The sequence below is a fragment of the Halanaerobium saccharolyticum subsp. saccharolyticum DSM 6643 genome, assembly GCF_000350165.1.
Taxonomy (GTDB): Bacteria; Bacillota; Halanaerobiia; order Halanaerobiales; family Halanaerobiaceae; genus Halanaerobium; species Halanaerobium saccharolyticum.
In genome coordinates this window covers 115,343-230,685 of record NZ_CAUI01000023.1, presented here as the reverse complement: position 1 = coordinate 230,685, position 115,343 = coordinate 115,343, and the positions used below count along the sequence as shown (strand labels likewise).

96 protein-coding genes (2 of these 96 running past the window's edge) are annotated in these 115,343 nt (G+C 32.3%); 75 read left to right on the top strand and 21 right to left on the bottom strand.

Going from position 1 to position 115,343, the window contains the following annotated elements:
• Nucleotides 1-683 carry the 3' portion of an efflux RND transporter periplasmic adaptor subunit gene (locus HSACCH_RS11210; protein ID WP_005489919.1) on the top strand. It extends 601 nt beyond the left edge of the window, so the window shows 683 of its 1,284 coding nt (coding positions 602-1,284); its start codon lies beyond the left edge, outside the window; the stop codon is at nucleotides 681-683.
• Between the two features lie 2 nt (nucleotides 684-685).
• A complete protein-coding gene (locus HSACCH_RS11205) occupies nucleotides 686-3,790 on the top strand; it encodes an efflux RND transporter permease subunit (RefSeq protein ID WP_005489918.1) in 3,105 nt (1,034 codons plus the stop codon).
• A 98-nt stretch (nucleotides 3,791-3,888) separates the two neighbouring features.
• Here the strand turns inward: HSACCH_RS11205 and HSACCH_RS11200 are convergent, their stop codons facing one another.
• Entirely contained in the window at nucleotides 3,889-4,704 is an 816-nt protein-coding gene (locus HSACCH_RS11200; protein ID WP_005489917.1) for an aldo/keto reductase, read from the bottom strand.
• Nucleotides 4,705-4,921: 217 nt separating this feature from the next.
• Here HSACCH_RS11200 and argC point away from each other — a divergent pair, with 217 nt between their 5' ends.
• The 12 genes from argC to HSACCH_RS11140 all read left to right on the top strand — a co-directional run bounded on the left by argC (nucleotide 4,922) and on the right by HSACCH_RS11140 (nucleotide 17,074).
• A complete protein-coding gene (gene argC, locus HSACCH_RS11195) occupies nucleotides 4,922-6,034 on the top strand; it encodes an N-acetyl-gamma-glutamyl-phosphate reductase (protein WP_005489916.1) in 1,113 nt (370 codons plus the stop codon).
• 55 nt (nucleotides 6,035-6,089) lie between these two features.
• Nucleotides 6,090-6,959: an acetylglutamate kinase gene (gene argB / locus HSACCH_RS11190; protein ID WP_084815760.1), complete on the top strand. Its 870-nt coding sequence runs from the start codon at nucleotides 6,090-6,092 to the stop codon at nucleotides 6,957-6,959.
• A 65-nt stretch (nucleotides 6,960-7,024) separates the two neighbouring features.
• Nucleotides 7,025-8,221: an aspartate aminotransferase family protein gene (locus HSACCH_RS11185; protein ID WP_005489914.1), complete on the top strand. Its 1,197-nt coding sequence runs from the start codon at nucleotides 7,025-7,027 to the stop codon at nucleotides 8,219-8,221.
• Nucleotides 8,222-8,390: 169 nt separating this feature from the next.
• Entirely contained in the window at nucleotides 8,391-10,292 is a 1,902-nt protein-coding gene (locus tag HSACCH_RS11180; protein WP_005489913.1) for an SEC-C metal-binding domain-containing protein, read from the top strand.
• A gap of 201 nt (nucleotides 10,293-10,493) precedes the next feature.
• Entirely contained in the window at nucleotides 10,494-11,045 is a 552-nt protein-coding gene (locus HSACCH_RS11175; protein ID WP_084815759.1) for an ECF transporter S component, read from the top strand.
• A 174-nt stretch (nucleotides 11,046-11,219) separates the two neighbouring features.
• Nucleotides 11,220-11,957, top strand: a complete 738-nt coding sequence (locus HSACCH_RS11170) for a polysaccharide deacetylase family protein (protein ID WP_005489911.1) — start codon at nucleotides 11,220-11,222, stop codon at nucleotides 11,955-11,957.
• A 5-nt stretch (nucleotides 11,958-11,962) separates the two neighbouring features.
• The gene (locus HSACCH_RS11165) at nucleotides 11,963-12,541 is read left to right on the top strand and encodes a hypothetical protein (protein WP_005489910.1); all 579 of its coding nucleotides are present in this window, start codon (nucleotides 11,963-11,965) and stop codon (nucleotides 12,539-12,541) included.
• 192 nt (nucleotides 12,542-12,733) lie between these two features.
• Nucleotides 12,734-13,336, top strand: coding sequence for an HAD family hydrolase (locus HSACCH_RS11160; protein ID WP_005489909.1), 603 nt, complete (start codon nucleotides 12,734-12,736; stop codon nucleotides 13,334-13,336).
• 5 nt (nucleotides 13,337-13,341) lie between these two features.
• Nucleotides 13,342-13,998, top strand: a complete 657-nt coding sequence (locus HSACCH_RS11155; protein WP_005489908.1) for a DUF47 domain-containing protein — start codon at nucleotides 13,342-13,344, stop codon at nucleotides 13,996-13,998.
• Between the two features lie 25 nt (nucleotides 13,999-14,023).
• Nucleotides 14,024-15,067 (top strand): inorganic phosphate transporter, encoded by a 1,044-nt coding sequence (locus HSACCH_RS11150; protein ID WP_005489907.1) that lies wholly within the window; start codon nucleotides 14,024-14,026, stop codon nucleotides 15,065-15,067.
• Nucleotides 15,068-15,162: 95 nt separating this feature from the next.
• Nucleotides 15,163-16,509, top strand: a complete 1,347-nt coding sequence (locus HSACCH_RS11145) for a mechanosensitive ion channel family protein (protein ID WP_005489905.1) — start codon at nucleotides 15,163-15,165, stop codon at nucleotides 16,507-16,509.
• Between the two features lie 13 nt (nucleotides 16,510-16,522).
• Nucleotides 16,523-17,074 carry a DJ-1 family glyoxalase III gene (locus HSACCH_RS11140; protein ID WP_005489904.1) on the top strand — a complete coding sequence of 184 codons (552 nt, stop codon included), beginning with the start codon at nucleotides 16,523-16,525 and terminating at the stop codon, nucleotides 17,072-17,074.
• A 142-nt stretch (nucleotides 17,075-17,216) separates the two neighbouring features.
• Here the strand turns inward: HSACCH_RS11140 and glgP are convergent, their stop codons facing one another.
• The 3 genes from glgP to HSACCH_RS11125 all read right to left on the bottom strand — a co-directional run bounded on the left by glgP (nucleotide 17,217) and on the right by HSACCH_RS11125 (nucleotide 21,402).
• On the bottom strand, nucleotides 17,217-18,827 hold the full coding sequence (gene glgP, locus HSACCH_RS11135; protein WP_005489902.1) for an alpha-glucan family phosphorylase: 1,611 nt from the start codon (nucleotides 18,825-18,827) through the stop codon (nucleotides 17,217-17,219).
• A 96-nt stretch (nucleotides 18,828-18,923) separates the two neighbouring features.
• Complete coding sequence (locus HSACCH_RS11130; RefSeq protein WP_005489901.1) at nucleotides 18,924-20,408, bottom strand: glycosyltransferase; 1,485 nt, start codon at nucleotides 20,406-20,408, stop codon at nucleotides 18,924-18,926.
• Nucleotides 20,401-21,402 (bottom strand): carbohydrate kinase family protein, encoded by a 1,002-nt coding sequence (locus tag HSACCH_RS11125; RefSeq protein ID WP_235044019.1) that lies wholly within the window; start codon nucleotides 21,400-21,402, stop codon nucleotides 20,401-20,403. Before HSACCH_RS11125 ends, HSACCH_RS11130 begins: the two co-directional genes overlap by 8 nt.
• Nucleotides 21,403-21,607: 205 nt before the next feature.
• Here HSACCH_RS11125 and pulA point away from each other — a divergent pair, with 205 nt between their 5' ends.
• From pulA to HSACCH_RS11100, 5 genes are all read left to right on the top strand, one after another.
• On the top strand, nucleotides 21,608-23,527 hold the full coding sequence (gene pulA / locus HSACCH_RS11120; protein WP_040477475.1) for a type I pullulanase: 1,920 nt from the start codon (nucleotides 21,608-21,610) through the stop codon (nucleotides 23,525-23,527).
• 124 nt (nucleotides 23,528-23,651) lie between these two features.
• The gene (locus HSACCH_RS11115; protein ID WP_005489898.1) at nucleotides 23,652-25,553 is read left to right on the top strand and encodes a DUF4914 family protein; all 1,902 of its coding nucleotides are present in this window, start codon (nucleotides 23,652-23,654) and stop codon (nucleotides 25,551-25,553) included.
• 127 nt (nucleotides 25,554-25,680) lie between these two features.
• Complete coding sequence (gene gtfA / locus HSACCH_RS11110) at nucleotides 25,681-27,132, top strand: sucrose phosphorylase (protein WP_005489897.1); 1,452 nt, start codon at nucleotides 25,681-25,683, stop codon at nucleotides 27,130-27,132.
• Nucleotides 27,133-27,237: 105 nt separating this feature from the next.
• Nucleotides 27,238-28,212 (top strand): LacI family DNA-binding transcriptional regulator, encoded by a 975-nt coding sequence (locus tag HSACCH_RS11105; RefSeq protein ID WP_005489896.1) that lies wholly within the window; start codon nucleotides 27,238-27,240, stop codon nucleotides 28,210-28,212.
• Nucleotides 28,213-28,311: 99 nt separating this feature from the next.
• A complete protein-coding gene (locus HSACCH_RS11100) occupies nucleotides 28,312-29,679 on the top strand; it encodes an alanine/glycine:cation symporter family protein (RefSeq protein ID WP_005489895.1) in 1,368 nt (455 codons plus the stop codon).
• 123 nt (nucleotides 29,680-29,802) lie between these two features.
• Here HSACCH_RS11100 and glgD read toward each other — a convergent pair whose 3' ends face one another.
• From glgD to glgB, 3 genes are all read right to left on the bottom strand, one after another.
• Complete coding sequence (glgD, locus tag HSACCH_RS11095; RefSeq protein ID WP_084815772.1) at nucleotides 29,803-30,954, bottom strand: glucose-1-phosphate adenylyltransferase subunit GlgD; 1,152 nt, start codon at nucleotides 30,952-30,954, stop codon at nucleotides 29,803-29,805.
• A gap of 4 nt (nucleotides 30,955-30,958) precedes the next feature.
• Nucleotides 30,959-32,140, bottom strand: a complete 1,182-nt coding sequence (locus HSACCH_RS11090) for a glucose-1-phosphate adenylyltransferase (RefSeq protein ID WP_005489893.1) — start codon at nucleotides 32,138-32,140, stop codon at nucleotides 30,959-30,961.
• Between the two features lie 83 nt (nucleotides 32,141-32,223).
• On the bottom strand, nucleotides 32,224-34,137 hold the full coding sequence (gene glgB / locus HSACCH_RS11085; RefSeq protein ID WP_005489892.1) for a 1,4-alpha-glucan branching protein GlgB: 1,914 nt from the start codon (nucleotides 34,135-34,137) through the stop codon (nucleotides 32,224-32,226).
• Nucleotides 34,138-34,405: 268 nt separating this feature from the next.
• Between glgB and glgA the strand changes: the two genes are divergently transcribed.
• The 20 genes from glgA (at nucleotide 34,406) to HSACCH_RS10985 (ending at nucleotide 56,871) form a co-directional block, all read left to right on the top strand.
• Nucleotides 34,406-36,136, top strand: coding sequence for a glycogen synthase GlgA (gene glgA / locus HSACCH_RS11080; RefSeq protein ID WP_005489891.1), 1,731 nt, complete (start codon nucleotides 34,406-34,408; stop codon nucleotides 36,134-36,136).
• Between the two features lie 203 nt (nucleotides 36,137-36,339).
• Nucleotides 36,340-37,563, top strand: coding sequence for a hypothetical protein (locus tag HSACCH_RS11075; RefSeq protein ID WP_005489890.1), 1,224 nt, complete (start codon nucleotides 36,340-36,342; stop codon nucleotides 37,561-37,563).
• A gap of 30 nt (nucleotides 37,564-37,593) precedes the next feature.
• Nucleotides 37,594-38,343 (top strand): ABC transporter ATP-binding protein, encoded by a 750-nt coding sequence (locus tag HSACCH_RS11070; protein ID WP_005489889.1) that lies wholly within the window; start codon nucleotides 37,594-37,596, stop codon nucleotides 38,341-38,343.
• Nucleotides 38,343-39,281 carry a SufB/SufD family protein gene (locus HSACCH_RS11065; protein ID WP_005489888.1) on the top strand — a complete coding sequence of 313 codons (939 nt, stop codon included), beginning with the start codon at nucleotides 38,343-38,345 and terminating at the stop codon, nucleotides 39,279-39,281. Before HSACCH_RS11070 ends, HSACCH_RS11065 begins: the two co-directional genes overlap by 1 nt.
• Before the next feature lie 120 nt (nucleotides 39,282-39,401).
• Complete coding sequence (locus HSACCH_RS11060; protein WP_005489887.1) at nucleotides 39,402-40,352, top strand: ABC transporter substrate-binding protein; 951 nt, start codon at nucleotides 39,402-39,404, stop codon at nucleotides 40,350-40,352.
• Complete coding sequence (locus HSACCH_RS11055; protein WP_005489886.1) at nucleotides 40,333-41,085, top strand: ABC transporter permease; 753 nt, start codon at nucleotides 40,333-40,335, stop codon at nucleotides 41,083-41,085. The genes HSACCH_RS11060 and HSACCH_RS11055 overlap by 20 nt, the downstream gene beginning before the upstream one ends.
• On the top strand, nucleotides 41,078-41,848 hold the full coding sequence (locus HSACCH_RS11050; RefSeq protein WP_005489884.1) for an ABC transporter ATP-binding protein: 771 nt from the start codon (nucleotides 41,078-41,080) through the stop codon (nucleotides 41,846-41,848). Before HSACCH_RS11055 ends, HSACCH_RS11050 begins: the two co-directional genes overlap by 8 nt.
• 130 nt (nucleotides 41,849-41,978) lie before the next feature.
• Nucleotides 41,979-42,728 (top strand): patatin-like phospholipase family protein, encoded by a 750-nt coding sequence (locus tag HSACCH_RS11045; protein ID WP_005489882.1) that lies wholly within the window; start codon nucleotides 41,979-41,981, stop codon nucleotides 42,726-42,728.
• Nucleotides 42,729-42,865: 137 nt separating this feature from the next.
• Complete coding sequence (locus HSACCH_RS11040) at nucleotides 42,866-44,068, top strand: SAM-dependent methyltransferase (protein ID WP_005489881.1); 1,203 nt, start codon at nucleotides 42,866-42,868, stop codon at nucleotides 44,066-44,068.
• A 90-nt stretch (nucleotides 44,069-44,158) separates the two neighbouring features.
• Nucleotides 44,159-45,556 (top strand): dihydrolipoyl dehydrogenase, encoded by a 1,398-nt coding sequence (gene lpdA, locus HSACCH_RS11035; protein ID WP_005489879.1) that lies wholly within the window; start codon nucleotides 44,159-44,161, stop codon nucleotides 45,554-45,556.
• Between the two features lie 204 nt (nucleotides 45,557-45,760).
• Nucleotides 45,761-46,129, top strand: a complete 369-nt coding sequence (locus HSACCH_RS11030) for an encapsulin-associated ferritin-like protein (protein ID WP_005489877.1) — start codon at nucleotides 45,761-45,763, stop codon at nucleotides 46,127-46,129.
• Nucleotides 46,130-46,930, top strand: coding sequence for a family 1 encapsulin nanocompartment shell protein (locus HSACCH_RS11025; RefSeq protein WP_005489876.1), 801 nt, complete (start codon nucleotides 46,130-46,132; stop codon nucleotides 46,928-46,930).
• A gap of 197 nt (nucleotides 46,931-47,127) precedes the next feature.
• Nucleotides 47,128-48,396 (top strand): putative DNA modification/repair radical SAM protein, encoded by a 1,269-nt coding sequence (locus HSACCH_RS11020; protein WP_005489875.1) that lies wholly within the window; start codon nucleotides 47,128-47,130, stop codon nucleotides 48,394-48,396.
• A 21-nt stretch (nucleotides 48,397-48,417) separates the two neighbouring features.
• On the top strand, nucleotides 48,418-49,215 hold the full coding sequence (locus tag HSACCH_RS11015) for a TIGR03915 family putative DNA repair protein (protein WP_152416032.1): 798 nt from the start codon (nucleotides 48,418-48,420) through the stop codon (nucleotides 49,213-49,215).
• Nucleotides 49,216-49,291: 76 nt separating this feature from the next.
• Nucleotides 49,292-50,440, top strand: a complete 1,149-nt coding sequence (gene wecB / locus HSACCH_RS11010; RefSeq protein ID WP_005489873.1) for a non-hydrolyzing UDP-N-acetylglucosamine 2-epimerase — start codon at nucleotides 49,292-49,294, stop codon at nucleotides 50,438-50,440.
• A gap of 276 nt (nucleotides 50,441-50,716) precedes the next feature.
• Nucleotides 50,717-52,393: a 2-oxoacid:acceptor oxidoreductase subunit alpha gene (locus tag HSACCH_RS11005; RefSeq protein WP_005489872.1), complete on the top strand. Its 1,677-nt coding sequence runs from the start codon at nucleotides 50,717-50,719 to the stop codon at nucleotides 52,391-52,393.
• Complete coding sequence (locus tag HSACCH_RS11000) at nucleotides 52,393-53,244, top strand: thiamine pyrophosphate-dependent enzyme (protein ID WP_005489871.1); 852 nt, start codon at nucleotides 52,393-52,395, stop codon at nucleotides 53,242-53,244. The genes HSACCH_RS11005 and HSACCH_RS11000 overlap by 1 nt, the downstream gene beginning before the upstream one ends.
• Nucleotides 53,245-53,311: 67 nt before the next feature.
• Nucleotides 53,312-53,806 carry a ferritin-like domain-containing protein gene (locus HSACCH_RS10995; protein WP_005489870.1) on the top strand — a complete coding sequence of 165 codons (495 nt, stop codon included), beginning with the start codon at nucleotides 53,312-53,314 and terminating at the stop codon, nucleotides 53,804-53,806.
• A 420-nt stretch (nucleotides 53,807-54,226) separates the two neighbouring features.
• Complete coding sequence (gene hcp / locus HSACCH_RS10990) at nucleotides 54,227-55,891, top strand: hydroxylamine reductase (protein WP_407635734.1); 1,665 nt, start codon at nucleotides 54,227-54,229, stop codon at nucleotides 55,889-55,891.
• A 206-nt stretch (nucleotides 55,892-56,097) separates the two neighbouring features.
• On the top strand, nucleotides 56,098-56,871 hold the full coding sequence (locus HSACCH_RS10985) for a DUF438 domain-containing protein (RefSeq protein WP_005489868.1): 774 nt from the start codon (nucleotides 56,098-56,100) through the stop codon (nucleotides 56,869-56,871).
• Nucleotides 56,872-56,953: 82 nt separating this feature from the next.
• On the opposite strand, the gene HSACCH_RS10980 is transcribed toward HSACCH_RS10985, so the two are convergent.
• A complete protein-coding gene (locus HSACCH_RS10980; protein ID WP_005489867.1) occupies nucleotides 56,954-58,726 on the bottom strand; it encodes a methyl-accepting chemotaxis protein in 1,773 nt (590 codons plus the stop codon).
• Nucleotides 58,727-58,871: 145 nt separating this feature from the next.
• Nucleotides 58,872-59,540 carry a Crp/Fnr family transcriptional regulator gene (locus HSACCH_RS10975; protein ID WP_005489866.1) on the bottom strand — a complete coding sequence of 223 codons (669 nt, stop codon included), beginning with the start codon at nucleotides 59,538-59,540 and terminating at the stop codon, nucleotides 58,872-58,874.
• 334 nt (nucleotides 59,541-59,874) lie between these two features.
• On the opposite strand from HSACCH_RS10975, the gene HSACCH_RS10970 reads away from it, so the two are divergent.
• From HSACCH_RS10970 to HSACCH_RS10960, 3 genes are read left to right on the top strand one after another with little or no spacing between them, the layout of a single operon-like run.
• Nucleotides 59,875-61,083, top strand: coding sequence for an ABC transporter substrate-binding protein (locus tag HSACCH_RS10970; RefSeq protein ID WP_005489864.1), 1,209 nt, complete (start codon nucleotides 59,875-59,877; stop codon nucleotides 61,081-61,083).
• Nucleotides 61,080-61,775, top strand: a complete 696-nt coding sequence (locus HSACCH_RS10965) for a GTP-binding protein (RefSeq protein ID WP_005489863.1) — start codon at nucleotides 61,080-61,082, stop codon at nucleotides 61,773-61,775. The genes HSACCH_RS10970 and HSACCH_RS10965 overlap by 4 nt, the downstream gene beginning before the upstream one ends.
• Nucleotides 61,775-62,812 carry an ATP-binding cassette domain-containing protein gene (locus HSACCH_RS10960; RefSeq protein WP_005489861.1) on the top strand — a complete coding sequence of 346 codons (1,038 nt, stop codon included), beginning with the start codon at nucleotides 61,775-61,777 and terminating at the stop codon, nucleotides 62,810-62,812. Before HSACCH_RS10965 ends, HSACCH_RS10960 begins: the two co-directional genes overlap by 1 nt.
• A gap of 135 nt (nucleotides 62,813-62,947) precedes the next feature.
• Here HSACCH_RS10960 and HSACCH_RS10955 read toward each other — a convergent pair whose 3' ends face one another.
• The 3 genes from HSACCH_RS10955 to HSACCH_RS10945 all read right to left on the bottom strand — a co-directional run bounded on the left by HSACCH_RS10955 (nucleotide 62,948) and on the right by HSACCH_RS10945 (nucleotide 65,287).
• The gene (locus HSACCH_RS10955) at nucleotides 62,948-63,532 is read right to left on the bottom strand and encodes a class I SAM-dependent methyltransferase (RefSeq protein ID WP_005489859.1); all 585 of its coding nucleotides are present in this window, start codon (nucleotides 63,530-63,532) and stop codon (nucleotides 62,948-62,950) included.
• A gap of 31 nt (nucleotides 63,533-63,563) precedes the next feature.
• Nucleotides 63,564-64,136: a hypothetical protein gene (locus HSACCH_RS10950; RefSeq protein WP_005489858.1), complete on the bottom strand. Its 573-nt coding sequence runs from the start codon at nucleotides 64,134-64,136 to the stop codon at nucleotides 63,564-63,566.
• An 80-nt stretch (nucleotides 64,137-64,216) separates the two neighbouring features.
• Nucleotides 64,217-65,287, bottom strand: coding sequence for an ArsR/SmtB family transcription factor (locus HSACCH_RS10945; RefSeq protein WP_005489856.1), 1,071 nt, complete (start codon nucleotides 65,285-65,287; stop codon nucleotides 64,217-64,219).
• 176 nt (nucleotides 65,288-65,463) lie between these two features.
• On the opposite strand from HSACCH_RS10945, the gene HSACCH_RS10940 reads away from it, so the two are divergent.
• From HSACCH_RS10940 to HSACCH_RS10930, 3 genes are read left to right on the top strand one after another with little or no spacing between them, the layout of a single operon-like run.
• Nucleotides 65,464-67,260 (top strand): DAK2 domain-containing protein, encoded by a 1,797-nt coding sequence (locus HSACCH_RS10940; RefSeq protein ID WP_005489855.1) that lies wholly within the window; start codon nucleotides 65,464-65,466, stop codon nucleotides 67,258-67,260.
• Nucleotides 67,261-67,272: 12 nt separating this feature from the next.
• A complete protein-coding gene (locus tag HSACCH_RS10935; RefSeq protein WP_005489854.1) occupies nucleotides 67,273-68,049 on the top strand; it encodes a DUF1295 domain-containing protein in 777 nt (258 codons plus the stop codon).
• A gap of 24 nt (nucleotides 68,050-68,073) precedes the next feature.
• A complete protein-coding gene (locus HSACCH_RS10930) occupies nucleotides 68,074-69,048 on the top strand; it encodes a DUF523 and DUF1722 domain-containing protein (protein ID WP_005489853.1) in 975 nt (324 codons plus the stop codon).
• Nucleotides 69,049-69,081: 33 nt separating this feature from the next.
• Here the strand turns inward: HSACCH_RS10930 and HSACCH_RS13805 are convergent, their stop codons facing one another.
• From HSACCH_RS13805 to HSACCH_RS10890, 8 genes are all read right to left on the bottom strand, one after another.
• Complete coding sequence (locus HSACCH_RS13805; protein ID WP_005489852.1) at nucleotides 69,082-70,854, bottom strand: cyclic nucleotide-binding domain-containing protein; 1,773 nt, start codon at nucleotides 70,852-70,854, stop codon at nucleotides 69,082-69,084.
• Nucleotides 70,855-72,030: a glycosyltransferase family 4 protein gene (locus tag HSACCH_RS10920; RefSeq protein ID WP_005489849.1), complete on the bottom strand. Its 1,176-nt coding sequence runs from the start codon at nucleotides 72,028-72,030 to the stop codon at nucleotides 70,855-70,857.
• Nucleotides 72,030-73,217 (bottom strand): hypothetical protein, encoded by a 1,188-nt coding sequence (locus HSACCH_RS10915; protein ID WP_005489848.1) that lies wholly within the window; start codon nucleotides 73,215-73,217, stop codon nucleotides 72,030-72,032. Before HSACCH_RS10915 ends, HSACCH_RS10920 begins: the two co-directional genes overlap by 1 nt.
• Nucleotides 73,218-73,256: 39 nt before the next feature.
• Nucleotides 73,257-73,619, bottom strand: coding sequence for a CBS domain-containing protein (locus HSACCH_RS10910; RefSeq protein ID WP_005489846.1), 363 nt, complete (start codon nucleotides 73,617-73,619; stop codon nucleotides 73,257-73,259).
• A 109-nt stretch (nucleotides 73,620-73,728) separates the two neighbouring features.
• On the bottom strand, nucleotides 73,729-75,126 hold the full coding sequence (gene gndA / locus HSACCH_RS10905; protein WP_005489845.1) for an NADP-dependent phosphogluconate dehydrogenase: 1,398 nt from the start codon (nucleotides 75,124-75,126) through the stop codon (nucleotides 73,729-73,731).
• A gap of 34 nt (nucleotides 75,127-75,160) precedes the next feature.
• Nucleotides 75,161-75,817 carry a cyclase family protein gene (locus tag HSACCH_RS10900; RefSeq protein ID WP_005489843.1) on the bottom strand — a complete coding sequence of 219 codons (657 nt, stop codon included), beginning with the start codon at nucleotides 75,815-75,817 and terminating at the stop codon, nucleotides 75,161-75,163.
• A 51-nt stretch (nucleotides 75,818-75,868) separates the two neighbouring features.
• Nucleotides 75,869-77,395: a glucose-6-phosphate dehydrogenase gene (gene zwf, locus HSACCH_RS10895; RefSeq protein WP_005489842.1), complete on the bottom strand. Its 1,527-nt coding sequence runs from the start codon at nucleotides 77,393-77,395 to the stop codon at nucleotides 75,869-75,871.
• Between the two features lie 64 nt (nucleotides 77,396-77,459).
• Nucleotides 77,460-78,095 (bottom strand): lactate utilization protein, encoded by a 636-nt coding sequence (locus tag HSACCH_RS10890; RefSeq protein WP_005489841.1) that lies wholly within the window; start codon nucleotides 78,093-78,095, stop codon nucleotides 77,460-77,462.
• Between the two features lie 270 nt (nucleotides 78,096-78,365).
• On the opposite strand from HSACCH_RS10890, the gene HSACCH_RS10885 reads away from it, so the two are divergent.
• From HSACCH_RS10885 to HSACCH_RS10860, 6 genes are all read left to right on the top strand, one after another.
• Entirely contained in the window at nucleotides 78,366-79,388 is a 1,023-nt protein-coding gene (locus HSACCH_RS10885) for a substrate-binding domain-containing protein (protein ID WP_005489840.1), read from the top strand.
• Between the two features lie 11 nt (nucleotides 79,389-79,399).
• The gene (locus tag HSACCH_RS10880; RefSeq protein WP_005489839.1) at nucleotides 79,400-81,154 is read left to right on the top strand and encodes a sensor histidine kinase; all 1,755 of its coding nucleotides are present in this window, start codon (nucleotides 79,400-79,402) and stop codon (nucleotides 81,152-81,154) included.
• A gap of 1 nt (nucleotide 81,155) precedes the next feature.
• Entirely contained in the window at nucleotides 81,156-82,304 is a 1,149-nt protein-coding gene (locus HSACCH_RS10875; RefSeq protein WP_005489838.1) for a response regulator transcription factor, read from the top strand.
• Nucleotides 82,305-82,632: 328 nt separating this feature from the next.
• The gene (locus tag HSACCH_RS10870) at nucleotides 82,633-83,730 is read left to right on the top strand and encodes a sugar ABC transporter substrate-binding protein (protein WP_005489837.1); all 1,098 of its coding nucleotides are present in this window, start codon (nucleotides 82,633-82,635) and stop codon (nucleotides 83,728-83,730) included.
• A 90-nt stretch (nucleotides 83,731-83,820) separates the two neighbouring features.
• A complete protein-coding gene (locus HSACCH_RS10865; protein ID WP_005489836.1) occupies nucleotides 83,821-85,353 on the top strand; it encodes a sugar ABC transporter ATP-binding protein in 1,533 nt (510 codons plus the stop codon).
• A 2-nt stretch (nucleotides 85,354-85,355) separates the two neighbouring features.
• Nucleotides 85,356-86,468, top strand: a complete 1,113-nt coding sequence (locus tag HSACCH_RS10860; protein WP_005489835.1) for a sugar ABC transporter permease — start codon at nucleotides 85,356-85,358, stop codon at nucleotides 86,466-86,468.
• Nucleotides 86,469-86,516: 48 nt separating this feature from the next.
• On the opposite strand, the gene HSACCH_RS10855 is transcribed toward HSACCH_RS10860, so the two are convergent.
• A complete protein-coding gene (locus HSACCH_RS10855) occupies nucleotides 86,517-87,293 on the bottom strand; it encodes a glutaminyl-peptide cyclotransferase (RefSeq protein ID WP_005489834.1) in 777 nt (258 codons plus the stop codon).
• Nucleotides 87,294-87,538: 245 nt separating this feature from the next.
• Here HSACCH_RS10855 and HSACCH_RS10850 point away from each other — a divergent pair, with 245 nt between their 5' ends.
• From HSACCH_RS10850 to HSACCH_RS10735, 24 genes are all read left to right on the top strand, one after another.
• Nucleotides 87,539-88,066 (top strand): tryptophan transporter, encoded by a 528-nt coding sequence (locus HSACCH_RS10850; RefSeq protein WP_005489832.1) that lies wholly within the window; start codon nucleotides 87,539-87,541, stop codon nucleotides 88,064-88,066.
• Nucleotides 88,067-88,128: 62 nt separating this feature from the next.
• The gene (locus HSACCH_RS10845; RefSeq protein WP_005489830.1) at nucleotides 88,129-88,656 is read left to right on the top strand and encodes a tryptophan transporter; all 528 of its coding nucleotides are present in this window, start codon (nucleotides 88,129-88,131) and stop codon (nucleotides 88,654-88,656) included.
• Between the two features lie 183 nt (nucleotides 88,657-88,839).
• Nucleotides 88,840-89,271 carry a MarR family winged helix-turn-helix transcriptional regulator gene (locus tag HSACCH_RS10840; RefSeq protein WP_005489829.1) on the top strand — a complete coding sequence of 144 codons (432 nt, stop codon included), beginning with the start codon at nucleotides 88,840-88,842 and terminating at the stop codon, nucleotides 89,269-89,271.
• 51 nt (nucleotides 89,272-89,322) lie between these two features.
• Complete coding sequence (locus HSACCH_RS10835; RefSeq protein ID WP_005489827.1) at nucleotides 89,323-92,061, top strand: efflux RND transporter permease subunit; 2,739 nt, start codon at nucleotides 89,323-89,325, stop codon at nucleotides 92,059-92,061.
• Nucleotides 92,062-92,086: 25 nt separating this feature from the next.
• Entirely contained in the window at nucleotides 92,087-92,905 is an 819-nt protein-coding gene (locus tag HSACCH_RS10830) for an outer membrane lipoprotein-sorting protein (RefSeq protein ID WP_005489826.1), read from the top strand.
• Nucleotides 92,906-92,936: 31 nt separating this feature from the next.
• Nucleotides 92,937-94,325, top strand: coding sequence for a DUF1302 family protein (locus HSACCH_RS10825; RefSeq protein ID WP_005489825.1), 1,389 nt, complete (start codon nucleotides 92,937-92,939; stop codon nucleotides 94,323-94,325).
• Nucleotides 94,326-94,425: 100 nt separating this feature from the next.
• Entirely contained in the window at nucleotides 94,426-94,596 is a 171-nt protein-coding gene (locus HSACCH_RS10820) for a DUF362 domain-containing protein (RefSeq protein WP_005489823.1), read from the top strand.
• Nucleotides 94,597-94,806: 210 nt separating this feature from the next.
• Complete coding sequence (locus HSACCH_RS10815) at nucleotides 94,807-96,036, top strand: serine hydroxymethyltransferase (protein ID WP_005489821.1); 1,230 nt, start codon at nucleotides 94,807-94,809, stop codon at nucleotides 96,034-96,036.
• A 101-nt stretch (nucleotides 96,037-96,137) separates the two neighbouring features.
• Nucleotides 96,138-96,962: a Cof-type HAD-IIB family hydrolase gene (locus HSACCH_RS10810; RefSeq protein ID WP_005489820.1), complete on the top strand. Its 825-nt coding sequence runs from the start codon at nucleotides 96,138-96,140 to the stop codon at nucleotides 96,960-96,962.
• Nucleotides 96,963-97,061: 99 nt separating this feature from the next.
• Nucleotides 97,062-97,724 (top strand): hypothetical protein, encoded by a 663-nt coding sequence (locus HSACCH_RS10805; RefSeq protein WP_005489818.1) that lies wholly within the window; start codon nucleotides 97,062-97,064, stop codon nucleotides 97,722-97,724.
• Nucleotides 97,725-97,758: 34 nt separating this feature from the next.
• The gene (locus HSACCH_RS10800) at nucleotides 97,759-98,733 is read left to right on the top strand and encodes an ROK family protein (protein ID WP_005489817.1); all 975 of its coding nucleotides are present in this window, start codon (nucleotides 97,759-97,761) and stop codon (nucleotides 98,731-98,733) included.
• Complete coding sequence (gene hprK / locus HSACCH_RS10795) at nucleotides 98,726-99,643, top strand: HPr(Ser) kinase/phosphatase (protein WP_005489816.1); 918 nt, start codon at nucleotides 98,726-98,728, stop codon at nucleotides 99,641-99,643. The genes HSACCH_RS10800 and hprK overlap by 8 nt, the downstream gene beginning before the upstream one ends.
• Nucleotides 99,644-99,671: 28 nt before the next feature.
• Nucleotides 99,672-100,610 carry a glucodextranase DOMON-like domain-containing protein gene (locus HSACCH_RS10790; protein WP_005489815.1) on the top strand — a complete coding sequence of 313 codons (939 nt, stop codon included), beginning with the start codon at nucleotides 99,672-99,674 and terminating at the stop codon, nucleotides 100,608-100,610.
• 26 nt (nucleotides 100,611-100,636) lie between these two features.
• The gene (locus tag HSACCH_RS10785; RefSeq protein WP_005489814.1) at nucleotides 100,637-101,596 is read left to right on the top strand and encodes a squalene/phytoene synthase family protein; all 960 of its coding nucleotides are present in this window, start codon (nucleotides 100,637-100,639) and stop codon (nucleotides 101,594-101,596) included.
• Nucleotides 101,597-101,641: 45 nt separating this feature from the next.
• Nucleotides 101,642-102,490 (top strand): RNase adapter RapZ, encoded by an 849-nt coding sequence (gene rapZ / locus HSACCH_RS10780; protein ID WP_005489813.1) that lies wholly within the window; start codon nucleotides 101,642-101,644, stop codon nucleotides 102,488-102,490.
• The gene (gene yvcK, locus HSACCH_RS10775; RefSeq protein WP_235044017.1) at nucleotides 102,480-103,784 is read left to right on the top strand and encodes a gluconeogenesis factor YvcK family protein; all 1,305 of its coding nucleotides are present in this window, start codon (nucleotides 102,480-102,482) and stop codon (nucleotides 103,782-103,784) included. Before rapZ ends, yvcK begins: the two co-directional genes overlap by 11 nt.
• A 105-nt stretch (nucleotides 103,785-103,889) precedes the next feature.
• A complete protein-coding gene (gene whiA, locus HSACCH_RS10770; RefSeq protein WP_005489811.1) occupies nucleotides 103,890-104,813 on the top strand; it encodes a DNA-binding protein WhiA in 924 nt (307 codons plus the stop codon).
• Between the two features lie 145 nt (nucleotides 104,814-104,958).
• Entirely contained in the window at nucleotides 104,959-106,008 is a 1,050-nt protein-coding gene (locus HSACCH_RS10765; RefSeq protein ID WP_040477464.1) for a sugar-binding transcriptional regulator, read from the top strand.
• Between the two features lie 93 nt (nucleotides 106,009-106,101).
• Nucleotides 106,102-107,100 carry a type I glyceraldehyde-3-phosphate dehydrogenase gene (gene gap, locus HSACCH_RS10760; protein ID WP_005489809.1) on the top strand — a complete coding sequence of 333 codons (999 nt, stop codon included), beginning with the start codon at nucleotides 106,102-106,104 and terminating at the stop codon, nucleotides 107,098-107,100.
• A 145-nt stretch (nucleotides 107,101-107,245) separates the two neighbouring features.
• Nucleotides 107,246-108,430 (top strand): phosphoglycerate kinase, encoded by a 1,185-nt coding sequence (locus tag HSACCH_RS10755; RefSeq protein WP_005489808.1) that lies wholly within the window; start codon nucleotides 107,246-107,248, stop codon nucleotides 108,428-108,430.
• Between the two features lie 58 nt (nucleotides 108,431-108,488).
• Entirely contained in the window at nucleotides 108,489-109,253 is a 765-nt protein-coding gene (gene tpiA, locus HSACCH_RS10750; RefSeq protein ID WP_005489807.1) for a triose-phosphate isomerase, read from the top strand.
• Between the two features lie 27 nt (nucleotides 109,254-109,280).
• The gene (gene gpmI / locus HSACCH_RS10745) at nucleotides 109,281-110,822 is read left to right on the top strand and encodes a 2,3-bisphosphoglycerate-independent phosphoglycerate mutase (RefSeq protein ID WP_005489804.1); all 1,542 of its coding nucleotides are present in this window, start codon (nucleotides 109,281-109,283) and stop codon (nucleotides 110,820-110,822) included.
• A 131-nt stretch (nucleotides 110,823-110,953) separates the two neighbouring features.
• Nucleotides 110,954-112,243 carry a phosphopyruvate hydratase gene (gene eno / locus HSACCH_RS10740; RefSeq protein WP_005489803.1) on the top strand — a complete coding sequence of 430 codons (1,290 nt, stop codon included), beginning with the start codon at nucleotides 110,954-110,956 and terminating at the stop codon, nucleotides 112,241-112,243.
• Nucleotides 112,244-112,399: 156 nt separating this feature from the next.
• Nucleotides 112,400-115,343 carry the 5' portion of an efflux RND transporter permease subunit gene (locus HSACCH_RS10735; protein WP_005489802.1) on the top strand. The gene runs 134 nt beyond the window's last position, so the window shows 2,944 of its 3,078 coding nt (coding positions 1-2,944); it begins with the start codon at nucleotides 112,400-112,402; the stop codon falls past the right edge of the window.

The following is a 115,343-nucleotide window of genomic DNA, read 5'->3' as shown; positions in this document are numbered from 1 at the left end:
AAAAGTCAGTAGAAATTGCTGGTTTGGATGTTGAAGCTGCAGCAGAAAAGCTTAAAAAAGTAAAAAATGAGCTCGAAAATGCTCAATTAAAACTTAAGGATACAGAAATTAGATCTCCAATTAGTGCTGAAATTATCAATGAATTTGCAGAAGTAGGAGAAGTTAAAGCAGCAGGTCAACCTCTTTTTGAAATAGCAGAAAGTGACAGAGTCGAAATAAAAGTACAGGTTGGAATGAATGATCTCAGAAAATTAGAAGTTGGCACTAAAGCTTTAATTTCTTCTCCTGCGCTTGAACAAAAAGAAGTAGAGGCAGCGATTTCTGAGATCGGCTCAATCGCTGACCCAAAAAGTAGAACTACTGAAGTAACTTTAGAACTAACAGATAGAATTAATCTGAAAGATGGCGCCTTTGTTTCTGTGGCTTTAATAGCGGAAAGGCTAACCGATGTCTTGATTGTTCCGGAAAAAGCAATTTTTAACTATCAAGCAGCTCCCCATGTTTATTTAATAAAAGACGGTAGAGCAGTGAGACAAAAAATTGAAACAGCAGCCACTAATGGTTATCAGACTGTTGTCACCTCTTTTCTTTCTGAAGGGGATCAGATAGCAGTGACTAATCTCAATGATCTGCAGGATAAGACTAAGGTCTATTTATCTGAGCAGGAAAATGGAGATGATTAATTATGACACTAGTAGATTTTGCAGTTAAAAAAAAGTATACAACAATCGCTGCAGTTTTTGCAGTTGTACTCCTGGGTTTAGCAGCACTTATAACTTTAAATATTCAGCTAAATCCTGATACAGAGCCGGTTGTAGTCAGTATTCAGACTCAATATAGCGGAGTAAGCGCTTCTGATATTGCTGAACAGATAAATGAACCCTTAGAAGAAGAACTTGGAAGTATAGAAGGGGTCGAAAGTATCAGTTCTGATGCAATGGAGGGAGTATCTTTAGTTAGTGTTGAGTTTGACTATGATAAAGATATTAATACTGCAGCAGTAGATGTCCAGAATATAGTTAGTAAAATCAGAAATGAACTGCCGCAGGATATAGAAGAACCTCAGGTGCAGAAATTTTCAAAATCTGACCGACCTATCTTGACCCTGGCAGTAACTGGACCCCGTAGTGATACAGAACTGAGAACTTTAGCAGATAATCAGCTAAAAAATAGACTGCAGCTGGTTAGTGGAGTAGCAAGTGTAGATGTCTATGGTGGTAAGGAAAGAGAAATTCAGATAAATGTTGATCGCGATGCTCTGGCAGCCTATAATATACCAATTTCGCTGTTAACTAAAAGATTGGATCAGGAGAATATTAACTTTCCTGGAGGTAGATTAACAACAAATGAACAGGAATATTTACTGAGGACAGTAGGAGAATATGAAAATTTAGAAGAAATTAAAAATTTGATTATAAGTTCAACTTCCCAGGGTAAAATTTATTTAAAGGACTTAGCAGATGTTAAAGATAGTTTTGCTGAAGTAAGGAGTAAATTTAGAGTTGAAGGTCAAGAAACTGTAGCTTTAAATATTTTAAAACAGCAGGACGCAAATACTGTTCAGGTAGTTGATAATGCCAAAGAAACTATAGCTGAGCTTGAAAATGAATATCAAGATTTGAATTTCAAGATCACAGAAGATCAGTCAGAATTTGTTAAGCTGGCTATTAATAATATGGCAAGCACACTTTTTATTGGAATTATCTTAACAATTATAGTAATCTTTTTATTCTTAGAAAATTGGCGCAGTACACTGGCAGTTTCAATTTCTATCCCAACAACTTTTGTCTTAACCCTGGCTTTAATGAAGGCCTTTGATTTAAGCTTAAATACTGTTACAATGACCGGCCTTATTCTCTCAATTGGAATGCTGGTTGATAATTCAATAGTTGTAATTGAAAATGTAACCCGCCACTTTGAGAATTTGGGAAAATCAGCTTTTAAGGCAGCAGTTGAGGGAACAAATGAAATAATGCTGGCTGTCATAGCTGGAACTACAACTTCCATGATTGTTCTAGTACCAGTGATGTTTATTGGTGGTTTTGTGCAGCAGATGTTTAGACCACTTTCGATGACTCTGTTATTTGCCTGGACAGGTTCGGTTATCAGTTCTTTTACAATTGTTCCACTTGTTCTATCACTTGTTTTAAAGGCGGAAGAGAATAAAAGATCTCTGAAAATATTTATAGTCTTTAAAAAGATAGTAGCTCTATTTACTAAATTATTAGATAGTTCTAGAGAATATTATCTTAAGCTGCTGGAAAAATCTTTAAATAACAGAGCAATTGTAATTACAACTGCTGTGGTGATTTTAATAGTGACCTTAAGTTTGATTCCTTTAATTGGATCTGAGATGACACCAGTTATGGATAGCGGTCAGAGTTATATTTCGATAGAAACAGAGGCTGGATCATCACTTGCTAAAACTGAAGAAGTAGCAAAAAAAGTTGAAAAAATTGTAAGAGATGTACCTGAATTATTAATTTATTCAACTCAGCTTGGTTTTGAGCCGGGAGCGAGTACTCAGGCAACAACAGGTGCAAATGGAGTTCAGCAGGCCTTTATGTCTCTAAGCTACGAGGATCGAAACAGCCGCAAGCGATCAATTTGGGAAATACAGGATGAACTAAGAAGTGAAATAGCTAAAGTTCCGGGTATTAAAGCCTATGTAGTAGAAGAGGCAGGAGCAACATCCGTGTCCACAACTCAGGCCCCCCTAGTAATCAGGTTAAGTGGAAAAGACCCGGAAATCTTATATGACTTTGCTGAAGGCCTGGCAGAAAAAGTTAAAAAGGTGCCGGGAGCAGTTAATATTAACCTGCGTTGGTCGCTTGACAGCCCTGAATATCATCTTAAAATAAATCGTGAAAGAGCAGCTGAGCTGGGTTTAAGCACTAAAGAAATTTCTCAGCAGATTTCAGCTTCAGTTGAAGGTCTGGATGCAACAGAAGAATTTAATCTTGCCGGTCAGGATGATCTGAATATCTTAGTTAAATATAAAGATGAGCAGATGTTTAATAAAAATGATTTAGAAAATTTAGTAATAATCAGTTCAGGAGTTGGAAATATTCCTTTAAGAGAAGTTGCAGAAATTAAAGTTAGTGAAGGGCCTAATTTAATTAGTAGAGAAGATATGCAGTATAACCTTGATATTCTAGGATTTAGTAAAGATAGGGCTTTAAGCAAGGTTAATCAGGATATTCAATCTATAATTGGGCAGTATCCACTGCCAAGTGGATATACAGCTGAGATTACAGGTCAGCAGGATGATATGAATGATGCTCTAACTAGACTGGCTGCCGCCTTAGTTTTTGCGATAGCCTTTATTTATCTGCTGTTGGTATCTCAGTTTAAATCATTAATTCATCCAATAACAATTATGATTTCTCTACCACTTGAGCTTGTGGGTGTGGTGGCAGCTTTAGTTTTAACAAACACTTATCTTTCTATGCCGGCTATGATGGGCTTAATTTTACTTTCCGGTATTGCTGTTAATGATGCGATTCATTTAATTGATTTTGTGATTGAAGCAGAAAAAGAAGGGAAGGAAACTAAAGCAGCAATTTTAGAAGGTGCCAGATTGAGATTTAGGCCAATTTTAATGACAACATTTTCTACTCTCGCCGGTATGACACCACTTGCTCTAGAATTAGCAGTTGGTACAGAACAGTATTCACCACTGGCTAAGGTAGTAATGGGAGGTCTATTTTCTTCAACCATGTTACTTTTAATCTTTGTCCCGGTGGTTTATAGTTTATTTGAAGATTTAAAGAGAAAAATATATAGCTAATACTGCTCTTTACCTAAAAATTACAGCAGAGTTTTAACTTATAGCTCATTAAAAAAGGTCTCCTATTTTAAGGAGACCTTTTTGAGTATGCTAAAATTTTATTCAAAATTTGGATAACCTGGATCAATCAGTCTATTATTTTGATCTAAAAGTTCCATTTCTCTGGCTGCATCAATTGGGAAATCCCAGTCAAATATTGCTAAATTATTTTTAAGATGAGCTTCAGAACTTGCTTTTGGAATAGCTACAATATTTTTTTCAACCAGCCATCTCAAAGCCAGTTGAGCTGGAGTTTTATCATATTTTTCGCCGAGAGACTTTAAGACGCTATTTTCAAATACTTCTCCCTGGGCTAATGGACTATAAGCAGTAAGTATAATATCATTTTTAAAAGCAAAATCTAAAAGGTCCTTTTGATAAAGTGTTGGATGAAATTCTACCTGATTAACAGTAATTAAATCAGGGTAAAATTCTAAAGCTTCTTTTAAAAGTGGGATTGTAAAGTTGCTAACTCCAATATTTATTGCTTTTCCCTCTTCTTTTAAGTCTTTCATTGCTTTTAAAGATTCTTCAATTGGTACTTCGGGACTGGGCCAGTGAATTAATAGTAAATCAAAATATTTGATATCTAATTCAGTTAAAAGACGGTCTGCAGTTTTTTTGAGTTGCTCAGCTTCTAAATCTTCACTCTGAATTTTAGAAGTAATGAAAAGCTGATCACGCTTAACATCGGATTCATTTATGGCTTTAGCAATAGCCTGATGATTTCCATACATATCAGCAGTATCTAGATGACGATAACCGAGCTTGAGAGCTTTTTTGACTACCTCAGTACATTGGTCTCCTCTTAAGCCAGAAGTACCCAATCCTAAAGCAGGTATTTCATTTCCATTTTTAAGTTTAAATTTTTTCATGAACTCACCCCTTTTCATTCCTATTTAAAATAATTATAAGGGACTTCGGTTTTAGAATATATTAATCATTTAACATCAAATTAATCTTTATTTATTTTTAATTAGTTAAATAACTTGATTCAAATACTTTAATGCGGTAAAATAAGCAAAAGATATAATTTAATATATTTAAAACTTATAAATTTTTATAGAAGGTTAAGTATGAAGGAGTGAGTAGATGATAAATGTTTCAATAATTGGTGCCACTGGTTATGTTGGGGTTGAATTGATGCGTCTTTTACATGAGCATCCAGAGGTCGAAATTAAGGATTTGGTTTCTAAAAGTAGTGCTGGTCAGCTATTAATTGATATTTATCCTCAATTTAGAGGTTCAAAATTGAATGATCAAAAATTAATTGCACTGAAAGATTTTAAAGCTGAAGCAAGTGATTTAATTTTTACAGCCCTACCACATGGAGTTTCACAGGATATTGTAGCTGAGCTTTATGGTAAGGGTCCAAAAATTATCGATTTAAGTGGTGATTTTCGTTATCAAGATGTAGATATTTACGAAGAATGGTATGGATTTGAACATCGGCATCCTGAACTAGTTAAAGAAGCAGTCTATGGACTGGTGGAGTTAAATCGATCTAAAATAAAAAATGCAAATTTGGTTGCTAACCCAGGTTGTTATGTAACTGCATCACTGCTTGCCTTATTACCATTAATTAACTTTAAAAAAGCAGATCCTTATTCGATTATTATTGACGCTAAATCAGGAGTTAGTGGTGCCGGGCGCAGTTTAAAGGAAAATTTATTATTTACTGAAACTCATAATTCAATGAAAGCTTATAGTCCTGGTGTTCACCGCCATGGTTCAGAAATTGAATATATTTTAAATCAGTATTTAAAAGGTTCTTATACTGAAAATAAAATTTATGATTCTAAAGTAACAGTTGATAGTAGTAATTTAGAAAAAGAAAAAAACAGGGTCGAGGTGTTATTTACTCCTCATTTAGTTCCAATTAAAAGAGGGATTTTAGCTACTATTTATCTCGATTTAAAGGAGGCTAGTTCAGCGGCAGAGATTTTAGAAATATACCAACAGGCATATAATCAGGAAGAATTTGTACAGGTGCTTGCTGATAAACTGCCAGAAATTAAAAATATTGCAGGATCAAACTTTGCTCAGATTGGTTTTAAATATGATCAGCGCACAAACAAAATCATTATTGTTTCAGTTATTGATAACATGCTCAAAGGAGCAGCTGGACAGGCTGTACAGAATATGAATCTAATTTTTGGTTTTGCTGAAAATATAGGACTTAAATCAACAGCCTTATTCCCTTAAAAATAAAAGCTATTAATTTTTAGAGTTAGTAGAGAGCAGCAAGGAGGAGATTAAAATAGAAAAATTAATAGAAAAGGCAAATGTTTTAATTGAAGCTTTACCTTATTTTAAAGACTTTTTTGGTAAAACTTTTGTTATTAAATATGGCGGCAGTATTATGGCTGATGATGAACTAAAAGAAAAATTGATAGAAGACATCACACTACTTAAATATGTAGGGATTAACCCGGTAGTCGTTCATGGTGGGGGACCAGCAATTAACAAAACACTTAATCGCTTAAATATTAAAGCAAATTTTATTGATGGACTTAGGGTTACAGATAAAGAAACAATGGAAATTGTGGAAATGGTGCTTTCAGCTCAGATTAATAAAGAGATAGTTGCTTTGATGAATAAAATGCAGGCTAAGGCAGTTGGTATTTCTGGCAAAGATGGTGGTTTAATTACGGCAAAAAAGAAGAATTTTAATGATCCTAAAAAAGATTTAGGTTTTGTAGGAGAGGTTGAACAGATTAATCCTGAGTTAGTAGAAAAATTAATTGAAGATGGATATATTCCAGTAATTGCACCTGTTGGAGTTAATGCTCAGGGAGAAACGTTAAACATTAATGCTGATAGTGTTGCAGGAGAGTTGGCTGCATCTTTAAAGGCAGAAAAACTAATTTATTTGACTGATGTTGATGGGATTCGTTATGATGCTAAGGATGCCAGCAGTAGGGTCTCACAACTAAGATTTAAAGAAATTAAAGAATGGATTGCTGATGGTAAAATCCAGGGAGGAATGCTGCCAAAGGTTGAAGGTTGTATGCAGGCAGTAGAAAGAGGGGTTATTAGAACTCATATTTTAAATGGTCTGGTGGCTCATCCACTTTTATTAGAAATTTTTACTGATCAGGGAGTAGGGACGATGATACTTAAAGACTAGATTAATTTGAAATTCAAATTTGATTTTAAAATGATTTCCACATCTAAGAAGGGAGTAGAGATAAGATGGAAATAGAAGAAATAGTTGAAATGGATCAAAAACATTTTATGAATGTTTACAGTGGTAGATATCCACTTTATGTTGAGAAGGCTGAAGGAATAAAATTACACAGCAAAGATGGTAAAATATACCGTGATTTTTTAGCAGGAATTGGAGTCAATGCTTTAGGATACAGTAATCAGCGTTTTAAAGAAGCTCTTAAAGATCAAATTGATAAAATAATTCACTGTTCTAACTTATATTACATAGAACCACAGGCTGAGCTTGAAAAGAAATTATGTAAGAATTCTTGTTATGATCGTGTGTTTTTTGCTAATAGTGGTTCAGAAGCCAATGAGGGTGCTTTAAAGCTGGCCCGAAAATATTTTAAGAAAAAAGGAAGTAACAAATTTGAAACTATTTCAGCAGATAAATCATTCCATGGGAGAACAATGACAACTGTAACAGCAACCGGTCAGAATAAGTATAAGGAGCCTTTTGTGCCCCTTCCCGAAGGGTTTTATACAGTACCTTTTAATGATTTAGAAGCCTTAAAAGAAGCGGTTACAGATAGAACAGGCGCTATATTGTTAGAGCCAATTCAAGGAGAAGGCGGAATTTATCCTGCAGAAAAAAAATATTTAGAAGGTGTGCGTAAACTTTGTGATCAAAATGATATCCTTTTAATCTTCGATGAAGTTCAGTGTGGAATGGGGAGAACAGGAGAGCTGTTTGCTTATCAAAATTATGGAGTTGAGGCAGATATAATTACCCTTGCTAAAGCCTTAGGTGGCGGAGTTCCAATCGGGGCTTTCATGGCCAAAGAAGAGGTTGCAGCAGCTTTTGAAGCAGGTGACCATGGAACAACTTTTGGTGGTAACCCATTGGCAACTAGAGCAGCCTCTGAAGTAATGGATATTATGCTGGAAAATAATTTTTTAGCTTCTGTAAAAGAAAAAGGTAATTATCTAAGATTAAAGCTGGATAAGATGGTGGCAGAAAATGATAACTTAATTGAAACAAGAGGTATAGGCTTAATGCTGGCTTTAGAGCTTGGAGAGAGTTTATCGGCCAAAAAAGTTACAAATCAGCTTTTTGAGCGTGGATTTTTAGTTAATGCAGTTAAAGAACATACTTTACGTTTTTTACCGCCTTTAGTAGTAGAAAAAGAAGATATAGATTTATTAATTAAAAATATTAATCAAATCATTACCGAAAAATAGCCTGAAACAACTTTAATTTAACTTTAAATAATGTATTTATTCTGCTATAATTAAAAGAGATGAAAATAAAATTTAAATAGAAAATAATTGAGCTCCAAAAGCTTTTTTAGCTTGATGGAGCTTTATTATTGTGAAAATTTTATAATTATCAAGAAAGGTTGGTTAAAAAATGAATAAAAGACTAAAAGGTCTCAAGGAAAATATTGAAAAAAGAAGAGAAAAAGATACAGTTCGCTCTTACAGTATAGGTCGAAATGATTCCTGTCCTTGTGGCAGTGGGAAAAAATTTAAGAAATGTTGTGCCCGTAATAATCCAGATAAAAGTATCGAAGAATACTTTGATGCAGTTAAAAATGCAGAAAGTGAAGATGAAGTGATAAGTCTATTGAAGGAGGCTGTAAAAAATTATCCTCTTGAACATAGATTTTTACTGCCACTAATCGTGTATTCACTGCAGAATAATGACTATCAAGAAGCAGGAAGACATTTAAAGCATGCTTGGCAGTTAATGGGAATAGATCTAGATGAGGCATTTATCTCACCTTTAGTAAATATTATGTTGGATCAAGAAGAAATTGAAGAAGCTGAAGCACTTGTTCGTAAAGCTTTGGCAGAAAAAGGCGAAAGCATTCCTCTTTTAATAGCTTTAGCTGAAGTCTATAAAAAAGGTGAAAATTTCCAAAGAGTTAATGATATTATTGATCGTGCAATGCAGATTGATTCAGAAAATTTACAGTTAATTGTTTTTCGTTTGGAAACTCTAATGGATTTAGATGATGTAGTAAGCGCTCTCAGTCTTTTTGAAAAATACTATGAGCAATTAAAAGAATATAAACATATGCGAGTAATTTCATTCCTGGATGATTTTATTAAGGAAAGATTTAATTTTGCTGAAAATAAGAAGCTGAAGAAAAAAGAGGCATTATCTCAGGCAGCAGAAATTTTTAATGTTTTTCAACAATTAGATAATCTAAAAATGAGTTCAGCCCAGTCTGAGGGTAGAGAATTGTTAAATCAGATCAAAAACTTGCCACCTAAAAATTCTCAGATGGCTCTTGATATTCTAGCCCGTTATCTGGCAGCAGAATTATATTCAGATTTTGCTGATTTTGCCGAAGAATTAGAATCTGAGCATCTGAAAAATCCTGATTTTTTAAGACTTTTATTCCTTGCAGATTATAAACAAGGTAATTTAAAAGAAGCTGAAGAAAAAATAAAAACTGCCTTTACTATTGAAAAGAGCAGAAAAGATGGTCATTTTCACAACTGGCAGGTAGCTGCTGATTACTTAAGATATTTAGTTGATCATGGGGAAGATCAAGATTTAGCTAATTTTGTTGGTGATTTTGCGAAGCTGCTGGATGATGATGACAATTTATTAGCAAGTTTAATGATGTTGATTGAAAATGAAGAAGCTAGAAATTATCAAAAGAGTCTTTTAAATGAGTTATTAGAGTTAGTTGAACTTGGTTTAATAGATCAGCTCCAAAAGAAAGATATATATAATAATAAACTTTTTATTAGTTTGGCTGCTCTTGATGGAGAAGAAACAATTTATGATAAAGGCAGAGACATAACAACTCAAGAATTAAAAGATGTTATTGATGAAGTTGAGACCTCTGAGATAGATACACCTGCTTTAAGCTATGCCAAATTAAGACTTTTAAAATATCAATCAGAGCTTGAATCTAAGCAGGAAGAAGATTTGTTACAGCAGGTAAAAGAAGCTGTTGTAGAAAGTTATTTTGATACGGTTGCTTATTATGAAACCATGCTAAGATTTGCAGATCCAGCACCAATTTTAACCGAAATTCCACATGGTAAATATTTAGACGATGAGTATCTTGATTTCTATAGATTAATTGCAGCTTTAAAACTTAACTATTATGAAATGGGAACAGAACTCTTTCACCGCCAGCTTTTAAGAGAAAGCAAAAAAAATAAGGTGATGAGTTATTTAGTTAGACTGCTTCGCTATTTTAAAGAAGATAATTTAATTGAACACTTTAGAGCTATGGAAGTAGATGAGGTAATTATTAATTACTTAAAGAAGTTGACAGAAAAAAGATAAAAGAGTAAGTCAAATGATTAAAATTAACTATAGAGCAATAAATAGTTTAAATTATAGATAATTTAAGAAAAAATTATTAAATCACTTGTTATTACAGCTGATAATTATTATAATATATCTATAACAGCAGGGACGGTAACTCATTTATGAGAACTGTACCCAGATTAAAACTGTTAAATAAAATAAGTTTAGTCCACCTGGATCGACGGACTGGGATGGGAGGAAAAGAAAATAAAACTCAAAACAAGACAAATTGTAATTGCTGGTATGTTGGGAGCTATTTCTATTATTTTAGGTGCTACTGGATTAGGGCTTATTCCCTGGCCAAGTGCAGCGGGACATGCAACAATAATGCATCTTCCTGCTATTTTAGGAGGTATTATTGAAGGCCCGATAGTTGGATTATTAATCGGTTTGATTTTTGGAGTTTTTAGCTTTATTAGAGCAACTAATCCGATTTTTGCTGATCCAATTATTGCTGTTTTACCTCGGCTTTTTATTGGGATTGCAGCTTATTATGCCTATCGTTCGACAAAGAATTTTAATCAGAGTACTTCTTTGATTTTGGCAGGTGCAGTAGGTACTATTGTTAATACAGCAGGAGTTTTAACTTTAGCTGTAATCAGAGGATATTTACCTTTGAGTGCTGCATTAGCTGTAGCAGTGACAAATGGTATTCCAGAAATTATTGTAGCAGCAGTATTCTCATTGATCATCGGTAAAGCTTTAATAAATTTCCAACAAAACAATTAAAATAAAGACACTGTTGTTAATTAATTTTAGCTTCAGTGTTTTTAGTTGTCTGCTGCGAATATTTTAAAAAACAACTTATATGTGCTTTTGACTTAGCTCCTGCTCTTAATGTATAATATAATATATAGGTTATAGTTAGAAAACTCCATTTTAGGCTTGAGAGGAGGAGTTAAAATGAAAGATAAGCAGAAAATTAAAAAAGTACTGGAAAATACAGAAATATTACTTGAACCAGATGATTTAATTTCTACTGACCATGCTACAACTCTTCACTACTATGTAATCAGCAAGCCATATTATTTGGATGAATTTCCTGATGAAGGTCCAGAAACTAAGGTGAGAGAAGGTAAGATAACTTGGGAGAAACCTAAACTTCTAACTCCGAATTATATGATGAATATGAGTGGTTTTAGTGGTGAAGCAAAAAAAGCTATGCAGATGATTGCGCGTGATAATCCTGATTTAGCAGGTTTGCTTTATAAAATGAACTATCGCAAACAATCAATTAGCACTTTTACTATTAGCAAAGAAATCGAAGCTGCAGAAGCTGAAATAAAAGAAGAAATTGATGAAAATGACGAAAATTTAACAGTTATAATTAAAGGAGTAGATGAGCTCTGGGATGTTTCTTTAATGAAATTTATTCAGAGTTTAGTCTTAAAAAGCGCCTATAAGTCTCAACTTCCTGATTATGAGGAAAAAGGGTTTTTAAGTACTGATGATAAAGGATATTCAGTAATAACCAGAAATCTCGAAGGACTGCCAATTGCAGCCAGTGAAGAGATCGAAAAAATGTTTGAAATGGTTAAAAATGGTGATGAAGATCCTTCTAAGTTAAAAAAGGAACTTGATCGCTGGGGAGTTTTTAATGCATATCAAGATAGATTTTTTGATCTGTTTAGGGAGGACTGATAATTATGAAAAGTGCTTATGAAAAAGCTATGGAGAGAGCAGATGAAGTTTATGGAGCAAATGATAGTGATGTGAATTCTTTAGAAATTAGGGAAGAACTGAAGAAAATAATGGCACCGTTTTTTAAAGGGAAAATGGATGCCGAAGCTTTATGGCATGAATTAGAAGAAAAAAAAGAGTCCTATTTAAAAGAAGCACAGATGATGTTGATAGAATCAATAGGACTTCGTAATTCTTCTGAGCAAATAGAAAGAAGAAAAGAAGCAGTTGTTGCTGTTGAATCATTAAAAGACAGTGAAAATTCTTCGTTTTTTGAAAAACAGTTTACTCAAGCCCAAAGTCTGCAGCAGCAGTATCAAACTCAGAAAAAACAACTTGATGAACAGGTTAAACAACATTTAGAGCAGGCACAGGGTCAAGGGCAAAACCCATTAGCTGCTTCCCAAAATGGAAATGCTGATGGTCAAAGAGGAATGAATGCTCAGATGAAACAACAATTAGCTCAAAAAGTATCTGAGTTTCAAGAAGGCTACAACAAGCGTTTCAATAAATTAATTGAAAAAATGAAATCAGAAATAGAATAGTATATAATTTATTATAAAAAATTAAGATTAACTTATATAAATTCATTTTAAAATCCGACCATTTTGTGTCGGGTTTTTTATTTTTAAATTAAAATAAACAGGAGAACTTTGATTAAGCTAGAATATTATATTAAGAAGATTAAATATATTTACATTAGAAAAATATAGAATTTATTTAATGAGGTGTAAATTTTGATAAAAAATATTGTTTTTGATTTAGGTAATGTATTGTTAGATTTTGATCCTGAAAGATATTTAGAAGCTTTAGGTTATCAGGGTAAAGTGAAAGAGCAGTTGAAATCAGAAATTTTCAAAACAGATGAATGGCTGATGCTTGATCGAGGAACCATTAGTCAGGAAGAGGCTGTAGAAATTTGGCAGCAGCGAAATCCAGATTTGCGGGGGGAGATTGCTGATGTAATGACCGATTGGGAAAAAATATTAACATTAAAAAAGGAAAGTTTAGAAATTTTAGAATCTCTTGCTGCAAAGAATTACAATCTTTATATTTTATCAAATTTTCATGAAAAAGCATTTACTTATGTAAGTAATAAGTATAATTTTTTTGATTATTTTGATGGAAAAGTTATTTCAGCGGATATAGGAATGATTAAACCAGATCCCGAGATATATGAGCATCTGTTGAATAAATTTAATTTAGAAGCTGGAACAACTTTATTTATAGATGACTCCCAAAAAAACATAGCAGCGGCTATTAATAAAGGAATAAGAGTTATTCATTTTAAAGATGCAGCAAGTTTAAAAGAAGAATTAAAATTATATCTTAAGGAGTGAAGTTGATGCCTCATATGTTGTTTGGCCGTTCAAAAGAGTTGGAAATAAAAATCACTGAATATCTTGATCTTGTCAATAGAGGTTCTCTAACTTTTAAAAGAGATTTAAATAGATATATTAAGAAAAACTTTGCCCTCTTTGAAGAATCTTTAAATGATATTAAAGAGATAGAAAATGATGCTGATGACCATCAAAAGGATATTAAATATAAGCTTTATAAATATATGTTGATTCCTGAATCAAGGGCAGATGTATTAACAATTATTGAGGAAATTGATACTATTACTGATTTAGCCAAGGAAGTTATTTTCGAGATTTCTATAGAACAACCTATTATTCCTGATGAATTAGAAAATGATTTTTTAGAATTAGTTGAAAATAGTACTGAAGCTGTGGACATGCTTGTTAAAGCTATTAGAGCTTTTTTCGAAGAAATTTCTCAGGTTAATGATTATGTCAATAAAGTTCATTTTTTTGAACATCAGGCAGATAAAAATGAAGAGAGGTTAAAAAGAAAAATATTTTCTGATCAATTTGAAAAAATTGATATAGCTCATAAAATACAATTAAGATATTTTATTGAAGAAATTGCTGCTTTGTCTGACCAGGCTGAAACTGTTAGCGAAGATGTTTCTGTGGCGGCTATCAAAAGAAGAATCTAATAAATAGTAGATGGTGGTGTAAGAAATGATCGAAATTATTATTTATCTTTCCAGCGGTTTATTTTTAGGCTGGTCTTTAGGGGCAAATGATGCAGCTAATATATTTGGAACTGCTGTCGGAAGCAGGATGGTGAAATTTTCTACTGCGGCTTTGATTATGACAATTTTTGTAATTTTAGGTTCTGTTGTCAGTGGCGCGGGGGCCTCACATACACTTGGTGCATTGGGACAAGTTGGCACTCTTCCAGCCGCATTTGTTGTCGCTTTTGCTGCGGCAGTTGCAGTTTCTTGGATGACAAAATTAAGTTTACCTGTTTCTACATCTCATTCAATTGTTGGTGGGATTATTGGCTGGAATCTTTATTCAGGTTTTGCTACAGATTTAAATGTCTTAAGAGAAATTGTAGGGGCCTGGATATTCTCTCCAATTTTATCAGGTTTTTTTGCAATTGTTTTATATTTTATTTTTAAAAAATGGTTAAATAATTCAAAAGTGCATCTGCTTCAGCTTGATTTTTATACAAGATGGGGACTTTTAATTGTTGGAGCTTTTGGTGCATATTCATTGGGAGCTAATAATATTGCTAATGTAATGGGAGTTTTTACAGGAATTATGAAGATAAATGACTATCAGCTAGGAATATTTAGATTTAGTGGTTCCCAACAGTTATTTTTACTTGGAGCTATTGCAATTTCTGTAGGGGTGGTTACTTATTCAAAAAGGGTAATGCTGACCGTTGGTTCAAGCATTATGGATATTTCGCCTGTCGGTGCTTTTATAGTTGTACTTGCAAGCTCTACCACACTTTTTGTTTTTGCATCTGCTACTTTAAAAAACTTTTTAATTCTGCTTGGTCTGCCTTCTTTACCATTAGTTCCAGTTTCAAGTTCTCAGGCAGTCGTTGGTGCAGTGTTAGGACTTGGTCTTGCTAAAGGTGGTAGAAACATAAACTTTAAATTACTAGGTAAAATTGGAGTTGGCTGGATACTTACACCGATTACAGCAGCACTGATTTCATTTATATTATTATTTTTTATGCAAAATGTGTTTGTAAGGACAGTAATTTAATGATTTAAATAAACCACTAAATATTATTGTGCAAGTTGATAGAAGTTAAAGTCTACTAGCAAATTTTGTGGACTTGCTCCGAGGAGGGTCAATTAATGTTTGAGGGTATAAAACTAGAAAATTATCTAGAAATTCTGATAGAAAAAATTCAAAACAATCTTTTAGTTTGGTCTAATTTGATTGAATTAATACTATTTTTATTATTAGTTATTGCTTCTTATTTTTTAAAAAAAATTTTATATAAACAGGTTGATGAACTACTTACTAAGATAGATGCTTTAAGAGAGAGAAAAAGGATTAGAATAATAGATCAACTATTATATCCTTTAATTTTAATGATTTTAGTTGGCATTTATTATGTTGCTGCAGTTTCTTTTGATTTGCCTGTTGTAATAATAAGTATTTTTGGTAATTTAGTTTCTGCCTGGTTGATAGTAAAGGCTATAACTTTATTTTTTCCGCGAAATAGGATGTTCCGTTTTTTATCAGCTTTAATCTGGTTAGTTACTGCTTTAAGAATTCTAAATATTTATCAGGAAACTATAAATTTTTTAGATAGTTTAGCGTTTAACAGCGGCAATTTAAGAATTTCATTATTATTAATTATAAAGATAGTAATTATTTTTAGTGTTTTATTCTGGCTTGCAGGTAAGTTAAGCCGGATTGTAACAAGTAGAATAGATAAAAGCGATGATTTAACACCATCTGTAAAGGTATTATTAACTAAAATGGCTAAATTTTTAATTTTTACTTCAGCAATTTTATTTACTTTAAGTGCAGTTGGAGTTGATTTAAGTGCTTTTGCATTCCTTGGTGGTGCTGTTGGTGTTGGCTTAGGTTTTGGTCTGCAAAAAATTGTCTCTAATTTTATTAGTGGAATTATTATTCTGGCTGATAAATCAATTAAACCTGGTGATGTAGTAGAAATTGGAGATGTTTATGGCTGGGTAAAAAAATTAGATACTCGTTTTGTTTCTGTAGTAACACGTTCTGGCAAAGAGTTTTTAATTCCAAATGAAGACTTTATAACTAAAGAGGTGATTAATTGGTCTTATAGTGATGAGCTTGTCAGAGTAGATGCAAAAGTAGGTGTAGCTTATAATAGTGATCTAAGATTAGTTCAAAAGTTAATGATGAAAGCAATAGAAGAAAAAGATAGAATTTTAACTGATCCTGAGCCAAATGTACTTTTAACAGATTTTGGCGATAGCTCAGTAAATTTTGAAATAAGATTTTGGATTAGTGATCCTCGAAATGGAATTCAAAATATCCGCAGTAAAGTTTTGCTTTCTGTGTGGGATCATTTTAAAGAAAATGAAATAGAAATTCCATTTCCTCAGCGAGATTATCATTTAAAATCATTACCAGATGATTTAAATAAATATTTAAATGATGCTAAATCAAAAACAAAGAAAGTAAAAGAAGAATCAGAAGAGAATTAAAGGAGGTTAATTTATGAAAAAAATATTAATTCCTTTAGCAAAAGGGTTTGAAGAAATTGAGGCAGTAACAAATATTGATGTTCTTCGACGTGCTGGACTTGATGTTTTAACTGCTGGTATTGGGAGCAGAGAGATAGAGGGAGATCATGAGATTAAGATTGAAACTGATATAGAAATATCTGATGTAAATGCTGAAGATTTTGATGCAGTTGTTTTACCAGGTGGAATGCCCGGGGCTGCTAATTTAAGGGATAGTAATCAATTGCGTAATATTATCAAGAAACTAAATGAAGATAATAAATTATGTGCAGCAATTTGTGCAGCGCCAATTGTACTAGAGGCAGCAGGTATTTTAGATGGTAAAAATGCAACTAGTTATCCTGGTTTTGATAAAGATATGACATCCTGCAATTATCAGGAGGATAGAGTTGTGATTGACGGTAATCTAATTACAGGTAGAGGTCCCGGGGTTGCTATGGAGTTTGCGATGACATTGGTTGAATATTTGTTAGATAAAGAAACTAAAGATGAGCTTGAAAAATCAATGTTAGTTAAAAATAATTAGTAATCTAGTTTTGGAAAAATAAAAGCAAATAAAATTAAGAAAAGCCTACCCGTTGTTCCACTGAAAGTAGTGGAGTTCAGGTAGGCCTTAATTTTATCTAGCTGTAGTCGTCGTGAAGGTTATGGTCAATTCTTTTTATTATTTATTTATTATACATTTCGGAGTAATATCTTTCTAGCATTTTTTTGGCTGAGAATCTTTCATAAGTTGTAGCAATACTTTCTGTCATCATATCTTTCCAGCGATCTTTGTTACCGTAGAAAGTAGGGACAACTTCATTTAATAAGACTCTGTAAAGTGCGTAAAGATCACTTTCATCTTGACCTTCACCTACATAGCCATCTCCAAACTGCCAACCATTAATTCCATGTTCACAACCTTCAACCCACCAGCCATCAAGAATACTTAGGTTTAAACCACCATTCATAGCAGCTTTCATACCTGAAGTACCACTGGCTTCAAGTGGTTTGCGGGGATTGTTTAACCAGATATCAACACCGCGAGTCATATAACGAGCTATTTCCATATTGTAATCTTCTAGAAAAACTACACTATTTGGAAATTCTTTTGCTTTTTTAACTAAATTCGCTACAATTTCTTTTCCATTATCATCAGTTGGATGAGCTTTACCAGAGAATACTATCTGAATATCCCCTGATTCTAAATATGGATCAATAAGATCAGATTTTTTAAAGATCAGATTGGGACGCTTATAAGCAGTAGCTCTTCTTGCAAATCCAATAATTAATTTATTTGGGTCAAGTTTTGCGCCATTTCTTTCTTTAATAAAATCAACCAGTTCCTGTTTCATTGTCTGGTGTGTTTTGTAAACTGCTTCTGTATCGCCCATATTTTCTATAATTCTATCATCAACCCAGGTGCCTCTGTGAACACCATTAGTGATTGAGATAATAGGTGATTTACCAGCAACATTCTTCCACATTTCTCGGGAAGTCTGGCCGTGTAATTTAGCAACACCATTAGACATTCTTGAAAGACGTAAACCTGCAACAGTCATACTAAATGGGCTGTCACCTATTTCTTTCATTTGTTTTCTAGTTAAAGTATTGAAAGCACTCATTTTTTTGAGGCTGTCTAAGCTGTGAGATTCATTTCCTTCTTTAACAGGGGTATGAGTTGTAAAGACAATCTCATCTTTAACTGTATCCCAAGCTGTATGGAAGTCCATTCCTGTTTCTATTTTTTCTCTAATTAGTTCAGTTCCAGCTAAAGCAGCATGACCTTCATTGAAATGATAAATATCAATGTTAAGACCAAGTTTGCGAATAGCTTTAACTCCACCAATACCCAGAGCTATTTCTTGAGCAATTCTTTTTTCATTAAAACCGTCATAGAGACCATCAGTAATTGTTTGGTACTTTCTGTTTTCAGGAAGATTTGCATCTAATAGATACAAAGTTGCATTGTCAAACTTATCTAATTTCCAAATCTTCAGTGTAACTTCTTGATCTCTGATCGTTACGGAAACTGTTTCCCCAGTATCTTCTGCGTGTTCATAAATTTCATTATTTACAGGATGTTGGTCTTCAGGTCTACCAGCCTCATTAATTACCTGTTTTGAGTAACCTTTGCGCCATAAAAGTCCAATTCCTGTTACAGGATAAGAAAATTCTTTTGCCGCTTTTAAAATATCTCCTGCTAAAATACCTAATCCACCTGCATAAATACGCATATTTTCATCTAATCCATACTCCATGCAGAAATAAGCTGTATGTGGCTTATTGTTGTTCATTAACAAATCACTCCTCAATATTAATAAAAATTCATCGTTTAATTTCCAATAATAGTTATCACTATCTATTTATTATATCAAATTTTCAGCAAATGTCTATTTTTTAAAGGTTTTTTCTTTAAATCTTTCTAATAACCGATGCTCATTGTCACTATCAGGCAAGAAATAATAAGCAGGAATTTCACTGTGGATTACTGGTATTTCAAAACTTAAGCCTTTTTCCATTGCTTTAAGATATCTTTTTGCTGTTTGTTCCCAGGTATATTTACTTTCTACTCTTTCTTTAGCTTTTATCTGATAATTTTTCCAGATTGAACTTTTACCAACTATTTTATTTAGTCCTCTAGCGATGTCATCTGGATCTTCAGGATCAATTAGAATTCCAAACTCATCATCAGCCATTATTTCGCTCTGACCACCATTTTTAGTTACAACTGCAGGTAAACCTGCTGCCATTGCTTCTACTGGTGCCAGTCCAAATGGTTCATAAAAAGAAGTAAGAGAAAATACGGATTCCCTTTCAGCTAGATAACCATAACATTCTGCTAGTTGCTTTTGACTGTTTAAAGGAAACATTGATACTTTACCTTTTAAATCATTTTTTTCAATAACTTCCATAATCTTATCTAAAATTTCTTTTTCTTCACCTGCAGCTGAACTGTAATCTTCAAATGGATTTTCAATTCCTCTAAGTGTAATAACAAGATTTGCTTCATCTTGTAATTCTTTATTACCTGCAAAAGCCTTAACTAAAGCCAGATGATTTTTCTTTTGATCTAGACGACTAGCACAGATAACAGCTGGTTTATCAATTCTATTTGTATTTAAATCTCTTTTCAAATAGTTTTCAATCATTTCAGCAGTTTTTTCAGAATAACTGCCATCGAAAACATCAGTATTAACTCCAGGTGGAATTACAGAAAATTTATGATCATTTTCAACATCTACAGCACCTTTGTAATAAGGGTGGGAATACTGTTCCATTCTTTCTTGGCTTGTACTAACTATAATTTGATTAGCAAATTCCATTGTTAACCTTTCTGCAATTATCCGATTATGGAAATTAAATCTATCAATTAACTGATCAAAATTTTCTTCAGAAAAGTTTAATTTATCCATTTTTTGTGCACCAAGGGAATGCCCAGTAAAAGAAAAAGGAGTTTCCATTTTTTCTTTTAGCAATACACCAGCCAATCCTCCATCTCCATAATGAGTAGTGAAAAAATCTGGGAAAGCTCCCTCTTCATCATAAAACTCGGCAATTGCATCAACATATTCTTTTAAATGAGGCCATAGTTTTTCTTTGGCTAAAAATTTATCCCCACCAAAAGGAAGACGAATTATTCTTAAATTATCAGTATCCGGGTAACTGTCATACAGTTCACTAAATTCTGGCCATTCTGGATCATTGATCTGACGAGTAATTATATCAACATCTACCCCCATTTTTGCTAAAGCCTTACTAACTTCCTTAACATAAACTAACTGTCCTCCAAAATCAGGATGTTCAGTCCAGTAGCTGTCATTGGGATCAAAATTACCCTGTGGATTTAAAAATGCTACATGTTTAATTTCACTCATTAAAATTACCTCCTTCAATTGGCTGAATATCATAATAAGCTATAATTTCGCTTAACGGTGGAACAGAAGATAAGGCACCAACACCTTGAATTTTAAATGCTGCAACTGCATTTCCTAGTTTTGCTGCTTCATTAATTGGAAGTCCTTTTAAAATCCCTGTTAAAAAACCTGACCAAAATGAGTCACCTGCACCTGTTACATCTACTACCTTCTCTGAAAAAACAGGTATATGAAGCGGCTCAGTACTGCCATCTGAAAGCAGAACACCATCTTTTCCTAAACTCAAAATAACAATTTTAGCACCATCACTGTGATACTTTTTAAGGTAATTTTCGGGATGATCCTGTCCATAAAGATGATAAGCATCATCTAAAGAAGGTTTAATGAAATCTGATTGGGCTAAAAGTCCTCTTATGATTTCACTACCTTTATTACCCTCAGGCCATAGGTTTGCTCGAAAACTTGGATCAAAGGCAAAAATTTTATTTTTTTTAACTGCATAATCAATAGCTTTAATTGCTGTAGCTCGAGCTGGATTTTTAGATAGTATAAAACTTCCAGTAAAAAAGATTGAAGAATTATCAATTTTATCATATATTTGTTCACTTATCTGCAAATTAATATCTGCCCCCCGATAGGCTATCCAGGAAGGGGTTTCTTTATTTTTGTTAACAAATATAATTGGAGTTCCTTCTTCTTGATCATACTGCATACAATCAAGATTAATATTTTCATTTTCTAATGTTTCAATTAAATATTCACCAAATTCATCTTTTCCTACTCGACTTATAAATGCTGTTTTATTTTCTAGACGCTGCATATTGACTAAAACATTGGCTGGAGAACCACCAAAATAGCGGGTGAAATTAGCACATTCTTTAAGGGGAGCCTCTTCTCTAGATATCATATCTAGTAAGACTTCTCCATAAGCAGTTATGTCAAAATCTTGTTTTTCAAACTTTAAACTATCATGTAATGTTAACAATCTTCTCACCTCACATTATAATATTTAAACTGCTCTTAAATATTATTTCTACATAAATATTGAATAACCTGTTTTTTAAAATAATTAATCTAATAATTTGGCAGGAATAGTCATAAAAACAAAGAATAAATTATAATATAGGATGGTAAAAGAATAGTTGTTTAAATATAATTTTGAAAATTATCATAAATGCATTATTATTGGAGATGATTTTATGTTTAAAGAAGATTTAAAAACTAATCCTGCAAAATTATATTATGCAGGTAACGATTTAGGTTTAACTTTTTCTGAAAATGAAATTAATTATAAAATATGGTCGCCTCCGGCTCAGTCAGCTTTTATCGAAATTTATGCTGATGATCAAGGGGCTAAGAAGTTAGATGAATTAGAATTAGAAGCATCACCAAGTGATACCTGGAAAGTTAAAATTCCAGAAGAGTATTATAACAAATACTATCAATTAAGACTTAAATTAGCCCGCAAAGAATATAGATTTGTTGATCCTTGGACTAAAGCTGTGGGAACAAATAGTAAATATGGTCTAATAGTTGATCCAACTCAAATATATCCACCTAGCTGGACTCGTGACCAAAAAATTAAGCTTGAAGATCCTGTAGATACTGTAATTTATGAGCTTCATGTTAAAGACTTTTCAGTATCGCCCGAAAGTGGGATTAGACATAAGGGCAAATACAATGCTTTTACTGAAAGACATAGTGTTAATAAAGAAGGAATGTTAACAGGTATTGCCCACCTTAAAGAATTAGGAATAACCCATGTTCATTTGCTTCCCGTATATGATTTTGCTTCAGTTGATGATACTGATCCAGATGATTATAACTGGGGTTATGATCCTCTCTATTATATGGTTCCAGAAGGCTCTTATGCTTCAAATCCAGCTAATGAAAGCAGAATTTATGAATTTAAAAAGATGGTCAAAACACTTCACTCTTATGGAATTGGGGTTATTATGGATGTGGTTTATAATCATACCTATCATACTCAGAATTCACCATTTCAAAAGATTTTCCCAAATTATTTTTACCGTTTTACCGAAGATGGAGAATTTGCTAATGCTTCTGGATGTGGAAATGAAATTGCAACTGAAAGAGAGATGATGCGTAAATATATTGTTGATTCTCTTCTTTATTGGAGTGAAGAATACCATATTGATGGTTTTCGTTTTGATTTAATGTCTTCTATTGATAGAGAAACTATGTTATTGGCTGAACACAAGCTGCGCCAGGAGAATCCTTCAGTTTTAGTTTATGGAGAGCCCTGGGCAGCAATAGAACCACAGCTGGAGAAATATCAGCAGATTCATAAAGGTGATCAAAGAGGAACTGGAATTTCAGTTTTTAATGATAATTATAGAAATGCTCTTAAAGGAGATAGCGATGGAACAGGAAAGGGTTTTATACAGGGCAAAATTGGCTTAGAAAGAGAAATTAATGAAGGCATTATTGGCTCAATTGGATTAGAAGAACGACGTTTATATGGATTTACTCTTCAGCCTGGAGAAAGTATTAATTATGTAGAAGCCCATGATAATTTAACACTCTGGGATAAATTGGCCCGGTCCTGTCCCGGAGCTAACGAAGAGCAGCGCAAAAAAATGCATAAACTTGCCCAGATGATTTTATTTACTTCTCAAGGAGTTCCATTCATTCAAGCTGGAACAGAGTTTTTGAGAACAAAATTTGGGGATAAAAATAGTTTTGACTCTGGAGTTGAGATTAATGAATTGAAGTGGGAACGAAAAACAACTTATCGAGATCATTTCAATTATTTAAAAGGGCTGATTAATCTGCGCAGTCATCACCCTGCATTTAGAATGAAGAAGCGCTCAGATATTAAAGACAATTTACATTTTATTGATTCACCTTTTGGAACTGTGGGTTATGGAATATTTAATAATGCAAATGAAGATTCTTGGAGCACTATTTTAGTTTTATTAAATCCTTCTAAAGAGTGGAAACAATTTTATCTTCCTGACAATAGAACCTGGGCGATAGTTGTTGATGATAAAGAAGCAGGGACTGAGCCAATTAGATTTTTCCATTCAAATGAAGTTTTAGTACCTCCCATTACAGGAATGGTGATTTATGCTGCAGATTTAGTTACAGGCTATTAAAAGCTTGTAGCTTTTCTGTGCTTGTGGTAAAATAAATAATAAGTATTTTAGTAGTGAATAATTTTAATCAGAATTGTTGTAATTTTTTGTAATTTAGAATAATGAAGGGAGAAAAGAGTAGCTTATGCTTAAAGATAAGAATTTAAAAAATGTTGAATTACCGGAAGAAGTTGAGGAATTACTTCAGGCCTGCCCTAAATATACTGTTGCGCATAATGAGCAGCAGCTGGTTGAGCTTTCTGTTAGAGATGCTCAAAATGGTTGTCAGGAAGTTAAATATGAGATACCTGAGAAAGGTGAGGTAGTTGAAGCAGTTGTTTGTAAGGTACGTAATGGTATTTCTGCTAATTATCCTGACCCTTATATGCGTCGTCGTGATCCTAACTGCATGTTGATTGCAGATGAAAAAGCTACTGATAAAGAAAGATATGAGGATCGTTTTGATGAAAAATTTGAGAAAAATATGCGCTCAGAGACTTTTGAGTGGTTAAAGAAACAAGAACTAGCTTTATTCTTTTTTGAAACTGGCCCTAATGGTTTGGGAGTAAGAGCAATGGCCGTTGTACCGGCAAATGCAGCTTTTTTTGCTTTTGGTCTTTCTCTGCTGCAGGGAATAGTTGATACAAGAAAGCGAGATGAGTTATTTAAACCATCTTCATTTATTTATATAGCACCACCATTTCGCCATACCCATTTTGGTGGAGAACAAGTTGTAGTCCACCGTAGATTAGATAATAAATATGAGATGTTTGCCTATAATCTATATCCAGGGCCCAGTGCCAAAAAGGGAGTTTATGGGATGCTGATCAATCAGGGCGAAAAAGAGGAATGGGTAACTCTGCACTGCTCAGCTGTTCAAGTAGTAACTCCATATGGAAACACAGTCAATATCTCTCACGAAGGTGCTAGTGGTGGTGGTAAAAGTGAGATGTTAGAAGATATGCATCGAGAAAGAAGTGGGCGTCTACTTTTTGGTAAAAATTTAATGACAGATGAAAAGTTTCATATTACCTTACCTCAGGGTTGTGGTCTGCGTCCGATGACTGATGATATGGCAATTTGTCACAATTCACTCCAAAAAAATAATGGTAAACTAACTTTAATGGATGCTGAAAATTCTTGGTTTGTTAGAGTGGATCATATTAATAAATATGGTACTGAGCCGAACTTAGAATCTATTACGGCAGATCCAGATAAACCTTTATTATTTTTAAATATTGATGCTGCTCCAAATAGTACAGCTTTAATTTGGGAGCATATAGAGGATGAGCCGGATAAACCTTGTCCTAATCCTAGGGTAACTATTCCTAGAGATATTATACCCGATGTTTTAAAAGAACCTTTATCAATTGATGTACGTAGTTTTGGAGTTAGAGTACCACCGTGTACTAAAGAAAATCCAACTTATGGAATTTTAGGTTTATTTCATGTTCTGCCTCCAGCTCTTGCCTGGTTGTGGAGGTTAGTTGCTCCACGAGGACATGGTAATCCAAGTATTATTACAGGTGATGGAATGAGCTCAGAGGGGGTAGGATCTTACTGGCCTTTTGCCACAGGTAAAAAGGTTGATCAAGCAAATTTATTATTAGATCAGATTATTGACACCCCAAAAGTTAAGTATATTTTAGTTCCAAATCAGCATATTGGAGCCTGGAAAGTTGGATTTATGCCTGAGTGGATAACAAGAGAGTATTTAGCTCGACGAGGTGGAGCCTGGTTTACAGAAAATCAGTTAAGGCCTGCTAGAATGCCGCTTTTAGGATATTCACTGCAGGAATTGTTGGTAGAAGGCCAGAATATAGAAAGAGAATTTTTGCAGGTCCATCGTCAGCCAGAAGTAGGCCAAAAAGCCTATGATATAGGTGGTAAAATTCTTTCTGATTTCTTTAAGAAATGTATCAAAGAATATTTAGAGCCTGGACTTAATCCGATTGGTAAAAAAATTATTGAAACTGCACTTAATGATGGCAGTGTAGAAGCTTATAGCGATTTAATAGAAGGAGAACCTATAATCAGAGAAATCTAAAAGAAGAGTTTAAGCTCTTCTTTTTTTAAAAATATGTTAAACGGTTGACATATAAATCTAAACATAATAAAATAAGACTATAATTTATTTTTGCAATACATTGAAAAGAAAAATGGGAGGAATTAAATTGACAGCAAAGAATAAAACAATGTTAATTACATATGCCGATAGTATGGGTCAAAATTTAAAAGATTTAAAAGAAATTCTTGATAAACATTTTAAAGATGCAGTTGGTGGAGTCCATATTCTACCATTTTTCCCTTCTTCAGCAGATAGGGGTTTTGCGCCTTTAACTTATAGAAAAGTTGATTCTAAATTTGGAAACTGGGATGATGTAGAAGCTTTGAAAGAAAATTATTATTTGATGTTTGATTTTATGGTGAATCATATTTCAAAGCAGTCTGAGTATTTTAAGGATTTTAAGCAGCATAAAGATGATTCAAAGTACTCTGATTTTTTTATTCGTTACAAAGATTTCTGGGATAATGGGGAACCAACTGATAAAGAAGTAGATTTAATTTATAAGCGTAAACCTCGTGCTCCCTATATTGATGTAGAATTTGAGGATGGTACAAGCGAAAAAATCTGGTGTACCTTTGCGGAAGAGCAGCTAGATTTAAATATGGAGTCAGAGGTAGTTAAAGAATTTATCAAAGAAAGTCTGGAATTTTTGGCAGATAAGGGAGCTTCAATTATCAGACTTGATGCCTTTGCTTATGCAATTAAAAAGGCTGGAAGCAGTTGTTTTTTTATTGAGCCTGATATCTGGGAACTTTTAGATTATTGTAAAGACATTTTAAAAGAAAAGAATGTGGAAATTTTACCTGAAATTCATGAACATCATTCAATTCAGCTTAAGATTGCAGATAAAGGTCATCCAGTTTATGATTTTTCACTGCCCATGCTTTTACTGCATTCAATTTACAGTTCAACTTCTAAAAGGCTTAGAGATTGGCTCAAAAAATGTCCTGATAACCAATACACGACTCTTGATACTCATGATGGTATAGGTGTTGTTGATGTTAAGGATTTAATGACTGATCAGGAAATAAAAGAAACTCGAGAAATGCTTTATGAGCAGGGTTCTAATGTGAAAAAAGTCTACAGCAGTGAAGCTTATGATAATCTTGATATTTATCAGATTAACTGCAGTTATTATTCAGCTTTAGGTAATGATGATGATTCTTATCTATTGGCAAGAGCAGTTCAATTTTTTACTCCTGGTATACCACAGGTATATTATATGGGGCTGCTGGCTGGAAAAAATGATATTGAACTTTTAGAGGAAACAAAGGTCGGAAGAAATATTAACCGCCATTATTATTCTAAAAATGAGATTGAAAAAGAGCTTAAAAGACCGGTTGTACAGCAGTTGATTAAATTGATGGAGTTTCGTAATTCATACCCTGCTTTTAATGGCAACTATACTATTCATGATTTATCCAAAGCAGAAGAATTGATGATCAGCTGGCAAAATGGAGCTGCCGAAGCGCATCTAAAAGCAGATTTTAGTGAGCATAGTTTTGAGATTAGATATTATGATCAAAAAACAGATGAAATGAAAACATTAGCTCTATAAGCTAAAATATATTAATAAATAGTAGTAAATATTGTAAGCCCCTTAATTAAAGTTGAGATAGCACTATATATTTTGGGGCTTTAAAAATTTAGGAGGTAAGTTAAAGTGACTACTCAAAAAGATGTAGCTGAAAAAGCAGGAGTTACAGTAACTACAGTTTCTCGAGTAATTAATGATCGAGGCTATATTTCAGAAAAAACCAGAAACAAAGTATATCAGGTAATGGATGAGTTGAATTATCGACCCAATGCTGTTGCCAGGTCACTTGCAAAGAAAAAATCTAATATTTTAGGTGTTATCTTACCGGTGGTTCATCACCCATTTTTTAGCAGTCTTTTATCTTATTTAGAAGAATACGCTTATCAAAATGATTATAAAGTGATGCTCTGTAATTCGCAGATGAATGCGAAAAAAGAAAAAGAATATATTAATATGCTGAGAGCACAGCAGGTAGATGGGATTTTTCTGGCAAGTCATACTCTTGATATTGCTGCTGAAATAAAAGTTGATCTGCCAATCTTGAGTTTTGATCGAAAAATTGAAGGATTACCTTATATTTGTTCTGACAATGATCAAGGTGGTAAATTAGCAGCAGAACACCTTTTAGAGCAGGGAGCAAAAAAATTAGCTTATATCGGTGGAAGTTTAAAATTAAATCTGCTTTCTAATCAGCGTTATTATGCTTTTAAAGAGAGAGCTGCAGAAGCTGGATTAACAGTTAAAAATTTTCAGTGTCAGTTAGATAGTTTTAATAGGGATCAATATCAGCAGCTGGCAGTCAATGTTTTCAAAAAAAATAAGGCAATAGACGGTATATTTGCCAGCAGTGACTTAATTGCAGCAGCCGTGATTAAAGTAGCTCAAAAAAGCATGATTAACGTTCCTGAAAATTTAAAAGTTATTGGTTATGATGATATTGAGCTTGCCCAATTATACAGCCCAGAAATAACTACAATCAGACAGTCAGCAGAAAATATTGCTCAAAAGTCTGTTCAGTTATTATTAAAATTAATAGCTGGAGAAAATATTGATAGAAGAACTGTTTTAAATGTAGAATTGATAAAAAGAGAATCGACATAATTTAACAAAAAACAATGTATACATGGATAATGGTTTAAATCTATTAAATTTGTGATATAATTTTTATAATTAAAATAAATTAATTAGAGGAGGAGATCTATGTTAGAATTATTTTTATCAGTTAATAGTGCAGTGAATTCAATTGTCTGGGGACCTCCCTTCCTTTTTTTGCTGGTTGGAACAGGTCTTTATTTAACAATTAGACTAAATTTTTTGCAGTTTAGGCATTTTAAACTTTCATGGGATAAAAGTTTTGGTCGTTATTTTAATAAAGATGTTGAGAATGAAGAAGGAGTTTTATCATCTTTTCAGGCTATTAGTTCGGCTATGGCAGCTACATTGGGAGTTGGAAATATTGCTGGTGTTAGTACCGCATTATCCTTAGGTGGCCCGGGAGCTGTTTTCTGGATGTGGATTTCTGCCCTGGTCGGAATGGCTACTAAATTTGCAGAAGCACAGTTGGGTGTTAAGTTTAGAGAAAAAACAGGAGAAGATGAGTATAGTGGTGGAGTAATGTATTATATAGAAAATGGTATGGGGGGCAATTGGAAATGGTTGGCTTCTTTATATGCATTTTTTGCTGGAATTGCAGCTTTTGGTATCGGAAATATGGTGCAGTCAAATACTTTAGCACATGCAGCAGAAGATGGATTTGCTGTACCTAGCTGGATAACAGGTTTAGTAGTATCATTTTTAGTCGGATTAGTTATTCTTGGAGGAATTAAAAGAATAGGGAAGGTCGCAGAAAAATTAGTTCCTTTGATGGCAGCTTTTTATTTCATTGGTGGAGCATTTATAATTATAACAAATTATTCTGAAATACCAGCTGTTTTTGCAAGTATTATGAGTAATGCCTTCAACCCAGCTTCAGCTTTTGGCGGTTTTGCTGGTGCTTCTGTTCGGATGGCAGTACGTTTTGGTATAGCGCGCGGTGTTTTTTCAAATGAAGCAGGTCTGGGAGCAGCTTCTATAGTTCATGCCCAGGCTAAAAACAAGCCAACTCGTCAAGGAATGTGGGGTATTTGGGAGGTTTTTATTGATACTATTGTTGTTGGTACGATTACAGCTTTAGTAGTTCTTCTAACTGGAGCCTTAGGTACTGGAGAAACTGGAGCCGTTTTAGCAGCCGAGGGTTTTACTAGAGGTTTATCTGGACCAGGTGGTTATATAATAAACATTAGTATAATTATTTTTGCATATACTACAATGCTGACCTGGAGTTTTTATGGTGAAGAAAGTTGGAAATATTTATTTGGTAAAAAGATTATTAAACCATACCGTATTGTTTTTGTAATCTTACTTTTTGTAGGTGCAATTGGGGCGCTAGAGCCAATTTGGCTTTTGGCTGACACTTTAAATGGTTTAATGGCAGCACCAAACTTAATTGCATTAGTGGTATTAGCTGGAGCAGTTGTTAAAGAAAAAGACAAGTATTTATTAGAATTAAAAGATGATAAAGCTGCTTAAAGCAAATAAATATTTAACTTAAAAAATATTAAATATTATTAGTAAAAGGCATGTGGGGTTAAATCCACATGCCTTTTTAAAAGTTTGCTCGCAAATTTCCTGAGTTTGCCCGAGGAGAATCAATTAAACTAATGTATTTTTGGCAATAATCATTGGCAAATTAATATCTCCTTTGAGAGATTTACCAGCAGTGATTTGAACCCCTTTATCTAAGATTACATTTTCTAAATAAGCATTTTTTCCAATAATAGATTTCTGCATAATAATTGAATTTTTTATTGTAGCTCCAGGATGCACTTTTACTCCTCTAAAAAGTATGCTATTTTTAACTTCACCTTTAATTGAGCAGCCGTTGGCAGCTAAAATATTTTTAGCATTTACTCCATTTTTGTAAGCAGTTGGTGATTCATCTTTTGGTTTAGTATAAATAGGACCATTTTTCAAAAACAAATCCTGCCAGACATTTGGTTTTAAGAGCTCTAAATTGCTTTTATAATAACCATTAATCGAATTAATTACAGATGCATAGGAATGGAAAGGATAACCATAAACTTTTAAATTATTTAGATTACCAATAATCGCATTTTTTACAAAATCCCATTCTCCTTTGGAAATACATTCGTCAATTATATCTAAAAGCAGATCTTTTTTCATAATATATCTTTGTAAAGAAATCTTTTTATAATAATTTTTTTTAGGATTTACCTTCATATCAATTATTCGGTCATTATCATCAGTATTAACAACAGTATAAGTTGTATCTCTTCTAAATACGTCTAATTCTCTATAAATTATTGTGATATCATTTTGATTTTCCACATGATATTTAAAGGCGTCCCTATAATCAATATTAGCAACTATATTTGGACTACCAACAATAACATATTCTTGATTACTTCTTTTAATATAATCAATATTACTAGCAAAGTTCTGCAGGTCTCCCTTATAGGCTCTATTTGCTTGATAAATGTGAGCAGGTGGTAAAATAAAAAGACCATTTCTTTTACGATCTAAATCCCAGGCTTTACCGAAACCAATATGATCCATTAAAGATCGATATTTGGTTTGAAGCAGCAGCCCAACATTAGTGACCCCTGAGTTAACAAGATTAGATAAAGGGAAGTCAATCAATCTATAGCGGGCTCCAAATGGAACAGAAGCTAAAGAGCGGTGGCTTGTTAGTTTATCTAAAAAGGACTCATCCAGAGCATTATTAATAATTGCCATTACATTATTCATATTTGTTCCGCCCTTTTTATAAATAGGTGTCATCATCATATTATCCCACCACCATTCCTGCTTTGATTTTTGAAGCTTCTGGTATTACTTCATCATCACCAATTACAGTGATTTTTAGATCTTCAGTTTCATTTTCAATTCCTATTTCAGAATTTTTTTCAATTATTACATTTCTGCCTACAATAGAATTTTTTATTTTAGCGCCAACGTTAATCCTAGTATTTGGCAAGATGACTGAGTTTTCAACTACTGCATCTTTGGCAATTTTAACTCCGAAGAATAGAACAGAGTTTTTAACAGTACCCATAATTTGTGTGCCTTTATTAATCATAGAATTATCCACTACTGCATCTTCTGATAGATACTGTGGGGGACGATTAGGATTTACACTGTAAATAATCCAGTTTCGATCCTGTAAATCTAGTTCAGGATTTTCGCCTAACAGATCCATATGGGCCTGCCAATAACTTTCAACAGTTCCAACATCCTTCCAGTAATCTTTAAAAGTGTAGGCATAAAAAGATAATTCATCTGCCATCATTTTTGGGATAATATCATGGCCGAAGTCTCCAGCAGAATCATTGTTTGCTTCTGCTTCTGCGATTAAATATTTTTTTAGATATTCCCAGCTGAAAATATAGATGCCCATTGAAGCTAAATTATTTTTGGCATTCTCAGGTTTTTCTTGGAATTCGATTATTTTTTGCTCTGGATTAGTGTTCATAATCCCAAAACGATGTGTTTCTTCCCAGGGGACTTCCAGTACTCCAATTGTAATATCTGCCTTTTTTTCTTTGTGATAGTTTAGCATTTCAGCATAATCCATTTTATAAATATGGTCACCGGATAAAACCAGTACATATTCTGGGTCATAAATATCTATAAACTCTATATTTTGATAAATTGCATCTGCAGTACCTTTATACCAGGAACCACCACCTTCTTTAACATAAGGAGGAAGTACTGTTACACCTCCATTATGACGATCAAGATCCCAGGAGCTGCCGCTGCCAATATAACTATTTAAAATTAGTGGTTTATACTGAGTTAAAACTCCTACAGTATTAATGCCTGAATTTGTACAGTTGCTGAGTGGAAAATCAATTAGTCTATATTCTGCTCCAAAAGGAACAGCAGGTTTAGCAATATTTTTAGTTAAAACTCCCAACCTTGTCCCCTTACCTCCAGCAAGCAACATGGCTAGCATTTCTTCTCTAGGCATCTTCTTACCTCCCATATAATATTTTTAGTGATGTTGAGATATATCATCATTTAAATCTGAATTTTACATTGCTTATTCATTTTCTACTTTTTTTTATTACTTTTTGCTGGCTTATATTTTAAATAGATACCGGCAAGTGGTGGTATATTAATACTTATAGAATAATCAAAACCATGGTAAGCTTTTTCTTCTGCCTTAACTCTAGCTGCAGTTTCATAATTTGAGCCACCAAATACTTTTTGATCACTATTTAACAGAAGTTCATAGACACCAGGCCCTGGAACTCCAATTCGATAATCATCTCTAGGAATAGGTGTAAAGTTTAAGAGAATTACTAATCGCTGACTTCCATTTTCAGAACTTCTAATGAAACTAATAACACTTTGCTCATTATCATCTGCCTCGATCCAGCGGAAGCCCTGATCCTCATGATCCAGTTCCCAAAGAGCCTTTTCTTTTAGATAGACTTGATTTAATTCCTGCATGAAATCTTGAGTTAGCTTATGTTTATCATAATCAAGTAAGAGCCAATCTAAACTTTGCTTATAATTCCATTCAATAAACTGGCCGAATTCGCCCCCCATAAAGATCAGTTTTTTGCCGGGGTGGGCATACATATAAGTGAAAAGAAGTCTTAAATTAGCAAATTTGCGCCAGTAATCTCCGGGCATTTTATCAACAAGTGATTTTTTACCGTGTACAACTTCGTCATGTGATAATGGCAGCACATAATTTTCACTCTGGCTGTACATACTGGAAAATGTGAGTTTATTGTGTTCCCATTTTCTATAAACAGGATCGCTTTCCATATAATCTAGAGTATCATTCATCCAGCCCATATTCCATTTGAAATTAAAACCTAAACCACCTTCATGAACAGGTGCTGTAACCAAGGGCCAGGCACTAGATTCTTCTGCAATCATTAGAAGTCCTGGATAGCGCTCAAACATTTCAGTATTTAATTCTTTAATAAATTCTATTGCTTCTAAATTCTCAAAACCACCATATTCATTTGCTGCCCACTGCCCATCTTCTTTTTCATAATTTAGATAAAGCATATTGCTGACGGCATCTACCCTTAAACCATCAATATGAAATTTTTCGAGCCAGTAATTTGCACTAGAAATTAAAAAACTCCAGACTTCATTCTGAGCAAAATCAAAATTTAATGTATCCCACTGAATATTTTCTGCTCGTCTGGGATCAGAACTTTCATATAAATGTGAGCCGTCAAACATTCTTAGCCCGTGGTCGTCCTTGCAAAAATGACTTGGTACCCAGTCCATAATTACTCCAATATCATTTTGATGGAGTTTATCTACAAAATACATAAAATCCTCGGGAGTACCATATCTAGAGGTTAAGGCAAAAAAGCCTGTAGTCTGATAACCCCATGAACCAGGAAATGGGTATTCAGTTAAGGGCATTAGTTCAACATGAGTAAAACCCATCTTATTAATATAAGGGACAAGTTCATCAGCGATTTCTCTGTAATTCATCAATTCTCCATCATCTTGTTTCCAAGAACCAAGATGCATTTCATAAAAGCTTAATGGCTCTCTAAGATGATTAGAATTCTTTCTTTTTTTAAGCCATTTTTTATCATTCCAATCATATTTTTCTGTTTTATAAATTTGCGAAGCAGTTTTTGGGGCCTTTTCCTGTCTGCGGGCATAGGGATCTGCTTTAACTCTAATTACACCCCTGTAGCCTCTAATCCAATATTTATAGTGCATCTTATTTTCTGCGCCTTCAATAAACGCAGTCCAGATTCCGGAGTCTTTAATTTTCTGCATTGGATGTTGATTTTTATTCCAGTCATTAAAATCACCAATAACACTTATTTCTTCAGCATTTGGAGCCCAAAGTGTAAAACGCACTCCTTTTTTACCTTTTTCTGTAGTTAAATGTGCTCCTAGAAAATTATAGCTTTCGTAATGTCTTCCTTGATGAAAAAGATAGCGATCATAGTCATCAGGATAATTATTTTTTGGCATTAAACTCCCCCCTAAATCTTAATATAAAAATATATTTTAAAAAATCTTAAATTTTGCTGTTGTATTTTATTTATTCTCTATTTATATTAATTTTCCTTTAATTAATCATGCTATTAGTTTTTAAGAGATTTAAATCAGAAAATTAGAATTAGTTGACATTAGACTCTACTTTTAATAAACTAAACTTATAAGTTATAAGAATTTAGTTGATTTTGTAAATTAGTAGACATAAGATAGAGTTTAAACGTACATTTTAGGAGGTGGCTCCATGAAAAAAGAAAAAAAGAAAATTTTATTTGTAGCTTCTGAGGCGGACCCATTTATTAAAACTGGGGGCTTAGCTGATGTTGCAGGCTCTTTACCACAAGCACTAATCGAAGAGGGTCATGATGTAAGGTTAGTGATTCCACAATACAAACAGATTCCGGAAAAATATCAGCAAAGAATGGAATCAGTCTGTCATTTTAGGACAAAGTTAGCTTGGAGAGATACATATTTAGGAGTAAACAAATTAGAAGAAGACGGAGTTACAGTTTATTTTATAGATAATAAACATTATTTTGATCGTGATTCAATTTATGAAAATGAAGATAAACATGAACAGTTTGCGTTCTTTTCTCAGGCTGTATTAGATATGCTGCCTGTTATTGGTTTTAAGCCAGATGTTATTCACGCAAATGATTGGCAGACAGGTCCACTACCCCTGCTTTTTGCAGATCGTTATCGTCAGCAGAGTTATTATCAAGATATTAAAACTGTATTTACTATTCATAACCTTCGCTATCAGGGACAATTTGCAGGACATGCAGCAGGTGATGTTTTAGGTGTAGCTCCACATCATTGGGAAAGTGGAAATATTAGACATAATGGATTACTTAATTATATGAAATCTGGAATAATGTATGCTGATCATGTGACAACAGTTAGTGAAAGTTATGCAAATGAAATTCAGACTTCATATTTTGGAGAAGGTTTAGACTATGCTCTAAGATTAAGAGCTGATGATTTAAGCGGTATTTTAAATGGTATCAGCTATGAAAAGTTTGATCCAGAGACAAATGAAAATCTCCCAGTAAGTTTTTCAAAGGGTGAAATTGATAAAAAAATTGCAAATAAAGTTCACATTCAGCAAAAACTAGGTTTAGAAGTTGATGCTGATAAACCATTGATTGGTTTTATTTCTAGAATGGTTGAACAGAAAGGGTTGGATCTTGTTAAAGCAGTTTTTGATGATATTATGGCTACAGGAGCACAGTTTTTAATTTTAGGTACGGGCCAAAGGGAATATGAAGAATTTTTAAAGGCTAAACAGCATGAATATCCAGATAGTCTTTCGGTAAATATTAAATATGATGCTCAATTAGCAGATCAAATTTATGCAGGAAGTGATATGTTCTTAATGCCTTCCCGTTTTGAACCATGTGGTTTAAGTCAGCTAATCAGTTTTCGGTATGGTACAATTCCAGTTGTTAGAGAAACTGGTGGTTTAAATGATACTGTAGTTGCTTATAATGAAGAAACCGGTGAAGGGACTGGATTTAGCTTCAGTAATTATAATGCGCATGATATGCTGCATACAATTGAGAGAGCTGTTTCTTTCTATTATAAAAAGGGTATCTGGAATAAGATTGTAAATCGAGTAATGAATCTTGATTACAGCTGGCACAACTCGGCTAAAAAATATTCTGAGCTTTATCACGAATTAACTGGAAGTCCAGAACAGAAACTTCTGCAGCAAGGTGATGAATCAGAAGTTCAGATAAAAATTTATCAACCTGAAACAAAGGATGAGACAGCTGTGGCAGCTGATAAGATAAATATTAATCAGGCTTCAACTTCAGAACTGTCTGAATTACCAGGGATTGGTAATGCTTATGCCGAAAGAATAATAGATTATAGAGATCAAAATGGTGATTTTACTAAAAAATCAGATTTAACTAAGGTTAAAGGAATTGGCAAGAAAAAATATCAAAAAATATCAAAGATGCTAACTCTTTAAAAGTTAATTTATTTTAAATTTCAATAAGTGATTAGGCCGTCTTAATCGACGGTCTTTTACTTGTTTTGATTGATAAAATTATCACAAAAAAGAAAAATTACACTTTTGTTTGCTAATAAGTAATAGATTAAATATAATAGATATAGAGAAAATATAGTTAGAAATAAGCAAAGTAGATTGTGATATAATATGGAGGTTATATAATGAAAATAGCATTGGTTTCAATTTTGTCTGAAACACATAATGAACAAAGAATTAATAAAACTTTAAAACCAAAAATTAAAATTTTAGAACAAAAATTTGAACTAGAGCAAATTTCAGCTGATGAGATTCCGTTTACAGATTTTAGTGAGTATGACATGACAATTAATTTCATTAAATCTGGGGGCTCAGAAGATATTTTTGCTGAAAATGTAGAATATCTGCCTCAACCTGTTTATTTGCTGGCAACAGAACTGCATAATTCTTTACCAGCTGCTTTAGAAATTCTAAGTTTTTTAAATGCTGAAGATATTTCTGGAAAAATACTGCACGGTGAAATGGAAGATTTGATAATAGAAATTGAAGAATTGGCAGCATATAAAAAAGTGCGAGATGAGATAGCAGACGCCCGTTTTGGAATTATTGGTAAACCTTCTGATTGGTTAATTGGCAGCCAGGTTGATTATGAGCATGCAGCTCATCACTGGGGAAGTGAATTTGTAGATATAGAGCTTGAACAACTTTATCAAGCTCTAGAAAATGTGGATTCTGCGAAAGCAAAGAGAATTGCAGCTGATTTTTTGGAAAATGCTGCAAAAATTGTAGAAAGTAATGAAGCTGATTTAGTAGAAGCTTCAAAAATTTATCTAGCTTTAAAAGAGGTAATTACAAAAAATGATTTAGATGTGATTACTATTCGCTGTTTTGACATTGTAAAGAAGCTTGATACTACAGGTTGTCTTGCATTATCTCTTCTCAATAATGAGGGTCTAGTAGCTGGGTGTGAAGGAGATCTTCCAGCAGCTTTTACGATGTTTTTGGCTTATCAATTAACAGGAGTTATGCCTTTTATGGCTAATCCAGCTGCAATAGATAAGAAAAATGATGAAATCTTATTTGCCCACTGCACTGTTGCAACTGACATTAGTGAAGAATATATTATACGTTCTCATTATGAAACAGGTATAGGAGTTGGAATCCAGGGAATATTAGAAAAGGGGCCAGTCACTATTTTTAAAATTGGTGGGGCCGGTTTAGAACAGTATTTTGTAGCAGAAGGAGAAATTATAGAGAATTTAGATTCTGCTAATGCATGTAGAACTCAACTTAAAATATCTTTACCACAGAGCTCAGACTATTTTTTAAATGATAGTATTGGAAATCATCATTTGATTGTTCCAGGTTATCATGCAGATAAGATTAACGAATTTCTTGGTATGGAGTAAATAAAATTAAAATTTACAGGAGGAAATATAATGTCTAAATTATTAGAAGTTAAGGACCTGCATTTAAAAATTGAGGATGCAGAAATATTAAATGGAATAGAATTTTCTTTAGAAAAAGGAGAAGTATTTGCACTAATTGGACCAAATGGTTGTGGTAAATCAACTCTAGCTTATACTTTGATGGGAATTAATAATTATCATCCTCAAAAAGGGGAAATGATTTTTAAGGGTGAAAAATTTAATGATTTAAAGATTAACGAAAGAGCAAAAAAAGGAATAACTTTAGCCTGGCAGGAGCCTGCTCGTTATCAAGGAGTAACAGTTAGAGAATTTCTAGCTCTGGGGTTAAAAAGTAAAGGTGAAGAAGTTACAGAAGAAAAATTAAGAGATGCTTTAAATAAAGTAGCGATTAACCCTTATCAGTATCTTAATCGTTTTGTAGATAAGAGTTTAAGTGGAGGAGAAAGAAAGAGAATTGAACTGGCATCTTTAATTTTAATGCACCCAGAATTAATAATATTAGATGAGCCGGATTCTGGTGTAGATGTAGTTGCCTTAAATAATATAGCTGATATGATAAATCATTTTAAAGATTCAGGTAGTGGAATCTTACTGATTACTCATTCAGAAGAAATGCTTAAATATGCTGATCGAGCAGCTTTAATTTGTGAGGGAGAAATTATTCGCCAGGGTAATCCATCAGATATTAGTGAATACTTTAAATCTTTCTGTTACCCTTGTGCTAAGGAAGAAGAATGCGATACGGAGGTGGCTAGTTAATGAATGATTATAAAATGATGGTTGATGCTTATAAAGAGGCCGGTGGAGATGATATTTTTTCAGACAGTGAGGTAGCACATGTTGTTTTGGAGAGAGATAAGATTCTTGGAATGCATGCTGTTGAAGGACTAGAAGTTGAAGCTGATAAAGTTGAGGCTAATAAAGTAAAAGTAAAAGTTACTGTAAGAGAAGGCTATGAAATTAAAAATCCAGTCCATATGTGTTTTGGAGTTTTGCCTAAGGAAGGTAAACAGATAATAGATATGAATGTTGATATTCAAAAAGATGCTCATGTAGAAGTTGTAGCTGACTGTGTTTTTCCGAATGCTGTTAAAGTTCAACATATCATGGATGCAATTATTAATATTGGAGAAGGCGGTAGCTATATTTATAAAGAGCACCATTTTCACGGTGAAAATGGTGGGGTAGAAGTAATTGCTAAATCAGATATTAATGTTGAAGCTCACGGGAAGTTGGTTACAAAATTTGATCTACTCAAAGGTCGAGTTGGTAAAATTGATTTTGATTATGAGGCAGAAATTGCTGAACATGCAACTGTAGAAATGCTGGCCCGAATAAGTGGTCAAAAAGATGATCTAGTAAAAATTAGAGAGGCAGCACATTTAAATGGAGAATCTGCTCGGGGAATATTAGATTCGAAAATAGCTTTAAAAGATCAAGCAGAGGCAGAAATTTATAATGAACTGACAGCAGATGCCGCAGATGCGATGGGTCATGTTGATTGTACAGAAATTATAAAAGACCAGGCTATAGCAAGAGCAGTTCCGATTGTAGATGTTCGTCACCCTGGAGCTAAAGTAACACATGAAGCAGCAATTGGTAGTGTTGACAGTACTCAACTGCAGACATTAATGGCTCGTGGACTTGATGAAGAAGAGGCTTCAGAGGTAATTATCCAGGGTTTATTAAATGATTAAGGTACAAGAACCGTGAACCTCCAATTTATGTCTTAATTGGTTTAAGATGGGATATTTTAGACAAAAAAATATAAAAATCGCCAGTTTCACGGTGTTTGTACAGAAAGGGAGGAATAATTTATGTTAAAGAAAAAGAAATTTTTAACATTAATTTTAATAGTAAGTTTAATAGTTTTAGCAGTTTTACCAGCCGCTGCAAAAGAGATTAACGTGCAGACGCCAACAGTACCTGGGGCTCTGCCCTTTTTATGGATGCAGGAAAAGATTGAGCTGCCAGCTGCATTAGAACTTAATATTAATTTATCTTCTGATCATCAAAGAGGGATTTCGCTGCTGGCCCAAAATGATATTGATTTTTTAATAACAGGCAGTAATGTTGGAGCTAATGCTTATAACCGTGGTGTAAATCTTAAAATGCTTAATGTAAATATCTGGGGAATTGATTACCTGCTAACAAATGGGTTTAAAGCAGAAAATTGGAATGATCTAAAGGGTCGAGATTTAGCAATTCCACTTCAAGGAGGTCCACTTGACTTTTTAGCTCGTTATTTAGCTGAGAAAAATGGTCTTGATCCTGAAAAAGATTTAAACCTAGTTTATAGGGCTTTACCAGGAGGAGCTCAGTTATTTATGGCAGAAGAACTTGATGCTGTTATTTTGCCAGAGCCATTAGTAACAGTGAGTCTTGCTAAGGGAGAAAATGCAGTATTATCGATGGATCTGCAGGAAGAGTGGGCTAAGATTCATGGAGATAATCGAATTCCATTTGTTGCTCTTTTTGTCAATGGAGAGTTTAGTGAAAAAAATCCTCAATTTACGGACATTATCAATGCCTATTATAAACAGGGGGTTGACTGGGTTAATAATAATCCTGAGGCGGCTGCTGAACTTGCATCAAAACATTTTGAGATGCCAGCCCCGGTTCTTAAACAGTCTATGAATAGAGTTAATTTAAATATTTATCCAGACGCTGAAAGCAGAAAGTTAACTGAGCTTTATTTTGGAGAAATGCTAAAGATGTATCCAGAATTATTAGGCGGAAGTTTACCAGATGAAGAATTTTATTATTAAACCATTTTGGGTTTTATTAGTGGTGATTTTTCTAATTTGGGAAAGGAGTGCGGCCGGTTTAAACAGCCTCATCCTTCCCTCAATTGGAGAAAGTTATCTGGCCCTTAAAGAAATAGCATTGTCAGGTATTTTAGTTGAAAGTTTTTTTATCACTTTAAAGCGCACCGTAATTGCTTATGGACTGGCTGTAATTGCAGGAATTATTTTGGCATTATTTTTAAATCGTTTTAAATTGTTGCAGAAAACTTTTAGACCATTAATAACAATTATCCAGGCTACTCCACCGGTAGTTTGGGTTTCTCTGGCTGTTGTCTGGTTTGGAGTAGCAGATGATTTAACACCAATATTTTTAATATTTATTGTTTCAATGCCTGTGATTTTTGTTAATATTTTTCAGGGCTTAGAAGATATGAATACTGAACTAGTGGAAATGGCTCAGGCTTATTCTACTTCTAAATATAGAATTTTAAAAGAAATCTATTTTCCTTCTTTATTACCAGCTTTAGTCTCCGCTTTAAGTATAGCTTTTGCCTTTGCCTGGAAATCATCTGTTTTTGCAGAATTTATAGCTTCGTCAAGTGGGATTGGCTATCAGCTTAGTCGTGCTAATTCGATGATGGCAACTGATCGACTTTTTGCCTGGACTATAATTTTAGTTTTATTTATGCTATTTGTAGAGTATTATTTATTGGAAAAGCTAAAAAAGTATGTCAGTAGGTGGAAAAATGAATGAAGATCAGCCAATATTGGAGTTAAAAAATATCACTAAGTCATTTCAGGATTTAAATGTACTTAAAGATTTGAATCTTAAAATTAATCAGGGAGAAATTTGTTGTTTGCTTGGCCCTTCAGGTAGTGGCAAGACAACTCTTTTTAGGATAGCATCTGGCTTAGCGGAGGCAGATTCTGGTCATATAATAAAAAATAATAATCCGCGTTTTGCTTATGTATTTCAATCACCAAGGCTTTTGCCCTGGAAAAGTGCCGAAGAAAACTTGATTTTTGTACAAAAAAATTATGGCTTAGAGTCTGAAAACAAATTGAGAGATTTACTTTTTAGATTATCAGGACTTGAAAAATTTAAGACAGCTTATCCTCATGAATTATCTGGAGGTATGCAGCAGAGATTAGAATTGATCAGAGCCTTTGCAGTCAAGCCTGATTTAATATTTTTAGATGAGCCATTTAAGTCTTTAGATATGAAAACTATAATGAACTTAAGAAAATTAATTACTTTGATTCAGGCTGAAACTGAAATCACTTTATTTTTGATAACCCATGATCCTGAAGAAGCTCTTTTGCTTGCTGATAGAATATATATTATGGCAGCCGAAAATTCAGGTATTATAAAAGAAATTAAGGTTAAACAGCCAAGGGAGAAGAGGAAAATTTCTGATCCTGAATTATATCAGCAATTAGAAAATATTATGGAGATTTTTAGTGATTTAGTTTCAGATTTAGAAGATGCAGGCGAAGAAATTAAAAAAATATTTTAATTTGTGAACCTCTCCACCTAAATTAAGAGCTTTAGTTGGGTTTTCTCGAGTAGATTTTTGATAAATATTAAAAATTATAATCAATTAAATATTTTATTTTCTGATGTAATAATAAGAAAAGGGTGGTTATATGACTTCGAAAATAGGCATTGCACTTTCCGGGGGTGGAGTTAAAGGTTTTGCTCATTTAGGTGTGCTCAAAGCTTTAGCAGAAAAGGGGATTGAACCAGACATATTAGCTGGGGTTAGTGCTGGTGCGATTGTTGGATCTTTTATTGCTGCTGGTAAAAAGCCTGCAGAAGTAATGGAATTAATTAATGAGAGTGATTTTTTCGATTTTGCTAAACTAAGTTTACCTAAAAAGGGGATTTTTACTTTAGAAAATATGACTGAAAACTTAGCAAAATCACTTGGGATTAAAACTTTTGAAGAGTTAAAAATTCCTTTCTATGTTGGAGTAGCAAATATAGAAAAAGCGAAGATGGAATATTTTAATCAGGGTGATTTAATAAAAATTATTCAGGCTTCTTCTTCAATTCCAGTATTGTTTTCTCCTGTTGAAATTAATGGAGAGCTATATGTTGATGGGGGTTTGTTTGAAAATTTGCCGGTAAATCCTCTACTCGATAAATGTGATAAGTTGATAGCTGTTAATGTTATGCCTGTGAATCTTGATGAAAAATTAGAAAATATAACTGATATTGCTATCCGAACTTTTCAGCTGAAAACAGCAGTAAATGCTGCAGAATTGAAGGCAAAAGCTGATATTTATATTGAGCCAACTGGAGTTGAAAAATACAATATTTTAAACACTAAATACAGCCAGGAACTTTTTGATTTGGGTTATAATTACTGTAAAAATTTAGAGATAGAAATTTAAACTTCAAGATTTAAGATTTATTTAAGACTGCAAAACATTATAATTAATTTTTAATAGAGCATATTTTAACATCTAATTTTTGAAGATATTATTATAATTTAAAAATAATTATTAAATCAAAAGTGGGGGGGTTAATAATGCTAACAAAGAAAATTTTGAATGCGGTTTTTAAAAGAGTTGATGGTCAGAAGTTTGAAATAGAATACTGGGATGGAGAAACTAAGGTTTTTAATTCAGAATTAAAATCAAAAACTGCTTTTAAACTTATCTTTTTGGAAAAATTAAGTTTAAATGAGATTAGAAAAAGTCCTCAACTGAAAATGGCTGAAGCTTATATGGAAGGCAAAGTCAATTTTGAGGGAGATATAAAAAAGCTAATTGAGACAGCTGGTCAGAATGTTTTTGGGCTTAAAGAGGAAATTGAAAAACATAAAATCGATAAAGTTTTGGATTTTCAAAAGTCTGATTCCCCAGCTGAAGAGGAAGAGGGAGTTAGAGATCATTATGACATCGGGAATGATTTTTTTAAACTCTGGCAGGATGATACAATGACTTATTCTTGTGCCTATTTTAAAAGTGAAGATGATGAACTAAAAAAAGCACAGCTACAGAAAATTGATCATGTTTTAGCAAAATTAGATTTAAAAGCAGGGGAAAGACTGCTTGATATTGGTTGTGGTTGGGGGTCACTTGCTTTAAGAGCAGCAGAAAAATATGATGTTGAAGTTATGGGAATTACTTTGAGTAAGGAACAAGAAATAGAAGCTAAAAAACGCGCTGCTCAATCTGGACTTGCAGATAAAATTGAAATTAGAAGACAGGATTATAGAAATTTAGCTGAAGAAAATGAGCATTTCGATAAAATAATAAGTGTAGGAATGTTTGAACATGTAGGTAAAGAAAATATTCCAATCTATTTTGAAGTCATTGATAAATTATTAAAAAATAGGGGTTTATCACTACTGCATTCGATTACTCATTTAAAAGAACAACCAACCCATCCTTGGCTGCAAAAATATATTTTTCCTTGGGGCTATATACCATCATTTAGAGAAATAGTCTGGGAACTGCCGGAACATAATTTTCATCTTTTAGATGCCGAAGATATAGGGTACCACTATTCTCTGACAGCAGAAAGATGGCTGGATAATTATGAGAAGGTAAGTCAAGAGGTAAAAGATAAATTTGATGAGCACTTTTATAGAATGTGGAGAACATTTTTATTGGGGGCTGTTTTTACATTTCGCTATGCTTCAACTTCAGTTCATCAAATTCTTTTTTCAAAAGGAAAAAATACTGAACTACCTCTGACCAGAGAATATATTTATCAAAATAATTGAGGTTTATATTAATTTGTTTGGATTTTTAGATTCGATTTTTAAATTTTACCTTTGTAAATTTATAAAATAGTGACTTAAGGAGTTGATAAAGTGTCAGATAAAAAATGTGAATTAGCAGTTATCGGAAGTGGACCTGGAGGATATGTGGCGGCTTTAAGAGCAGGTCAACTTGGTTTAGATACAGTTTTAATTGAAAAAGAACTACTTGGTGGAACCTGCTTGAATTGGGGCTGTATACCAACAAAAGCATTTGTTCGCTCTGCTGAAGTTTTTTCTGATATTCAGAATGCTAGAGATTTTGGCATTAATGTTGAAAAAGTAGAAGTTGATTTTCCGGCTGTAGTTAAAAGAAAAGACAAAATAGTTAATAGATTAGTTAGAGGAATTGAGCATCTATTAGAAAGGGAAGGAATTGAACAAATAGAGGGTAAAGCTTCTTTCGTTGATCAAAAAACACTTAAAATTCAAAAAGATGATAAAGTGATTGAACTTGAAGCGGAAAATATTATTATTGCTACAGGCTCAGAAGCGTCAACTTTGCCAATTTCAGGTGCAGATTTAGATGGCATTTTAGACAGCAGGTCTGCTTTAGATTTAGATGAACTTCCAGAATCAATGGTAGTAGTTGGTGGAGGAATCATCGGGATGGAATTTGCTTTCATTTTCCGTAATTTTGGAGTTGATGTGACAGTTATTGAGTATTTAGATCAGCTTGTTAGTGGAGTTGATTCAGAAATTGCTTCAGAATTAAATCGTTCGGCTAGACGCCGCAGAATTAGTGTCAAGACTTCTTCAGAAGTAAAAGAAATAAAAAAGAATGACTCAGGTTATGAAGTGATTTATCAGAAAAAGAATAAAGAAAAATCTGTAAAAGCAGAAAAAATATTAATGGCTGTGGGGCGAAAACCATATATCGATGGTTTGAAGCTTGAAAACACAGCAGTTAAATTTGAATCTAAAAGAAACTCAATTCAGGTAAATAAAAAGATGGAAACAAATGCAAAAGGAATTTATGCTGTTGGAGATGTTACTGATAAAAAACTTTTAGCTCATGTTGCATCTAAGCAGGGGATTATTGCTGTGGAAAATATTTGTGGAATGAATAAAGAAATGAGTTATGATGCTGTGCCTGGAGCTATTTTTACTTCACCAGAAATTGGGACAGTTGGTTTAACAGAAGCAGAAGCTAAGGCTAAAGGAATTGAATATAAGGTATCTACATTCCCTTTTTCAGCCAGCGGTAAAGTAATGGCTATGGGTGAAAGAGAAGGTAAAGTTAAATTGATTGTTGAAAAAGAAAGTGAAAAAATTATTGGAGCTGCTTTAATTGGAATTGAAGCAAGTGACTTAATTGCTGAATTAACTTTAGCAGTAAATCTTTCTTTGACTGCAAAAGATCTGAGAAATACAATTTATGCACATCCAACAACTGCAGAAGTGATTCATGAAGCAGCTTTAGGGCTTGAAGATGGAGCGATTCATGCTTAAATAAGACCATGAATAATTAACAAAGGACTCTTAAATTTTAAAAGAAGTTCCCTAATATAATAGGCTTTATCGGCTTTTTTACTAACTAGTAAAAATTTGACTTAGAGAGAAAAAAATTGTATAATAATTATTAAGAGTGACTAAAGATTTTCTATTAAATTTATATTAAAATTGAGTTTAAAAAATTAAAGGGAGGTCAGATTTATGAGCGAATATCATGAACCAGAAGAAAAATTAACGGAAGAAGCAATGGAGTATCATCGTATTATTAAGAGTGTAATGGAGGAGTTAGAAGCGGTTGATTGGTATAATCAGAGGGCTGTGGCAACTAATGATCCTGATGTTCAAGCTATTGTTGAACATAATCGTGATGAAGAAATTGAGCATGCATGTATGGGATTAGAATGGTTACGCCGTAATAACCCTGTCTGGGATGAAATGTTAAGAACTTTCCTTTTTACAACAGCAAAAATAACAGAAGTTGAAGAAGAGGGTGAAGGTGAAGAAGGGGCAGAAGAAGCTCCTGCTTCAAAAGGATCTCTTGGTTTAGGTAATATGAGAGGAGGAGAATAAATGGATATTTTAAAACGTGGATTAGCACCATTTGCAGCAGAAGCCTGGAATTTTTTAGATGAAGAGGCAACTGATGTTTTAAGTCAGAAATTAAAAGCTCGTAAAGAGGTGGATTTTCTAGGTCCCAAAGGATTAGAACTATCTTCAATTAATACTGGTCGTTTTAGCCCTGTAGGTATCGAAGATGTTGAAGGAGTAACTTACTCAACAAGAGAAGTACTTCCACTGGTAGAAATTAAAGTTCCTTTTACTATGAAGCTTAGTGAAATCGAGGCTTTAGCTCGTGGAGCAGAAGATGTAGATACAGCTGAATTAGTTGAAGCTGCTTCTAAGGTAGCTAAGGCAGAAAACAAGGCTGTATTTTATGGTCTTGACGAAGTCAACATTAAAGGAATTGTTGAAGCTTCAGAACATGAAGAAGTAAGCGTTTCTGGTGGCGAAAAAGAACTAATTGCTGGATTACTTAAAGCACTTAACTTATTTGAAGAAAATAGTGTCGGTGGTACTAAGAGATTACTTTTAGGTCCTGAACTTTATTCTCTACTCTACGAATTAGATGATAAAGGTTATCCATTAAAGAGAAAAGTTGAGGAAATGGTTGACAGTGGTACTATATTAGTACCAGATCTTGGAAATAGAGGTCTTTTAATTTCAGAACGAGGTGGAGACTTTGAACTAACAGTTGGTCAGGACATTTCACTTGGCTTTAGCGAAAGAAAAGGCGATGAGGTAGAATTATTCTTCCTTGAAACATTTACTTTTAGAGTTAATGGCCCAGAGGCTGCTGTAGTATTAAAATAAAACTTGCATAAATTAATTATAAATCACCGTCTGCTTTTAGTAGGCGGTATTTTTTTTTGCATTAAAACAAACATTTGTTTGAAAAGATTATCTTTTTATAGTATAATTGAAATAGTATAATTAAATTAGATAGTTTCAAATATACTGAAGCATTAATTTCTAGTTAATATATTTTAATAATGAAGGAAAGTGAGAATATGGAGCTACAGAAAAAGCTTGAAATTTTAAGCGATGCAGCTAAATATGATGTTTCTTGTTCTTCCAGTGGCAGTAGCGGCCGTGGTAATAGTTCTAGTCTAGGGAATACTAAAGCAAGTGGAATTTGTCACAGCTGGACTGATGATGGTCGCTGTGTTTCTCTGCTTAAAATTCTCTTTACAAATTACTGTATTTACGACTGTCAGTACTGTGTAAATCGGGCCAGCAATGATCGTCCGCGGGCTTCTTTTACACCAGAAGAAGTAGCTCAGCTAACTATAGATTTTTATAAACGCAATTATATTGAGGGACTATTTTTAAGTTCTGCAGTAAATAGAGATCCAGACTGGACTATGGAACAGCTTTTAAAAACAGTGCAGTTGCTCAGGAACAAACATAATTACCAGGGATATATTCATTTAAAAGCAATTCCAGGAGCCGATTTTAAATTAATTTATCAGGCCGGACTTCTTGTAGACCGGATGAGTATAAATATTGAGCTGCCGAGTGAGAGAAGTCTGGAAAAGTTGGCTCCACAGAAGAAAAAAGCAGGTATTTTAGCTCCGATGAAAGGAATCGGAGAAGGAATAGAAAATAATATAGTCGAGCGAAAAAAGTATAAGCTAAAAGATAAATTTGTACCAGCAGGTCAATCAACTCAATTAATAGTGGGGGCTAGTCCAGAATCAGACAGACAGATAATTTCTCTTTCAGAAGGATTATATGATCATTTTAATTTAAAACGAGTGTATTATTCTGCCTATTTACCTGTCAATAACTCCTCATTGTTACCTGCTTTACCCGGGCCTCCACTAAAAAGAGAGCATCGTCTTTATCAGGCCGACTGGCTTTTACGTTTTTATGGCTTTAAAGCAGGTGAGCTATTGACTCCTGGCAGAGAAAACTTTGATTTAAAAATTGATCCCAAAGCCGATTGGGCACTTCACAACTTAGATCAGTTTCCGGTCGAAGTAAATACTGCTGATTATGAGATGTTACTCAGAGTTCCGGGGATCGGACCTCGTTCAGCTGCTAAAATAGTCAAGGCCAGAAGAGAAACAAATTTAACTCATTATAATTTAAAGAAAATGCGAATTGTTTTAAAAAGGGCCAATTTTTTTATTACCTGCAGCGGTAAATATGCAGCTGCAGTGCCTTTTGAAAGTGCTGTGATTTATAATCGGCTGGCAGAAAAAGAAAATCTGCAGCTTTCCCTGTTTTCAAATAATTCTACCAGTGATCAGGGTTGGAAATTAGATAATGTATAATAAAAAAGAGGTTAGATGTTTATGAAAAACAAAAATAATCAAAGTGGAAAAAAAGTTTATATTTATGATGGAAGTTATCAAGGACTGCTGACAGCTTTATATCAAGCCTTTAAGCAGAGAGAAGTTCCAGTTAAAATTGTAGCTGAGTCTAATTTTAGAAATGATCTTTTTTATCAGCGAGAGGAAATAATAACTGATTCAGACCAAGCTCATTTTTTCAGTCAGCAGATCAAAAAAAATATCTCAGCTCAGGCATTAAATAATATTTTCCACGCCTATTTATCAGAGATAGAGAAAATAGAACTTTATATTTTCCGATATTTATTTACTGGTTTTAAAGCTGGGAAAAAAATTGATGAATATTTAACAAAAGAATATGTGAGAAAGGTTCAGGATTTAGCTCATAAAGTAAAACACGAAAGTCATCGGCTTAAAGGACTAATTCGGTTACAGGAAGCAGCAGATAATAAATATTTTGCAGCAGTTGAACCAGATTATAAAATTTTAATTTTATTGGCACCTCACTTTAAAAATAGATTTCCAACCATGGATTGGATTATACAAGATAAGAGAAGAGAGGAAGCTATTATTTTTTCAGCGGCAGAGAAAGAATGGTTATTAATTGATTTAAAAAAAGAATTTGAGCCTGAACTATCTGCCAAAGAAAAAGAGGTGCAGGATCTTTGGCGTGCCTTTTTTTCTGCTGTCAGCATCCAAAATCGAAGTAATCCAAGAACGCAACAGCAGTTTATGCCAAAGAAATACTGGAAATATTTAATTGAGCGACCCGGTAGCAGCAAAAGATTTAAATCAAAATAGTATTTACATTCGGAAAATATAATTATATCATTATAAGTAGTAATGAAAATTAATTAAATAAATTAGGATGATTAAAATGCAGAAAAAAATTATGGCTGTTTTTGGTACCAGACCGGAAGCAATAAAAATGGCACCTCTTATGAAATCACTGCAGAAAAACAAAAATTATAAGTTAATAATTACTGTTACAGCTCAGCATAGAGAAATGTTGGACCAGGTGATGGATCTTTTTCAGCTTGAAGCAGATTATGATCTAGATATAATGAAGGATAGGCAGACATTAAGTGGTCTTTCGGCCAGAATAATAACAAAACTGGACGAAATTTTGGCGGATGAGAGCCCTGATCTTTTATTAGTTCATGGCGACACATCTTCTACATTTATAGGAGCTTTGACTTCTTTTTATCATCAAATCAAAATTGCGCATGTAGAAGCAGGTTTAAGAACTCATAATAAATATTCACCTTTTCCTGAAGAAATTAACAGACAGCTGACTGGTGTACTGGCTGATTTAAACTTCGCTCCAACTAAGAGAGCTAAAGAAAATTTATTGCTGGAAAATACAAATCCCAAAAAAGTATTTGTGACGGGAAATACTGTGATAGATGCTCTGCTTTCTGTGGTAGATGAGAATTATAAATTTGAAAACAGGCTGCTCCAAAAATTAGATTTTAAGAATAAAAAGGTGATTTTACTTACAACTCACCGTCGAGAAAATTTAGGAGAACCTATGGAGAATATTTTTACAGCGGTTCAGCAATTAACTGAAGAAATAAATGATTTAGAAGTTGTTTTTCCTGTGCATTTAAATCCTGTAATTAGAGAGCTAAGCAAAAAAATGTTTACTAACAATTCGCAGGTGCATTTAATAGAACCATTAGATTATCTTCCATTTGCAAATCTAATGGCAAGAAGTGAGCTAGTATTAACAGATTCTGGTGGAATACAGGAAGAGGCTCCATCTCTGGGTAAGCCTGTTTTAGTTTTAAGAGATACAACAGAGAGACCAGAAGCAGTTGAGGCAGGTACAGTATTAAAAGTTGGGACCAATACTCAAAAAATTTACCAACAAAGCTTAAAGCTATTAACTGATACTGAGGAATATAAAAAAAGAGCAGCAGCAGTTAATCCATATGGTGATGGCAGAGCGGTTGAAAGAATAATTAAGGCTATTGATTTTTATTTTGGGACCAACAAACTTAGACCTGATGATTTTGAGGTTTAATAAGAAATAATGTATAATGTTAATTAGAAAATGCGAGAAATTTTAGATGATTCTAAGTTAAAATGAATTTAGCTGGAAGCTTCTTTGCTCAATAATGATAACTATTCTTTTTATTAGATTAATCTAAATTTTATTATATTCGGGGCAAAATATTTCCAATCTGAAGCAGGATTTACCAGTTATATATTGAATAAGATATATTAAGGGAAAGAAAATTAATCTAGTTTTTTGAAACTAAAAAAAGAAATTTTCATTTTGAAAAAGGAGGTAATAAGATTGGATTTTAATATTGTAATTGCTGGAGAAGCAGGTCAGGGTTTAAAAACAGTTGAAGCAATGCTGACCAAAACTTTTTCTCGTCATGGTTATTACTTATTCAGCACTAAAGATTATATGTCAAGAGTTAGAGGTGGACATAACTTTATGCAGATTAGAATAAGTGATGAAAAGATTGAAGGTCCAGATGAAGGAATAGATTTATTATTAGCTCTAAATGAAGAGAGTGTAGAAATTCATCGATCAGAAATTAATGAAGATGGTACAATTTTATCTGAGATAGAATCAGATGATGATAATATGGTTTATATTGATGCTAAGGGTGTGGCAAAAGAGGTTAATCCTAGAGCAGTCAATACTGTTTTTGTTGGAGCTGCTTTTAAAATAATGGGCTTAGCAACTGAAGAAGCCGAAGAGGCGGTTAAGGAACATTTTGCTAAAAAAGAATCAGTGATAGATGACAATTTAACACTATTAAAAGAAGGATATGAGGCTGTTGATCAGCTTTATAATCTTAAAGATCTAGGTAAAAAAGATGATAAGATGGTGATTGATGGTAATAGTGCTGTTGGTTTAGGTGCATTATTAGCCGGGTTAAGTTATTATGCTGCTTATCCGATGTCACCTTCTACAGGTATTTTGCATTATGTTGCTTCCAAACAGGAAGAATTAGAAATAGTAGTCGAGCAAGCTGAAGATGAAATCGCTGCTATTAACATGGCACTTGGTGGTACTTATAGTGGTCTGCGTTCAATGACAGGTACTTCAGGTGGTGGATTAGCATTAATGGCTGAAGGTATTGGTCTGGCTGGAGTTGCTGAGATTCCAATTGTTATTGCAGATGTACAGCGTCCAGGTCCTGCTACAGGATTGCCAACAAGAACAGGACAGGGAGACCTATTATTTGCAATTAATATTGCTCAGGATGAATTCCCACTAATGGTTTTAGCGCCAAAAGATCAAGAAGATGCAGTTTATCAAACATTTAGAGCTTTTAATCTAGCTGATAAATATCAGTTACCAGTTATTATTTTATCTGACCAATTTATTGGTGATGGTTCGAAAACTATTGATGAAATTGATATAAGTGATCTGGAGATTGAAAGACATTTAGCCAATCCAGATGAAATAGAAGGCGAATATAAGCGCTATAAATATACTGAAGATGGAATATCACCTCGTGCTTATCCTGGTCAGCTTGAGGGTAACATTGTTTTATCTGACAGTGATGAACATGATGAATATGCTCATATTGTTGAAGATGCTGAAACTAGAAATAAAATGGTAGAAAAGAGAAGTAAAAAAATCAAGAAGTTAATAGCAGAAGATCTTATTGAGCCAGAGTATACAGGTCCAGAAAATCCAGATTATATATTAGTTGGCTGGGGATCAACTGCTGGCCCGCTAAGAGAAGGAAGAGAAAAGCTTTCTGATGAATATAAAGTTGGACATTTAGCCTTTAATGATGTTTGGCCGCTGCCAACAAAAACAATAGAAGACAAAGCTGCAGCTGGAGCAAAATTAGTCTATGTAGAAAACAATTCGGGAGCTCAATTTGATAGATTAGTTAGAAGTGAGACTGGTATTAAAGCAAATTATAACATTTTAAAAGATGATGGTCGTCCTTTCTCTGGTCAGGAAATCTATAGAAGATTTAAAGAAGAGGTGAGCAAATAATGGTAGATAAAAGTGTTTATCAGGCTGATCGCGAAACCGCCTGGTGTCCAGGTTGTGGAAACTTTCCTTTAAGGACTGCTCTTGCAGAATCTTTATCTGAAATGGACTTAAAACCAGAAGATATAACTATGTTCACTGGAATTGGACAGGCAGCGAAAATTCCTCATTATATTAAAGTTAATGGTTTTAATGGATTACATGGACGCTCAATACCGCCTGCGATTGCAATGAGAGTTGCTAATCCCAAAATGACAGTTATTGTAGAATCAGGTGATGGCTGTACTTACGGTGAAGGTGGAAATCATATTCTGCATAATATTAGGCGTAATCTAGACATTGTGCATCTTGTTCATGATAACCAAATTTATGGATTAACTAAGGGTCAAGCATCACCAACAAGTGTGGAAGAATTAAGAACTCCAGTCCAAACACATGGAGTTAATGCTGAACCCTTTAACCCAGTTCGTTTTGCTGTGGGGATGAAAGCCAGTTTTGTTGCTCGTAGTACTGTTGGTGATCGTGAACATTTGAAAGAAATGATAAAGGAAGCAAAAAAACACAAAGGTTATGCTTTAATTGATATTTTTCAACCCTGTGTTTCTTTTAATAAAATCAATACTTATCAGTGGTATAACAAAAGGGTATATAAGTTAGAAGATCATGATCCTACTGATTATGCTGCAGCAATGAAAGTTGCAGATGAATTTGGAGATAAAATTCCTATTGGAATTATTTATAGAGAAGATAAGCCAACCTTTAGAGATAGAATTCCTTATTTAAAAGATAAAGGATTGGTTGATCGTGATGTAAAAGTAGAGGATATGGAATATTTAATTAAAGAGTTTAAATAAAAGTTATTTTTAGTTAATATTCTAATTTGAGAAATCTTTAAAAATTAATTTAAGGAGGCTTATAATAATGAATATTTTTGATTTCGCAATTGATTTTGAGATTGAAAACCGTAAATTATATGAAGAATTTGCTGAAAAAACAGGTAATAAAGATTTAAAAGGTGTGTTTCTAGAATTGGCTGAGGAAGAGAAAAAACATGAAAATATTGTGAGGCAGCTAAAAGAAAATAAAAAAGCTGATAATGTAGAAGCTGGCATTCTTCCAAAAGCAAAAAAAGTACTAGAAAAAATTGCTAATGATTTACCTGAAGGTTCTGAAGGTGTATTTGTAGATGAGCAGATTGATGTTTACAAAAAGGCTATAGATATTGAAACAAAAAGTTATGAGTTTTATGAAGAAAAAGCTGAAGAAAGTGATTCTGAAGAAGTTAAAAAAGCCTTTAAACGTTTAGCAGAAGAAGAAAAAAAACATGAGAGAATTATAGGTAATATTATTGAGCTGGTAAATCGTCCAAACACCTGGCTTGAAGACGCTGAATGGTACCACCTAGAAGATTATTAAAATAACAAAAAATAAAATTGAAAACCTTATAATTAAGCAGATTCAATAACACCAACCACATCTGCAGCTGGAATTTATTATAAATATGAGTTTAGTTTACTGAACCTGTATTTGTTAATTGAAAGTGTAAAGTTGAAGGACTCTAAAAATCTATCAATAGATATAGAGTTTGTAAGCGTAAAACCAATTAATCTCCTGCTGCAGATGTTTTATTTTATAGATATTTTTATGAAAATAAATAATTTTTATTATTATTTGTGATTTATCTCTTAACTTATGTGATATAAATCATAGAACAATAATTTAAAAGTTATATAATTATACTTGAGTTAAGAACTTATAATTTAAGTTTCAAATTGAATTACAGTTATATATAACTGTAAAAGTATAATTATTTTAAGAGGAGGAATAATTATGTCCATGTTTTGTTATCAGTGTCAGGAAACTGCGAAAAATGAGGGTTGTACAGTAAAAGGTGTCTGTGGTAAAGATGCAGATGTTGCAAACCTACAGGATTTATTAGTATTTGTACTTAAAGGAATTTCGGTTTATGCAGAAAAAGCTAAAGAGGAAGGTCTTGATCTTTCTGATAAGACAGCTCCATTTATTATGGAAGGTCTATTTGCTACAATTACTAATGCTAACTTTGATGCTGAAAGATTTGAAGATTTAATTGATGAGGCTTTTGAACTTAGAGATGAAGTTCAGGAGAAATTTGAGAAAGTTTATAAAGAAAATCACGGTGAAGAATTCAGTGGTGAACTACCAGAACATGCTACCTGGTATAGTGATGATATTAGTGATTATTATGATAAAGGTACTGATGTTGGGGTTTTAGAAACTGAAGATGTAGATGTTAGATCACTTCGTGAGCTTGCTACATATGGTCTTAAAGGTATTGCAGCTTACGGTGATCATGCTAGAGTCTTAGGTAAGCAGAAAGATGAGATTGATAGATTTGCTCAAAAATGTCTGGCTGCAACTACAGATGACAGCATGAGTGTTGATGATTTAGTAGGATTAGTTATGGAAACTGGTGAGATGTCAGTAGAAACAATGGCTCTCTTAGATGAAGCTAATACTTCTACTTATGGTCATCCAGAGCCAACTGATGTAAATATTGGTGTTCGTGATAACCCAGGTATTTTAATTAGTGGACATGACCTAAAAGATATGGAAGAGTTATTAGAGCAGACAGAGGGTACAGGAGTAGATGTTTATACTCATAGTGAGATGCTGCCTGCTAACTCTTACCCTGCATTTAAAAAGTATGATCACTTTGTTGGTAATTATGGTAACTCATGGTGGAAGCAGGACAAAGAATTTGAAACATTTAATGGTCCTATCTTAATGACAACAAATTGTATTACACCTGTTAAAGATTCTTATAAAGATCGTATCTTTACAACTGGTATGGCAGGATATCCAGAAGTTACACATATTCCTGATCGTAAAGAAGGAGAAAGCAAAGATTTCTCTGAAATTATTGAATTGGCTAAAACCTGTGATTCTCCAGTTCAGTTAGAAGAAGGTACAATTCCTGGTGGTTATGCTCGTAATACAGTTATGAGTGTTGCTGATAAGGTAATTGAAGCTGTAGAAAACGGCGATATTGGACGCTTTGTAGTAATGGGTGGTTGTGATGGCCGCTTCAATTCTAGAGAGTATTTCACAGATGTGGCTAAAGAATTACCTGAAGATGCAGTTATTCTAACATCTGGTTGTGCTAAGTACCGCTACAACAAACTTGACTTAGGAGATATTGGTGGAATCCCTAGAGTATTAGACGCAGGTCAGTGTAATGACTCTTATTCCTTAGCTTATATAGCTTTACAGCTAAAAGAAGCTATGGGTGTAGATGATATTAATGATCTACCAATTTCTTATGATATAGCCTGGTATGAGCAGAAAGCTGTATGTGTATTACTTGCACTTCTTTCTCTAGGAGTCAAAGGAATCCGTCTTGGACCTACACTTCCAGCATTTGTTTCCGAAAATGTGCTTAATGTATTAGTTGATAAGTTTGATATTAAGCCAACCGGTGATGCTAAAGAAGATGTAGCAGCTATTATGGCTGGTGAGTAAAATATTTCTAGGTACCCGGTACCTGGATATAAATGTAAATATATAAAATTAAGATCTGTCTGCATTATGTAGGCAGGTCTTTTTTATTTTTAAAAGAATTTAACTTATGTGATATATGTTATAGAGCTGCTTTAAAATTAATGTCATAATTAAAACATAGTAAATTACTCAAGTTTAAATATAAATTATATAAGGAGGCAGCAAAAATGACTGCAGCAACTAGAAAAGAAGAATTAAAAAATATATTAGAAAAATTAAATAGTGGTGAAGCAACAGAAGAGGTAAAAAAAGAGGCACAGGAGTTAATTGAAAGTATAAGTGCTAAAGAACTATCAGAGGCTGAACAGGAATTAATTAATGATGGACTGGAGGAAACAGAACTCAGACATCTCTGCACTGCCCATATTGAAGCAATGGCAGAGGAATTAGAGAAGTTAAAAACTGATGTTCCTGTAGGGCATCCCTTAAGTACTTTGATTGCTGAACACGAAGAGATTTTGAAAATTTTAGATCGACTTGATGATGTAAATAAAGAAATTCAGAAATTAGAAGAGTTTGATCAGGAAAATCCGGTATTTGAAGAATTAAAAGAAATAGGAGCTAAATTACTGGATACTGAAAAGCACCATACTCGAGAAGAAGAAACACTTTTTCCTGAGGTTGATAAAAGTGGTGTTACCGGTCCAACAAGAATTATGAGGATGGAACATGATGATCTTTGGCCTCACAAGGAAGAAATAATGAAGTTAGCAGAAAATGCTGCTGATATGAATTTCGATAGATTTAAAGAAAAATTAAAAATGAATTCTGAGTATGTTGTTGTAACCCTGAGGGATCATATTTTTAAAGAGAATAATATTCTTTATCCAACTGCTAAAGATGTTATTGAAAAAAGTAAGTGGGAAGAAATAAAGGCTAAGAGTGATCAGATTGGTTATTGCAGTTTTACTCCGAAGGTAGAAATTAGTAATTACAATTAAATATTAAAATCCCCCATCAGCTTTGCAGCTGTGGGGGAATTTTTGATTGGACGAGTTTATAACTTTAATAAGGCTAATTAAACTATTCAACTTTGAATTTAGAAATCATATTTTTTATATTATCTGACATCTCTGATAATCTATGTGCAGCTGACACAATTTCCTCAGTTGAAGCTATCTGTTCTTCACTAGAAGCAGCTACTTCTTCAGCGTTACTTGCAGCTTCATCACTAACTGCTGCAACATTATTTATCATATTATTTACGTCTTCACTAATATTAGACATTTCCATTGTTTCTGTATCAATTTCCTTAATTAACCTACTTAATTGAGTGACTGCAGCTTCTATATTATTAAATACTTCACCAGTGTCTTCAATTACTTCTACACTATTATTAACTGCCTCTTCAGTTCCATCCATTTTTTGAACTGCATTACTAACTCCTGCTTGAATTTTATCTATTAATTTAGAAATGTTATCTGTGGCTGCTGCTGATTCTTCAGCCAGCTGCCTAATTTCATCGGCTACAACAGAAAAACCTCGACCAGCTTCACCAGCTCTAGCAGCTTCAATGGCAGCATTTAAGGCTAAAAGATTTGTTTGTTGTGATATATTATTGATTAATTGAACTATATTTCCAATTTCTTCTGATAAATCACCAAGATTGTTGATGGTTACTCCTATTTCTGCAGAATTATCCTTGACTTTATTAACCTGTCTAATAGAGCTCTGCATTGATTCAGTACCAGTGTCAACATTTTTGATGACCTGACTTGAAGATTGGTCCATATCTTTTGATTTTTTTCTAGTTGTATTTATTTGAGAAATTAATTGATTTAAGTTTCTGCTTGTTTCAGTAATTTGTGCTGACTGTTCTTCAGCACCAGAGGCAACATTTTCAATTGCTCCCCCAACTTGTTCGGCAGCTCTTTCTACTTCTTGGCCGGATGATGCCAATTCCTCACTTTGAGCACTTAACTCACTTATTTCCATCTGGATCTCAGTCAGCATTTCTTTTTGTGATTCAGCAGTTTTATTATATGCCTGAGCAAGTTTTCCAATTTCATCTTTGCTTTTCATATTCATCCGATAAGTTAAATCTCCATTTGCCATTTTATTCATCCCAACTAATACTTTATTTATATTTTTAGAAATGTAGCGAGAGATAAAGATAATTATCAGTGTAAAAATAAATACAGCTATTAATATGAAAATAATAAGTGATGTAGATATATTACTTATAATAGTTTCTAACTCACTTTTAACTTCACTAACTTGACCGTTAATGATTCCTTCATAAGTTCCGGCACCAATAAAATATTCTGTACCATCAATTGGAGCAACATAACTAATTTTATTCTCAGCTTCTCCTGTATCTGGATTGGCATAAATATAATCAACATATCCACCACCTTTATCAGCTTTTTCTGCTAAAGAACGAACTATGTATTTATCATTTGCATCTTTAAGATCCCAACGGTTAGTCCCTTCAATTTCCGGCGATGGTGGAAGAGAAATAGTATTCCCTTCATTATCATAGATAAAGAAATAACCGATTTCACCAAAACCTATATTTTGATTATAATCTTTAATAATTTCCTGTAAACTTCCTTGATTTAAATCACTGTTTGAATTACTCAATTCTCCTAAAAATTGTGATGCAGTTTCTGTAGCATTTTTAATTCTTTCTTTTTCTAAATTTAGAAGATGCTTGCTAACAGTATTTGTGTTTTCTTCACGTAAATTGTTAAATTGTTGGTTAAAAAAGTATCCCATTATCAATATCAAAACTAAAAAACTTAGTCCAATTACTAAAAATATTTTTTTAGCAATATTCAAATCTTTAAAAAACATTTAATTTCCTCCCTGTTTTGATTAATAGCACGAAATTTGTTGAAAAAAGTAAAAAGTTTAAATTATTGTATCATATAAGTTTGGAAATAAAAATATAGTTAGTAATTATTATAAATTATAAATAAAACAAATATAAAATAATAATTTATGTATAACTTTTTATTTTATCTATTTTATAAATTATAATTTTTTTGCGTGATGTTTTTATTAATTCTTCACTTTCAAACTGTCCTAAAACTCTAGAAACTGTTTCTCTACTGCTGCCTATCATACTTGCAAGTTCCTGCTGGGTTAAAGAAATATCTAAAATTACTTTTTCTTTTTTCTTTTTTCCATATTTTTCAGCTAAAAAGATTAATAAACCTGCAACCCTGGCAGAACTATCTTTTAATGCAAGATCTCTAACGTTTTGTTGAGCTCTTCGGAGACGGCCGCTCATTTCTCTTAGTAATTTTAATCCAATTGAAGGATGTTTTAAGATCAAGTTTTCTAATTCTGATTGATCAAAAACAATTACATTAGTATCTGTCATAGTAATTGCTGAAGCTGGATAATTCCCTTTATCAAAAGCAACTATTTCTGCAATAATATCATTATCACTAAAAATATTTAAAATTTGTTCATCACCATTTTTAATCATCTTAGTCAATTTAACCTGACCTTCTTTAATAATGAAAAATTTATCTCCAGATTCTCCTTCAAAAAATATATATTCTCCTTTTTTGAATTTCTTATTTACAGCAATAGCGTCTATTAATTCTAGTTCTTTGTCTGTAAGTAAACTAAAAAAAGGAATTTCTTTAACAATACTCATTTATAGTCACCTCATTTTTATATTCTATTTCTATAATAAGCAATAAAGAATGAAAAATCAAGTTATTTACTCAACTTTAAAACGAAAGTAAAATTGAAATATTAAAAAAGTTTATTTGAGTGAGATATGTCACAGATTAAAGTTGAGAAAAATGCTAAACTTTAAATAGTCAAGAAAAGTTGCTTTAAAAAAGCAGTTAAAATATAATATTGATAATTTGATTTACTTGTACCTAATTCGCTTGTGCCTGGTACTAATAGTTACGAAAAAAATAACGATTGAATAAGCTAGTATTTAGAAGATAAACTTAATTTAAAGAAGGAGTGTTGTTAAAGTGAAAAGTAGAATTGATGTTAATAAAAATTTATTTGAGATAACTGAAGAATACCCAGTAGTTATTTCCGTACTGGTTAATAAAGGGTTTAATCAATTAGATGATGAAACTAAAAGAAAAGTTTTTGGTAAACAGGTGACTTTAAAACAAGCTGCTGGACTTAAAGATTTAGATTTAGATAAATTGCTTGAATTAATGGAAGCAGAAATAGGAAAAAATTCTTCTAAGAAAAGTAACGGCGAAAAAATAAAAATATCAGGTTCTTTACCATGTCCTGTAAAAATTCCTATGACCGAGGAATTAGAAAAAGCTGCTGCAGAACTTGAGTATGAGGTTGAGCTTGATCTTAAATCAGCTTCTCAAGGCTTGGAATGGCTGCAGGATGGTTTTGAAGAAATACAAACTGAAGCTGGACTTTCAGATATTTTTATTTCAGCTGGATTTGATCTTTTCTTTGACAAAAATTTGATGGATAGATTTCGTCGTCAGGATGTTTTTAAAGATGCAACAGGTATAACAGAATTAAATTCTGATTTCATTGACGCAGATGTAGATCTTTTAGATCCTGAAGGAGATTATTCAGTTTTAAGTATTGTACCTGCAGTGTTTTTGGTAAATGAAGAAGAATTAGATGGCAGAAAAATACCTAGAAGTTGGGAAGAAATTCTAAGTGAAGAATTTGCAAATAGTGTTAGTTTGCCTGTCAGCGATTTTGATCTCTTTAATGCTATTTTATTAAATATCTACAAAGCTTATGGAAGAGAAGGAATCCAGAAACTTGGTCGCTCCATGAAAAAAGCACTTCATCCATCACAGATGGTTAAAGATGGCGGCCGTAAAGCTGATGATCAACCAGCAATTACAATAATGCCCTATTTCTTTACCAGAATGGCGAAGCGTTTTCCACATATGGAATTTGTCTGGCCGGAAGATGGAGCTATTGTGTCTCCAATTTTTATGTTAACTAAAAAATCAAAAAATAAGAAGATGCAGCCATTAATTGATTTAATGGCATCTGAAAAAATGGGTAAAATCCTGGCTGAACAGGGATTATTCCCGAGTGTGCTGCCAGAAGTTGATAATGGGCTACCTAAAAATGCTCAATTTATGTGGCCTGGATGGGATTTCTTAAGAGGAGAAAACCCAGGAGAACTATTGAGAGATTTAGAAGCAGAATTTAATAAATCAGTGGAGGTGGCTGCAGTATGAATTTAGTAACATTTTCTGGTCCTCCTTCTTCAGGCAAGACCGCTGTTATCTTAAAAACAATTGAAGCAATACAACAAAGAGATTTAAAAGTTGGAGTAGTTAAATTTGACTGTTTATATACAGATGATGATGAGCTTTATCGTAAAGCAGGAATACCTGTTAAAAAGGGTTTATCAGGCTCACTTTGTCCCGACCATTATTTTGTCAGTAATATTGAAGAGGTTGTGCAGTGGGGTAAGGAAAGAGATTTAGATTTATTAATAACAGAAAGTGCTGGTTTATGTAACCGTTGTTCACCATATATTAAAGATATTAAAGCTATTTGTGTTATTGATAACTTAAGTGGAATAAATACTCCTAAAAAAATTGGTCCTATGTTAAAAACAGCTGATATAGTTGTTATTACAAAGGGCGATATTGTTTCGCAGGCAGAAAGAGAAGTTTTTGCTTCCAGAGTTAGTACAGTTAATCCTGATGCCATGGTAATGAATGTAAATGGTCTTACCGGTCAGGGAGCTTTTGAATTTTCAACTTTACTTTATGATGAAGAAGATAATATAGATACTGTGACCGGTAAAAAACTAAGATTTTCAATGCCTTCTGCTATGTGTTCTTATTGTCTTGGTGAAACCAGAATTGGAGAAGAACATCAGTTAGGTAATGTTAGAAAAATAGAACTGGGTGATGAATAATGATAAATAAAGATAAATTAAAAAATTCAAGTATTAATGATATACTGGACGAATATCCTTATACTGAAAGTTTTTTTGAAGGTCAAAAATTAGAAGTAGATGATGCAGACAAAAGCTTAAGAGAAATTTTTGCAGATTTAACTGTGGAAGAAATGGAAGATGTAGTTTTTGATGTAGATCAGTTTGCAGCCAGTCTTGCTTCTCATATTAGAAATATGCAGGAATTTTTAGGTGAAAATGATTCAATAGTTGGAACTCTATCTATTTTAGCTGGTAAGGATAAAGATGGAATACGAGAAAATTACGATAAGCTTGATATTAAAAGTGGAGAAATTATCTCTATTGTAGGACCAACTGGTTCAGGTAAAAGTAGACTTTTAGCAGATATTGAGTGGACTGCGCAGGGCGATACTCCAACTGAAAGAAAAATTCTAATTAATGATGAGGTTCCGGATAAAAAATGGCGTTTTACCGGTGGTAAAAAACTTGTAGCACAGCTTTCTCAAAATATGAATTTTGTAATGGATCTTTCAGTTATGGAATTTTTAAATTTACATGCAGAAAGCCGCTTGATTGACAATCAAGAAGATGTTGTGGAAAGAATTTTTAAAGAAGCTAATCAGCTTGCTGGAGAGCAGTTCAGCAGAGAAGCACAAATTACCAGTTTGAGTGGGGGACAGTCAAGAGCTTTAATGATTGCAGATACAGCAATTTTAAGTTCATCTCCAATTATATTAATTGATGAAATAGAAAATGCAGGTATCAATCGTGAAAAAGCACTTGAACTTTTGGTGGGAGAAGAAAAAGTAGTTCTGATGGCTACACATGATCCCATTCTGGCCCTAATGGGTGATAAAAGAATTATTATTAATAATGGCGGAATTAAAGACATAATTGATACAACTGGTGAAGAAAAAGAATTAATGCAAGAACTAAAAGTTTTAGATAAAGTATTAACCGATCTTAGAGAAGATTTACGTTATGGTAAAAATTTGTCAAAAATTAGCGATGAGTTAGCTGAAGTTAAAACTGCATAAGAATTAAAAGCTATGCGAAAATAATATATTAGAAATTTATTAGATAATTAATCAGAGTGAATCTGAGATATATTGACATCCCGAAATTGTTTAAATTCCAATGTTTCGGGATGTCTTTTAATAAATTTTAACTTTTTAGTTTTTGACATTGCTAAATTCACCATTAAAAGAGCTTTTATTTTCAATTGATTTTTCTAATTTTAAATTGAACTTTTTCATTAAATTTATAATTTCCTTTTTTTTCATTCCATGACTTTCTTTGGTCGGCTCTTTAATATATAACTTACCATCTTTTTTTAATTTTTTGGCTATGACTTCTACTATTTCTTGCCTTGCTTGAGGATTAATATCATGAATTACATAATATATATAAATAATATCAAAATTATCATTTTGTATCTCAGCTCTTCTTATATCATCATTAATAAAATCAACTTTTTTATAATCCTTGAGTCTTTTTTTAGCCAAATTCGACCAATAGTTAGATGGTTCAAGACAAATAAGAGAACCTTCATCATTTATATTTTTTAACACACATTTCGCTAGATTTCCACTTCCAGATCCAAAATCTAAAATATTTTCATCCCCTTCAATATTTATAAAACTCAAAAAATGACGATAAAAAAACCAAGCAAAGTATTTCATAATAGTTTTATCAACTAATTTTTCCAGCCAGTGAGGATTTTCAAAATCATATTGATTAAAATCATTTTTTTTCATTTATAATTCCACCTTTTTTTAACTTTAATATTTAAATTTCTTGAAATGTATTTATATAACCTGAAAGAAAATAATAGACCGCTATTGCTATTAATATAAAGGGAATCAGATTTATTTCAATAAAAATTGCAGTAAATGCAGCCAGGATTACTATTGATAACTTTTCTAAATTAAACTGGAAGATTAATTCTTTTGTTTGGAAAGTTTTATTATCAGCTATAATTTTTTGATAATGAAAATCATAACTTCTATTTAAAATAGCATGTAGGCTGGCTGTAATTAATATTAAAAGGTAAAGATAAACTGAATTAAAAATAAATTCATTATAGATTAAAACTGCAGCAGTTATTTTAGTTACTCCTAAGAGAAACTTGGAGACGACCATTATATTTTTTAGTTCCATTTTTTGCAGTAGAAATTCCATTTTTTTAGAGCTTAGATAAAATACTAAAACAAAAAAAATAAAGAGTAGAGCAAGTTTAAGCAGCGTAATATTTAGGTTTAAGAGGTAATAAATTAGAGAGCTGATAAATAGATAAATGCTGAAATTAAGTAAAATAGAACCAAAGCAATTAAAATTTAATGATTTTTGATTAAGAGTCATTTTAAAACCTCCTTGTTTGTTGTGTGATGCTAACCTAAATTCAAGTATTTAGATGAGCATCTAAATTATAACTAAAAAAATTAAATTAGATTATTTACTGCCTTTAAAACAGCTGTTTTAAATTTATTTTTATTTAACTTAAAATATAGTTTATTATTTTCTTTCTGAGCCTGAATAATATTGTTCATTAATAATTTGCTTACATGATGAGAAATTGTAGCATTAGTTAAATTCAGCTGTTCAGCTAGTTCATTTCCATACATTGTTTTTTCAGCTAAAAGTGAAATAATATTCAGCCTGGTTTCATCAGCTAGAGCCTTGAAAATCTCAAGACTGCCTAATAGACCTTCTTCGTCGGCAGCAAATATTTCAGGGAAACGAAAACCGATTAAATAGAAACTATCACCGTTGTCTAAAGTGCTGTTTAAAATTCTTGTTTCATAAAAATAAGAGAAAGCAATATAATTCTGTTCCCCAGCCAGTGGATCATCAATTAGTTTACTTAATATATTTTCCAGGTATTTGGTGCCATAGCGGTTGAGGTTTTCCTGGTAATTATCATTTATATTTTCTAATTTATCCTTTATCCAGTCCAGATCACTGCTGAATATATTTTTATAATACCACTCTAAAAGCTCAATGAACTCATTTTTCATTGCCTCAGGCTCAAAGTAAAACTGCAATAAATTCCATTTTTGAGCAGAAGAAAAATTAAGCTTTTCATTAACAAATTTTGCAGCTTTTTTTTCATTTGCAATTAAACTTTTTACTTTTAATAAATCTAGTTTTTCAGAGGAGGAAGGTCCATAACCTGATTCAGTAAATTTTTTTAAGAAATCAACAGCTTCTTTTTCTTTTAAATGTTGCAAGTAGTCTTCAATGTTCTCTACTTCAAGCTTTGGTATTTCTGAAATAAGGCAGAGACCAAAATAGCTTTCCTCATTAAAATATTTTGCAATCATTTCTCTTTTGGATTGTGGAATTTTTACCATTGTTTCTGCAGCCCAATTAACTATTTCTTTATCAAGTTTAATTTCTTTTTTCAATTCTAAGTCTTCCAATTTAATTATTTTATCATTTTTGAGACGAAAAAGGCTTAAAAACAATTCATAGATTACTGATTTATCAAGTTTATAATTTTTGCTACTCATAATAACCAACTCCTTTAAATTAACTTCTAATTATAGTATAATTAGATAAACATCTAAAGTCAAGCGGTTTTTTAAAAAATTTAAGAATTGTTTTTAAATAACTTTCATTTCTTAACAGTAGAGGATATAATATAATTAGCAGTAAAGATTATTGATTTAAGTCAGGAGGTATTAAATTGAAGATAACTTATCTTGACGGCAAAAGACTTTATTATGCTTTTTTATCGGGAGCAAAGGAAGTTATTGCCAATAAAAAAGAATTAAATAGAATTAATCTTTTTCCAGTTGCTGATGGAGATACAGGTAGCAACCTTACTAGAACTTTAAGTGTAGTAAAAAATGAGGCTATAAAGGATAATTCTTTAACTATTACCCTTAATTCTATGGGGGAGGCAGCTCTTAAAGGAGCAATTGGAAATTCTGGAATTATCTTTGCCCAATTTATTAATGGCTTGAAAAACAGCATAGAACTGGAAGACAGTATTAATGTTAATAAATTTGTTCAGGCAGTAGATTATGCTGTTAATTACACTTATCAGGGTATAAGTAATCCAGTAGAAGGAACCATTTTAACAGTAATGAAAGACTGGGCTGAATCCTTGAAATTTTTACAAACTAAGAGCACTGATTTTGCAGAAGTAATGGAAGAATCACTGGAGACTGCCGCTGCTTCTCTTAAAAAAACTAAAACTCAACTTAAAGTTTTAAAAGAGGCTGATGTTGTTGATTCGGGGGCTCAAGCATTTGTGCTTTTTTTAGAAGGAATTGTTGATTTTATAAAAAGAGGTAATCTGAATGATTTAAGTATAGAAAGAACAACACAAATTGATAGTATTACTGAAAAAGAAATTGGAAAAGAAGAAAAAATAGAGTTTAGATATTGCACTGAAGCGTATATCTCAAATTTGGAAGTTGAAATTGACGAATTAAGAGCAGATATTGATGATTTAGGAGATTCTTTAATTGCTGCAGGTGATAAAGGAAAAATGAGGGTTCATATCCATACGAATAATCCAGCAGAACTTTTTAACAGATTAAATAAGTATTCTGATATTCTGGATCAAAAGGCTGATGATATGAAGCTGCAGCAGGCAGTTAAATATAATAGAAAACATAAAATTGCAATTTTAACTGATTCAATTGCTGATCTACCGTCCAAATATCGAGATCAACATCAGATTCATTTACTACCTCTAAATATTTTAGTTGATGGCACAAATTATTTGGATAAATTAACTATAGATAGTAAGAACTTTTTTGATATTATAGATGAGGCGGAAGAATATCCTTCATCTGCCCAGCCAGCTATTAAAAAAGTTGAGGATAAATTAAATTATCTGGTAGAACATTATGAATCTATTATTGTAATTACAGTTTCTTCTAAGATGAGTGGAACTTATGACAGTATAATTAAGGCTGTTGAAAATCTTAGCTCAGAAAACAGAGATTTTAAAATTGAGGTTATTGATTCTAAAACTAACTCAGGTGCTGAGGGATTATTTGTGATGGAGGCAGCTGAGCAGCTGGAGTTAGGTAAGAGTTTTGCTGAAACAGTTGAATATTTAAAATCCATTAGAGAAAATATATATATTTATGTTAGTGTTAGTGATTTTAAGTATATGGTTCGTGGGGGAAGAGTTAGTCCTTTAAAAGGAAAAATGGCTGGTTTTTTAAACTTAAAACCAATAATTTCAATTGATCGAGAAGGAAATGGGGTTGCCTTTTCTACCGCCTTCAGTAAAAAAGGGAATTATAAAAAAATGGTCTCAATTTTGGAGAAACATAAAAGAAACAAAGGAATTAAAAGATTTGCAGTTGTTCATGGGGATGATTTAAAAAGAGCTAAAAGGTATAAAAATTCTTTTAGTGAATTATTAAATATAGAGGCTGATTTTTTGGAGTCTATTTCACCAATAGTAGCAATGAATGCAGGGAGAGGCAGTACAGCTGTCGCATTAATAGAAGAAAATTAAGGGGCTGTTAAAATGTTGAATTCACTATATTTTCAATTATTTATTTTAGTTTTGCTTTATTTTTCTTTGTTTTTTGTTATAGCTGTTTTGAAAAAAGATAATTCTATTGTCGATATTGGTTGGGGATTGGGTTATGTTTATACAGCTAATATGGCACTTTATTTAACAAATAATTATAATTTACGTTCTTTTATCATTACTTTTATTGTAACAATCTGGGGTTTAAGATTAAGCTACCATATTTTTAAAAGAAATATGGGTAAAGGTGAAGATTTTCGTTATGCAAAATGGAGAGAAAATTGGGATCACTTTTATTTAACCTCTTTTTTAAGAGTTTTTATGTTACAGGGAGTTCTTTTATTTATAATCTCTACTCCGATTATTAAAATTATAGCTGCTCCTTATCAGGGGTTAAAAATTATCGATTTTATTGGACTTCTTCTTTGGGGGATTGGTTTTGCTTTTGAAACTGCAGCCGATAAGCAGCTAAAAGAATATAAATCTAAACCTAAATCTGAAAAAGATGGTCATGTACTTAAATCTGGAGTTTGGAAATATACACGCCATCCAAACTATTTCGGTGATGCTCTAGTCTGGTGGGGTTTTTATACAATTGCTCTTGCAGTAAGTGGTGGCTGGATATTTATTTTTAGTCCTATTATTATGACCTTATTACTTCGATTTGTTTCTGGAGTTCCACTTTTAGAAAAACGTTATGCTGATGATGAGGAATATCAAAAATATGCTGAAAAAACTAATATATTTTTTCCCTGGTTTCCAAAAGAATAGAGATAAAAACAGGAGGAATTTGTTTTGAGAAATTTTGAAAAACCAAATCTGATTTTAAGTAAATGTTTAGAATACTGTAACTGTCGTTATAATGGAGATAAAATTCCTGATAAATTTGTTCGAAAATTAGAAAAACATGTAAACTATATTAAAATTTGTCCTGAAGTTGAGATGGGGCTGGGAGTTCCTCGTAATTCTGTTCGTTTGATTAAAAGCAACGATGAGTATCGCTTGGTGGATTCAATGACAGGAGAAGACCATACAGCAAAGATGGATAATTATATTAAGGAACTTACTTCAAAATTAAATGAGGAGGAGATTGAAGGGTTTATCGCTAAGACCAGATCACCATCTTGTGGGAGCAATGATTCAAAGGTTTATCCTAAAGCTGGAAAAGTACCCGCACTAGGTGAGAAGAGAGCGGGATATTTTACAGATAACTTATCAAAAATTTTCCCTTCCTTAGTAATAGAAAATGAAGGTAGAATTAAAAACTTCAAATTAAGAGAGAATTTTTTGATCAAAATCTTTATGCTGGCCGATCTGCGTTCTGTAATTGAGAATGGAAAAATCAAAGAACTTATTGATTTTCACAGCAATAATAAATATTTAATTATGTCATATAATCAAGCTGGCTTAAATAAACTTGGAAGAATAGTTGCAGCTCATGAAAAAGGAAGAACTAAAGAAACTATGAGGAAATATCGGGAGGAAATTATTAAGACTTTAAGTCTTTTACCTGATACAGGGAAAAGAGTTAACATGTTGCAGCACATTTTTGGTTATGTTTCTTCAGATATTAGCCGTGAGGAAAGAGAATATTTTTTAGAAACTCTTAAAGATTTTAGAGAAGCAAAGGTTCCGTTTTCACTACCGCTGGCTCTTCTTAGATCCTGGGTAATTAGATTTAAAGTAGAATATTTGATGAGCCAAACCATTTTTTCACCTTTTCCAGATGGGCTTATTGATTTAAGCGATTCAGGTAATGGTAGGCTTTAAATAATCCCTCACTTTAAAGTGAGGGATTAAATTTTAGGATTCAAGGTCTTCATTAATAGCAGATTGTATATCTTGAGATTTAATTTGAGACTCTGTATATAATTCAGCAACTATATTTAAGTGATCATTTAATTTTTCTATAAAATAGAGCAATAAATCAACACTTGATTTGTGATATTTATGGAAGAAATTTATTATTTTTTGGCGAGGAAAAGATATCAGAACTAGGGGTTCAATTGCTTTGACATCTCCTCGATAAATATTATTTGTTTTCGAGATTAAAGAGGTTAACCCAAAAAAATCTCCGCTTTTCATTTCTGCTAAAACTACTTCTTCTTGATTTTCATTTTTGTTTTCATTGTACTCTGTTATTTTCGCTCTTCCGGATAGTATAATGTAAAGAGTGTTATCAGGTTCTCCGTGTTTAATTACCAGATCATCAGGTTCAAAGGTTTTTGTTTCTGATATTTTCATTAGTGCTTCTTTTTCTTCATAGTTTAACTTTTGGAAAATTTCTAATTCTTTTAATTTCAAGTTTTTAATTTCGGTAGAATCTTTAAGAACTTCTTTATTAGTGGATTCTTCTGGACATAATTGACTTTGTGTAAAAATTTGCCGTAACTCATAAAATTCTTCTCTGGCAAAATTCAATAAATTTCGCCATTTTTTTTGTGTTTTAAGATATTCTTTAAAAACATTTTTGGAGGGTACGGCATCATATTTTGAGATATAAATATTTTTTATTGCACCTTTAGCATTCTCAACTTTATTTTCAGTTAGATAATCAAGAGCAAGAATTAAATTTGTTTTAGTTACCTTATCTTCCAGATCTTTTTTCATAAATTCTCCTGGATAAGGGTCAAAATCTTCTGGTTCAATTTCAATCATATTTGGTCGTTCTTCCTGGCTTTCAATTTTGGCTTTTTCATAAAAAAACCTGTAAATATCCTGTCTCAAACGTTTCCAGACAGCATGATGTTTTCGTGGAGGTAAATGTTTAATAGCAAGTTTATTATCTAAAAAGAAATTAAAGCCAAACATTTTAGCATTAATTAGATAATCAATATCTTCGCCGCGAGTCATTTCTGGATCAAAAGGAACTATACTAAAAAGATTGCGGTGGATTACCATTAAACCTCCAAAAGCAAAAGGGGTTTTTTTAAGTCGGGGTTCACTGCCAATTATTTTATCAAAGGCTCTTGTTTTACTACCAAATCGATTCCAAAAAGTCATCCAGGGCTCAATTTCTACATCATCATAATATTCATTTTTGCGGTTTAAATAATAACCGGCAACTCCATCTACTGTCTGACCATAAAGTCTTCCTCCTATAAATTCTTCCGCTTTATCCATAAATTCAGGATCTTCAAAAACTTCATCGTCATCAATTAAAACTGCTGTATCAGCTTCCATAATATAAGCAGTATATAGACAAATATTGCGGACATTAGAATAACCTCTTAAAGAAAGAAGATCAGTATTGAGATTTGATTGTTTTTGATAAATATTTTTTGCAGCTTGGAGTTGATTATCTCCTATTAAATATGTTTTTACAGATGGACATTTTTTAGTAACTATTTCTTTTGCCCGTTGGTAGGCCTCATCTATTAATTCGGGAGTAGTTACAGCTACTAATATAATTAATTCAAAATCTTTATTTTTTATTATTTTTAAACTTTCAAGAGTTCTGGCAAGCGTTCCATCTTGGTCAATCGGGGTTGGATGATCATAAATTGCATCACCCATCTGCCAACCTGTTTCACTGTCACGTCCCCAGTATGTTGGGATTACCATTATTGTTTTCATTTAAGATTCCTCCCTAGAAAGTACGGAGTTATAAACCGAAAGAACCTCATCTATTACCCGAGCCCAGGAAAATTTATCTAATGCATATTTTGCTGCTGTTTTACCCTTTTTTTCTTTATCATTATTCTTGAGAGCCAAAATAATTTTTTTAGCTAGATCATCCGCATCATTCATCTTAAAAAGTCTGCCTACGTCTTGATTAATAAAATCAGGTAATCCACCAGCTTTAGAAGCAATAACTGGTGTCCCACAAGCAAGAGCTTCAACTGCAACCAGTCCAAAAGGTTCGACTCTCGAAGGAACAATTGATAGATCGGCACTGCTGTAAAAAGCAGGTAGTTCTTTTTGGGGTAGATTTCCCAGAAAATAAAGATTTTTAAGATTTAGATTTTCAGCTTGTTTTTTTAAGTCCTCTAACAATTCTCCATGACCAATAATTAGTGTCATAATACCTGGGAATTCTTTTTCGTATTTTTGGGCAGCTTTAATTAAAAGATCGATACCTTTAAAGTCTGTAAGTTTGCCAACAAAAGTAATTAGGTGTTCTGGATTTTCTTTTATCTTGGGGAGATATTTTTGAATTAGTTTTAGTCTATCTATTTCTAGCGGTTTAAATAAAGTATCATCAACACCATTGAGTATTTTGATAAGTTTATTATCTTCAATGAAATAATATTTTTTTACATCCTGGTTTACTTGATCGGAAATTGTAATTATTTTTTCAGCTCCGGCAGCTCCTTTAAGAGCAATCTGTCGGTAACGTTTGTCTTTTTTATATCCTTTTATATCTGTTCCGTGCGCTGTGATAACATATGGAATATCAGTCTGCAAAGCAGCATAGGGGGCAACCCAAAGGTGCTGACAGTGAATTATATCTGGTTTAAATTTTTCGCTTTCAGTTTTAATAACTTTGTTAAATTTATTTAAATAATCGTTCATTTCTTGTCTAGTTAATTTGTAAAATTGATTATTGCTTTTAGGATGTGTTGTAAAACAGGGAAAATTATAATCAACTATTGTTTCTATGGGAAACTGATAATTATCATTTATTTCATTGTCTACAACAACTGCTTTAACCTGATGTCCTTTATCAATTAATCGCTGAGCAATATTTTTAGTATAAACACCACTTCCTGAGCCTTCAAGAGGAAAATGATTGATAAGTAAAACTTTCATTATTTTTTGCTCCTTTCAATAATCTTATCAGTAACAGAGTTCCAATTCTTTGATAAATTTTCATAGTTTTCTACCATTTGATCCAACTGCAGCCAGGCTGCAGAGAAAATGTTAGGTAAAAGATTAAAGTCATCATTTTTTGTATATTTTGCCAGTAGAGGTGCACCTATTTTTAAAGCATTTTTTTGAGTTTTATAACGTTTTTTAAATTTTTCTCTGCTAATCAGATTCTTTTCTTTTAAATACCAGTTTAAAAATGGATTTCTGCCCAGCCAGCCGGTACAGGCATAAAATAGACGTTTCTGAACATTTTCATCTCTAATATCAGGCTTTTTAGGGAAATTACCATAAAGATCATGGAAGATAAGAGTGTCTATATCAATGATTTGGTGTTTTTTGTCAGGAACTTCTAATCCTAAAAGCGTATCTTCCCCTCTACCTAAATAAAAGATACCATTATAAATATAGCTTGTAGAATAATAAGGGGAGATTTTTTTAATATAACTTAAATCTAGAGCATGATTCCCCCCCAGTATTTTATTTGTTTTTCTGATCTGATTTTGTTTTGGATTAGCAAGAGATAAATTATTCTCCAGATTTTTGACCCTCTTATAAGCTTTTCTTTTTTGTAGACCTGTAAGCAGTTTTTTAACTCCTTTAAATTCTAAGGGAGGAATTATATAATAACCAGAATAATCACTTGTTGTAATAACGACATTTTCTTTTTTTAAATAAGACAAATGTCTACCAAAAAAATTAATGGTTTTGGTTCTGCCGTCAGCAGACATAAGAAGACTGGGATTAACATCAGTGTCTATAAAAAAAAGATAGTCGAGCTTGGGTTCGGTAATAAGAGCTTTTAATAATACTAAATTACGTCTTTTGCCATATGGTATTAATTTATGATAATCAAACTCTGGGGTTCTAAGAAAAAAATCAATTTCTTTTTTGCTTAAACCGAAATTTTTTAATTCATTTCTAAATTCAGGATCATAGTTTAATTGGACTAAATCTACATCTACTGTTTGTTTTAATCTTTCCAAAACTTCACTTTTATATCCATGAGAATAACAAATAATTAATTTATCTAATTTATATCCATATGCCCTAGCATTAGCAATGAAATTAATAAAAGGATGGATAGAATTAATATAATTTGTGATAGCTCCTAGAGCAATTTTTTTCATTTTATCCCCCTTTTATGATTATAAAAAGCAAAATGGAAATTATTTTTTTGCAAGATAGCGGTAAATTATGTCTTCGACAGTTATAATACCAACTAAATTTTTTTTATCATTTACTACAGGCAAACCACTAATTTGATGTTCAGCCATAATTTGAGCTGCTTCTTTAATTGTTTGATTTTTGTTTATTAAAATCAAATTCTCACTCATGAAATCCTTAATTGGGGTTTCTCTTTCATGTTCTATCATCAGATCTCCATCGGTGACTATTCCAATCAATTTTTTATCTTTTACAACCAGCAATCTACCTATATTGTGGTAGGAGAGAAGACGGGTAGCTTCTTTAACATCACTTTTTATATCAATAGTTATTGGATCTTTTGTCATAATTTCTTTAACTTTCATTATTTTAAGCCTCCTTAATCTTGATTATAAAATTTTCTTAATATTTATATAATTCTTGCTAAAACAAAAAAACCCTCTTTTTGAAAAGAGGGTTCACAAAATTAATCAATTATTCCCAGTTAGTATGGAAAGTACCTTTTTCATCCCGACGCTGATAAGTGTGGGCCCCAAAGAAATCACGTTGGGCCTGAATTAAGTTAGCAGGCAGTTCCTCAGATTTTAAGCTGTTAAAGTAATCAAGTGCTGAATGAATAGCAGTTAGTGGAACTCCTGATTGAGCTGCAGTCGATATTAACTCTGTAAGTTGATTGGCCTTAACATTGAGTTGATCTTTAAACTGTTCAGTTGTAATTAATGTATTTAAATTCATATTATCGGCAAAGGCCTGCTGTATTGGTTCTAAGAGACCGGAACGAATGATGCAGCCATCCTCCCAGATGCGCGCTATTTCTTTATAATTTAAATTATAATTATATTCTTCAGAAGCAGTTTTTAAAAGCTTAAAGCCTTCTGCATAAGCAATTACTGAAGCAAAATATAAAGCTGATTTAAGCTGAGATAATATTTCTTTTTTATCAACTAAAGCTCTGCTGCTTTTATCAAATTGGGCAGCATTTTCAACTCTTTCTTGTTTGATGGATGAGACCAAGCGGGCATTAACTCCAGCGTTAATTGTTGGAATTGCAGTACCAAGATCTAGAGCACTCTGTACACTCCATTTACCTGTTCCCTTATGTTTTGCTTTGTCAAGAATTAAGTCAATTAACTTCTTGCCAGTTTTAGGGTCATTTTTTTTCATGATTTTAGCTGTGATTTCAACCAAATAAGAGTCCAATTCCTGATTCCATTCGGCAAAAACATCTCCCATTTCGTCCGGTTTTAATTGAAGCACTTTGCGGAGATAGTCATAAATTTCAGCTAAAATTTCCATTATTCCATATTCAATACCGTTATGAATCATTTTAACATAATGACCGGCAGATTTAGGGCCTAAATAACTGACACAGGCTCCTTTATCAGTTTTTGCGGCAGCGTCTTTAAGAATATCAGCAACTTCAGCATAGGCTTCTTTAGTTCCACCAGGCATAATTGAAGGTCCATGCAAAGCTCCATATTCACCACCACTAATGCCGACTCCAAGATAACGGATACCTTTTTCTTCTAAATTCTTTAATCTTCTATTTGTATCTTCAAAGTGAGAATTACCACCATCTATTATAATATCATCTTTGCTTAAATAAGGTAAAAGACTATCAATGACCAGGTCAACTGGCTTACCGGCTTTAATCATCAACATAATTTTGCGGGGCTTTGCCAGAGAAGAAATAAAATCTTCCAATCCATAGGCTGCCTTTATTTCTTGCTTATCCACTTTATTTTTTATAAAATCTTTTGTTTTACTTTCAGTTCGATTATAGACGGAAATTGAATGATTCCTGGCAATGTTGAGAGCTAAATTTTGTCCCATTACCGAAAGTCCAATTAAGCCAATTTCATATTTTTTCATATTTAATTACCTCCCAGTATAATTTAAATCAAACTTATTTATATAATTTTAGCATAGTTTCAATTTCTCCATTTTCGAATAAATAAGCTCTGCCAGGCAAACCATCACTGTCAGAAATTTTTAGCAGTGAAAGCAGCAATATATAATTTCCTTCTGGAACTTGATTTAATCTTAAACCTTCCAGGATCATTATTTTTTCGCCAAGTAGTTTTTTATGTGTTGGATGATCTGATTGAGCCCTTTCAATTCCATTAGTATCTATTCCAACTCCTTTAATATTTTTGTTTATCAAATACTCAGCACCACTTTCTGCTAAATAAACAAATTTTTCTGGAGTTTTTTCTAAAAAACCTGGCTTAGAATTTTTAGTTTTTAAAATAACAAAAGAATTATTTTTAATTTCATATTCTTTTAAATCATCTGCAGTTATTTTTTCATCAAGATCAGTCAAATTAAGTAGTTGAGACTGGTAAAATGGATTTTCAGCAAAAAATAAATTGGCATTATCTCCGTCTTCCAACATATGAAGAGGTGCATCAACATGAGTACCAGTGTGGACATTCATCTGAATTTCAGATTCGTGGGCATCGCCCTGACTAAAATCCCTAACCGTCGTTAATCTTGGCCTGATCTCATCTTTACCTTTATAAACTAACATATCTTTTCTTATTGTCATTGAAATATCAAACATTAAAATCCCCCTTTAAAACAAAAGTTTTAAAATTTTGCCCAGATTTATATTTTATTTATTGTTATCTAACCATTTTCTTCCATCATTTTCAAGCAGCTGATCCGCTGCTTTAGGTCCTTTTGATAAGGCTGGATATTTATGAAGATTTATATTTTCTTCTGCATATTTTTCCTGAATTTTGTCAATGAATTTCCAGGAATAAGAAACTTCCTTCCAGCTGGTAAACAAAGTTTTATCACCAGAAATCATATCATAAATTAGGACTTCATAATTTTCTGGTGAATTAAAAAATTGCTGACAACTTTGACAAAATTCCATTTCAACTGGGACAATTTTATTATTACTGGCCGGTTTCCGGGTATTAAATCTTAAAGAAATGCCTTCTTCGGGTTGTATCTTGATCAATAACAAATTATTGTCCAATTTATTTTGGTCAAGATAGGCAGGATGAAAACTATCTTTAAACTCGATTGCAATTCCAGCTTCTTTTTTATTTAATCTCTTTCCTGATTTGAGATAAATTGGAACATCACGCCACCGTTCATTATTTAAAAACAATTTAAGTGCCATAAAGGTTGCTGTTTCTGATTGAGAGTCAATTTCTTTTTCCTCTCGATAAGATTTTATTTTTTCTCCATCAACAATGTTTGAAATATATTGCCCTCTAACAATATGGTTATCAATATTACTTAAATCATTATCAGCAAGTTCTTTAAAGACTTCTACTTTTTTATTTGAAATTTCTTCAGCACTCAAATTTTCAGGTTCTTCCATAGCAATCAAGGATAATACTTGAAGAATATGATTTTGAAACATATCTTTAATGACTCCAGCATCATCATAATATTTTCCTCGATCTTTAACTCCTTCAGACTCATTTAAATAAATTTGTATATTATCAATATGATCTTTATTCCAAAGTGCTCTAAAAATAGGGTTGCTTAATCTAATTACCATTATATTCTGAATCATTTCTTTACCTAAATAATGATCTATTCTAAAGATGTTTTTTTCTGAGAAAATACTGCTAAGTGTATCATTTAATTTTTTGGCTGATTTAAAATCATGGCCAAAAGGTTTTTCAATTACTAGACGAGATTCATTATTTTCTAATTTTATCTCTAATAGATTAAACTTTTCTATTTTTTTTGCTATTTCTGCAAAAAATTTAGGTGCAGTAGCGAGGTAAAAAATTCTATTAGCAACTTTTTCTTTTTTTGATTTATTTTTTAAATATTTTCGAAGATTTTTAAAATCATTTTCATCTTTAAATGAAAGTTGAAAATAATCTATATGCTCAGTTAGAAACCGCCAAACTTTATCATCTATTTTTTCTTTTTTATTAATCAATGAATTATATAAAGCATCTAAATAAGCATTTTTGTTATCATAACGTCTTCCAGTAGCAACTATTGTGAATTTATCTGGCAAAGAATCTTTGGCTGCTAAATTATAAAAAGCTGGTATAATTTTATTGTGAGCTAAATCTCCAGTTCCTCCAAATAAAATAAACTGAAAATTGTTTTGGATATTTTTATCATCTGGATTTTTGTAAAGCTCATCTATAGTCTTATCCACTTAAAACACCTCCGTGTCTAAAGTTAACATATTTACTCAAGTATTACTGTAATTAGATTAACATTTAATATCCCAGTTCCTCTCCAACTAGAATTACTTTTATTCTTTCTTCGGGATGAGAAAAACGAGTAATTACCGTATGTGAGCAGATAGTATCATCCACATGACACTTGGTGCAGTATCCGATTCTAGTACATGGTGTATCTGTATCCAACCTAATAGCATTGGCCGGACCGGCCTGGTTGTTTGCCCTTTTAATAGCACTTTCTTCATCAGCTGCAACCTTATTCATTCCAGCAACAATAATTACATTTTTAGGACCATACATTAATGCAGCAAGGCGGTTGCCAGTGCCATCTATATTTACTAGTTTTCCGGTTTGAGTAATTGCATTAGAGCTCATTAAATAATAATCTGCATTAAGTGCCTGGTGATAAATTTTTTCTTTTTCTGCCGATGTTTTAGCTGTTGCTCTATCTAATAACTTATAATTACCAGATTTTAATTCGTCAAATATTCCAATATCTTTTAAAGTCATTGATCCCCCCCAGGAGATTGAAGAATTTTCTTCAATCAGGTCAATAATTTTATTTTTTGCCTCTTCAGAGTCTTTAACATAATAGCCCTCAATATTTCTTTTCTTAAATCCTTTAATCACATTTTCAGCCTTTACTTTGTAATAATCTTTTTTATTAGTCATTAGTATTCTCCTTTCAAATTTTATTTTATTCCTTATTAATATTAATTAAACAAAATATTGTAATTACCTGCTTAACTTGATTATTTATTAAAACAGTGGAAAAATATCTTGAAATCTGCTATTATTATAGATATGTTGGCTTTAAATTTTAATCTGATAATAGATTAATCTTTAAATTTTAAAATCAAAGACCTTTGATCGGGTCTTTTTATATGTTATTTTCAAATTTTTCAATTTTCAGATAGAAAGTTAAAAAATGAGGTGGTAATTTTGTTTGCACAAAATAATAAGCTTCTATTTTCTTTTTTTATGCTTATAATTTTTATAATTGTTTTACCGATGACTGTTGAGGCAGAAAATATTCAAGAAAAAGTAATGCAAAACGAAGAAATTACTATAGCTTATGTGCCGAGATCGCTTGACAATCCAATTTTTCTAGATGCTTTTGAACATGCACAGGAAAAAGCTATTGATCTTGGGATCAATATTGAATGGGTGGCTCCTTTTACCTATAATGCTAAAGAGCAAATAAAAATCATAGAGAGTTTAATTAGCAGAAAGGTAGATGGAATGGTAGTTAGTGTTAATAACACTCCAGATTATATTAAGGTGATTAATAAGGCAGTAGAGAATGGGATTGCAGTTGCAACTTTTGATGCTGATGCACCTGACAGCAAAAGGCTTTTCCACATTGGTATTAATAATTATGAAGCGGGAAAAGTTACTGCTGAAGGGCTGCTTGAAGTTTTAGAAGCTAAAAATATCGACTATAAAAATCAGAATAAACAGTTAGATACTATGATCATGACAGGTGTTAGAGGCGCTTTGAATTTAGACAGCAGAATTGAAGGTTTTCTGGATAAAGTTAAGAACACAAATCTTAAAGTTCAGGATATTGTAGAAAATCAGGATAGTGTTAATCTTTCAGTGGAGCTGCTGGAACAGTATTTACAGCAAAATCCTGATATAGAAATTATATTTTTTGTTGGAGGCTGGCCTTTTTATGTTCCGGCTGAGGCTCTACCTAATTTTCAGCAGTGGGCAAAAAATGGTGGGGTAGCAGTAGGTATTGATATTTTTTATGATGCACTTTTATTACAGGAGAGAGGACTGCTGCAGTATCTAGTTGGGCAGGATATGGCTACAATGGGTTCTAAAGGACTTTCAACATTATATTATTATATAAAATATGGAGCTGAGCCCAAAGAATATATCGAAACAGGAGTAGAAGTTGCAAATGAAGAAAACTTGGAGCGACTTTTAAAGACTCATCGACCCTGGAGGGTTAAATAAGGTGGGATTTAATGTTTAATAATCTTTTTAAAAAATTATTTAATAAAATAGGAATTCATACAATTAGAACTAAATTAATAATATCCTTTTTGGTTATTGGTCTGCTGCCAATTTTATTATTTGGGCTGCTTTCTTTTAATATTTATCGGGGAGCAATAAATGATCGGATTAGTGATTATTCTCAAGAAATGGTAAATAGGATGGAAAGAGATCTGGAGGATTATATTAATGAAATAGAAACATTTTTAAGTAGAGAACAGGATTTTTATATAAATCAGTTTATAAAATTAACTCAAGCCAATGATTTCCGGAATAACAGGAAATATGCTTTTAGAATCTGGGAAGATTTTAATAATTTAAAACAGATGAAACCCGGCTTGGAGGATATAGCTATTACTTTTCAGGATGGAAGTAGAATCAGCAGTTATGGGACTTTTAATATTGATATTGAAGATTTTAAAAGTAGAATGTATTCAAACTTGAGTGGAGAAATATTTTTTACTCCTCCTTATAAAAATTATTTTCAGCAGGAAGTAATTACAATTGTCAGTTCATATTATCCAGAAATTGCAGAAGAAAATGTTTTGATTTCTGCAGATATTGATCTTGATGTACTGGCAAATTTAACTGATTTTAATTTGGGTGAAAAAAGTTACTTTTTAATAGCTGATAGAAACGGGGATATTATCTATCATCCAGATCAAAATTTGATAGGAGAGAGGAGTCTTTTGTATAATGCTGGTTTTCCTGATCGTAAGATTAGTTTAAATAGCGAACAATATATACTTACCTCCACTTTTTCTCGTGCTACAGGCTGGTATATAATTAGTATGGCTTCTGCTGATGAGGTTGAAGCCGAATTAAATTACATTACTGAACTGACAGTTTATATGACTGTAATTATCTTAATCTTAATTATTTTACTGACCTTATATTTATCGTCATCTTTATCAAAGCCGATACAGAAACTACAGGAATTAACTCATCGAGCTTCTGAAAATGATCTGTCAGTCAAGATAGATATCAGTGGTGATGATGAGATTGCAGAATTAGGAAAAAGTTTTAATAAGATGATCAGACGTATAAACAAATTAATGGAGCAGAATGTGAGGGAACAGAAACTTTTAAGACAGCTTGAGATGCAGAGTCTGGATAATCAGATTAAGCCTCATTTTATTTATAACACCTTGGATTTGATAATTGGACTTTTAGAAAATAAAGATTTTGATAGGGCTACTCATATGGTTGAAGCTCTTGGTAAATTTTTTCGTTTGAGTTTAAGCCATGGTAAGGAAATGGTACTGATTAGAAATGAAATCAAACATGTTAAAAATTATCTTTTTATTCAGCAGTTTAGACATGGAGAAGAATATGAATATATTATTGATATAGAAGATTTTGAAATAATGGATAAGCATATTCCAAAATTAATACTGCAGCCGATAGTGGAAAATTCAATTTATCATGGCCTGCTGCCTGCAGAAAAAAAAGGATTGATCATTGTTAAAGGTTACAGACAAAATAAAAATATTTATTTTAAAATTGTAGATAATGGAGTTGGAATTGCAGAAGTTAAAGTTGAAGATATCAATAAAATTTTAAGCGGCGAGTTGAGAACTGATGATCAACAAAAATATTTTGGTTTGCGCAATGTTGACCAACGTTTAAAACTGATGTACGGTGGTAGTTCTGGCCTAAAAGTAGAGAGTGTCGAAGGTGAAAAAACAATTGTTACTATCAGGATTGATCAGCGGGGAGGAAAATGATTTGAAATATAATTTATTGCTTGTTGATGATGAAAAGCCAATTCGAGAAAAACTGATTAATAATACTAACTGGGAAAATGAAGGCTATCAAATATTTTCTGCCTCTAATGGGGAACAGGCCCTGAATATTATCAAAGAAAAGGGAATTGATATTTTGGTAACTGATATTCAAATGCCCAAAATAAGTGGGATGAATTTAATAGAAAAATCGAGAAAAAACAGTGGTCATCTAAAAGTTATTGTAATTTCTGGTTTTGCAGAATTTGAATATGCACAAAAGTCAATTCGATTTGGGGTTAATGATTATTTATTAAAACCCTTTCGCTCAGAAAAGCTGCTGGAAGTTGTCAACAAAGCTAGAGAAGAATTGATTAAAGAAAAAAATAATGAACAACGGTTAGCTGTTTTAAGAGGAGAAATTTCTAATTATATAAATGAAAATAAACTTAATACAATTTATAATTGGTTGATTGATGATCAATTTTTTCAGTATCAGTCTTTGATAATGGATAGAGTTGATCTTAATGCAGTTTTAAAAAGAGGCAGCAAAGATGATATTTTAAAAACTGTAAATAAAATTATTGAGGAATTAAAGAGTGTAAATTTGAATAAAGAAAAATTATATGTGGTTTTAAATAATTTAATTTTGGAAAGCTTTAAAATCATTAAAGACTTAGATTATAAAGCTGAAGATTTAATGAATACAATTGATAAAAACAAGATGGAAAGCATAAACTATGACAATCTAAAGGAAATAGAAATTATGCTCAAAGAGTTTTTGCTTAGACTGCATGATTTGATTTCTTTTAATCCCGGGGATAAAAATGCAGAAATGATTAATGAAATGAAAGAATATATTGCAGCAAATTATCAGGATGGGATTACTTTAAGTGAGATGGCGCGTAAGTTTAATTTAAGTACCGGTCATTTAAGTAATCTTTTTAATGAAGAAACTGGAGAAAGCTTTAGTGACTACCTTAATATGATTAGATTAAATAAAGCAAAAGAACTTTTAAAGACTACTAATGACAAAATCTATCAGATTGCGGATCAACTTGGTTTTAATGATGCTTATTACTTCAGTTCCTGGTTTAAAAAACAGGTCGGAGCCTCACCCACAACTTATAGAGATAATATAAATCTTTTATAGCCATTATATTGATCTGATTGATGAAAATATAATTAAATAGATATCCAGAATCCTCAGCTGAGAATTAAAGGCTGGGGATTTTTCTTTCTTTAATTTTTTAAATTCTTGCCATATTTTTATTGGTTAAAGTAGAAGTATAGTAGATTATTTAAAAAAATATAACTTAAATTCATTAATTCCAAAAATATTCAAGGGTTTAAAAAAATATTCTATGGTTAATTCTCAGATAATTATATACAATTTAGATAAGTTAAATAACTCTTTGAGAATTATAAGTGATTATAAGTTGATAATGGTTCACATTGAGAAAACTATTAGGGGGTAAATTATGAAAAAATTAAGTATTTTGTTGGTAGTAATTTTACTTGTTTCTTCAATCTCAATGGCAGCTTTTGCACAGGATGGCGGAGGCTGGTTAGACAATCTTCTTGGTGATAATGAAAAAGAAGACGATGGACTTATAAAAGTAGGTTTTCTTCTAAAGACAATGCAGGAAGAAAGATATATTAAAGATAGAGACGCTTTTATTGAAAAAGCAGAAGAATTAGGCGCTGATGAAGTAATTTTTGATTCAGCAAATAATGACGAAAATCTTCAACTTTCTAAATTTGAAAATATGTTAACTCAGGGTGCTGATGTAATAGTATTACAGCCAGTTAACACTGGTACATCTAGTAACATGGTTAAAATGGCACACGATTCTGGAGTTGCTGTAGTAAACTATGACTCATTAATTATGAATAGTGATGTAGATGTATTCCTAACTCAGAACAGTTGGGCTGTTGGTGAATTGCAGGGTGAAGCAATGGTTAAGTGGTTTAAAGAAAATCGTGGTGAAGTAAAAGGTAATGTAGTATTATTAAGAGGTCAGCCTGGTGATTCTAATGCAAATGCATTCTCTCAGGGAGTTTTAGATACTGTTGAAGAATATGAAGGCCTTAACTTAGTAGTAGATCAGAGCCATGAGGGTTGGTCTCCAGATTTAGCAATGGCCACAACAGAAAATGCTCTAACCAAGTATGATAACAATATTGATGCTGTTGTAGCAAATAATAGTGGACTTGCTTCAGGTGCAGTTAGAGCTTTAGAAGCTCAAAATATGGCAGATAGTGATCAGGTATTTGTTGCTGGTTCTGATGCTGACTTATTAAATATTAGATATATTGCTCAGGGCAAACAGACAGTTGAAATTTTCAAAAAAATTAAGCCTTTAGCTTATAAAGCTGCAGAAGTTGCTGTAACTTTAGCTAAAAATTCAGATAAGCCAATTGAAGAAATAGTAAATATTGACCGCTATGTTGATAACGGTCAGATTGAAGTTCCAACTGTAATTACAGAAATTGTAGTAGTTAATCAAGACAATATTATGGATACTGTAGTGGCTGATGGATATCATGAAGCAACAGAGATTTTCGAAGAAGAGTAAATATAAGACCATAAGAATAAATAATATAGCAGTCCCATTCTATTTAGGATGGGATTGCTTTTTAAATAATCAATTCTGGAGGTAAAACAGATGGCTGAAGAAATTCTGGAAATGAAAAATATTATTAAAGACTTTCCTGGTGTAAGAGCTTTGGATAATGTAAACTTTTGTCTGGATAAAGGAGAAATTTTAGCCCTGGTTGGGGAAAATGGTGCAGGTAAATCAACATTAATGAAAGTTTTAAGTGGTGTTTGGCCATATCCCACCTATGAGGGAGATATTTATCTTGATGATCAACTTGTTCGGTTTGATAATACAAGAGAGGCAGAAGAAGCAGGGATTGGAATTATTCATCAGGAATTAAATTTGCTGCCTGACCTATCTGTTGCTGAAAATATATTTTTAGATCGCCATCCTTTAAACAAATTCGGCGGAATCAAATGGGAAGAATTGTATCATAACGCGGAAAAAGTACTGGCCCGGCTTAATATGAATATTGATCCAAGAACAGAACTTGGAGATTTAACAGTTGGTAAACAGCAGATGGTTGAGATTGCAAAAGCACTTTCTTTAGATACCAGAATTTTAGTATTTGACGAACCAACTTCTGCTCTTACCGAATCAGAGATTAAGGAACTTTTTATTGTTATCAATGAATTAAGGGATAGTGGCGTTTCAATTATTTATATTTCTCACAAGATGGAAGAGATTGAAGAAATTGCAGATTCAGTTGTTGTTTTAAGAGATGGGGCAACAATAGGGGATAAAATTAACATTAATCAGGTAACCTTAGATGAAATTATTAACAGAATGGTTGGACGAGATATTAATGACCTGTTCCCCAGACATGAATTTAAGCAGGGAGATAAAACTCTGGAAGTTAAAAATATTTCTGTTCCAGATCCATTTAATCCTAAAAAAATGTTGGTAGATGATGTTTCTTTTTCAGCCTATAAAGGGCAAATTCTTGGGATTTCTGGTTTAATGGGTGCTGGAAGAACTGAGTTGGTTAATGCTATTTTTGGAGTTTATGGCAAAAAAAGTGAAGGAGAAATCTATCTTAATGGTAAAAAGCTAAATATAAATGCTCCAGCTGATGCAATTGAAAATGGAATTGCTTTAGTAACTGAAGATAGGAAAGAATTAGGTTTACTTTTAGATAAAAATCTGGTCATGAATATGACTTTACCTTCAATTAAGAGTTTTAGCTCAAAACTGGCAATGGACAATCATGCTGAAAGAGCTGTCGCTGAAAAATATGTTGATGAATTAAATATTAAAACTCCAAGTTTAGATGTTTTTGTAGAAAAACTGAGTGGAGGTAATCAGCAGAAAGTTGTTATTGGTAAATGGTTGATTACTGACTCTGATGTTTTAATTTTAGATGAACCAACTCGTGGTATAGATGTTGGTGCTAAAACTGAGGTATATAGATTGATGAATCAGCTTGTGGAACAGGGAGTTACAGTGATTATGATCTCTTCCGAATTACCAGAAATTATGGGAATGAGTGATCGGATAGTTGTCATGTCAGAAGGAAAGAAGACTGCTGAATTAGAGCGTGCTGAAGCAGATCAGGAAACAATAATGAAATATGCTACTGGTAATAAAGGAGTTGAATAAATTTGAAGAAATTTATCAAAAATAATGGTACATTTATAGCATTAATTGTTTTAGTTATTATTTTGAGTTTTTTATCACCTTCATTTTTGAGTTCAAGAAACCTGACTAATCTGGTGCGTCAGGTTACAATCAATGGAATTATTGCGGTTGGGATGACAATGGTAATCTTGCTGGCAGGTATTGACCTTTCAGTTGGATCAACAGTTGGATTATCTGCAGTAACCGTAACTCTCTTGATGCAGGCGGGCTTTGGGATGTGGCTTGCAATTTTAATTACCTTAATTGGGATTGGTGGAGTTATCGGATTTTTTAATGGATTTATGAGTGCAAAATTTGATATTCACCCCTTTATTATTACCTTAGGTGTTATGACAATAGCTCGAGGTCTAAGTTTAGTTTTGACTCAAGGAGTTTCAGTGCCGGTAACAAACATGACCTTTGCCAGCATTGGTAGTGGTTATATTGCCAAACTACCTTCGTTAATTATACTTGTTGTCGCTCTAGTTTTAGGTGTTATGGCAGTTTTTAAAACTAGCGTTGAAATGAAAAGTGGCGAAAAAGTAAGAAATAAAGCAAAGTTAACAGGTGGTTTAATTCTTACAGTGGCAGGCTTTTTAGCAGGATTCTTTATTTTCATTGGTTATCAAGGGATTCCAATTCCTGTAGCTATTTTTGCAGTAATTGTAATGATTGGAATCTATACTTTAAGTAAAACTCGATTTGGTCGTAAATTATATGCTATTGGTGGAAATGAAAAAGTAGCCTGGCTTTCTGGTATCAATATTTTAAAATCTAAAACAATGGTATTTGTTATAACGGGTGTATTAAGTGCTGCTTCTGGTATTTTACTTGCTTCTCGTTTAAATGGTGCCTCTCCAAACTTAGGTACTGGTTTTGAATTAGATGCAATTGCTTCAGTAATTATTGGTGGTACAAGTTTTATGGGTGGAGTTGGTACAATTTCTGGGACAGTAATTGGTGCGATTATTATTGGTGTTATTAATAATGGTATGAGTCTTTTGGGAATTAATACTTTTTATCAGATGATAGTTAAAGGATTTATTATAATTCTAGCAGTTATGATTGATGTTTTAAATAGAAGAGAAACAGCTTAATAATATATATAATTTAAAAAAGACAGCTGGGGTAATCTCAGCTGTCTTTTAATTTAAATCATTTTTTATTGTAACTCTATATATTTTAGGCCACAATTTTCCTGTTATTAAAAAACTTTTATTTTGAAAATCATAAGCAATTCCATTTAATACATCTGCTTGATCTTCATGCTTTTGATCTAAAAGATTACTAAAATCTAAATATGCTTTAATAGATCCAGTTTCAGCATCGATTTTAATAATATAATCTTTTTGCCAGATGTTAGCGTAAATAAAACCATCTAAATATTCTAATTCATTGATGTCTTGTACTATATTATCATTAATATTTACTTTAATTTTTTTAATAATTTTGAATGTTTTAGGATCTCTAAAAAAAATAAATTGACTTCCATTACTCATAATTAAATACTGGCCATCGTTAGTTAAACCCCAACCTTCACCGTCATACTCAAATTTATTTAGTAAGTTAAAATTAAGGTCATATACAAAAGCAGTATGCTCTTTCCAGGTTAATTGATAGATTTTATTATTTAAAATAGTAATTCCCTCTCCAAAATATTTTTTATCTAAATTTATCTTTTTTAAAACTTTAGCACTTTCTATATCAATTTTTCTCAATGAAGATCTCCCATAAAGACCAGTTCCTTCATATAAATGATTATTATAAATCTCTAAACCTTGAGTAAAAGCTTCTGCATCATGATTATATTCAGCTGAAATTTCATATTCTAAATTGTTGATATCTTCAAAGTTAAGAGCATAAATTGAAACAGTAAATATTATTAAATATATAATCAGGATTAAACTAATTTTAGATCTCATTATCTTTCACCTCAAAATTTAAATTTAGTTCTCTTTCAGTAATTCTATATTATTTATTAAAAACCTTTTTTAAATCATTCTTTAATTTATATATTTTTAAAAAAATAGTTAATCCTGAGTTAAGAAACAATATTTTGACAATTTATTATATCTGATGTATAATATTAAGCAATTAGAAAAGCTAATAAAGATTAGCTTAAAATTAGTTGAGATTAGTAAAAATAAAAAAGGAGAGATTAGCTGAGATGAGAACAAAAGATTTAGCACAGGCGGCTTTGTTGGTAGCGATTGCGATGATTTTGAGGTCTTTAACACCACCAATATTTTTGGGTATGAAACCTGATTTAACATTGACAATGATGTTTATCATATTAATTGTTAAGAGGGATTTTAAATTAGGGTTTCTGGTAGCTTTAGCTACAGCAATATTTACTGCTTTAACTACTACCTTTCCTGGTGGTCAGATAGCAAACATAGTTGATAAACTGCTCACATTTTTAATTGTTTATAATTTAATTCCGCTTTTTAGTAAGTTTTTGCAGAAGCGAGTTTTAGCAGGTGTAACTACAATAGTTGGAACAATTATTAGTGGAAGTATATTCTTAACTATAGCCTCAATGCTGGTAGGTTTACCCGCACCTTTTACTGCTTTATTTATAGGTGTTGTTTTACCGGCAGCAGTTGTAAATACAATAGCTGCAGCTGTATTATTTACTGTTGTTGATTTTGCCATCGATGTGGAATATAATCAGGTGGAAAGTGAAGTATTATAATAAAAGCAGAGTTGTAGAAGTAGAGGAGACTAGTAAAAACAAAAAAGGAGAGATGAGTTGAGATGAGAACAAAAGATTTAGCACAGGCGGCTTTGTTGGTAGCGATAGGATTTATTTTACATGCATTTTTTCCTCCAATTGTTATGGGTATGAAACCTGATTTTGCTTTAGCGATGATGTTCATTTTATTGATCATCAAACAGGATTTTAAATTAGGTTTTTTAGTTGCAGTATCTACTGGGATTTTTACTGCATTAACTACCGGTTTCCCTGGAGGACAGGTGGCAAACATGGTGGATAAATTAGTGACTTTTATAATAGTTTATCCTTTAATCCCAATTATAATTAAACTGCCATCACGCAAATTATCTACAGGTATTATAACAGCTTTTGGTACAATGTTAAGTGGAGGTATTTTCCTAGGTACAGCTGCTTTATTAGTTGGCTTACCTGGTCCATTTACTGTTTTATTTTCTACAGTTGTAATACCAGCAGCAGTTGTTAACACATTTACTGCAGTTATAGTTTTTAGTGTAGTTGATTTTGCAATGGATGTAGAAGTAGAAGGTGCTGAAAATAAAGCGCTATAGTCTAAAAATTTAAGTTTTATTAAACCTCTCATTTAAATGAGAGGTTATTTTTTTGTGACATATTAAATATAATTAGAGAAAAAATAAAAAATTTTTTAAAAAAGGTTGCGCACTCAACTAAATTTTGTTATAATTTTATAAAGATAGTTGAGAGCGCAACTAATTTTTATAAGAGGTGTAATTATGAGAATAGATGCTCCAATTGGGAAATGGATAGCAAAATTGTATAAAGATCATGATCAATTTGTTGATAATTTATTGGCAGATTATAATTTGAATCACAGTGAAGCAAATTTGCTTGTTTATTTATATAAGGATGGAGATGGTATCAGTCAAAATAAACTTAAAGACAGTTTAGCAGTAGACAAAGCAACTATATCTAGAGGTATTTATTCTTTAATTGAAAAAAATTATTTAAAGAAAAAAAGATCTCCTAATGATGGACGAGTCAATTTAATTTATCTAACAGAAAAAGCTCAAGCTGTTAAAGAAGAAATAAATGATATTTATCAGCAGTGGTTTCAAATATTTATTAAGGAAATTGGGGAAAAGGAAGCGGAAAGAGTAATTAATAATTTAGAGAAAATGTATCAAATTGTACAAAAAAAAGAATAGTTAGCTATTATTAATTTTTCCGCTTCTATTGATCAAACAGGAGGCGCAGTAATGAGAAAAATATTAAAACATAATAAATTAATAGTAATTATAATATCATTAATAACCTTATTTTTTCTTTTTCAACTACCTAAAATAGAAATTAATAATGATATTCAAGTTTTTTTACCAGATGATCATCCAGCTAAAGTAAGTAACAATCAATTAGATGATATATTTGGAGAAAGTGACAGCATAGTTACAGCGGTTAAATTTAAAAAAGATGATATATTTAGTCCTTCTAATTTAGAAATATTATCTAAACTAAGTTCTGAATTAGAAGATATCCCCAATATCGATGAGGTCACTTCATTAACAAATGTCGACTATATTGAAGGTAGTTCTGAAGGTATGATAGTAGAGGAACTTGTTGAAGAATTACCTACAAAGGCTAAAGAAAGTAGACAAATAAAGAATAAAATATTAAGCTGGGATTTTTATGAAGAAAATTTATATTCAGATGATTTTAAATCAACTCAGGTCTTAATAAGTCTAAATGACGGATTAACTAATCAAGAAAAGGAAAATACTTATTATCAAATTAAAGAAGTAACTAATGATTATAAAAATAATAATACAGAAATATATATAGCCGGAGCAACTGCTGTTAATGTTTTAATGGGACACAGCATGCTTGAAGATGTTAAGTATTTAATTCCTTTTATCATCGGAGTTTTGATTTTAATACTGTATCTATTTTTCAAAAGAAGTTTAGCAGTTGTATTAATTTTGATGACTGTTCTAGTTAGCAGCATTTGGGCTATTGGTTTAATGGCATTTCTAGGTATCAATTTAACTTTGGTTTCAACAGTAATTCCGGTATTATTAATTGCAGTTGGGAGCGCGTATGGTATTCATATTTTAAGCCATTATTATGATTATATTAATGAATATCAGGGTGAAATTTCAGTATCCGAACAGAAGGCATTAGTTGTAAAAACAGTAGATAAAATGGGCAAAGCTGTATTTCTAGCAGCTTTAACAACAGTAGCAGGTTTTGGTTCACTAGCATCTAGTGATATTGTACCAATTAAAAGTTTCGGTGTCTTTACAGCTATTGGAATAGCAGCAGCTTTTATAGTTGCTCTATTTTTGATTCCTTCTTTATTGATTATGATTGCTGATTTTAAAGATAATTTTGAAGCTAAAAATACTGAAACTCCAGAATTTAAATCACTCTTGGAAAAAATGCATAATTTTTATTCTAAAAGAAGAATAAGCATTATTATTATTGCTGTTTTAATTTTAAGTGGTTCATTTTTGGGATTTGAAGATATAATTGTAGATACTCCCTTAATTGAAATGTTTAAAGAAGATACAGAAATCAGGCAGGCAGATGATTTTATCAATGATAATTTTGCCGGGACTAACATAATGAGAGTTATGGTAGAAGGCGAAGAAATGGGAGATTTAAATCACCCGGATATTTTAACCGAAATGGATGGTCTGCAGAAACATTTAGTTTCTCATTTTGATGAAGTTGGTAAAACTTCGTCAATAACAGATTATATTAAACGGATGAATCAGGTAATGAATTATCCCGAGGAAGAAATTGCTGATGCTTCTTCTAATAGTAAAGAAAATAGTGAAAAAATTACTGATAATTCAGAGGTAGGTTCTAGTTTTTATGAAGAAGATAATCAAGAAAGTGTTGATGATAATAGTTCCAGTTTTTATAAAGAAGATGAAGAAACAGAAGCAAAGAGTTCAAGTGTTTATAATGAAACTAATAATGATTCGGAAGCTGATAGTTCAAGTTTTTATCAAAGTGAAAACAAAAAAGAAAGTGGTTCTCAGTCTGAAAGAGAACTATTAGAAGGTCCTGATAAAGAAAAAAATATTTCCGAGTATCAATTTATTCAACTCTTAAATGCTGCTTTAACAAGAGCAGAAAAGAAAAATATTAATGCAGGAGAATTAGTAAAGTTATTAGAAGAAGAAATGAATTATCAGGCAGCTGCTTATTATGAAATTCCAGCTGATTTAGACAAATATGGGGCTGAATCTAAACAGAATTTACAAAATTTAGTTTCGCAATATCTATTATTATATTCTGGTAGTGTTGATGACTTAATTAATGATCAGTTAGAACCAGATAAAGCACAGATGTTAATTCAGTTAAATAACCCGAGTAACTTAGTTGCCAAAAAAGTAAGAAAAGAAATCAAAGACTATAGTAATAATTTCCCAGAAAATTACAACCTTACTGTTACCGGTAATGCGACTATGGCCTTAGAAGCCAATAATTTAATAGTTAACAGTCAAACAAAAAGTATAATGATTTCATTTATTATAGTCTTTTTGATAGTGGCTATTTCCTTTAGATCAGTTATTGCAGGTTTATATGGTATTATTCCACTTGCATTTTCTTTGATTATAAACTTTGGTTTAATGGGGCATTTAGGAATCAGACTGGATGTAGGGACCGCAATGGTTGCTTCTATCGCTATAGGTATTGGAGTGGATTATACAATTCATTTTCTGCATTCCTACCATGCTGAAAGAATAAAAGAGGATAATCTTCACTTAGTAACTCAAAGAACTTTAACTACTACAGGTAAAGCTATAATTTTTAATGCTATTTCTGTAGCAGCAGGATTTTTGGTACTGTTATTTTCCAATTTCTATCCCTTGATCTATTTAGGGTTTTTGATTGCGGTGACAATGTTTACATCTTCGATAGCGTCTTTAACAATTTTGCCTGTACTATTAAATATATTTAAACCAAAGTTCATTAGTAAAGAATATTAGAATAAAACAATAGGAGGAAAAAATAATGAAGAAAAAAATAAAAATCATTTCAATTTGTTTAATAGCATTATTTATTGTAAGCAGTTTAAATATGACAGCTGATGCCATTGATGGGCGAGAGGTTATGGAAAGGGTTGATGATCGCAATACAGGTGACAGCAGACATGCATTGATGGGGATGGACTTAATTGATGCAGATGGTGATGTTAGACCAAGAGTTTTAGAAGTTTGGTCACAAAAAGCTGACCTTGAAAAAGACATCGATAATACTATAATGGTTTTCCATGAGCCTTCTTCTATCAAAAACACAAGGTTTTTACAGAAAGAAAATGATGGAGAAGATGATGATCAGTGGATTTATCTCCCTGATTTAGGACGGGTTCGTAGAATTTCAGGCGGTCAGGGTGGAGATTCCTTTATGGGATCTGATTTCACCTATGATGACATGAAATCCAGAGAAATTGATGATTTTGAATATGAATTATTAGAAGAAGATGTATATAATAATTATGAAACTTATGTAGTAAAAGCAACACCTAAAAAACCAGAAGAAGAACAGTATGCCAAAACTATTAGTTGGATAACCAAAGAACATTATATTCCGGTTAAAGTTGAAATGTATGATAAGGATAGTGGAGAACTTTATAAGGAAATGAAAGTCAAAAGTGATATCAAAAAAATTGATGGGATTTGGACAGTTTTTTCAACTGTAATGGAAAATTTAGATAGTGGTCACAAAACAAATCTCTATGTTAAAAAGAGAGATAATAATTATTTGTTGGAGTATAATAGTGATATTAACAATAGAAGATTTACTCAGCAGTTTTTAAAAACTGGTAGATAAAATATAGATTTACCCGGGGGAGGGTTTTAAAATGAGACGGAAGATTTTTAAATCAATAGTTTTTTCAGTACTAATTTTACTCTGTTTAGCTATTCCAGCAGCTGCCTTTGATGGCGGTGGATTTTATGAAAATGGATCTGAAGAAGAGAGTGTAGAAATTAATGGTGAGATCGAACCAAGCTTTAGGCTTTTTACAGATGATGGTGATTTAGAAGAAAATTTAAAAGGAAGTCTGGAATTTGTTTATCCAGGTCTTGAAAATGAATTTAAAGTCCAAATTGACTACCAGGTAGGCGCAGTAGAAGAAATTGATTTTAATGAAGTTTTTTATAAATATTATGGTGAGAAATATAATTTTACAGTTGGTAAGAATATTGTAATCTGGGGTAAAGGTGATAAAGTCCATGTTTTAGATAATATTAATGCTGAAGATATGAGTGATTTTATTAATCCAGAGTACAAAGAACGTCAAATTGGAGAAGAAATGATTAAAGTTGATCGCTTTTTTAGAGGTGGTAGTGCAAACTTAGAATTTATTTATACACCTGATTTTACGCCTCATCGTTTCGCAGAAGATCCAGAGAGTCCTTTAGGTAATTGGGTAATTAATCCTTTTGCAGCTCAGTCATCTGATTTGACATTAAGAAAAATTGCTGCAGCTACAAATCAAACAGAAGCAGAAGTTATTTCACAGGTAAAAGATGCTACAGCAGATGAAGATAATCAATTTGGCTTAAGATTTACAGACAGCCGTGGTGGCACTGATTATGGTTTAAGTTATTATCATGGCTATTTGAGAACACCCAGTTATAATAAAGCTGTTTTGAAAGCAGAATATGAAAAATTTGAAAAAGATAACACTACATTTTCTGCTGCCTTAGAAGCTGCTGACTTGCATTATGACGAGGTAGATGTCTTTGGCTTTGAGCTGGCCCGTGTAATTGCTGATATTAACAGCCGTTTAGAGTTAGCTTATTATAGAACTGATGATACTGCTGGTGATAAACCAACAGTTAGAAATAACAAGATTGCCTGGGTAATTGGGGGAGACCGTGATTTACCAATTAGTAACCTTAATTTGAATCTGCAGTTTACAGGTGAAAGAATATTGGATGATGATCAAATTGAAAATAATAATCTGGCAGATGTAGAATATGATCCAGATGGAGATTATACTACTAATAGAGCTATTTTAAGATTAGAAGATAGTTATCAAAATGAAAAAATCATTCCAGAATTAGTCTGGATTTATAATTTGCAAGAACATGATTACAGTTTAGAAGCAGCAGTAGATTATGAGTTAAAGCAAGATTTAGTTTTTACTATATCTCATAAAATCTTTAGTGGGGATCAAGGTACTGATTTTGGTCAGTTTGAAGATAATGATTTTTCATCTTTTTCCTTAAAATATAGTTTTTAATTGTAAAGCAGTTGACAATTTAATTTTAGATGGTTATAATAGTTTTGTGAACTTTTTACAAATAATTTTAAGATGCTGAATAGCAGGAGGTGAACAATAAATGGCTCATGTAATTTCAGATGATTGTATTTTGTGTGGTGCTTGTGCACCAGAATGTCCTGTAGACTGTATCAGTGAAGGTGATACACAATATGTAATTGATGCTGATGAATGTATCGATTGTGCAGCGTGTGTTTCCGTTTGTCCAGTAGATGCTATCAGCCAGGCATAAATTTATAAATTTATAAATTTTTGAAAAAACCGGGGGTTATCTCCGGTCTTTTTCATTTTAAATTTAATTTTTCTAATTTTATTTCAAATACGCAGCTAGAAATTAAGGAGGATTTAATTCTCTTTTAGAGAATTGTTTTAATACAGACTTATTTTAACACAGACTTATTTAAACAAATTATATAATAAAAATTAAGGAGATGAGCTTTGGATGCAGGAACTTAAAAAAATTGATCCGGAAATATCAGCTATTATTGCAGAAGAAGAGCAGAGACAGGCTCAAAACATTGAATTAATTGCTTCAGAAAACTTTGTTAGTTCTGCTGTAATGGAAGCAGCTGGTTCAGTACTAACTAACAAATATGCTGAAGGTTATCCTCATAAAAGGTATTATGGGGGTTGTGAGGTGATCGATAAAGCTGAGGAATTAGCTATTAAAAGGGCAAAAGAATTATTTGATGCAGAACATGTTAATGTTCAACCACATTCTGGTTCTCAGGCTAATCAGGCAGTATATTTTTCTCAAGTACCAAAAGGTGGAACTATACTGGCAATGGATTTGACTCATGGTGGTCATCTTACCCATGGGAGTCCGGTTAACATGTCTGGAAAATATTACAATTTTGTTCATTATGGGGTTACAAAGGACAGGGAAATAATTGATTATGATCAAGTTAGAGCTTTAGCAGAAGAACATAAACCTGATTTAATTGTTGCAGGAGCCAGCGCTTATCCTCGAGTAATTAATTTTAAAACTTTTAGGGAAATTGCTGATTCAGTGGGAGCATTATTTATGGTTGATATGGCTCATATTGCTGGTTTAGTAGCTGCGGGTTTACATCCTAACCCTGTAGAAACAGCAGATATTGTAACAACAACTACTCATAAAACTTTGAGAGGAACTAGAGGAGGTATGATTCTTTGTAAAGAGAAACATGCTAAAGAAATTGACAAAGCAATTTTTCCTGGATTACAGGGTGGGCCTTTAATGCATATCATTGCTGCAAAGGCTGTAGGATTTAAAGAAGCTTTGACAGAAGAATTTATGGATTATCAGCAGCAAATTATTGATAATGCAAAAGCCTTAGCTGAGGCTTTAAATAATTATGGAATGAGACTTGTATCTGGTGGAACAGACAATCATATGATGCTTGTTGATTTAACAAATATGGAGATAACAGGTAAAGAAGCAGAAGAAGCTCTAGATAAAGTAGGAATAACCGTTAATAAAAATACTATTCCTTTTGAGACCAGAAGTCCATTTGTAACAAGTGGAATTAGAATTGGAACTCCTGCTGTTACAACTAGAGGAATGAAAAAAGAAGATATGAAGGAAATAGCTGAGTTTATTTTTGAAGCCCTAAAATATCTCAATGATGAAGAGAAACTTAAAGAAATGAAAAAAGAAGTACATGCTTTCTCTGCTAAATTTATGGAATAGATTTTCGTAATTTAATTACTTATAAGGCTGGGGAAACCCGGCCCTTTTTTTAAAAAGATAATAAGGAAATAATAAAATAACAATTCAGAAAAGGTGATAAGATGAGTATTAAATTAATAGTTTTTGACTTAGATGGAACTTTATTGGATGTTGAACATAAACTGCAGGATAAAACTATAGAAGCAGTTAAAAAAGTAAGGGAAAAAGGTATCAAAACTATGGTAGCAACAGGAAGAATGTACTGTTCAGCTAGACCACACACTAAACTTTTGGGAATGGTTGACCCTGTAATAGCATACAACGGTGCTTTAGTTATTGATCCCAACGATGAAAAAGAAATTTTTCATGCACCAATACCATTTGAAATTGCTGATGAGATTACTAAAATGGTTGTGAACAATGGCTATCATTTGCAGTTGTATATAGATGATAAACTTTATGTAGCAGAAAAAAATAAATATACAGATACATACTATGATATTGCTGGTATAGAAGCAAATTATGTAGGTAGGTTAGATGAATTTTTATCGGAAGAGCCAACTAAAATGCTTATAATAGAAGAGGATGAAAATAAACAGATTGAAATTAAAAATTTTTTAAAAGATAATTTTAAAGATAAAATTGAACTTTCTTCTTCTTATCCTTCTTTTATTGAAATTACTAAAAAAGATATTTCAAAGGCAGTTCCATTAAAAGAATTTGCAGCGAAATCCAACATTAAACAGGAAGAAGTTATGGCCTTTGGTGATGGATTAAATGATTTAAAAATGATCGAATGGGCAGGAACAGGAATTGCTATGCAGAATGCTCATCCCGAACTACAAGAGCATGCTGATGCTACAGCTCCTAACCATGATGATTTTGGTATAGCAAGGTATTTAAAGCAGTATTTTAATCTAAATATAGAAATAGAAGATAAAAGATAATAGAAATGAGCTTTCAGAATTATGCAATTTAAAGCCATATATGTTATAATAAAATATGATATATAAGCTTGATGCCCGATCAAATTTGGAGGGGTTCATTTGGAAATTTTTTCGATACTAAAATCTACTTTTAAAGATTTTTATGAAGATTTATTTAAACTTGTTTTATTAAGTACAGCCTGGTTTGTTGGTAGTTTTATTTTGTTGTTTTTTGTGTTAATTGCATTCAATAGTGGTTGGTATATATTTTTGTTAGTCCCGGTTCTTTTTTTAGGGCCAATTTTTTTGACATCTCTTTATGGTGCTGATCAAATTATGAAAGAAGGGAGAGTTGCTTTTAAATCTCTTTTTTCTTATTTAAAAAATAATTTTTGGCGTGCTTTTTTAGCCTTTTTATTTTCACTTGTTTTATATATAATTTTTATAATAGATTTACGTTTTTTCTTAATCAAAGGCCAAGAAAATATTTGGTTATTAGCTTTTGCCTTTTTATTTGCCTATCTTTTAATCTATTTTTCGATCTGTCAGATATATTTTTGGGGGCTTTTAATTATTCAACCGGATAGGTCACTTAAAAAAATTATAAAAACTGCCTTTATTTTAAGTTTAGACAATATAATCTATTCTTTAATTTTGTTTTTAGCCATATTTTTATTAACTATAATTTTAACTGTGATTGGTATTGGTATCCCTGCTGGCTTCATTGGGTTAATAGGTATATTGATGATAAAAGGTACTGAAGAAATCATTGCTAAATATTAAATTAAACAAAGTTATTTGAGAGGAGAATAATTTAATGAAAGAATATTATTTAGGTCTGGATTTAGGAGGGACAAAAATTCTGGCTGGTCTTGCTGATGCTCAAGGAAATATTATAACAAGATCAAGAAAAGAAACAGAAGCTGAACTTGGTGAAGATAAAATAATTGAAAATATGATTGAAACTATAGAAGAAGTGCTTAACAAAGCTGGAGTCAGCAAAGAACAAGTAAGAACTCTAGGGATTGGTAGTCCAGGCCCACTTGATGCTAAAAAAGGAATTATAATCGAAAATTCTAATTTGCCCTGGAAAAATGTGCAGCTAGTTAAAAAGATGGAGACTGCTTTAGGAATTAATACTTTGTTGAAAAATGATGCAAATGCTGCGGCTCTTGGAGAAAAATGGTTTGGGGCAGGTAAAAAGGTAGATAATATGGTTTATTTGACTATTTCTACTGGTATCGGTGGTGGAGCCATTATTAATAAGGAATTATTTAGTGGTGTCAATGATAATGCTTGTGAGATTGGCCATACTGTAATTGATCCAGATGGACCACTCTGTGGCTGTGGAAATCATGGTTGTTTAGAATCTTTTTCTTCTGGTACTTCTATAGGAAAAAGAGCTAGAGAAGCTGCTGCAGCTGGAAAAAGCAAAAAAATGCTTGATCTAGCGGATAATATAATAGAAGATATTGATGCTGTCATTTGTGCTCAAGCGGCTTATCAGGGTGATCAAATTGCTATAGATATTTTTGAAAAAGCCGGATATTATTTAGGGATTGGATTAGGTAACGTTGTGAATATTTTTAACACTGAAATGATAATTTTAGGTGGCGGAGTAATGAAAGCTTCTGATCTTTTTTTAGATCAGGCATTAAAAACAATGAAAGATATTGCACTACCAGGTCCTTTAGAAATTGTAACAGTAAAAGAAGCTGAATTAGGATCTGATATTGGTTTGATGGGAGCTATAGCTGTAGCTATGGAGGATAGGTTGATAAAAAATGAATGATAAAGATAAACTATTAGTTCTTGATATATTCAATCGTTTTGATTTAGAGATAAAAGCTGGTCGCTCAGGAATAAAAAGAGAGATTAAAGTAAGTGATATAAAAAGACCAGGAATAGAATTAGCAGGTTTCTGGAAGCATTTTGCACCAGAAAGAGTAAATTTGATTGGTAGAACAGAGATTTCTTTTTTAAAAGGATTAGATGAAGCAATTTTAAAAGAAAGAATTGATGAATATGTTAGCTATAATCCTGTCTGTGTAATAGTTGCTAGAGGTGAGGAGATACCTAATTATTTAATAGAAAAAGCAAATAAAAATGGAATCCCAATTTTTTCAACCACAATTTCAACAACTAGATTTAGCAGTATGCTTTTGAATTATTTAGAAGAAAAGTTGGCCCCAATAAAGGTGATTCACGGAGTTCTTGTTGATATCTATGGTATAGGCGTTTTGATCAAAGGCCAAAGTGGAATCGGGAAAAGCGAAACAGCTATAGAGCTGGTAAAAAGAGGGCATAGACTTGTTGCTGATGATATAATAGAAATTAAAAAAGTTGGTGAACTGCATTTAAGTGGTTCTGCTCCGAATAACTCGCGTTATTTTTTAGAGATGCGAGGGATTGGAATAATAAATGTAAAAACATTATTCGGCGCTGGTGCGGTTAAACATGATTCTCCAATTAATCTTGCTATTAAATTAGAAAGATGGAAAGAAGGAGAAGAATATGAAAGACTTGGTATTGACAGCCGTAAAACTGAAATAATGGATTTGAAAATTGATGAGATTATTATTCCGGTTAAACCGGGTAGAAATTTAGCTTTAGTTTTAGAAGTGGCTGCTATGAATTATAGAATGAAAACTATGGGATATAATGCAGCTGTTGATTTTACTGAAAATATTATGAAAAAATAAACTCTGTATTTATAGTAGAGGTGCAAAAATGGCTTTTAAAAATATAAAAAATAAAAAATTGAAATTAATTATGTTTTTTATTATTTGTTTTTTTCTTCTAGCATCAGTTGTAAATGCAGAGGATTATAAAGTTATATTTAATCATCTTGACGGTGTTGGAGATGATTATGGTCCAGGTGATTATTATTATCCTCAAAACCATATTTTTAAAAATAGATCTAATTTATTTGATTTAAAATCTTTAACAATTTTTGAAAATGAAGAGGAATATAAGTACAGGTTTTCTTTTTCAAACTTAACTGATCCCTGGGGAGCAAAATATGGATTTTCTTTACCTTTGATTGAAGTTTACATTGATAATCAAGCTGGTGGAAGCAATAAACTTTTTCATAGTGGAGCTAATATAAGTTTTGAAGAAGATTTTCATTGGAACAAATTTTTAAAAATTAGTGGTTGGTGGGTAAAATTGTTTAATCCGGATAGCCGGAAAGAGAACATATTAGATATTAACGATTTATCACTTAGAGAACCGAATTCATCAGAAAATATTAATTTAAGTAGAAAAGATAATTATATTTTTCTCAGAATTTCTAAAAGTGAAATAAATCTAGTTCAAAACAGTAAAATTGTTGTTTTAATAGGTAGTTTTGACCCCTTTGGTTATGACCATTTTCGTTCATTATCTAACAATAAAAGCTACTGGCAGATCTATTCGGAAACAAATATTTCAGATTCAAAAAATCCTAGAGTACTTGACATATTAGTACCAGGTGGTAAAAGTCAAAAAGAAATATTGTCTGGAGAATTACCAAAGGTACCTTATTTAGAAATTGATTTCGAAAAGAAAGAGGGAGATTCAACACTGATAGACTATTTAATGCCAGTAAATAAAGTTTCTTTATCTATCTTATTGTTTTACATAATTATTTTAATCTTTATTATTTTTAAGTTCAAGTACAAGAAATAAATCTGTATTTTAGATGAGGTGAAAAAATGAAAGCAGAACCAATGAAATTTGCTAAAGATATTTTAGGCAAAGTTTCTAGAAGTTTTGCATTAACAATTCCAATGTTGGATGAAGAAATTAAAGATGAAGTTCTTTTAGTTTATCTTCAAGATAGGATATTAGATAATTTTGAAGATGAAATTCATCCTCCAAATTTAAAACTGCAAAAGGACATGATGGATCGAGTCAGCAGAATATTTTCTACAGAAGAATATGATCGCAGTTCTGATTTTGAGATTATAGAAAGAAAATCTAAATTAATAGATGATCATTCTTTAAAAAAATTGACTGAAAATATTGATCTAATTTATCAGTGTTACCAGGATTTTGATTTTAAAATACAAGAAATTTCTCATAAATGGCTTCAAGAAATGAACCAGGGAATGCAAAAATATTTAACAAAAAAGGTCGAAACTTTTGCAGATCTTGATGAGTACTGTTATTATGTAGCTGGAACTGTTGGCGGTTTTTTAACAGAAACTATTATCTATAAATTCGATATTAACCAGGAAAATACGAGAATATTATTAGATAATTTTAATCAGGCTGGCTTGTTTTTGCAAAAAGTAAATTTGATTAGGGATATCAGAGAAGACTTAAAAAACAGAGATAAACATTATTGGCCTTTAAAAGATTTGGGCATTAATGAAAAAAAATTAGCTGATCCTAAAAATGAGAAGAAAGCTATAGATGCTTTATCAAAAATGCTTACTGATTTAAAAAGTCATATTCCTGCTCTGGAAAAATATTATAATGCTTTACCAGCTGAATTAAAAGGATATAAAAAGTTTTTTGCTGTCAATAATGCTTTGGGTTTGGCAACAATTGATAAATTAGAAGATAATCCTGATGTTTTTTATGGTAATAAGGCTGTTAAAGTTTCTAAGCTTAAATTTTTAGATATTATGAGATCACCAGAAAAAAAATTTTTAGATTACTGCAGATAGAAACATATTTCAAAAATAAATATCCGGAAGGGGAATAATATTCAGATGGAATTTTTACTTATAACTGGCATGTCAGGAGCAGGAAAGTCTCTTGCCCTAAATTATTTTGAAGACATGGGTTTCTTTTGTGTTGACAATTTACCTCCCGCTTTGATTTCAAAATTTGCAGAACTATGTCTGCAGTCAGACTTGGAAAAAATTGCTCTTGTTAGTGATATACGCGGAAGAGAATTTTTTAATGAATTATTTAAAGAATTAGAAAGAATAGAAAATATGAATTTGGACTATGATATATTATTTCTTGAAGCCTCAGATGATGTTTTAATTAGAAGATATAAAGAGAGTAGAAGACGTCATCCACTAGATGAAGAAGGTAGGATTTTGGATGCTATTGAAAGAGAACGAACTCTTTTGGAAGAGTTAAGAGGAAGAGCAACTAGAATAATTGATACGGGTGAGTTAGAAATTTCTAAATTGAAGGAAGAATTAAATCAATTATTTTTAAGTGGAAAAGATAAAGATTTACTTCACCTTAGTTTAATCTCATTTGGCTTTAAATATGGTATTCCAAGAGATGCAGATTTAGTAATGGATGTTAGATTTTTACCTAATCCCTATTATGTAGAGTCTTTAAGAAAAAAGACAGGGAATGATCAAGAAGTAAGAGATTATGTTTTGAAATGGCCTTTAACTGATAAATTTTATAATAAATTTTTTGATTTAATCAACTTTTTATTGCCAGAGTATAAAAAAGAGGGGAAAAGTCACCTTTCTATTGCTATAGGATGTACCGGGGGTAAGCATCGCTCTGTTACTACAGTGATTAAATTAGCCGAATTTTTAGCAGAACAGGATTTTAATATTAATTTAGAACACAGGGATATTGAAAAGTAGAGGAAGTGTAATTATGAATCTGCCAAAATGGTTTTTCCCGGGCTTAGGAGTTAAACGGTGGTTTTTAGTTATAATATTTTCATTTATATTAATTAGTGTAGGAATAACTCCTTTATTTGGCTTTGATCTTAGTATTTATGTAACAAATGAATTGCTTTCAATTTTAAATAACTTTTTTGGAGAACATTCTGATTTTATATTAAAAGTAACAGCTTTATTTATGATATTAAGTGGGATTATTTTAACATATTATTCACTTGTAAAAATTGTAGCAGAACTAAATACTCATATTACTCCCCATGGAGAAATTTTAGATTTATTATATGAAAAAAGAAGATCAAATAAAGGACCGGAGATTGTTGCCTTTGGAGGTGGAACTGGCCTTTCAAATCTTTTGCGTGGCCTTAAAAAAAATAGTGATAATCTGACAGCAGTGGTCACGGTAGCAGATGATGGCGGTAGTTCTGGTAGATTAAGAGATGAAATGGGAATTTTGCCGCCTGGTGATATCAGGAATTGTCTGGTAGCTTTAGCTGATAGAGAACCATTAATGGAAAAATTATTTCAGCATCGTTTTGAATCTGAAGGTGGATTAGAGGGACATAGTTTTGGTAATTTGTATATTGCTGCAATGACTGAAGTTTTGGGTGATTTTGAAGAAGCTGTAAGAGCATCCAGTAAGGTTTTAGCAATTAGAGGTAAGGTTTTACCTGCCACAAATGAAGATGTTAAATTGGGTGCTGTCTATCATGATCAAGAGAAAAGAATGGGTGAATCAGCTATTCCTGTATATGATAAAGAAATTAATAAAGTTTTTTTGTATCCAGAAAATGCAAGTACAACCCCTGAAGTTAAAAGGTCTATTCATAAATCTGATGTAATTATTATAGGTCCTGGTAGTCTTTATACTAGTATTTTACCAAACTTATTAGTAAAAGGTATTGCTGACGAAATCAAAAGAAGTAATGCTTTAAAATTGTATGTCTGTAATGTTATGACTCAGCCAGGTGAAACTGACAATTATACTGCAGCTGATCATGCTAAAGCGATAATTGATCATTGTGGTAAAGGTGTTTTTGATTATATAATTGTAAATAATCAGCAGGGAACAAAAGAACTTCGTCAAAAATATGAAGCTGAGGGCGCTTATCCAGTTGAAATAGATCATCAACGTCTTAAAGAACTAGGGGTTGAGATTGTTGAAGAAGATTTATTAAAAAAGAACAGTTATTTGCGTCATGATCCGGAAGAATTAGCTAAATTAATTTATAAGTTAAATAAAAAATATAATTAACAAGAAATAAGTTTATTTTTTAAGCAGGTCAAGAAGATGCTTAAAGATGATAGATGTTAAATTCTACTAGCAAAGCTAGTGGCTTGTCCCGAGGAGGGTCAATAAATGTCTTTTACAGATAAAGTTAAAGAAGAATTAACCCATAAAGATAAATATAATTACTCAGAGCAGCTATCTGAGTTATCTGCCTTGATAAGGATAGATGGTTCAATTCAAATTTCAAATAAACATTTGGCTGTAAAAGTTACTCTTTATCATGGGAATCTAGCCAGAAGAATTTATTCACTAATTAAAGAACGTTTTGGTTTTAGTATAGAGATTAGAGTTAGACAGGATAGGAAATTCAACTTAAGTTACAATTATGATATAATTGTGACACCACAACCAGGGGTTCGTGAATTTTTATTAGAATTGGGATTTTTAACTCCTAAAAATAATCTTGTTTTTCATATTAAAGATGAGTATTTAAATTCACGCAAGCTGGCCCAAGCATATTTGAGAGGTATTTTTTTAGGTGGGGGTTCAGTTAATAGTCCTCAGAGTGAATATCACTTAGAGTTTCGCTGTGAGAGAGCGAGCTTGGCTGAAGATTTAGAAATATTATTGGAGAAGTTTGATTTAAAAGCACATAGAACTGAACACAAAGGTTATAATGTGATTTATTTTAAGAGTTATGCTGACGTTGTTAAAGTCTTAAATATTATCGGAGCCCATCAAGCAATGTTAAAAATGGAAAATGATCATATAGTTAAAGAACTAAAAAACAATGTTAATCGCAGAGTTAATTTTGAAACTGCAAATCTAGAAAAATCAGTTTCTGCTGCGATGGATCAACTTGAATATATAGATATTATTGAAAGAGAAAATGGACTCGATTCTTTAAGCCCTGGACTTAAGGAAATAGCAGAGCTTAGAAGAGAAAACCCATATGCTTCATTGAAAGAATTAGGAGAAATTATTGATCTTAGTAAATCGGGTGTTAATCATCGTTTGCGGAGGATTAAAAAAATTGCTCAAAATTTAACTTGAATTAATCTTAAAAGATGATATAATGTATATGGAAGTTAAAAATAAATATAAGCTTGCTGCTGATTTAAATATCAGCTTTGTTTTTTGCTGTCCCGGGACAATTATGTTCCATTTGGACAAAAACGTTCCAGCTCGGAGGTTAAACATGAATAAATTGTTTAAAATTCAGCAAAAAATTGTACCAGAAATTGTAAAAACTGCTCAACAAAGATATAACATTTTACGTGGTATTTATTATAATCAGCCAATTGGAAGAAGAGCTTTAGCTAAAATACTTGGTTTGAGTGAAAGAACAATCCGCAATGATTTAGAATTTTTTGAAAAAAAAGCTTTAATAACTATTAGCCCAGCAGGTACTCGAATAACAAGAATTGGAGAAGATTTTCTGATGGAAGTAGATGAGTACATTAAAGAGCTGAGAGATATCAGTTATTTAGAAAACAGATTAGAAAAAATATTGGGGATAGAAACAGTTAACTTGGTTAACGGAGCTGTTCCAAGTGGAGATTTAAAAGCCGAAATTGGACGTATGGCATCACAACTTTTACAGAGAGAAATTAGAAATGGAGATATACTTGCAGTAACTGGTGGGACAACACTAGCTGAAGTAGCTTCTGAGATGACATACAGCACTGAGCCTAAAGATGTAACTGTAGTTCCCGGTCGAGGCGGATTAAGCGAAGATGTTGAGATACAAGCTAATACTATTGCAGCTGAAATTGCAAAAAAACTTGGTGGTAGCTATCATCTGCTTCATATTCCTGACAATATGGCTGAAGAAAATATTTATCATGTAACTAAAGAACCAACTATCAAAAGAACTTTAGAGATTTTAAAACAAGCTAACATTTTAATTCATGGAGTGGGTACTGCTGCTGATATGGCAGCCCGTAGAGGAATGAAGGAAAATGAAATCAAAGATCTTCTCAAGGCAGGTGCTGTCGGAGAAGCTTTTGGTTTTTACTTTAATTCTGAAGGTGAAATAATCTACTCTACAACAAGTGTTGGTTTAAACCTGAATGATCTGCAGGCAATTAGTAAAGTAATTGTTGTTGCAGGTGGAGAAAATAAGGCAGAAGCTATAATTTCTGCAGTTTCTTCAAAATACCAGGATATTTTAATTACTGATGAAATTACTGCCCGAAAAATTATCTCTCTTAAGGGAGGTGAGGCCGAAAACAGGCTGGCAAACTAAAATCAGCAGTTTATAGAAACTTTCTTTTTTTAAATTTTTGTTAAGTAAATTAATTTTTAAATGATTCATCATCTTATAAGGAGGAATAAAATAATGACAAAAAAAGTAGCAATTAATGGATTTGGACGTATTGGTAGAGGATATTTAAGACTGGTAGAAGGTAGAGATACTGAGGAAATTGAAATTGTAGCAATCAATGACTTAGTTAGTGTAGAAAACCTAGCTTACTTACTTAAGTATGATTCTGTACATGGTCGTTTTGATGGTACAGTAGAAGTTAACGATGGAGACTTAGTTGTTAATGGTAAGAAGATTAAAGTATCTGCTGTTAAAGATCCTGCAGAATTACCATGGGGCGAAAACGACATTGATGTTGTAATCGAATCAACAGGTGTATTCCGCCATAAAGAACAATTAATGAAACATATAGAAGCCGGTGCAAAAAAAGTTATTTTAACAGTGCCTGCTAAAGATGAAATTGATAGTACTATTGTATTAGGTGTTAATAATGATGATCTTTCAGATGATGATTTAATAGTATCTAATGCATCATGTACAACAAATTGTTTAGCTCCATTAGCTAAAGCATTAAATGATGAATTTGGAATTGAAAAAGGTTTAATTACTACAGTTCACGGTTATACTTCCAGCCAGGCTATTTTAGATATGCCAGCTAGCAAGACTAGAAGAGGTAGAACAGCTGCTGAAAATATCATTCCAACAACTACAGGTGCTGCTATTGCAACAACAAAAGTAATGCCTGAGTTAGATGGTAAAATTGATGGTATGGCTATCAGAGTTCCAGTACCAAATGGATCCTGTGTTGACGGAGTATTTACTTTAGAAAAAGACGTAACAGTTGAAGAAGTAAATGCAATGTTTAAAGAGAAAGCAGAAGGAGAAATGAAGGGTATTTTAGGCTACACAGAAGATGAATTAGTTTCCAGAGATGTTATGGGACAGTTCGAATCTTCCATGATTGATGCGCAATCAACTATGGTAGTTAATGGCAATATGGTTAAAGTTATTTCCTGGTATGACAATGAGTTAAGCTATACAAATAGAGTTATAGACTTAACATTAATGCTGTAAGTAATATTAAAAATTATTTCAGGGCGGGCTTTTGCCTGCCCCTGAAATTTTAATTTAAACAAATTTTTTTGCTTAATTTTTATAAAGTTTTTAATACTTGTCAGATCAAATTAGTAATTGCTAATTAATAATGGAGGTATAAAAAATGAAGAAAACACTTAAAGATATGGACTTTAAAGGAAAAAAAGTATTAGTTAGAGTAGATTTTAATGTTCCACTTAAAGATGGTGTTGTTGGGGATAAAACAAGGATTAAAGCTGCACTACCTACCATAGAGTATTTAATCAAAGAAGAGGCAAAAGTTCTTCTGATTTCTCATTTAGGCCGCCCAGGTGGAGAGCCTAAAGATGATTTGAAAATGGATCCAGTTGCTAAAGCGCTGGCTAATTTATTAAACAAAGAAGTTAAAAAAGCGGATGACAGCATTGGCAAAGAAGTTAAAAAAGCTGCTGATAGTTTAGAAAATGGAGAAGTTATGTTATTAGAAAACAGCCGCTTTCACGCTGGAGAAAAGAAAAATGATCCAGAATTTGCAAAAGAATTAGCTTCACTTGCTGATCTTTATGTAAATGATGCTTTTGGTGCTGCTCACAGAGCTCATGCAACTACAGTTGGAGTCACAGAATTTTTACCAGCTGCAGCAGGGTTTTTAATGCAGAGAGAATTAAATGCTTTAGGAGAAGTAATGGAAAACCCGGAAAGTCCTTTTGTGGCAATTATGGGTGGAGCTAAAGTTTCTGATAAAATTGATGTAATCAAAAACTTAATCAATAAAGTAGATAAATTAATTGTTGCTGGTGGGATTGCTAATACATTCTTACTTGCAAAAGGTTATGAAGTTGGAGATTCTTTGGTTGAGGCTGATAAAGTAGATTTAGCTAAAGAACTAATGGCTGAAGCTGAAGAAAAGGGAGTAGATATAGTACTTCCAATTGATGTTGTAATTGCTGATGATTTTTCAAATGATGCAAACACTCAAACTGTAGCTGCGGATGAAATTCCAGCAGGGTGGCAGGTTCTTGATTGTGGTGGCCCTCAAAGCTTAGAGAACTACAAAGAAATTGTAAAATCTGCTAAAACAGTTATTTGGAACGGACCCTTAGGTGTATTTGAAATGGAGAAATTTGCTCACGGTACTGTTGAATTAGCAAAGGCACTGTCTGAATCTGATGCACATTCAGTAATTGGAGGCGGCGATTCTGCTGCTGCAATTAATCAGGCTGGTGTTGCAGATAAGATGAGTCATATCTCTACTGGTGGTGGAGCTTCACTAATGTTCTTTGAAGGTAAAGAACTTCCAGGTGTTGCTGCATTAGACGATGTTGAGTAATTAGTAATCGAATCAAGTCATTGTTTATTTTAGCAAAAATTTGAGGGGGAATATTAAAATGCGTAAACCATTTATATGTGGAAATTGGAAAATGAATAAAAATGTTGAAGAAGCTGAATCAATGATAACTTCTTTAAAAGATAAAGTTGAAGGTGTCGATAATGTTGAAATGGGTATCTGTCCTACAGCGCTATGCTTAACAACAGTTAAAGATGCTGCTGCAGGTAGTGATATTGTAACAGGTGCTGAAAATATTTACTGGAAGGACTCTGGTGCTTATACTGGAGAAATTTCTGCTAAAATGTTGGCTGATAGTGAGATCGAATATACTATTGTTGGTCACTCTGAAAGAAGAGAAATCTTTGGTGAAAGTGATTATGAAGTAAATAAAAAAGTTATTTCTGCACTTTCTCATGGTGTGAAGCCAATTGTCTGTGTTGGAGAAACTTTAGAAGAGAGAAAAGCTGATCAAATAGAAGCAAAGGTTAACTTCCAGGTTGATTCTGCTCTGGCAGGAGTGAGCGAAAAAGAAGTAGAAGACATCGTAATTGCTTATGAGCCAATCTGGGCAATTGGTACAGGTGAGACTGCTTCTGCTGAGGAAGCTAATCGGGTTATCGGAATTATTAGAGACAACATTAGAAAAGAATATCCTAATGCTGCTGATAAGATTAGAATTCAATATGGCGGTAGTGTAAAGCCACATAATGTAGAAGAAATTATGGCGCAAGAAGAGATTGATGGTGCTTTAGTTGGTGGAGCCAGCTTAGAAGCTGATTCTTTCTCTGAGATTATTTTAAAAACTGCCGAAATCTATAAGTAAATAAGGAAGATTATAAGGAGGATTATTATGGCAAGACCTAAACCACTGGCCCTGATTATTGCAGATGGGCTGGGAATTAATGAAAATGCAGAAGGGAATGCTGTCTATCAGGCAGATACTCCTTTTTTGGATAAATTAAACAAAGAGTATCCACATTCAATTTTAAAACCATCCGGAGAGGAAGTTGGCCTACCGGAGGGTCAAATGGGTAACTCTGAGGTTGGGCACTTAAACATTGGTGCTGGCCGGATAGTTTATCAAGATTTCACAAGAATAAATAAGGCTGTAGAAGAAAAACATTTACTTGAAAATGAAGCACTTAAAAAAGCAGTAGATCATGCAAAGGAAAATGACGGTGCACTACATTTAATTGGTCTTTTATCAGATGGTGGTGTTCATAGTCATATCAAACATCTCTTTGGTTTAATTGAGATGGCTGATCGAGCTGGTTTAGAAAAAGTATATATCCATCCGATTTTAGATGGTAGAGATACTCCGCCTTCCAGCGGTACAGGTTATTTAAAAGAATTGCAGGAAGAGTTGGATAAAGTAGGTACTGGTAAAATTGCAACTGTCAGCGGCCGTTATTACACAATGGATCGTGATAACCGCTGGGAGAGAACCAAAAAAGCCTATGATATGTTAGTTCTGGGAGAAGGAAATATAGCGGAAGATGCTGTAAAAGCTGTAGAAGCTTCTTATGAAGAAGATGTAGAAGATGAATTTGTGATACCAACAGTGATCACCGAAAATGGTGAGCCTGTGGGACCAATGAATGATCACGACTCAGTAATCTTCTTTAATTTCAGAGCCGATAGAGCTCGTCAGATTACTCAGGCTTTAACTATTGATGGCTTTGATGGCTTTGAGCGTGAGCCAGAACATCCTGAAGATTTATACTATGTAACTATGACAGAGTATGATGAAGAATTCGATTTACCAGTTGCTTTTGAACCGGTAGAAATTGAAGATGGACTTGGTGACGTATTAAGCCGTGAAGGTTTAAAGCAGCTGAGAATTGCTGAAACTGAAAAATATGCTCATGTTACTTTCTTCTTCAATGGTGGAGTTGAAGAACCTAATGAAGGTGAAGATAGAATTTTAATTCCTTCACCGCAGGTTGCGACTTATGAGATGCAACCTGAAATGAGTGCTTATGAAGTAACAGATAAGTTATTAGAAAAAATTGAAGCAGAAGAATACGATGTGATTATTTTAAACTATGCTAATATAGATATGGTTGGACATACTGGATTTATGGATGCAGCTATTAAAGCTGTAGAAACTGTAGATGACTGTCTTTCTAAAATAGTACCAGCTATTTTAGAAAAGGGAGGCCAGGCTTTACTTACAGCTGACCATGGTAATGGAGAAAAGATGAAAGAAGATGATGGATCTCCATTTACAGCTCATACTGCTAACCTTGTTCCACTTTATTATATAGGTGGTCCAAAAGATAAAGGTATAGCTTCTGGTAAATTGGCTGATCTAGCTCCAACAATGTTAGAAATTTTGGGGATTGAAAAACCAGAAAAAATGACAGGCGAATCACTAATCATCGAAAATTAGTAACTCTTCTTAAGTAAAGCTAATTAAAGCTTAAGTTATAAATAATTAATAAGCAGAGACAGTTTTGCTGTCTCTGTTAAAATAAAACTAAAAATAGTTTCACTGTAAAATTATAAGGAGGTCAATTAATAATGTTTAACACAACAATTGTAGATGTTTATGCAAGAGAAATTTTAGATTCACGTGGTAACCCAACTGTAGAGGTAGAAGTAGTCTTAGAAGACGGTGTAATGGGGAGAGCAGCGGTACCATCTGGTGCTTCAACTGGTCAATATGAAGCAGTAGAATTAAGAGACGGTGAAGAAGATCGTTACATGGGTAAAGGTGTACTTAATGCTATTGAAAATGTTAATGAAGTTATCGCACCTGAAATAATTGGTTATGATGTTCGGGAACAAATTGAAATTGATAACCTGATGCGAGAATTAGATGGTACTGCTAATAAAGGCAAATTAGGTGCTAATGCTATTTTAGGTGTATCAATGGCAGTTGCTAAAGCAGCAGCAGAAGCTACAGGAACATTCCTTTATAACTATCTTGGTGGAATGAATGCTAAAACTTTACCTGTTCCAATGATGAACATTCTAAATGGTGGAGAACATGCTGATAACAATGTAGACCTTCAGGAATTTATGATTATGCCTGTTGGAGCAGTTAGCTTCCGTGAAGCAATGCAGATGGGTGCTGAAGTGTATCATAATTTAAAGAAAGTTCTGCAGGAAAAAGGTTTAGGTACAGGTGTTGGTGATGAAGGTGGATTTGCTCCTGATTTAGGTTCTAACGAAGAAGCTTTACAGGTAATTGTAGAAGCTATTAAAAAAGCAGGTTATGAACCAGGTGATGATTTCTATATCGCACTTGATCCAGCTGCAACAGAATTTTATAAAGATGGAAAATATGTATTAGCTGGTGAAGGAGTAGAAAAAACTTCTGAGGAAATGATTGATTTTTATGCTGAATTAATTGATAAATATCCAATTATTTCAATTGAAGATGGTCTTGCTGAAGATGACTGGGAAGGTTTTGCTAAGATGACTGCAAGACTTGGAGATCGTTTACAAATTGTTGGTGATGACCTCTATGTAACAAATACTGAAAGATTAAGCAGAGGTATTGAAGAAAAAAGCAGTAACTCAATCTTAATTAAGGTTAATCAGATTGGTTCCTTGACTGAAACTTTAGATACTATTAAGATGGCTACAAGAGCAGGATTTACTTCTGTTGTATCGCACCGTTCTGGTGAAACTGAAGATGTAACAATTGCTGATCTTGTTGTAGCAATGAATACTGGCCAGATTAAAACTGGTGCTCCTGCACGTTCTGAGAGAGTTGCCAAGTATAATCAGCTTCTAAGAATTGAAGAAAGTTTAGGAGATGCAGCTCAGTATGCAGGTAAAGAAGCATTTTATAACCTTAAGTAAAATTAATAAAAAATAATATTAACTAATTAAAAGGCTAAGTGGAGTTAATTCTCTACTTGGTCTTTTTTTAAAAAAAATTAACTTTACTTGAATCTTTTATAATAATAAAATATAATTGACTTATACTATCTAGAGGCTTTTGAAAGGAAAAACAAAATGAAAATTTCTGATTTTGCTATTTCTCGTTCTGTAACTACAGCAATGTTGATTTTATTAATTGTTATAATTGGACTTGTATCTTTTTCTAATTTGAAAATAGATTTGTATCCAGATATTACTTTTCCTGGTGCTGCAATAGTTACAACATATGAAGGGGTTGGCTCAGAAGAAATTGAAAATTTATTAACAAGGCCTATAGAAAGTGCTATTTCTACTGTAGAAGGGGTAAAAAGTATAAGTTCAATTTCCTCAGTGGGGCAGTCCACAGTTGTTGTCGAATTCAACTGGGGAACTGATATGGATTTTGCTGTGCAAAATTTAAGAGAACAAACTGATATAATTAGCAATGCTGTAATACCAGATGATGCAGATAGCCCTTTGATTTTTAAATTTGATCCTGCAATGTTGCCAATTATGATTTATGGTTTAAGTTCTGATGATTTAGAGTTATATCAATTAAAAAAAGAGATAGAAGATAATATTGCTCCGGAATTAGAAAGGTTACCTGGTGTAGCTCAGGTAAATATTCAGGGAGGACTCGAGCGCGAGATAATAATTTCTTTAGAAAGAGAAAAATTGAATTTTTATAATCTTGATCTTGACACAGTGAACAATATTTTGATAAATGAAAATTTAAATATTTCTGCTGGAGAAATTAAGCAGGGTAAAAAAGATTTATTAGTTAGAGCTGTTGGTAAATTTAATAGTTTAGATGATATTAGAAATATAAATATCCCAGTTGGTACTAGAGGAAGGTTAAAATTAGCAGAAATTGCAGAGGTTAAAGATGGCTTTGCAGATCCTGTTACAATTTCTCGCTCTAATCAAAAAGATAGTGTTGTTCTTTATATTCAAAAACAGACTGACTCTAATACTGTAGAAGTAGCAAATAGAGTAAGAGCTGAAATGGAAGAAATAAATGAAGATTATAATTCTTTAAATATTTTTCTAGGGTTTGATCAGTCCGAATTTATTCAAAACTCTATAGATAATGTAAGTCAGAATGCTGTATTAGGTGGAATACTTGCAGTAATAATTTTATTCTTATTTTTAAGAAATTTACGAAGTACTATTATTATTGGAACAGCTATCCCTGTTTCTATAATATCAACTTTCGTCTTAATGTATTTTGCAGAAATTAATTTAAATATTATTTCGTTAGGTGGACTTGCTTTAGGTGTTGGAATGCTTGTAGATAATTCAATTGTGGTCTTGGAAAACATATATAGATATAGAAGTATGGGAGAAGGTAAAATTGAAGCAGCTAAAGAAGGAAGTTCAGAAGTAGCGATGGCTATCGTTGCTTCAACAATGACAACTGTTGTGGTTTTTATGCCGGTACTATTTGTAGAAGGGTTAGCAGCAAGACTATTTAAAGATTTAGCATTTACAGTAGCATTTTCACTTTTAGCCTCATTAGTTGTTGCTTTAACATTAATTCCAATGCTTTCCTCAAAAATATTGAAACTGAGCCCGAAAGAATTTAAAAGACAGAAAAAGCAAGGGATTATTATTCGTACTTATAAAAAGCTTTTAAAAAAATCGTTAAAACATCGCTGGGTGGTTGTTTTGATTTTGATAATTGCCTTAGTTTCAAGTTTTATGCTGGTGCCAAAGATTGGTTTTGAATTTATGCCAGGAGCAGATCAGGGATCATTTTCAATTTCTTATAACTTACCGGTTGGTACTTCTTTAGAAGAATCAAATAGAGCGGCGTTTGAGATAGAAAAAATATTAGATGAGATACCTGAGGTTGAAATAATAATGACAACTGTTGGCACAACTGATATGATGCAGGGTATAAGCAGTGGTAATAGTGGTTCAATCAACGTAGATTTAGTAGATATATCAGAGCGAAACCGGTCTATAGATGATATTATGGAGGAAGTTAGAGCAAATGTTAAAATTCCTGATCTTAATTTAACTGTTGCCAGCCAGAGTGGTATGGGAGGACAAGAAAAACCGGTTAATATAAAGATTAAAGGTAATGATTTTCAGAAATTAAGAGAATATAGTGCCTTAGTTGTAACAGAAATAGAAGATATTGAGGGTTTAAGAGAAATAGAAGATAGTTTTGAAGTTGGCAGACCAGAACTACAGGTCAAAATAAATAGAGCAATAGCTTCAAGATTCTCTATTAATCTAAGACAAATAGCTGTTTCAATTAGAAACGCTATTAGCGGAACAGTTAATACTAAGTATGAAGTTGATGGGGAAGAATATAATATCAGAGTTCGAGTTGATAAAGAAGATTATGATTCTTTAAATTCATTATCTAATTTAAATGTAATTAATAATCAAGGAACAAAAGTTCCACTGACTAGAATTGCAAAATTTGAGCTAGTAGAAGGTCCTGCTGAAATATTAAGAATTAATCAACAGCGTTATGCTGAAATAACTGCAGATCTATTTGATAGAGATTTGGGTAGTGTAGTGAATGATATTCAACTGGAACTAAGTGATTTTGAATTAGCTGAAGGCTATGAAATTAGTTATGAAGGGCAATTTGAAGATATAAATGAATCATTTACTGGTTTAGCTTATGCATTTTTGCTATCGATTATTTTAATTTATATGGTAATGGCCTCACAGTTTGAATCATTAATTCACCCTTTTATAATTATGTTTACTATACCTCTGGCAATTATTGGGGTTATATTTGCGCTTTATATTAGCTCAAATATAATTTCGGTAGCTTCTTTGATTGGATTAATAACTCTTGCTGGAATCGTAGTAAATAATGGAATAGTTATGGTTGATTATATTAATCAACTGCGGAGAAATGGTAAAGAAAAGCTTGAAGCTATAATTACCGCAGGAACAGTAAGATTTAGACCGATTATGATGACTGCTTTAACAACAATATTAGCTTTAATTCCTATTGCTTTAGGAATTGGAGAAGGGTCTGAATTATCTCAACCAATAGGAATAGTAATTGTAA

Coding starts and splice junctions, on each gene's coding strand:
- HSACCH_RS11150 (WP_005489907.1), top strand. CDS start 14,024: ATGATCGAAATTATTATTTATCTTTCCAGCGGTTTATTTTTAGGCTGG.
- tpiA (WP_005489807.1), top strand. CDS start 108,489: ATGCGTAAACCATTTATATGTGGAAATTGGAAAATGAATAAAAATGTT.
- HSACCH_RS11030 (WP_005489877.1), top strand. CDS start 45,761: ATGAGCGAATATCATGAACCAGAAGAAAAATTAACGGAAGAAGCAATG.
- HSACCH_RS10910 (WP_005489846.1), bottom strand. CDS start 73,619: ATGAAAGTTAAAGAAATTATGACAAAAGATCCAATAACTATTGATATA.
- HSACCH_RS10785 (WP_005489814.1), top strand. CDS start 100,637: ATGAAAGCAGAACCAATGAAATTTGCTAAAGATATTTTAGGCAAAGTT.
- HSACCH_RS11145 (WP_005489905.1), top strand. CDS start 15,163: ATGTTTGAGGGTATAAAACTAGAAAATTATCTAGAAATTCTGATAGAA.
- HSACCH_RS11015 (WP_152416032.1), top strand. CDS start 48,418: ATGAAAAACAAAAATAATCAAAGTGGAAAAAAAGTTTATATTTATGAT.
- HSACCH_RS13805 (WP_005489852.1), bottom strand. CDS start 70,854: ATGAAAACAATAATGGTAATCCCAACATACTGGGGACGTGACAGTGAA.
- HSACCH_RS10765 (WP_040477464.1), top strand. CDS start 104,959: ATGAATAAATTGTTTAAAATTCAGCAAAAAATTGTACCAGAAATTGTA.
- HSACCH_RS11130 (WP_005489901.1), bottom strand. CDS start 20,408: ATGAGTGAAATTAAACATGTAGCATTTTTAAATCCACAGGGTAATTTT.
- HSACCH_RS10850 (WP_005489832.1), top strand. CDS start 87,539: ATGAGAACAAAAGATTTAGCACAGGCGGCTTTGTTGGTAGCGATTGCG.
- HSACCH_RS11060 (WP_005489887.1), top strand. CDS start 39,402: ATGTTAAAGAAAAAGAAATTTTTAACATTAATTTTAATAGTAAGTTTA.
- HSACCH_RS10965 (WP_005489863.1), top strand. CDS start 61,080: ATGAATTTAGTAACATTTTCTGGTCCTCCTTCTTCAGGCAAGACCGCT.
- HSACCH_RS10980 (WP_005489867.1), bottom strand. CDS start 58,726: ATGTTTTTTAAAGATTTGAATATTGCTAAAAAAATATTTTTAGTAATT.
- HSACCH_RS11020 (WP_005489875.1), top strand. CDS start 47,128: ATGGAGCTACAGAAAAAGCTTGAAATTTTAAGCGATGCAGCTAAATAT.
- HSACCH_RS10830 (WP_005489826.1), top strand. CDS start 92,087: ATGAAGAAAAAAATAAAAATCATTTCAATTTGTTTAATAGCATTATTT.
- HSACCH_RS10800 (WP_005489817.1), top strand. CDS start 97,759: ATGAAAGAATATTATTTAGGTCTGGATTTAGGAGGGACAAAAATTCTG.
- HSACCH_RS10820 (WP_005489823.1), top strand. CDS start 94,426: ATGGCTCATGTAATTTCAGATGATTGTATTTTGTGTGGTGCTTGTGCA.
- HSACCH_RS10935 (WP_005489854.1), top strand. CDS start 67,273: ATGTTGAATTCACTATATTTTCAATTATTTATTTTAGTTTTGCTTTAT.
- HSACCH_RS10945 (WP_005489856.1), bottom strand. CDS start 65,287: ATGAGTAGCAAAAATTATAAACTTGATAAATCAGTAATCTATGAATTG.
- HSACCH_RS10880 (WP_005489839.1), top strand. CDS start 79,400: ATGTTTAATAATCTTTTTAAAAAATTATTTAATAAAATAGGAATTCAT.
- gndA (WP_005489845.1), bottom strand. CDS start 75,126: ATGAAAAAATATGAAATTGGCTTAATTGGACTTTCGGTAATGGGACAA.
- HSACCH_RS10955 (WP_005489859.1), bottom strand. CDS start 63,532: ATGAAAAAAAATGATTTTAATCAATATGATTTTGAAAATCCTCACTGG.
- HSACCH_RS11205 (WP_005489918.1), top strand. CDS start 686: ATGACACTAGTAGATTTTGCAGTTAAAAAAAAGTATACAACAATCGCT.
- HSACCH_RS10870 (WP_005489837.1), top strand. CDS start 82,633: ATGAAAAAATTAAGTATTTTGTTGGTAGTAATTTTACTTGTTTCTTCA.
- HSACCH_RS10920 (WP_005489849.1), bottom strand. CDS start 72,030: ATGAAAGTTTTACTTATCAATCATTTTCCTCTTGAAGGCTCAGGAAGT.
- pulA (WP_040477475.1), top strand. CDS start 21,608: ATGTTTAAAGAAGATTTAAAAACTAATCCTGCAAAATTATATTATGCA.
- HSACCH_RS10975 (WP_005489866.1), bottom strand. CDS start 59,540: ATGAGTATTGTTAAAGAAATTCCTTTTTTTAGTTTACTTACAGACAAA.
- gap (WP_005489809.1), top strand. CDS start 106,102: ATGACAAAAAAAGTAGCAATTAATGGATTTGGACGTATTGGTAGAGGA.
- HSACCH_RS10825 (WP_005489825.1), top strand. CDS start 92,937: ATGAGACGGAAGATTTTTAAATCAATAGTTTTTTCAGTACTAATTTTA.
- HSACCH_RS11070 (WP_005489889.1), top strand. CDS start 37,594: ATGTCTAAATTATTAGAAGTTAAGGACCTGCATTTAAAAATTGAGGAT.
- HSACCH_RS10810 (WP_005489820.1), top strand. CDS start 96,138: ATGAGTATTAAATTAATAGTTTTTGACTTAGATGGAACTTTATTGGAT.
- HSACCH_RS11025 (WP_005489876.1), top strand. CDS start 46,130: ATGGATATTTTAAAACGTGGATTAGCACCATTTGCAGCAGAAGCCTGG.
- glgP (WP_005489902.1), bottom strand. CDS start 18,827: ATGAACAACAATAAGCCACATACAGCTTATTTCTGCATGGAGTATGGA.
- hprK (WP_005489816.1), top strand. CDS start 98,726: ATGAATGATAAAGATAAACTATTAGTTCTTGATATATTCAATCGTTTT.
- HSACCH_RS10815 (WP_005489821.1), top strand. CDS start 94,807: ATGCAGGAACTTAAAAAAATTGATCCGGAAATATCAGCTATTATTGCA.
- HSACCH_RS10755 (WP_005489808.1), top strand. CDS start 107,246: ATGAAGAAAACACTTAAAGATATGGACTTTAAAGGAAAAAAAGTATTA.
- HSACCH_RS11065 (WP_005489888.1), top strand. CDS start 38,343: ATGAATGATTATAAAATGATGGTTGATGCTTATAAAGAGGCCGGTGGA.
- argC (WP_005489916.1), top strand. CDS start 4,922: ATGATAAATGTTTCAATAATTGGTGCCACTGGTTATGTTGGGGTTGAA.
- whiA (WP_005489811.1), top strand. CDS start 103,890: ATGTCTTTTACAGATAAAGTTAAAGAAGAATTAACCCATAAAGATAAA.
- HSACCH_RS10960 (WP_005489861.1), top strand. CDS start 61,775: ATGATAAATAAAGATAAATTAAAAAATTCAAGTATTAATGATATACTG.
- HSACCH_RS11100 (WP_005489895.1), top strand. CDS start 28,312: ATGTTAGAATTATTTTTATCAGTTAATAGTGCAGTGAATTCAATTGTC.
- HSACCH_RS11055 (WP_005489886.1), top strand. CDS start 40,333: ATGAAGAATTTTATTATTAAACCATTTTGGGTTTTATTAGTGGTGATT.
- HSACCH_RS11045 (WP_005489882.1), top strand. CDS start 41,979: ATGACTTCGAAAATAGGCATTGCACTTTCCGGGGGTGGAGTTAAAGGT.
- wecB (WP_005489873.1), top strand. CDS start 49,292: ATGCAGAAAAAAATTATGGCTGTTTTTGGTACCAGACCGGAAGCAATA.
- glgA (WP_005489891.1), top strand. CDS start 34,406: ATGAAAAAAGAAAAAAAGAAAATTTTATTTGTAGCTTCTGAGGCGGAC.
- HSACCH_RS10845 (WP_005489830.1), top strand. CDS start 88,129: ATGAGAACAAAAGATTTAGCACAGGCGGCTTTGTTGGTAGCGATAGGA.
- HSACCH_RS11200 (WP_005489917.1), bottom strand. CDS start 4,704: ATGAAAAAATTTAAACTTAAAAATGGAAATGAAATACCTGCTTTAGGA.
- HSACCH_RS11165 (WP_005489910.1), top strand. CDS start 11,963: ATGAAAAGTGCTTATGAAAAAGCTATGGAGAGAGCAGATGAAGTTTAT.
- HSACCH_RS10900 (WP_005489843.1), bottom strand. CDS start 75,817: ATGTTTGATATTTCAATGACAATAAGAAAAGATATGTTAGTTTATAAA.
- HSACCH_RS11185 (WP_005489914.1), top strand. CDS start 7,025: ATGGAAATAGAAGAAATAGTTGAAATGGATCAAAAACATTTTATGAAT.
- hcp (WP_407635734.1), top strand. CDS start 54,227: ATGTTTTGTTATCAGTGTCAGGAAACTGCGAAAAATGAGGGTTGTACA.
- HSACCH_RS10855 (WP_005489834.1), bottom strand. CDS start 87,293: ATGAGATCTAAAATTAGTTTAATCCTGATTATATATTTAATAATATTT.
- HSACCH_RS11075 (WP_005489890.1), top strand. CDS start 36,340: ATGAAAATAGCATTGGTTTCAATTTTGTCTGAAACACATAATGAACAA.
- HSACCH_RS10985 (WP_005489868.1), top strand. CDS start 56,098: ATGACTGCAGCAACTAGAAAAGAAGAATTAAAAAATATATTAGAAAAA.
- HSACCH_RS11170 (WP_005489911.1), top strand. CDS start 11,220: ATGAAAGATAAGCAGAAAATTAAAAAAGTACTGGAAAATACAGAAATA.
- HSACCH_RS10995 (WP_005489870.1), top strand. CDS start 53,312: ATGAATATTTTTGATTTCGCAATTGATTTTGAGATTGAAAACCGTAAA.
- HSACCH_RS11155 (WP_005489908.1), top strand. CDS start 13,342: ATGCCTCATATGTTGTTTGGCCGTTCAAAAGAGTTGGAAATAAAAATC.
- gpmI (WP_005489804.1), top strand. CDS start 109,281: ATGGCAAGACCTAAACCACTGGCCCTGATTATTGCAGATGGGCTGGGA.
- HSACCH_RS11115 (WP_005489898.1), top strand. CDS start 23,652: ATGCTTAAAGATAAGAATTTAAAAAATGTTGAATTACCGGAAGAAGTT.
- rapZ (WP_005489813.1), top strand. CDS start 101,642: ATGGAATTTTTACTTATAACTGGCATGTCAGGAGCAGGAAAGTCTCTT.
- HSACCH_RS10840 (WP_005489829.1), top strand. CDS start 88,840: ATGAGAATAGATGCTCCAATTGGGAAATGGATAGCAAAATTGTATAAA.
- HSACCH_RS10890 (WP_005489841.1), bottom strand. CDS start 78,095: ATGACTAATAAAAAAGATTATTACAAAGTAAAGGCTGAAAATGTGATT.
- HSACCH_RS11050 (WP_005489884.1), top strand. CDS start 41,078: ATGAATGAAGATCAGCCAATATTGGAGTTAAAAAATATCACTAAGTCA.
- HSACCH_RS11000 (WP_005489871.1), top strand. CDS start 52,393: ATGGTAGATAAAAGTGTTTATCAGGCTGATCGCGAAACCGCCTGGTGT.
- HSACCH_RS11180 (WP_005489913.1), top strand. CDS start 8,391: ATGAATAAAAGACTAAAAGGTCTCAAGGAAAATATTGAAAAAAGAAGA.
- eno (WP_005489803.1), top strand. CDS start 110,954: ATGTTTAACACAACAATTGTAGATGTTTATGCAAGAGAAATTTTAGAT.
- HSACCH_RS11040 (WP_005489881.1), top strand. CDS start 42,866: ATGCTAACAAAGAAAATTTTGAATGCGGTTTTTAAAAGAGTTGATGGT.
- glgB (WP_005489892.1), bottom strand. CDS start 34,137: ATGCCAAAAAATAATTATCCTGATGACTATGATCGCTATCTTTTTCAT.
- HSACCH_RS10835 (WP_005489827.1), top strand. CDS start 89,323: ATGAGAAAAATATTAAAACATAATAAATTAATAGTAATTATAATATCA.
- HSACCH_RS10915 (WP_005489848.1), bottom strand. CDS start 73,217: ATGAAAAAAATTGCTCTAGGAGCTATCACAAATTATATTAATTCTATC.
- HSACCH_RS10865 (WP_005489836.1), top strand. CDS start 83,821: ATGGCTGAAGAAATTCTGGAAATGAAAAATATTATTAAAGACTTTCCT.
- HSACCH_RS10790 (WP_005489815.1), top strand. CDS start 99,672: ATGGCTTTTAAAAATATAAAAAATAAAAAATTGAAATTAATTATGTTT.
- HSACCH_RS11090 (WP_005489893.1), bottom strand. CDS start 32,140: ATGCCTAGAGAAGAAATGCTAGCCATGTTGCTTGCTGGAGGTAAGGGG.
- HSACCH_RS10950 (WP_005489858.1), bottom strand. CDS start 64,136: ATGACTCTTAATCAAAAATCATTAAATTTTAATTGCTTTGGTTCTATT.
- HSACCH_RS11140 (WP_005489904.1), top strand. CDS start 16,523: ATGAAAAAAATATTAATTCCTTTAGCAAAAGGGTTTGAAGAAATTGAG.
- glgD (WP_084815772.1), bottom strand. CDS start 30,954: ATGATGACACCTATTTATAAAAAGGGCGGAACAAATATGAATAATGTA.